Source organism: Corynebacterium sp. H78 (genome assembly GCF_037572275.1).
GTDB lineage: Bacteria > Actinomycetota > Actinomycetes > Mycobacteriales > Mycobacteriaceae > Corynebacterium.
The window spans coordinates 461,374-576,716 of the sequence record NZ_JBBHKX010000002.1; the positions used below are offsets into that span (position 1 = coordinate 461,374).

A 115,343-nucleotide genomic window follows, 5' to 3' on the forward strand; every position below is an offset into this window, starting at 1 on the left:
GAACTTGATTAAGGACCACCTGGAAAAGGCTGGTCACGATGTCGTTGACTGTGGCGCTCACACGTACGACCCACTGGACGACTACCCAGCATTCTGCATCGAAGCAGCTTCCCGCACGGTCGCTGACCCAGAGTCGTTGGGTATCGTTCTCGGTGGCTCCGGTAACGGTGAGCAGATTGCAGCTAACAAGGTGAAGGGTGCTCGATGCGCTCTGGCATGGTCTGTGGAGACTGCGAAGCTTGCTCGTGAACACAACAAGGCTCAGCTCATTGGTCTTGGCGGTCGCATGCACTCCGAAGAAGAAGCACTGGCAATCGTCGACGCTTTCATTTCCCAGCCATGGAGTAATGAAGAGCGTCACCAGCGTCGCATCGACATTCTCGCTGAGTACGAAAACACTGGCGTAGCTCCTGCGCTGCCAGCTGAATAATTAGCTTTACGACGAACTCGTCCACGCACAAACCCCACTCCACTCGTCGCAGCCGTGATGCTGCGCAAGTGGGGTGGGGTTCATTGTCTACTGAAAGTACTCCTGACGCGTTCGCAACTGAGTGCGTTGCGGGAATCGGTGCGGCCTAAAAGTCGAAGTCGAAACCACCATCGTCGAACAATCCGCCGCCTTCGCCACCGTCACCACCGCCGAAGAGGCCGTCGAAAAGTCCGCCACCTTCGTCACCGCCACCCATGTCGCCGGCATCGCCGTCGGCTCCGGCGTCGCCACCGAAGTCATCGCCACCGAAGTCATCGCCACCGAAGTCTCCCTCGGAGCCATCGCCGACGCCGGACTCGAAGTCGCTAGCCGAGTACGCTACGCCTGCCATACCGTTGAACATTGCCGAGAAGAGGAACATGGAGCCCATGGTCCAGACGCCTGTGCGGAGGGCAGAGGCCCACCAAGGTTCGGAGTACCAGCCGGCAGGAACTGGGCGACCAGCTACTCGACCACCCGGGTAGTAGTTAGGAGTCTCGGCGGTAGCCACAGGAGAGGCGCTGATTGTGTGGCCTTCATGCTCAATGGTTCGCTGTTCGGTCACAGAACCGGCAGAGCGCTGTCCCTCCAATGGAGGAATCGACGGGCCTTCTGGCAATCCCATGATCTGACGTGCAGCATTGACGTAGTACAACCCTTCGAGAGCCGATTCGCGCGCGAGCTGGGCTTGCTTTACCGTCTGTGCCGTAGAGATCTGGGAGGATGCCGCGTTGTAGCGTTCGGAAGCATCCGCCATTGCCTGGGTGGACGCAGCGTCCGACCCGGAAATGCTAAGAACCTGAGAACCAAGCCGCTCGATCCAGCGACGAGCATCCGCAACGGCGTCGGCAAGTTCGTTGTTCTGGGAAGTAGAGAGGGCCTTCTGTTGGCGACCTTGTGCCATCGTCACAAAGACGACGCCACCGACAACTACCAAGGCGATGAGCAAAAGTGCAGACATAAGGGTTTAGCTCCAGGCGTGAATCAGCGAGTGAGCGATGAGTTCGCTCTCTTAAACAAGCAACGCACCAGCTATTCCCAGTGTTCCCTGCAAGCTAGGAATTCTTATGCTTACGAGTTTCCTGCCACTCGCGGATCTCCTTGGAGCTCCACAAGGTCAAGCCATGAAGTTTGGTGACTGGGGTAGGGGCTTTGCCACGCCCAGCGTAACTAGTGAAAGTGCCTCGGGCGGTATTGCTGTACTCGGCACACTGAACTGCGGTCCAGAGTTCATCGCCGGTATCTGCGTCAATGATTTTTGGATCCATGGCCCTACCAAACCATAGTCGCAGGGTGATGACTAGGTCTTTGTCCCAAAAATGCAGAAAACCCCGCCAGCAAAGGCGAGGTTACGTGGAGGGGATGACGGGAATCGAACCCGCGTCATCAGCTTGGAAGGCTGAGGTAATAGCCACTATACGACATCCCCACAGTGGTTCTTTCGAACGAACGAAAGCATAGCGTAATTCTGTCCAGTTTAAAAAACTCCGCAGGTGAGGCATGGATTTACTTAGGGAATGTAGGTGGGATGCTGAGTGCATCGAGACGCATATGTGAGTTCATGTGAGTTGGGGTGGGAGATCGGAGGCGGAGGAAGCGGAGGGGGCTAAGCCCGGTGAGAAAGGATCGAAAGGTTCTACAAGAACGTGCACAGACGAGTGGAAGAGTGAACCGGGAGTCGAATAGGAGTGGCGTCAGTCTCGAATGCAGGTGCCATTGAGTGGGGACTGTCAGCAGTATGTATGGGAAAGTGTCAACGCTGTGATTCAGTGAGGGGGTAGCTACTAAACCCGTCATGAACTGCAAAATAGTGTTAGCGGGGGTGATCGTAAGAGGGCGTGAATTGGGGTCAAAACGACTCCGATTATGAGTTTCCGGGTGGCATCTGGTTATATTTCAACCCGTCAGCGTAACGGCAACAGGGGCCACCAAGTTCCTGTGCGTCGCTCATGGGCTTTTTCGATCACAACTCGGAATTGACTGTGTGGGAGCTTGTTTGGACTGAGACAGTCAGTCTGGTAAGTTCACGGTGGCAACAAGAACGGGGTATGGCGCAGCTTGGTAGCGCGTCCGCTTTGGGAGCGGAAGGCCGTGGGTTCGAATCCCGCTACCCCGACTCAGCATCACGGGCTCTCCCGTGGTGAAGTGAACATTCACGTCTACTTACAGGAGAGTGCAACCGGTGAAGTCCTCTGTTGATCAGCTGAACGCTACGCGCGTGAAGGTAACCGTTGAGGTTCCGTTCGAAGAGCTGAAGCCAGAGTTTGACCAAGCCTACAAGGCACTTGCACAGCAGGTTCAGATCCCAGGTTTTCGTAAGGGCAAGGCTCCTGCACAGATTATCGAGAGCCGTATTGGACGCGGTCCAGTCCTCGAGCAGGTTCTGAACGACATGGTTCCAGACCGCTACGGTAAGGCTGTTGAAGAGCATGACCTCAAGGTCCTCGGCCAGCCAGAAGTAGATATCACCAAGCTTGAAGACGGCGAGCTCGTTGAGTTCACCGCTGAAGTTGATGTTCGTCCAGAGATCTCCCTGCCAGATTTCTCCGACATCTCCGTTGAGGTCGAGCCATTGGCTGCCGATGAAAAGGCTGTGGAAGCTGAGCTTGAGAACCTTCTCGCTCGCTTCGGCACTCTCACTAATGTTGAGCGTGCAGTAGAGGATGGCGACTTCATTTCCATCGACCTGTCGGCAACCGTTGATGGCGAAGAGCTTGAAGAAGCTACCACCGAAGGTCTGTCCTACCAGGTTGGCTCCGGCGACCTCATCGATGGCCTGGACGACGCAGTAATCGGTCTGTCCCAGGGTGAGTCCAAGGAGTTCGGTACCAAGCTTGTCGCTGGTGAGCACGAGGGTGAAGACGCGCAGGTAACTGTCACCGTCCAGACCGTTAAGGTTCGCGAGCTTCCAGAAGCAGACGACGACTTCGCTCAGATGGCTTCCGAATTCGACACCATTGACGAGCTCAAGGAAGACCTCGCTCGCCAGGTGGAAAACACCAAGAAGGGCGAGCAGGCTCAGCAGATCCGCGACAAGGTTCTGGAAGCTGCACTCGAGAAGACCGAAGTTCCACTTCCTGAGGGCGTCGTCAAGGAGCAGGTCGAAGGCCAGCTTCAGCAGCTGCTCGGCCAGTTTGGTGGCGACGAGGCTGTGCTGAATTCTATGCTGGAAGCTCAGGGCACCACTCGTGAGCAGTTCGACGAGGACTCCAAGAAGGCTGCTGAGGATGCAGTGCGCACCCAGCTGTTCCTGGATGAACTCGCTGAGCAGGAGAAGCCAGAAGTTTCCCAGCAGGAGCTCACGGATCACATTCTGTTCACCGCACAGTCGTACGGTATGGATCCAAACCAGTTCATCCAGCAGATTCAGCAGTCCGGCCAGCTCGGTAACCTGTTCGCTGATGTTCGTCGAGGCAAGGCACTGGCGACTTCCATCCTTAAGGCTTCCGCAAAGGACACCGAAGGTAACGAGATCAACCTCGCGGATTACTTCGACGCTCCAGCTGAGGAGAACAACGAAGCCGAGGCAGAGGCCAAGGATTCTGAGTAGAAACTCTTACTCGCTACGCTGATAGCGAACTAGGGGCCGTCCCGAAACAAAGGGGCGGCCCTTTTCGTTATCCTCTATTGAAGGTGCGCTGCAGAATTGACCATGGGCTCCAGCTCATGGTTGCCCTGTAGTGCGAGCAGATTTATAGACCATTAGAAGGGAAGCTTTTCCATGAGCGATAAGGCCCCAATGACGGCGGACTCCGTGTTCGACAAGCTCCTGAAGGAGCGCATCATTTGGCTCGGCGAGCAGGTGGACGACGAGATTGCCAACAAGCTGTGTGGCCAGATGCTGCTGTTGGCCGCAGAGGATCCAGAGCGGGATATCGCTCTGTACATCAACTCGCCAGGTGGCTCCGTGACTGCTGGCATGGCTATTTACGACACCATGCAGTTCGTTCCATGTGATGTTGCTACCTACGGAATGGGTCTTGCGGCCTCGATGGGGCAGTTCCTTCTGTCCGCTGGCGCGAAGGGCAAGCGGTACGCGCTGCCTCACGCTCGTATCATGATGCACCAGCCTTCTGCTGGTATCGGTGGCACGGCAGCTGACATCACTATTCAGGCTGAGCAGTTTGCTCAGACGAAGAAGGAAATGGCTCGCTTGATTTCCGAGCACACCGGTCAGCCATTGGAGCGCATCGTTGAGGACTCGGACCGTGACCGTTGGTTCACGGCTAACGAGGCAAAGGAGTACGGCTTCGTCGATCACGTCGTGTCGTCTCTGAAGGACACTAACCGGTAATTCATCGTTGGCCTTTAGCCAATGATGACGATGAACATGGAGATGAATAACATGCAGATGCCTCAGTCGCGTTACGTGCTTCCTTCTTTCGTTGAGCACTCCAGCTTCGGCGCTAAGGAATCTAACCCTTACAACAAGCTTTTCGAAGAGCGCATTATCTTCCTCGGCTCGCAGGTCGATGACACTGCGGCGAATGACATCATGGCGCAGCTTCTAGTGCTCGAAGGCCTGGACCCAGATCGTGACATCACGATGTACATTAATTCGCCAGGTGGTTCGTTTACTTCGTTGATGGCCATCTACGACACCATGCAGTACGTCCGACCAGACGTTCGCACGGTATGCCTGGGCCAGGCTGCATCCGCCGCAGCTGTTCTGTTGGCAGCTGGTGCCCCAGGCAAGCGAGCAGCGCTTCCTAACGCTCGCGTTCTTATTCACCAGCCAGCTACCCAGGGCATTCAAGGCCAGGTGTCGGACCTCGAGATTCAGGCTGCGGAGATCGAGCGCATGCGTACTCTCATGGAGCAGACTCTCGCTGAGCATTCTGGTCGCACTGCTGAGCAGATCCGCAAGGACACTGATCGCGATAAGATCCTGACCGCTCACGAAGCTGTCGAGTACGGCATCATCGATCAGGTCTTTGAGTACCGTAAGCTCAACAAGTAATCCCAGTTAAACGGCACCTTTGGTGCTTTTGCTTGACGACGAGGTCGGCTACATGTTTGTAGTCGACCTTTTCTGTTGTCGTCGTGAAGCAAGGGCGTGAAGGGGAGTGCAACATGTTAGGCGTGTCCCTCCCCGTGGTGCTTAGTTCTCTAAGAATGACCGGGTAAGGTTGGGTAAGTTCACAAGTCACCCGAATGGAAGCGAGCTGCTGAAGTTTCATGGCACGTATGCAAGAAAGCGCTGACCTTCTGAAGTGTTCCTTCTGTGGAAAGAGTCAGAAGCAGGTCAAGAAGCTTATTGCCGGTCCAGGCGTGTATATCTGCAACGAGTGCATTGAGCTCTGCAATGAGATCATCGAGGAAGAGCTCAACACCAGTGCTGCGCCTGCGGAGGCAGAGGATCGTCTTCCACGTCCCGCTGAGATCCGCGACTTCCTTGATGAGTACGTCATTGGTCAGGATTCCGCGAAACGTACCTTGGCGGTCGCTGTGTACAACCACTACAAGCGTAATCGCGCATGTGAGTTGGCAGGTAAGGACGATGTCGAGCTGGCGAAGTCCAATATCTTGATGCTCGGCCCAACTGGTTGTGGCAAAACATATTTGGCACAAACGTTGGCCCGCAAGCTGGATGTACCATTTGCCATCGCAGATGCCACGAGCTTGACGGAGGCTGGCTACGTCGGTGAGGACGTCGAGAATATCCTGCTGAAGTTGTTGCAGGCAGCCGACTTCGATGTAGAGAAGGCACAGCGCGGAATTATTTATGTCGATGAGGTCGACAAGATTTCCCGTAAGTCGGAGAACCCATCGATTACTCGCGATGTTTCTGGCGAGGGCGTGCAGCAGGCGCTTCTGAAGATCTTGGAAGGTACTGTTGCTGCGGTTCCACCGCAGGGTGGTCGCAAGCATCCAAACCAAGAGTTCATTCAGTTCGACACTACGAACGTGCTGTTCATTGTTGCTGGTGCATTCGCTGGTTTGGAGAAAGTTATCCAGGAACGCGCTGGCAAGCGCAGTCTTGGTTTCGGCGCTGATGTGAGCTCCACCAAGGACGAGGATCAGGTTGATCCGTTCGGAAAGGTACTGCCAGAGGATCTGATCAAATTCGGTTTGATCCCTGAGTTCATTGGTCGTCTGCCAGTCATCGCTTCGGTTACCAACCTCGATGAAGATGCACTGGTGCGGGTACTCACTGAACCGAAGAACTCGCTAGTTCGCCAGTACCAGCGACTATTCGAAATGGACGGTGTCGAACTGTCCATCGATGATGACGCACTGCATGCTATTGCGCACAAGGCAATTGAGCGCGATACGGGCGCACGTGGTCTGCGCGGCATCTTGGAAGAGATTCTGTTGCCAGTCATGTTCGATGTCCCTGATATGGAAAACGTTTCTTACGTTGTCGTTCATAAGGGATGCGTGACTGATGGCGACGCCCCGGAGCTGTTGGAAGGCGAACCAGGCGAAAAGAGCGCCTAATGGGGCTGTACTTGTAGCTGGATGTCACTCGTAGCTGGTTGCGGCGTATGGCATAAAGAGAGCGGGTCTTCGGACCCGCTCTTTCATTTTGTTTGCTGCATCGTCACATGCTCTGCATGCGTAGCTTCGCCAGTCACGCTAGGTGTCGCAGGCGCCTTTGGCTAAGAGACGACAGAAGGCACTAGTCATTCTCGTCGTAGATATCAGTGAAATCAGGTGCGACATCGGTGCTGTCGTCGGGCTGATTCGTTGACAAGTTGTTAGAGCCGTAGATGTCATCGGACAGCGCGGTATCTGGGATAGTGTTCGCCGACGGAAGTGTGTAGGAAGCGCCTGGTTCACGGCGTGGCGACGACGTCAAGAAGCCAGTAACCACATCTTGAGCAAATTCGCGGAGCTGGTTCGACAACATGCTTGACGTCAGCTCGACGTTGTAGAGATTGTGGAAAGTGCGTTCGTGCAAGGTCGGGAACGATGCCAACGACAGCACCATGACATAAAGGTCCAGCGCGGACACGTCAGTGCGGAAAGCACCGAAGTCGCGGCCGAGCAGCAAAATCCGGTCGAATTCCATAACAATAGGAGAGTGGCCTAACGTTCCCGTTGACTCTTCGAGAGGAAGAATCGGGTGCAGATTCTCCTGAATGATGAAACGGACAGCAATAGGGTGGTCAGCGAAGGAATCGTGGACCACTCCTACTACGTGCTGCAATGCCTCAACTGGAACTTCTGACGGAGCACGCAGTGATTCAATGCTGGGGCGAACCAAGGACAGAACGTAGCCGTACGTTGCCCGGTACAACCCCATTTTGTCACCACAATGGTAATGGAGCATGCGCTTCGAGACACCAGAAGCGCTTGCAATAGCATCGAGGCGAGCTTCGGTGTACCCCTTCGCAGTGAATTCATGCAACGCTGCATCCAAGACTGACTGGGGGATAGTGTCAGAAGAGCTTGCAGACTTCAATAGAATTCCTTTTCGCTATTAGCCTTTGATGCGCAATTTTCGCCCCATCGTTTGGGGGTAAAAGTGTCCGATCGAAACGTAAACGGACTGCAATAAGTACAAAACTACCTGGGGTAATGGTTGGTCTCGCACAATGTTAGCCGTTTTGTCCGGTTAAGACTTTTGAATCGCCCCCATCTGCGCCAAGTGTGAAACGGCACTAAGGTGGGCAGCAGTTACTAACCAAGTGAATCCATCAAGAGAAAGGACTGTAGTGAGCGCTTCCCCTGTAAAGGTTACGGTCACCGGTGCAGCCGGCCAGATTGCATATTCCCTACTTTTCCGTATTGCTAATGGCGATGTTTACGGTAAGGACACCCCAGTCGAGCTGAACCTGCTGGAGATCCCAGCAGCTGTTCACGCTACTGAGGGCGTTGCCATGGAGCTCATGGACTCCGCATTCCCACTACTGCGTGGCATCAACATCACTGATGACGCAAACAAGGCATTCGACGGCGCGAATTGCGCATTCCTCGTTGGTGCAAAGCCACGTGGCAAGGGCGAAGAGCGTTCCGCACTGCTCAGCGCTAACGGCAAGATTTTCGGTCCTCAGGGCAAGGCTCTGAACGACCATGCAGCAGACGACATCAAGGTCTTGGTCATTGGCAACCCAGCTAATACCAACACCCTGATTACCGCTAACCACGCACAGGACATCCCTGCAGACCGCTTCACCGCAATGATGCGCCTGGATCACAACCGTTCCCTGTCCCAGCTGGCAGACAAGACCGGTCGTACCACCACCGAGATCAAGAACATGATCGTATGGGGTAACCACTCTGCTACCCAGTTCCCAGACATCACCTACGCCACCATCGGTGACGAGAAGGTATCTGACCTGGTTGAGCAGGATTGGGTAGACGGCGAGTTCATTCCTCGCGTCGCAAAGCGTGGCGCTGAGATCATCGAGGTGCGCGGTTCTTCTTCTGCTGCATCCGCTGCATCTGCTGGTATCGATCACATGCGTGACTGGGTACAGGGCACCCCAGAGGGTGACTGGGTATCGGTCGCACTGCCATCTGATGGTTCCTACGGCATCGACGAGGGCCTCGTTGCAGGTATGCCTTGCACGTCCGTCAACGGTAAGTGGGAGATCGTTCAGGGCCTGGAAATCTCCGACTACCAGCGCGAGCGCATCGCAGCTAACGTCGAGGAGCTCAAGGCTGAGCGCGACGCTGTGAAGGATCTGCTGGTCTAACTCTGGCTTCGCTTTACTGTTTATCAGCAACTGGCTCTTAAACAGACAACCGCACCTAGGACACGAACTGACGTGTTTGCTAGGTGCGGTTTTGCTTTGCGACGGTTGTCGTCGACAGGCTTAGTGACTCTTAGATAGGTACCTTCGTTGCGCAGTCGATGCGTGTGTATGGCCTGCCCTGATCATCGACAGCGTTAGGTGTGTAGCCACCTCCGTAGGCACGGCACCCAGTATAGGTATCAACCCCACCGCCGATCCCGGCAGAACTCTCAGAGTCTGATTCACTGTTTCCGCTGGTGTCAGGTGGTGGAGGGGCTTGATACTGGGAAGTATTCGGTGAGGTATCGGCTCCATTGGCAGGTTTGCCTGCAGAACTGTCAACTGTGTCATCCACTTCGGAGGTCTGCTCTTGGGCGTCTTCCGCATCGGTTTGCTCCGTGTTTTCTAGCTCCGTTTGCTTCGCTTCTTCTAGGCGGCGATGCTTTTCTTTGACAGCTTGGGTGCGGGCATCGTTCAGATTACGACGGACTGGATCGATTTCTTCATTTGCTTTGTCGCTGAAGTGCTTAGCAATAGCCGAACCATCCTCGCCTTCTTTGACTGACAGGACGTGAAAGGCGTCCAGATTCCTGAATGCCTCATCGATAGCGTCGATATGGGCATCAAGTTCTTCATCGCTGAGCGTTGCGAGTGAGGAACCGGTCAGTGCTTCGCCGTAAGATTTCAGCTGAGATTCTGGCGAGCACCCTAGGGTTGGATCATGAATACCCTTTTGTTGATCGGAAGCGACTTCTTCTGCCTGCAGCACTTGCTCGTAGAACTTCCTATTTGGCTCCACGAGCATGGCTTTGCCGAAACCTTCTTGAGCAATTCGTGCGTTGACCAGATCGTCTTCCAAGAAAACGCCTGCAAGCGTGCGACCGTACCTGTCGTGCACCACTTCATCCGTCTCCAGGCGCACAATAGTTGATGGTGGCAACAGCTTTTCCAAGAAGTCTTTCGCTTCTTGCCCGTAGCAAGATTCAGCAGGGATATCGCTTTTCATTTCAGGAGTATCAATATTGAGGAAACGAACCTTCGTTTCTTCGCCCTCGTTGTTTTTGACCGAGATCGTGTCTCCATCAATGACGTGACTTACTGTGTATGAATCGCTTTCATCGCCACCAGCCACAGCCGCAACAGTAAGTACACCGAATACGCCAATTGCGCCAAGAAGTTTTCCAGATGCCATGACTGGAAAATTTACCGGACAGTACTATCCCCAAGGAAAGTGATGCCCTCCCGCGAAGCCGTCGTCAAGCGAATCCGGCGTTCAGGCTAAGATGTAGCGCGTGACTGACGTGAGCGAGAAGAACGTGAATAAAGCAGACAAGCTGCCCAAGTCGTGGAACCCGGCGGAGGTAGAGGCTGACCTGTACCAGGGGTGGGTAGACGCAGGGTATTTCCATGCTGATCCCGCCAGCGACAAGCCTGGGTATTCGATCGTCCTTCCGCCACCAAATGTGACCGGTCAGCTGCACATGGGCCACGCGCTCGACCACACGTTGATGGATGCGCTGGTGCGTCGCAAGCGTATGCAGGGCTATGAGGTTTTGTGGCTGCCAGGCATGGACCATGCTGGTATCGCAACGCAGACCAAGGTCGAGGCCAAGCTCAAGGAAGAAGAGGGCAAGGACCGCTTCGACTATGGCCGCGAAGAGTTCGTCGAGAAGGTCTGGGAATGGAAGCGCGATTTTGGCGATCGCATCGGTAACCAGATGCGCATGATCGGCGATTCGCTGGACTGGGAGCGCGAGCGTTTCACTCTGGATGAGGGGCTGTCGCGAGCTGTTCAGACCATTTTTAAGGAGCTGTACGACCAGGGTCTTATTTACCGCGCCAAGCGTATGGTGAACTGGTCGCCAGTTCTGCAAACGGCAATCTCTGATATCGAAGTCAAGTACGAAGATGTCGACGGTGAGCTTGTATCGTTCCGTTACGGCGATGGCGAAGAGTCCATCGTTGTTGCCACCACCCGTGTCGAGACAATGCTGGGTGACGTCGCAATTGCAGTTCATCCAGACGATGAGCGGTACACGGCGCTCGTCGGCAAAGTTCTTCCACATCCGTTCCGCGGTGATTTGAAGATCGAAGTTATTGCAGATGACTATGTCGATCTGGAGTTCGGTACCGGCGCTGTGAAGATCACTCCGGCGCACGATCCGAATGACTTTGCCATGGGCCAGCGTCACAACCTGGACATGCCTGAAGTCATTGACACCACGGGCACGATTTTCAATACCGGTACTCGCTTTGACGGTATGGATCGCGCGGAAGCACGTAAGGAGATCACGGAGGCACTGCGCGAGCAGGGCCGAATCGTGAAGGAAATCCGCCCGTACGTCCACTCTGTTGGACACTCGGAACGCTCGGGCGAAGCTATCGAGCCACTTCTGAGCGAACAGTGGTTTGTCAAGGTCGAGCAGCTGGCCAAGATGTCCGGCGATGCAATTCGCGAAGGCGACACGGTAATTCACCCAGCATCGCAGGAGCCTCGTTGGTTCGATTGGGTCGATGATATGCACGATTGGTGCATTTCCCGTCAGTTGTGGTGGGGTCATCGCATTCCAATTTGGTACGGACCAGAAGGCGAGATCGTCTGCTGTGGTCCGGACGACGAGCCGCCAACGGGCGAAGGCTGGCGCCAGGACCCAGATGTCTTGGACACTTGGTTCTCGTCTGCGTTGTGGCCGTTCTCCACGATGGGCTGGCCGGAGGCAACTCCAGAGCTTGCAAAGTTCTACCCAACATCTGTGCTGGTCACTGGATACGACATCCTGTTCTTCTGGGTCGCCCGCATGATGATGTTCTCGACGTTCGCAGCCACTTTGCCTAACTCGCCTCTGGGTAAGGGCAAGGATGGTCGACCACAGGTGCCATTCAACGATGTGTTCCTGCACGGCCTGGTGCGCGACGAGCAAGGGCGCAAGATGTCCAAGTCCCTTGGCAACGGCATCGATCCACTCGATTGGGTTCGCGACTACGGTGCGGACGCCCTACGCTTCACGCTTGCCCGTGGCGCAAACCCAGGTTCCGACCTTCCGGTTGGCAACGATGCAGCACAGTCGTCCCGTAACTTTGCGACGAAGCTGTTTAACGCAACTCGCTTCGCGCTGATGAACGGTGCCAAGGTGTCGGCAATGCCGGCTCGCGAGACGCTGACGGATACCGACCGCTGGATTCTCGATCGCTTGGAGCAAGTTCGCTCTGAGGCCGACGCTGCGCTAGACAAGTACGAGTTTTCGAAGGCTAACGAAGCCCTATTCCACTTTGCGTGGGACGAGTTCTGTGACTGGTACTTGGAGATGACGAAGGTTGACTTCCCATTCTTGAAGGAAGGGGAGAGCCTCACCGAAGAGCAGGAAGCTCGCGCTGAATCGACTCGTACGGTTCTTGGCAATGTCTTGGATACGCTGCTTCGGTTGCTGCACCCAACGATGCCATTCGTCACGGAAACGCTGTGGAAAGCATTGACCGACGGCGATGCAGACACTCCAGAGTCGTTGGTTATCGCGTCGTGGCCAACTGCCGAAATGACGACGAACGGTGCAGCTGTAGATGAGACGGCTGCTCGTCGCATCGAAGACGTTCAAAAGCTCGTGACCGAGCTACGTCGTTTCCGCAATGACCAGGGCGTGAAGCCATCACAGCGCGTTCCTGCCCGTATGGAGTTGGCAGCGGCTGACCTACAGGACCAGGAAGCAATTATCCGCTCCCTGGCTCGCGCGGAGGAACCAGCAGAAGGCTTTACTGCAACTGCTTCAATCGAGGTTCGCTTGTCGCAGGCAACGATCGTTGTCGAGCTCGATACTTCCGGCACAGTCGACGTGGCTGCAGAGCGTAAGCGACTGGAAAAGGACTTGGCGAAGGCTGAGAAGGAACTAGCCGGTACTGAGAAGAAGCTCGGTAACGAAGCATTCCTCGGTAAGGCTCCAGAGGCTGTCGTGGAGAAGATTCGATCACGTCACCAGGTTGCACTGGAAGAGATTGACCGCATCAAGGCTCGCTTGGATGGATTGCCACAGGCATGAGTGACAAGAATCTAGACGGCGAATTCGATGAGGTCGGCCCAGCATTCGACCCTGCCGAGACTCAAATTGTCGAGGACACGGAACCGCGCGAGCTTGCAGAATCTGTAGAAGATTCGGAAGCCGAAGCCGCTGCAGATGAACTGCTGGGCTCGTTGTCGTCGGTGTCGTTCGGCTCGCTGTCGATGAACGAAGAGGGGTTATCGCTTCCTGTCGACGTCGATAAGCCTGTCAATGCGCCGACCTCACAGCAGGTGACTGCGGAGGACCTGGCAGAACTTGCTGTCGTCGAAGCGGCACTAGATACGCGTTGGCCAGAGACGAAGATTGATCCGTCGCTGGAGCGTATCGAGAAGTTGATGGATTACCTGGGCTCGCCGCAGCGCAGCGCTCCAGTGATTCACGTTGCCGGCACCAACGGCAAAACTTCGACTGTTCGTATGATCGAGTCGCTGGTGCGGGCGATGGGACGTCGTACCGGACGCACGACGAGCCCGCATCTACAGCTGGTGACGGAGCGCATCGCTATTGACGGTGCCCCAATTCACCCGCGGGACTATGTCCGAATTTGGCGTGAGATTCAGCCTTTTGTCGAGATGGTCGATGCTGAATCTGAGGCCGAAGGCGGGCCAAAAATGAGCAAATTCGAAGTGCTCACGGCGATGGCATACGCAGCTTTCGCGGATGCACCCGTCGATGTCGCTGTCGTCGAAGTCGGTATGGGCGGCACATGGGATGCGACGAACGTCGCGGAAGCCGATGTCGCAGTGGTCTGCCCGATTGGTCTGGATCACACGGAATACCTCGGTGACACCATTGCTGAAGTAGCAGAGGAAAAGGCCGGCATTATCAAGTCTCGGTGGAACGCCTCTGATTTGTTGACTCCGCCGGACAACGTCGCCGTTATCGGTGAGCAGGTTCCAGAAGCGATGGAGGTTTTGCTGAAGAGGGCTGTTGAGTGCGACGCGTCAGTCGCGCGCGCTGGTGCTGAATACGGCGTCGTGTCGCAGCAGTTGGCAGTGGGCGGTCAGCATTTGACTCTCCGTGGACTTGCCGGCGAGTACGAGGACATTCACTTGCCTTTGCATGGCCCTCACCAGGCCCGCAATGCTGCCACTGCACTTGCTGCCGTCGAAGCGTTTTTTGGTGCAGGTCCCGGTCGTCGGCTCGCAATCGATGCCGTGCGCGAAGGCTTTGCGACGGTTACCTCACCAGGCCGCCTCGAACGAGTACGTGCTACGCCGACCGTCTTTATCGACGCAGCACACAACCCGCATGGTGCCCGCGCGCTGCGTGAAGCATTGCAGGCAGAGTTCGACTTCCGCAAGGTTGTCGGAGTTGTCGCTGTATTGGGTGAAAAGGATGCTCGCGGAATTCTGACTGAGCTGGAGCCTTATCTGGAGGAAGTTGTGGTGACGGAAAATTCGTCGCCACGCGCCCTGCCAATGGAGGACCTCGCCGACCTGGCGGACCAGATTTTTGGAGATGAACGAGTACACCGAATCGAGACGCTGCCATCTGCTGTTGAACTCGCAGTTGCGCTGGCGGAAGAAACCGATTCTGGAGATGGCATCGTGAGTGGTTCTGGTGTTATCGTGACTGGCTCAGTTGTCACTGCGGGTGAAGCACGGACCCTATTTGGAAAGGATCCACAGTGAGCGAAGAAGAAACACAGCCGAGTGCTAGTGGTTCACAGCGAGATCTGTCGGGAATCGACCGCGAGGCACTGCGCGCGTACGAACACGGCCAAGACTTGTCAGATGGCGGTAAGTACGGGCCACTCGGTGCTGGACATGACCCTGCGAAGGATCCACTAAAAGGTCTTCGCGGAGTGATGGCGGGTACGTTGGTCATGCAGTCGATCTCCGTCTTGTTGGGCCTTACTGTCGTCTCGCGTGTCGATGGCGGCAGCATCATCGGCCACACCGCCGGTATGGCCTACATCGCCATCCTCGGTGTTGTGCTGTTCCTGCTTGCATTTGTTCAGCAGCGTGAGTGGGCGGTCAAGGCGAATATCGTCACGCAGGTGTTCAGTCTACTGTCGTTTGTCGCGCATTGGTCGATGGGCTTCGTCGGTGTGATTTTCGCTCTCGTGTGGCTCTACATTTTCCATCTGCGCAAGAACTTGCTTCAGCGCATGGAGCGTGGCTTGCTCACTACTCAGCACATGTAGTGCTGCGTAGCGCTGGGCATTTGCTTCACGACGATCCCACTACAGCAGCCGTCAGAAATAGGGTGCAACACCCTATTTCTGACGGCTGTCGCTATTACAAGTATTATTCGGTTCATGACTGAACGTACCCTGATTCTCATTAAGCCTGACGGCGTTGCACGCGGACTCGTTGGCGAGGTTATCTCTCGCATCGAGCGCAAGGGCCTGAAGCTGGTCGCTATGGACCTGCGTACCGCTGACGAAGCTACGGCTAAGGAGCACTACGCAGAGCACACCGAGAAGCCATTCTTCGGTGAGCTCGTTGACTTCATCACATCCGCACCACTGGTTGCAGGCGTGATCGAGGGTCCAAATGCTATTGCTGCATGGCGTCAGCTGGCTGGTGGCACCAACCCAGTCGAGTCTGCAACCCCAGGCTCCATTCGCGGTGACTTCGCACTCGAGGTTTCCAACAACATTGTTCATGGCTCTGACTCCCCAGAGTCCGCAGAGCGTGAAATCGGTATCTGGTTTCCAAATCTCTAATCAGTTCTAGTGCCGAATGGCGGTGAAAACCGCCAAACAACACTGAGGCCACCGCCAGCACATGTTGGCGGTGGCTTTTTCTATATCCGGGGTGGGGGAAAGCACGCAGCATGGGCAGTTGTTGAATTGCGCCGATTCATACCTTGATCCCGTACCTGTGCGACAATGGACAGCGCATAGAGATGTTCGCTCGCTGACTCCTACTCTCTGGTTTACGGGAACCCTCGAGGAGGGTTCACAGCTGTAGGCGCAGACGATCGCTGGGCATCATTGTGCGACAACAGACTTTTAAATATTCAACCGTCGTTTTGTAAGACCCCGCAGCAGACATGCAATGTTTGAGTTCTCGTTAGATGGAGAGAACTTTTGTATTTTCATGACGCGTCGTCGTTGCGAGTGGGCCTAGACGGCACCAAGGAGAACCTCATACCGTGGCAGACTACAGCCAGGAATTAGTCGCTCAAGCGCGCAACTTTAATAACGAAGAAGCACCACACAAAATTCGTGTGCATGCATTTGCGAAAGAATTGGGCATAACTTCAAAGGAACTTATTGCGTTCCTCGCAGATATCGACGTTGCAGTGAAGACAGCATCGTCGTCAGTGGACACTGAGCAGCGTGCAAAACTGCTCGCAGCGATTTCCGGATCCGACGTGGTAGCGGGCGATGCGACTGAGCAAGCAGCAGATCAGGCAACAGCGGAGCCTGAGCCTGCGGCGGAGCCAGAAGTCACAGCGAAGCCTACAGAATCCGACAACGCCGATGCTGAAGATGCAGGCACCGAAGAAACTGACGTCGCAGAAACGCACGCCGAGGACGTCGCCGACCAAATTGATGTCGTAACTGACACTGCCAGCGACGCGGATACTGCTGTTGAGAACAGTCTCGTCATCATGGGTGATCATGGCGACGACGTCACTGAGCAACTTGTCGAAGTTGTCCCACCAGTGACCCCGCCACCTCCAAACCCTACGTTCGCGGTGCCAGTTTTCATGGCTCCGAAGCCGATTGTCGACACCCCGGACGAGTTGGACGAAAGTATCGATGATGACGGTGGCGAGTTCGTCGTAAAGCCAGAGCAAACTGACGACCAGGAAGAATCTGCTGCTGAGTCGCCAGAGCGTCAGCCACGCCCACGTCGTCGTCGGGGGCGTCGTCGTGGTCGGGGAGCAGGTGCACCTGATTCCGCGCAGAAGTCAGCACAGACCAATGCGACGGACGAGGCTGAGAGTGCACCTGACGAAGGCACGAGCCAGACGCGAGTAACAAAGACTCGTTCCGTCGGACATGTGGAACCCGCTGAAGATGACGTTCCCGTGATTGAAGAGCCAAAGGCAGTGAAGGGTTCGACGCGGTTGGAAGCACAGCGTCGTCGTCGTGAAGAGCGTAAGGCAGAGTCTCGCAAGCGCCATGTCATTTCTGAAGCCGAGTTTTTGGCGCGGCGTGAGTCCGTCGAGCGCACGATGGTTGTGCGTGAGCGGGCGAGAACGGATCATCATGGCACCGTGACGCAGGTTGGTGTGCTGGAAGATGACATTCTGGTTGAGCATTTTGTCACGTCGGATACGCAGACCACGCAAATCGGCAATATCTACCTTGGTCGTGTGCAAAACGTGCTGCCAAGCATGGAAGCAGCGTTCGTGGACATCGGAACGGATCGAAACGCTGTTCTGTACGCGGGTGATCTGAACTGGAAGATGTTCGGCAATGCTGGACGTAGCCGTCGCATTGAACATGCGTTGAAGTCAGGCGACCAGGTGTTGGTGCAGGTCACCAAGGACCCAGTGGGGCACAAGGGTGCTCGACTGTCGACGCAGATTTCGCTCGCTGGCCGATTCCTGGTGTACGTACCGGGTGGCCGCAGCGCTGGTATTTCGCGAAAGCTACCAGAGTCTGAGCGCAAGCGACTGAAGGAGATCCTGAAGGAAGTTACTCCTGCAGGCTCTGGCACGATTATTCGCACCGCAGCGGAGAACATGTCACGGGAAGACATCAAGGCTGATGTCGATCGTTTGGAAGCACTGTGGCAAGACATCGACCGTCGCTCGGAAGAAGCGAAGGCCCGTCGTGGCGCAAAGCCGCTGACGTTGTATGAAGAGCCAGACATGCTCGTCAAGGTTGTTCGCGACCTGTTTAACGAAGACTTCACTCGTCTCGTAGTTGAAGGCGACCGCCCATGGCATACGGTGTCGGATTACGTTGAACGAGTTGCACCAGAGTTGGCGAGCCGACTTCAGCAGTACAAGGCTCACCAGCACGGCAATGTAGACGTCTTTGAACATTTCCGTATCGACGAGCAGCTTGCCAAGGCTCTCGAACGCAAGGTGTGGCTGCCGTCGGGTGGCACGCTGGTCATTGACCGCACCGAGGCAATGACCGTGGTCGACGTCAACACGGGCAAATTCACTGGTGCTGGTGGCAACCTCGAAGAGACTGTCACGCGCAACAACTTGGAAGCTGCCGAAGAAATTGTTCGCCAGATGCGTCTCCGTGACCTTGGCGGAATGATCGTCGTTGACTTCATTGACATGGTGCTGCCAGAAAACCAGGACTTGGTTCTGCGCCGTTTGAAGGAAGCCCTTGGCAGGGACCGCACGCGCCACGAGGTCAGTGAAGTTACCTCGCTCGGCTTGGTCCAGATGACACGCAAGCGACTTGGTACAGGTTTGCTCGAAACCTTCTCGACGTGCTGTGAAGCCTGTAACGGCCGAGGTCTGATCATCCACGTCGATCCGGTAGAGCAGGACGAGCAGCCGCGTCGTCATGCGAAGAGCAAGAAGAATCAGCACAAAAAGCCAACGGAACTGCAGAAGCATCCTGTTGCTTTGGCTATGCAGAATGACGACGAGTTGGAAGATGCGTCCCGCGATTCCACGGCGCAGGGCCAGGGCACTGACAAGCAGTCCGGCCAGCAGCACGAGGAACGTCCAGAGCGCCAGGAGCGTCACGATTCCGAACGTCCGGCACGATCGGGACGTCGTCGCCGTCGCGTAACTACGCGTCCACAGGATGCGCAAGATCGTCGCACGAGCACTCAGTCGCAGGAGACTGAGAAGCCACAGGACGCAGTCGAGGCGGCCGTGGAATCGGTGGTAGCTGAATCTCAGGCTGAGGAAAAGCGCCCACCACGTCGTCGTCGACGACGTGCGGCGGCTCAACAGGGTAGACACCGGGATGCTCGTCGTGAAGAATTCCGGGAACCGCGAGAAGACAACTCGATTGCTGCTGTTGCTGCTGCAGCCGTTGCCGAGGCACGTGAGGCAGATCCTGAAGAGCCATCCGATGATCGTTACGTGGCGCACACTGGACGTCGTCGCCGTCGTCGTCGGGTAGTGCACGTCGATCATCGCGCGGAAACCCAGCGCACGGAGCCACAAGCGACAGCCGTGGCTGAACCTGCGCCAACAGCGACCCATTTGGAAGCGCCAGCTACGCCGACCGACAAGGTCGCAAAGAGTAAGACGAAGAGCGAGGAGACTCCAGAACGCACGGGCAAGGAAACTCTTGCTGCTCGTCGACGTGGTCGTCGACGGGTAGTTCGCCGAGTAGCTCGTACGGACATCCGCCAGGAGGAAAGCCCAGAAACGGAGCTGCTGACCGCTGCTGACGACACCAACGACAAGCAGCGTCCAGAAACGAAGTCGGGCGGACGTTCTACGAAGCGTGCTACCCAACGCTCGGGCCAGCGTCAGGCGAAGAAACAATCCGAGCTACGCCAGGAGAAGACCTACGAGGAAGCGAAGGCTGAATTCGACAAGTCACCGCGTCGCCAGCGTCCAACTCGTGGCAAGTCTCGCTCGGATCACGCACCAAAGCCTGAGGACTTCACGCCACAGGCAGAGGCAGCTGCTCCGAAGACGCAGACTGCGAAGACCGACGCTCCGCAGACTCAGGCACCGCAGGCAGCGACTACTGGTGAAGAAGCTTCGAAGGCTTCTGCTCCCAAGTCTGGGACTGCTTCACGACGTGGTCGTCGTCGCGTAGTTCGCAAGAACACAGGCAGCCAGGCTACGAAGAAGTCTGCGCCGCGTTCATCGGCTTCTCAGCCAACTGAGGCTAAGAGCGGAGCAAAGACTGAGGCGAAGAAGACGACGGCACCGAAGACCGGGTCTGCACAGGCTGAACCGTCGGCATCGTCGGCACGCTCGGGTCGTCGTCGCACTCGACGGGTAGTACGTCGGGTTTCGGAGTAGTACAAAGCGCCGATTGCAAAATGCCCTGGAAGAGCCTCTAAAGAGGGCTCTGTCCGGGGCAGTTTGTAATTTAGGGGTTACATTCGCTACTCTTGACCAGTCGCTGTTCAAAGGTGTGCTAGGCATGCGCTGGACGAGGTCACGAAAAATCGGGATGCTCGCCTGGAAAGCGAACTGAGAAATCGGCTCGCGGTCCAAAGCACACTGAAGGACGCAAATACATTGTCCAGTCAAGGAACAACAGTTCTTTGAGCCAATCAACGAAAAAGGGGTAGCCCTCCTATGTACGCGATCGTCAAGACCGGCGGCAAGCAGTACAAGGTTGCCGAAGGTGACCTCGTCAAGGTCGAGAAGATCGAGGGTGAGTCAGGTTCTTCCGTGGCTCTCACCCCGGTTTTGCTCGTCGATGGCGCAGATGTCGTTTCCGACGCTGACAAGCTTGCCAACGTTAAGGTAAACGCCGAAATCGTCGAGTCCGCTAAGGGCCCGAAGATCCGCGGTATGCACTACAAGAATAAGACCGGCTACAAGCGTCGTTGGGGCCACCGTCAGCAGCTGACGGTACTCAAGGTCACTGGTATCGCTAAGTAAACCCGCCGATCAAGCTTTTCCCAAGGAGAAATCATGGCTTCTAAGAAGGGTGCATCCAGCACCAACAACGGCCGCGACTCCGAGGCCAAGCGCCTCGGCGTGAAGCGCTTCGGCGGCCAGCAGGTCAAGGCAGGCGAGATCCTCGTCCGTCAGCGCGGAACCTCGTTCCACCCAGGTGAGAACGTCGGTCGCGGTGGGGACGACACTCTCTTCGCCCTGAAGGCAGGTGCCGTTCAGTTCGGTTCCCGTCGTAACCGTCGCATCGTTTCCATCGTGGAAGACGCTGAGGCGTAAACAACTGAGCTTTTAACATGAAGGGGCTGCCATTTGGCAGTCCCTTCATTCTTTTAATACCCAGGCGTGCGCATGTGCCAAAATTGGTAGAGAACTCGTTTTGATTTCTTTCGCATTCCGTGCTCTTTTCTAGGAAACAGGAATTTCAGTCATGTCTCGTTTTATTGACCGTGTAGTACTGCACTTGCAGGCCGGTGACGGTGGCCACGGCTGTAACTCCGTGCTCCGGGAAAAGTTCAAGCCACTCGGCGGTCCCGATGGCGGTAACGGTGGTCATGGTGGTGACATCGTCCTTGTTGTCGACCCGCAAGTCCACACTCTGATGGACTTTCACTTTCACCCGCACATCAAGGCGGAAAAGGGAAGCCCTGGCGCAGGTGATCACCGAAATGGTGCGCGTGGTGAAGACCTCATCTTGAAGGTACCAGAGGGCACTGTTGTCACCACGACGGATGGGGAAGTGCTGGCTGATATGACCGGCATCGGTACCCGCTTCGTCGCAGCTGAAGGTGGCTACGGAGGTTTGGGAAATGCAGCATTGGCCAATAAGCACCGCCGCGCACCAGGTTTCGCTCTATTGGGCGAACCAGGCGAAGAAAAGGACCTAGTACTCGAACTCAAGTCCATGGCCGACGTTGGCTTGGTGGGGTTCCCGTCGGCAGGTAAGTCCTCTCTGGTTAGCGCCTTGAGCGCGGCTAAGCCAAAGATTGGTGCGTACCCGTTTACGACGTTGCAGCCAAACCTCGGCGTGGTCAATGTTGGGCATGAGTCGTTTACCATTGCGGACGTTCCTGGGTTGATTCCGGGTGCTTCGGAGGGCCGTGGTCTGGGATTGGATTTCCTGCGCCACATTGAACGTACGGCTGTGCTTGCCCATGTTGTGGACTGTGCGACGTTTGAAAGTGACCGTGACCCGGTATCCGATATCAAGGTGTTGGAACACGAACTGGAGAATTACCAGTCCGTGTTGCAAAACGATGTGGGTCTCGGTGACCTACGCACGCGCCCTCGCGTCATTATTCTGAACAAGCTGGACATTCCAGATGCTAAGGATATGGCGGAGATGATGCGTCCAGAGCTTGAGGAGTTCGGTTGGCCAATCTTCGAGATTTCCACCGCATCCCACGAAGGCCTGAAGGAATTGATCTACGGCCTGAAAGACCTCATTGAGAAGTTCCGTAAGGACAATCCTGCTCCTAGCCCTGAGAAGCATACTGTGCTGACTCCGAAGCCTGTCGGACGTCGCGGTCGCGTCCAGGAGTTCGAGATTGTCAAGGATCCAGACCACGAAGGTGGTTTCAAGGTTGTCGGGCGCAAGCCGGAACGATGGATTCACCAGACGGACTTCGAGAACGACGAAGCTGTCGGTTACTTGGCCGACCGCTTGGCCAAGATCGGTGTTGAAGAAGCACTGGCCAAGGCTGGTGCAGTTCCTGGTTGCCCAGTGACCATCTCGTACATCACTTTCGAGTGGCACCCACAGATGGCTGCCGGTGAAGACTTCGTGCCATCCGGTCGAGGCACCGACGATCGCCTGTACGCCAACGAACGTGCCTCTGCCGAAGAGCGCAAGCGTGCCTCGCAGGCTCGTCGTGGACTCATTGACGAATTCGACTATGGCGACGGCCAGGTCGCAGATAGGGAGCGTTTCCAGTAACTATGCATGTCGCCTCAACCCCATCCGCACCAACGGGTTTCTCCAGTTCAACGCGCAACGATATTGCGTTGGCGAAGCGAGTCGTCGTCAAGATCGGCTCGTCATCTCTGACTGGTCCCGACGGACGTACCGATCCAGAACGCATCGACTTTATTGCGGATGCATTGGAGAAAAGAATGGGGCGAAGCGACATCATTGTGGTGTCGTCGGGTGCAGTGGCGTCAGGAATGGGACCTTTGGGCCTGACGTCACGGCCAACTGATTTGGCAACGAAGCAGGCCGCCGCTGCTGTCGGGCAGGTGCGCTTGGCACAAGAGTGGGGACGTTCGTTTGCGCGCTATGGACGGACGACTGGCCAGGTGCTTTTGACGGCATCGGACGCTGGTGACCGCACTCGTGCGCGCAATGCGCAGCGAACTATCGACCGTCTGCGCCAACTCCATGCAGTGCCGATTGTGAACGAGAATGACACGGTCGCCACGTTCGAGTTCCGCTTCGGCGATAATGACCGTCTGGCGGCGTTGGTGAGTCACATTGCGTATTGCGATGCGTTGATCCTCTTGTCAGATGTGGACGGTTTGTATGACCGCAATCCTTCCGAACCTGGCGCGAAGTTCGTTCCGGAAGTGTGGAGCGGGAATGACCTGAAGGGCGTTATCGCAGGTGACGGTGGCGCTCTTGGCACCGGAGGCATGGCATCAAAAGTTACTGCAGCGCGACTGGCATCCCGTGCTGGTGTGCCTGTTTTGCTGACTTCAACCGAGAATATCGATCGCGCTCTCGACGCAGCGGATGTTGGCACAGCATTCGCGGCTAAGGAGAATCGCTTGTCGTCGTGGAAGTTCTGGGCATTGTATGCGGCAGACGCTCACGGAGTTTTGCGTATCGACGAAGGAGCCGTGACAGCAGTAACCGAATGGCGCAAGTCTCTCTTGCCAGTCGGTATTACTAGCATTGATGGCGATTTTTCGGCGGGTGACATTGTCGAAATTGTCGGTCCCAACGGTGAAAGCGTCGGCCGTGGTGAAGTGAATTATGACGCGAGCGAGCTGGAACAGATGATTGGATTCCCAACAGCGTCTCTACCAGACGGGATGCAAAAGCCAGTAGTGCATGCCGATTACTTGTCGGAATATGCTTCACGTGCATAATTGTTTGTATGTTCAGCAGAATTATTGGCGTTATTGGTGAGCTCCTCATTACAGCAGGAGTTATTGCCGCGTTGTTCGCCTTTTACTTGCTGTATTGGACGGGTGTAGAAAACTCGAAGATACAGGGGCAGGCAGCGGACGATCTTCGTTCTGCGTGGAACCAGCCAGTAGCTAACGCTGCACAACCAGATCCGAATGGTGCCGGCAATGTCCTTCCGGGCAACGAGGGTGCCAATGGTTCTGCGACGTGGGCAGAGCAAGGAAATCCAGTCGCATTCCTCACTGCCCCAAAGGCAGGCATTAACGAACTGGTGGCGTTTGAAGGCGTGGATCAGGGAACGCTGGCGGCAGGCCCAGGCCACTACCCAGATACTGCACTGCCAGGGCAGGTAGGAAACTCGTCGTTTGCTGCTCACCGCGATGGCAATGGCGCGCCGTTCGACAACATTGACGTGCTGGGCACCTGTGATGACATCACCGTCGAAACGCGAGACGCTGTGTACCACTACAAGGTATTGCCACTCGATGGTCTAGCTGGAGCGGGGGAAACTTTTGATTGCGTTCCTGAGGGGACTGAGATTCCAGCTCTTCCCGGCAGCATGATTGTGACACCAGATCGCGTCGATGTTGTGAATCCGTCGGGCAACGCTACAATGCTGACGTTTACCACGTGCCACCCAAAGTGGGATAACACCCACCGTTTGATCGTGCACGCAGTTCTCGCTGGCGTAGACCAGAAGTAAGCGAAAGAGGGTAAACACATGTATGCAGCGTTGTGGCGCATTCTTCCCGGCCCAGTGTGGTTCCGACTGATTGTGGTGCTAGTGCTCTTGGTAGGCATCTTCTTCTTGTTGATGAAGGTCGTCTTCCCTTGGGTCGAGCCGATGCTGCCGTGGACCGATGTAGCAGTCGCATCTGGTGTCGCTGGATTCCTTGGAGATATTCCGGCAGCGTAGCTCCGTAAGCCGTGTTCATTATCTATTGTGGAAACATGGCTGAGAGCACACAGAATAATACCGCGTCGACTACTGACTCCGAGCTCACCCCAGCGCGTGCAGCTGAACGTGCAGAGGTTTTAGAAAAAGCTCGTCGAGCAAAGGACGCATCCCGAGCACTTGCTCAGTTCACGTCAGCGCAGAAGAACGAGATTCTTCTCGCTGCTGCTGAAGAACTTGTCGCACAAACTTCTGCCATCCTGGCTGCGAATGAAGCAGATATTGCCGCTGGTCGTGAACGTGGCATGGAAGAGTCTCTGATTGACCGCCTTCGTCTCGATTCCGACCGAATCGAAGGTATCGCAGGTGGCCTTCGTCAGGTAGCGGGTCTCGATGACCCAGTGGGCGAGGTACTGCGTGGCCGTGTGCTGCCTAACGGCATCAAGCTGTCGCAGGTGCGGGTGCCTCTCGGCGTGATGGGCATGGTGTACGAAGCCCGTCCGAACGTGACCGTCGATGCTTTCGGCTTGGCACTGAAGTCCGGCAATGTCGCATTGCTGCGTGGCTCTAAGTCAGCCGTGAACTCGAATACCGCGTTGGTCGAGGTGCTTCGCAGCGTGTTGGCAAAGCATGATGCACCTGAGGACCTGGTTCAGTTGCTTCCTTGCGAAACACATGACTCCGTACAGGATCTCATCACGGCTCGTGGACTTGTCGACGTCGTCATTCCTCGTGGCGGTGCTGGCCTGATCAATGCCGTCGTCAAGGGTGCGACTGTACCGGCTATCGAGACCGGAACGGGCAATTGCCATCTATACATTGATGCGTCTGCCAAGCTGGATGACGCAATTGCGATGTTGATCAACGGTAAGACGCGTCGTTGTTCGGTGTGCAACGCCACCGAGACGGTGCTTTTCGACGCTGCGTTGTCCGATGCTGATATCCGCAAGGTACTCGCTGCGCTGCGGGACAAGGAAGTCCGGGTGCACGGTGACGTAGACAACTTGGCGCGTGTTCAGTGGGACGGCGAGATCATTCCAGCGACCGAGGACGATTGGAACGACGAGTACCTGTCCTTCGATATTGCGGCGAAGATTGTCGACGGCGTTGAGGCTGCGACGAACCACATCAACGAACATGGCTCCGGGCATACCGATGCAGTCGTCGCACAGGACTGGAACGTATGTGAAACGTTCGTGGACCTCGTCGATTCCTCGACCGTCAATGTCAACGCATCGACGGCATTCACTGATGGTGAGCAGTTCGGCTTTGGCGCTGAGATTGGTATTTCAACTCAAAAGTTGCACGCTCGCGGGCCAATGGCGCTGCCAGAGTTGACGTCGACGAAGTGGATTTTGCGCGGTACGGGCCAGACTCGCCCATAAGCACGACGTTCGTGCCCACCTGATGTCGTGTTGAGCAATCACACGACGGGGATACAGCCACGCCTCGATTATCGAGGTGCGCCTGTGCCCGGTAATGTTCCTGCCATGTCTGACAGCGTCGTAAAGCAGAACGATAAGAAGTTCCGCCTGGGAATCATGGGCGGTACGTTCGATCCGATTCACAACGGTCACCTCGTGGCAGCAAGTGAAGTTGCGGCGCGATTTGATCTGGACACGGTGTTGTTCGTGCCGACTGGCGAGCCGTGGCAGAAGGCGGGCCGAAAGGTGTCGTCAAAAGAGGACCGGTATTTGATGACAGTCATCGCGACTGCGTCGAATCCACGTTTCTCGGTATCACGTGTTGATATTGATCGTCCCGGGGCGACGTACACCATCGATACGCTGCGAGATTTGGCGCACAAATACCCGGATGCAGAATTGTTCTTCATTACTGGTGCGGATGCGTTGGAAAGGATCATGACGTGGCGCGACTGGGAGAAGATGTTTGATGCCGCGACGTTCGTCGGTGTTAACCGTCCTGGTTTCCATCTGTCGGAAAAGGAACTTCCTGATGTCGACCGTGGCCGACTGCATCTCATCGATATTCCGGCAATGGCAATTTCTTCGACCGATTGCCGTCAACGGGCGGCTGAAGGTCGCCCAGTCTGGTACTTGGTGCCTGATGGAGTAGTGCAGTACATCGCAAAACGGGGTCTGTACCAGGAACCTGGTGTCGGTTCGGCACCAGAACCGTGATGGTTCATGCACTATCATCGGAGGGAACACCGTTTTGTTCTAAAACGTGTTGTACCGCACTTTTGTTTTACAACTTCTTTGTCTTACAACGTTTTCAACTAGGAGCTGAAGCTTACTCGTGACTGCATCTGCCGAGGCCACAAAACTGGCCAGCCTTGCCGCCCTCGCTGCCGACCGCATGAAGGGTGAAGATGTCGCAGTGCTTGATGTCTCGGATCCATTGGTTATCACCGATGCATTCGTACTGGTAAGCGCCGACAATGAGCGTCTGGTTTCCGCAATCATCGACGAAATTGAAGATGATTTGCGCGAGGCGGGAGCGAAGCCTGTTCGTCGCGAGGGAGTGCGCGAAGGTCGCTGGGCGCTGCTTGACTACGGTTCCGTTGTCATTCACGTCTTCCGCGGAGAAGAGCGTGACTACTACGGCCTCGATCGTTTGTGGAGCGACTGCCCACGCATCGAGGTTGAAGGTCTGGAGCAAAACGTGACGGAAGCTCGTCGCGATGCAGCGCTGTCGGCGCGTTCCATCGATGAAATCCCACTGGCTGCAGAAGCCCCTGACGCAAACGAATTCTAGAATCATGGCCACCACCGAGATCCCACCACGCCGGTTGATCCTGCTTCGTCATGGAGAAACCACATACAACGCAACGCGTCGTATGCAGGGGCAGCTCGATACCGAGTTGTCGGAGGTGGGCCTTGCGCAGGCTGCGGCCGTCGCAAAGCATTTCGAGCATTTCACGCCTGCGGTGACTCGGATTGTGTCGTCGGATCTACAGCGTGCTGCGCGGACAGCGGATGCTGTTGGCGAGATTTTGAATGTTAATGTCTCGCGTGACCAGCGCTTGCGGGAGACTCTGCTGGGTGTGTGGCAGGCGCGAACTCATGAGGAGATTGACGCAGAGTATCCGGGGCTTCGGTACCGGTGGCGGCACGATGCCGAGTGGGCTCCGGAAGGTGCGGAGACCCGATTGGAAGTGGCGCAGCGGATGCGCGCTGTCGTCGACGAATTGCTTGACGACGAATCGTGGCCAGGCAGCACCTTCATGTTGGTGGCACATGGTGGAGCTATTGCGGCGCTGACAGCGATTCTCATGGAGGTGCCGATCAGTCACTACACCATGTTCAATGGGCTGCGGAATACGGCGTGGGTGGAATTGTCCGCGAAGCACCGTGAAGACGGAAGTCTCGGCTGGTATCTCGGTGCTTTCAATGCGCAGGTGACGTGTCCGTGAGTGTGAAGAAGCGGTCGAAGAACAAGAAGCGGGTGCAGATTGTCGTTGATGAATCCGCATGCCTCGAACCCAAGGTAGCGAAGAAGAACGGCATTTTTGTCGTGCCCCTTGAGGTGCTTCAGTCGGAGACAGAAATGTCGACGTCGGCCGCTAGTCCACTTCATCTGTGCGCAACGTATGCGCGAGCGCTGGAGCGTGGCAATGACGCCGGGGTAGTGGCGTTGCACGTGAGTAAGGGACTCTCAGCGACGTGGTCTAATGCTGTGACGGCGGCGAGTGTGCTCGACAATGTTCGAGTTGTCGACACGTCTACGAGTGGCGCAGGTGTCGGTGCGGTCGTAGGTGCTGCTGCCATTCGCGCCGCGAAAGTGGCGGCCGCTGGTGGCACCTTGGATGAATGCCAAGCTGCAGCCGAAGACATGTTGGCCAGCTCCGACTTGTGGTTGTACGTGCCTAAACTTGAACCTTTGCGACGTGGCGGTCGTATCTCTACTGGCCAGGCAGTGCTGTCGACGGCTCTAGCAATCAGACCTGTGGTGGGTTTCGTCAACGGTGCCTTGACGCTGGTGGCGAAGTGCCGAACTGAGCTGAAGGTGAAAGAGCGTCTCGTTCAGTTCGCGGTGGATACCGTTGCAAGTAGTACTGCAGCGCTCGACGAAAATGGCGAGATTCCCGCTCCGCATATTCTGCTGCATCACTGTGATGCCCTTGACGACGTCGTCGAATTGCAAGCGATGCTCGAATTGGTCATGCCTCGTGGCACGAGGTACAAGATCGTGGACCTTCCTCCATCGTTGGTTGTGCACACAGGTCTTGGTGCATATGCGCTGGGCATCATTGTGGACGGACACAAGGTAGACGATGACGCGGTTGATGACTTGGACATGGATGAAGCCGTCAATCGCGCAGTCCAGGGAGTTGTGAATGGGGAGGCTCCGCGGGGCACGATCCCAACCAAGGACGGCGAGCCAGTGTTCACCGCGGTGACCTCGAAGTTGCCGACGTGGAGCGCTAATCGACGTCGCGCTATCGAAAAGGCAGATCAACTGTCGAAGGCGATTGCTGACTTGACTCGTCGAGATACCTCGGATCCAGAAGGCGCGAAGTTTGGGGCGACCAGCGGAGGCGTTGAAAATGCGCGCGGTCGCAACGGTGATGAGGTCGTAGAAGATGCCATTGAACGCGGAACCGTGGAAGGTGAAAGCGCTGCTGGCGGTACAACTACCAGCGACAATGACACCCTCGACCAGCCATAGGCATTGCTGATCCACAGCTGCATTCTTATCCACAGCAATGGCGGTTATGTGGTGATGACGGGCGTCGTCGTGAAGCCCATGGATTTATCGTGCAGGCGTGGACGCACTACGAAACCGGCTTGGCGACCTGCTTGAACCGATTCCCGATGACGAAACACTGCCCATTGATTTTTCTAGGAAGAGGCTGCGCGTAGAACGGCCAGCTGTTGTCGCGACGGCAGTCATCGCGGTGCTTGTTGTGATCGCAACCGCGATCGGGTTGTTTGTGGTCGCGACGCCGAGTGCTTCGATGCCAGAAGTCGGTGTGCCGGTTGGTGCCGCCAACGTGGTGGACGAGACGGGTGGCTCGTCCGTGGCGGATGCTGTGGGCGCTGGACCACATCGTCCTGGCGCTGCTGGTGCAGTAGCACCTGCCGATGGCGACATGGCCCCTCCCGCGACAATTGTGGTGTCTGTGGTGGGACTCGTTCATCGGCCGGGAGTAGTTACGGTTGCTGGAACAGCGAGAGTGGCGGATGCCATTGATCTTGCGGGTGGCATGTTGCCAGAAGCGAATCCTGCGAGTGTCGTCTTGGCTGCGCCCTTGCAGGATGGTCAGCAGATTGTTGTGGGGGCGGATGCGTTGCCAGCTACTGGAGGGGTTGCCGCGATCCCAGGCGCAGAAACCGGTGGTGGTGCAGCAAGCGGAGTGGCAGGGGCTGATGTTGCTCCTGGTTCAGAGGTGGGGTCCAGTGCCGGGGGCTTGATCAACATCAATACCGCCACGGAGTCCGAACTCGAGGAACTAACCGGGATTGGGCCAGCGACGGCGAAGAAGATCGTTTCCCATCGCGAACAAAACGGGCCTTTCGTCTCCGTTGATCAACTCGAAGAAGTCCCCGGTATCGGTCCCGCGAAGTTGGAAACACTGCGGTCCGAGGCCACTGTTTAGATGACTAGTCTCGCCGTCGCGCGTCCCGGACTCGACCTCAGACTCATTCCCGCAGCTGTTGCAACATGGTCAATCACGGTTGTTGCTCTGTACTCTTGGCAGGTCGCCGCCGGAGTGGTTGCGCTGTTCGCAGTAAGTATCGGCGCATTGGTTGTGGCTTTTCGACGACGCCGTTGGAATCAACAAGCCTGGGGGACTGCTCTAGTCATCGGTGCCATGCCATCGCTTCTTCTCGTACTCATTGTCACAGCTACCAGCGTGTGCGCAGTTGCGCTGAAGAGGAGAGTCGTCGAAAAGCATGCACTGTTCAAGAAGATCGGTGGTGTGACGCAGGCTGAAGTGGAACTTACGGGTGCGCCTCGGGTGACGGAATTTGGTGCGATGGCAGCTGCGAAGGTCGCGGGGCTGCCGGGGACGGTAGCCGTGTTCGGGGATGAGTCACTGCTGGCTCATGACCGTGGCACTGTGCTTGCCACCATGGTGAAAGTGAAGGAGGCGGATCCGCCAGCGATTTCCGGGATGCGGTTGACGGTGCGTCGAATCGTGGATGTAACGCCTCCGGACGGACATGTCGCGCGTATTCGGCAGGGATTGCGAGCTGCGTCCGAGGACTTATGGAAAGGTCCAGATCGGCTAATTCCAGCGATGACACTTGGCGACGAACGTGGTTTTAACGCTAGTGACCACGAGATGATGGTGGATTCTGGGCTAGCGCATTTGTCTGCAGTGTCGGGTGCCAATGTGGCGCTAGTAGTGGGGGCAGCGATGATGTGCGTGGCATGGGCATCGCCGAGGGTTCGGGTGGTGATTGGTGTTATGTCGCTGCTGGGATTTGTTGCTGTTGTCGGGCTGGAGCCGTCTGTGCTGAGAGCGATGATGACTGGTGGTGTTGGGCTACTGGCCGTGTTGTGGGGGCGACGCGGGCAAGCGATTCCCGCTTTGGCAATGGGGATTGTCGTTCTTTTAGTGGTAGCTCCAGATCTGGCAGTATCTGTAGGTTTTGCATTGTCGGTGGCAGCAACCGCTGGCTTGGTGTTGGCAGTGGAACCGCTTGTTCAACGATTGTTGAAAGTTTCGTGGATTCGTGGATGGCCGGCTCCGGTGGTGCGAGGGACAGCGGTTGCGGTGGTTGCCCATATTGTGACGGCACCGGTGTTGGCACTGTTCATCGGCAACGTGAGCCATGTGGCAGTTGTTGCAAATCTTGTGGCTGCGCCTGCGGTGGCGCCGGTGACAGTGTTTGGAACTGCTTCCGCGCTTGCTACTGCACTCGGACTGACGTGGGTAGCCACTGCGCTGACATGGGTGGCGGCTCCGTTTGCGTGGTGGGTCTACTTTGTGGGGTCGGTAGCGTCCAAGGTTCCAGGTGCAGCGGGCGAACTAGGAGTGCTAGGTGCTGCCGTGCTGGTCTGCTTCGTCGTTGCACTGTGGCGGTGGACGGTGCTGACAACTCATGTGGTGGTGACAGGTGCAACCGTTGTGTTGTGTGTGGCTCCTATATCTGTAGCGTGGGGTTTACATATTCCGCGTGCACCTGCAGGGTGGTTGTCTGCTGTGTGCATGGTGGGGTCGAATGTGGTTGTTTTCGAGCATCCATCGGGGCGAGGGGCGGCGCTGCGTGGGGGCGAAAAGCTTGGCGAAACCAGTTCCCCTCAAGCGACGGTGAACCGAGACTGTCGTATTTCGCTAGGGCTTGGCGGGGAAGATGTGCCAGCTGTAGTTGGTACTTCGACAGGGGTGACAGTGACGACCGTTGTGGTGGACACAGTCGATGAGATCACAGGTTTGAGGGAGGACGACTCCGTAGCAAGGCAAGGCGATGGTGGAGTGACATGGATCGTCGTGAAGCAATGCAATAAGAGGGCGCGAGCAGAGATTGAGACGCCGGATGCAGTGTCTGTTGTGTGTCCGGGACGGGATGGGCCACAGGCTCTTTACACAGATGGGAGCGTGTGGCGTGGGTCTAACCGGTGAACCGTAGTCAACTTTCTTGAAAACGACCCCAAACCGTTGTGCTATTCGTATAATTTTCGAAAATAAAAATACTGGTCGGAACTAGTTCTAAAGACTCAGTCTGGCAAGCAGTGGCGAAAATGGAGGCGACATTGACATGGGGCATGTGAAAAGGTCCAGGTTTGTTGGCATCTTAGCCGCAGGTCTTTTCGTTGCAGGTGGGACTGGCGTGGCTATGGCGCAGGGTGGTATTTCTGCAAACCTTGCGTTGTCCGGAACTGTGATGACTCTGACCGTCGATGAACTTGTAGGTGACAAATCTAGTTTGTTCGTTGGTGCCGAGAAGGCCGGAGACGGTGAGGCAGGTGTGTCGAAGTTGCGGTTCGGGGAAGCCCAAGGAACAAACGTTTGTCTGTCAGCGCCATTAGGGAATGTGCCGGGAGTAGGCGAGGCAACTTTCAAACTCGAAGTTCCGGGTCAGAACTTTGGTGCTGAGAATCTTCTCGTGGGTGCTAAAGACATCAATGGTGCGTTGACGATGACCAACCCTCAAATTGGTATCGATGCCAACCAAGTGGATGAGCGAGCACCTGGAGGTTCCTGGGGGCTGACTGCTACCCAAATGATTGTGCAAGACCAACAACTCAAAGTGACTTCGGTCGCAGCAGACTCTTTGACAATCGCCGGCGCGAAAATCAACGTGGAGACGGGTTCGAATGGTGGATGCTGAATCTACTGAGCAACAACCGACCGACACTCCGCGAGGAAAGGCATTCAAGGAGTGGCGCCAAAACCGCCCGTTTGGCGCTGGCCTTTGCATGGTCTTGGCCGGAGCGGTAATCCTCACCCCGGCGTATCTGACTTTTGATGTGCAGGGATTGCTAATCAGCATCTCATCTTTGTCAGGTGTATCAACGCTATTGATTGGCACATTGCTCATCGCCTCGGGAATCTTGACGTGGTTCGGAAAAGACGCGCGTTTTCTCGCAGGTATCGCAGCCATGGTGCTCGCTATCGTTGCACTACCCACTTCCAACTTTGGTGGGTTTATTCTGGGCACAACTCTGGCGCTTATCGGTGGGGCGCTAGCTTTGTCATGGAGTCCAGATGAGAAGCGAGGCAAGGCAGATCAAGGTCGCGATTCGTCAACACAACTCGTCGCGACGGTCGTCATGCTAGGGGCGATTGCCATGTTGCTGAAGTCTCCGCCACCCGAAGCATTAGCTGCTCCACCGATGTGGCCGGCACCGCCGATTCAGAATAAATGGGCAGTTCCAATGCCACCGCTACTGCCGCCGACTTTGCCAGATCCACCTGCAGTTCCACACCCAAGTGAGTTGGTACCAGAGCCACCAGAGGTGGATGACTTACAGGCCCCAGGAGCAGGTCTCGATCTCGGACAGGCGCCTGCACCTAGGGCAGGAGAGCTCGCGGTATCCAACACGATGGAGATCATCACAGCAGATTCAGTGCGATTGCTTGGAAACGTGAGGCTGTCTGAAACAGCAGTGACTGTTCCATCGGGGGAAGTTATTCAATCGATTCGACTGGATGCTGACCACGTGGAGCTCGACAATCTAGGCCTGCAAGCCGAGGGGGTGGCAGTAGGTCTGACAACAGCGCCTGGCACCATATCGACACTGACGGGCAACTTCCACATCATCGTTCGGTCTCTCACCGCGACACCTGGCGTCGAATCGGGGGAATTGTTCCCGGTCACGATTGATGCTCGAAACATCGATGATTCACTACTAGAGCTGCTCGCATCACATTCGTTGGGACTACCTGATGTTGTGACCGATGAATTGGTACTGAGGAACGTTAGCTTGGAAACTTTCGTCGTCAGAGCAGACGCACTGAAGTTGCCAGCTTCGGCTAGTATTTCTTAGCCTGCCTCGCCGGCATGAGTTCGCCCCTCGTCCAAGACTTGAAATACTTCTTCTAAGAATGCATCGTCGTTTGTTTCTTTAAACGCCACCACAACTGCGATAAGTAGGGCTGCAAGTCGTTCAGCAACAACCTCTCGAGATTCAGCAGAAGACTCATCCTCGGATCGAGCCATTAACCATCGCCGAACTTGATACTCAGCCGCAGCAACCCACGTCCTCAGCGCAGCGTGACCAAGTTGAGTCTCTTTGATGGGACGAACTCGTCGAGAAATTTCCGCAACGATTGCAGAGCGCATACCTTCTGCAATGGTGCCTTGGCTGTGACTGTCCAGTAACGACAACACTTCACAGCGAACTGCGTCGGTAATGGACAAAAATTCTTGAATGCCGCAAACGAGTTCCACCCATTGGTTATCTGATCCGAACCCGGAGAACATCCTTTTCTGGAATGCAGTCGCTATTCGGCCGATTATGGATGCCTTGAGATCTTCGATGCCCTCGAAGAGGCGATAGAAGGTTGCCCTAGAAACTCCAGCTTTTTGTGCGATGTCCTCAATTGTGTAGTCATGAGGACTGCCGGTCGAATACAACGTGGCAGCTGCATCGAGGATATCCTCCCGCCTTTGCACAGCAGTTAACCGACGACGATGTGACGGGTGCGCTGATTCAAGGTTCATTCTGAAAAGAATATCGGGAGTCTCGATGGACGTCAGCGCTTTCGAGCAAGGGTGCTAGTCATTCCATCTCTTGCCGACCATGGATAGAACCCCGCGTGGTTTTGGACGAGCGCTGATAGCCACTGCTCGAGTCACAATTCCGTTGGAAACTGAGACCGACTCGTACTCCTGATCAGTGGCAGTCACAATGAGTTCGCTACCTCCATCAGCGGAGGCTCCAGACAACTGTGAAGCAACTATCCGTAGGCCTGCTTGTGTGCTCCATCGCCGAGACACTGATGGCTCGGCAGGAGAAAGTTCTTCGCCTTGGCCTGCATCTACCAGCACACCGCGTGCGCTGCGAATGCCAGATGCGCGAGCTGATGCAAGGTCCTCGTCTCGACGAACGTCACCGTTGTCCATTCGTCTCGCTGAGCAGTCTCCAGCAGCGTAGATACCTGCTTTCGAAGTTCTGCCAAGGTCATCAATGACTACGCCATCGTCTATGTTGAGTCCTAGCTGCTCAGCAAGCGATGTGTCCGGGCGGATCCCGATCGCGGTAATGATGACCGAGTCAGTCGTGATCTTTGGCGAAGTGCCCAGCGAAAACTCGACACCTCTTCGTTCATGCACACCCTGTAGCCAACGACCAGCATGTGGCGACAGCATTCGGGGAACGATAGTGAGGGAAAGGTCATGGACTCGTACCCGGTGGCCAGCGTCAACTATCGAACTCGCAGCTTCCATGCCCAGCACACCGGCCCCGATGATCTCGACACGCGAGGCCTTGTCTCCAAGTGCTTCTCGAATTCTGGTGGAATCATGTGCGGATCGGAGTGCAAACGCATTGGGGAACTCCGAGAGGGGTATCGGAATTGCGCCTGTTGCCAGAATTACTGGGGAAGTTAGCGCAGAGTTTGTTGATTGGCTCACGAGACTGTGGCCGTTGAAACGCACCTGGTCTCCCATGTGAAGCGTTACTGAATCCGGAATCGCTCCGAGGGAATGATCTTCGATGTCTGCGGTTCCAGCCAAGAGAGATTTCGATACCTCGACCCGATTGTAAGGCTGGTGTAATTCTGCGCTGTGGAGATCGACTGTCCAGCCAGCCCGTGCCAAATGACACGCAGCTGCCCAGCCAGCCGGACCTGCGCCTACGATATGGACATTATTCATTACGGCAACTCGACCATGTCGAAGTCAGTCTTTGCTGCACCGCAATCAGGACATGACCAGTCTTCCGGGATGTCTGCCCAACGGGTGCCCGGAGCAAAGCCCTCTTCGGGCCAGCCTTCGGCCTCGTCGTAAATGAATCCACACTGTAGGCATTCGAAAACTTTGTAATCCATGACTACTCTCCAGTTTCGCTGTAGGACAATTCAGCAAGCCGCTTCTTCAGTTGCGGAAGCTTGGATGGAAGAACATTGATGCTGTCGAGCTCCCCGTCGGCCTGAGCAATCACCCTGTCATCCATGATTGCCCTCCAGAAGGGTGGGATCATTGCGACCGCAATCATTGCGGCATACCCCGAGGGGAGGTTTCCGGCTTCGTCGAAAGATCTAAGAATCTGGTAGCGACGGGTAGGGTTCGCGTGGTGATCGGAATGGCGCTGTAGGTGGTAGAGAAAGACATTGGTGACGATATGATCTGCATTCCATGAGTGGCGTGGTTGGCATTGCTCGTATCGGCCGTTGTCAAGCTTCTTTCGAAGCAGCCCGTAGTGCTCGATGTAGTTGACCGATTCGAGATAGAGAATTCCGATCGCGCCTTGGAAGATGAGGTAGGGAAGAACTTCCCAGCCGAATGCTGCAGTCAGGCATGCATAGAGTGCCAATGAAATTGCCCAGGCGTTGAGTACATCATTGTCGGGGTGCCAAAAGCTGCGCTTGTTCCGTAACGCACGCTTCTTCTCTAGTTCGATCGAGTGGAGCAAACTGCCCCACGCACTTCGAAAGACGAAGTGATAGATGGGTTCTCCCCATCGTGCGGATGCGGGGTCTTCGGGTGTTGCGACTCGTACATGGTGCCCGCGATTATGTTCCACGTAGAAGTGTCCATACCAAGCTGGTGCCAGAGTGATCTTCGAGAGCCAACGCTCTAACTGGTCCTTCTTATGTCCAAGCTCATGGGCAGTGTTGATTCCGATTCCAGATGCAACACCTGCGGTTAGTGCGAGGCCAATAGAGTCAAAGACTGACAAATCGCCACGGCCCCACAAGTACGCAGCGGCGATGAGCGATCCCCATTGAAGTGGGATGTAGGCGTACAAGGTCCACTGGTAGTACTTGTCGGCCTCAAGCTTCGCCATTACTTCGTCAGGTGGATTCGCGCCGTCGTTGCCGACGAAGTAGTCAAGGAGCGGAATGATGATGAAAACAACGATCGGGCCGCCCCACCATGCCCAGTCGATAGTCCAACCACTGAACCAGAATCCCAGAAGAGATCTGAGTCCCCAGGCTAGAAGGACAGCGGCTGCGGGGATGAGACCCAAAAGCCACAAGTATCGTTTCGGATCCTTCCATGAGTACGGGTCGACCTGAGCGTCGGAGTCCGGTGCGGCGGCTACGCGACGCAGTCCCATGGCATCGGACCGCTTCCGTCTGCGTTGTGAGGTTTCGGGATTCAGCGTCATGGTTCCTCTCCTCCTTCATGCTTGACTTTGGCTTCCATTGCGATGTGCCATCGTCAGCTGCTTGTGAGACGCACTGTCTCATAAACACATAATGTGTGACCTGGCCCACATTGTCAATCAGTTTTGAGGAACTAAATAAAAATTTATTAGTGCGCGATCAGTGTTGAAGCTCCTGAATCCTGGTTGCACTTGGGGAATCTGGCACGATGGGAGCGTGAGTAATTCAGCAGGGGCAACGCCAGCACCAGTCAATGTGATCGTTGGCAAGGAAGGTCTGCTTATTGACCGCGCGAGATTGTCGATCATCGCGGCAGTACGTCGCAATGCAGCCACCGAGCTTGATCCAGAGGGCAGAGCAGTTCCCGTCAATACGCTGCGCGCAGGCGACGTAACTCCTGCAGAAATGCTGGACTTGCTGAGCCCTTCGTTGTTCGGCGAGGATCGCGTCGTGGTACTCACTGACTGTGATGCGGCAGGTAAGGAAGCTGCAGATCTCATCGTGGATGCCGTCAAGGACCCAGCCCCGGGAATTACCCTGATCTTGCAGCACTCGGGTGAAGGCCGACAGAAGAAAATGGTGCCGACGCTGCGAAAACTCGGAGTCCGCCAGTTCGAGGCACAAGCTCTGAAGCGAAATGACCTGCCACAGTTCGTGCGGGGTGAGTTCGACCGGCACAACGTGAAAGCATCGAAAGCCACGGTGGACACTGTGCTTGATGCGGTGGGATCGGACTTGCGCGAAATTGCAACGGCAATCTCGCAGCTATGTGCGGACACCGGCGGTAAGGTCACGCCCACTGCGGTGCGCACTTACTACGGCGCAACCGCGGAAGTATCGGGTTTCGAGATTGCCGAACTTGCTCTCAGCGGCGACGCCGAACATGCGCTGGGCAAAGCGCGCCGGGCACTCCAGCTCGGTGTATCGCCGGTGCTGCTGTCATCGGCGCTGACAGGCATGGTCGGGGACATCGCACGCTTGCATGCCGTCCAGGGCGTCAACTCCCGTCGCGATGCTGGCACGTACGGCATGCCACCATGGAAGCTGGAGAAGACTCTTCGTGTAGCCAGGAAATGGTCGACACCAGCGGTTGCGGAAGCACAAGTTGTTGCCTCCAAATTGGAAGCCGCAGTGAAAGGCGCATCTAGCGAGCCAGAATACGTTTTCGAGCAGACTGTGCTGGACATCGCCCGAATCGCGATGAGCTCGCACCGGCGCTGACACCAGCCCAGCAAAAAGCGCCCCACCAGGAAAACCTGATGAGGCGCAATGTTCAACGGCCAAAAACTTGACCCAAGAAAAGAAAGCTAAAAATTAGCCTTCCATCTTGTTGACAGCCTTTGCAATGCCGGACTTCTTGTTAGCAACGGTGTTGCGGTGGAAGACGCCCTTGGACACTGCCTTGTCCAGCTTGCGGGAAGCAACCTTCAGCTGTGCCTGAGCAGCAGCCTTGTCGCCAGCCTCGATAGCTGCATGAAGCTTGCGGATCTCGGTACGGATCTCGGAGCGGATCGACTTGTTGCGAAGACGAGCCTTCTCGTTGGTCTTGTTACGCTTGATCTGGGACTTAATGTTTGCCATGTTGATACCTCTTGTATCCGTAGTCGGTGGTAGTCACACCCGATTCCGGTTTGAACTGGCCCGGCGCCGTGTCCTACAACTCCCGCGAACCCAAGGTCCTGCCCGCAGCGTGCAGATAATCAGTATGTGAACAACTCGCGCGATATTACCAGCGGACTTAGCGTATTCCCTAATCGCGTATGTGCTTGACGACGAGTTCGTCGTCAAGTGTTACGACCAGTGGTAGTCGGAGCGGAGTCGGGAAGCGATGCGGTCGAAGCGACGGCGAGGCATGAACGTGCCGGATCGACGAATACCGGACTCCGGAATGATGAGAATGCGGTCGATACGTACCCATGATGGTCGACCTTGTGGATCCCACGCGCCAGTGCCGATGAAGAGCCACTTTGGGTCATTCGCGTGTTCTTCGCGCGTAGAAATGAGTGCGCCCAAAAGGGCATGGCGGTCACGACCTAGGACAACTGCCGAGCGTTCGTGAATAGGTTGGTGGTCGCCGTCGATCTGGACGTGAACGCGGACAACTTCCCCGGATTCAGTCTGGCCGTCCATATCAGGGGAGTAGAGAATCGAGCGTGCGAGCTCAGCCGATGGACGTGCGATGGTGACAGGCTCGTGGTCCTTGTCGTCGACTTCGGCAGGTTCCGGAACAAGTCCGAGCTGTTCGTTGAGAATTGACAGTGCTTCGTCAAGGCTGTCGTTGCCCTGAAACCACTCGGCCAGGCGTGCACGAAAACCACGAGACTTCCCCTTGGGTGAAGGAGATGAGGTGGTGGCGGATTCGTCGTTAAGCGAGGTCATGAAAATGGTTCCTGGACTGGGTTTTGCAAGCCGCACAACGGCTCTACGCCAACAATAGCGTGAACGTGGCGTGCGGAAGCGCGGAACGGACTCTGTTTTACGTAGGTGGCCAGGTAATGTAGGCCAGTGAATCATTTGCCCATGAGTTTAGGTACGGAGTAGACCCAACGTGACAAGGAATTTTGCGGCGCAGACATTTACGGATCCAAAGCAGATCCGCAACTTCTGCATCATTGCCCACATCGACCACGGAAAGTCGACGCTGGCGGACCGCATCCTGCAGCTGTCGGGTGTTATTGAAGATCGCGATATGCGTGATCAGTACCTCGATAACATGGACATTGAGCGCGAGCGTGGCATTACTATTAAGGCGCAGAACGTGCGCCTGCCATGGGTGCCAAAGTCGGGTGCGCATGAGGGTGAAGAAATTGTGCTGCATCTGATTGATACGCCTGGTCACGTGGACTTTACGTATGAGGTTTCGCGCGCCTTGGAGGCTTGTGAAGGTGCGATTCTGCTTGTCGACGCCGCCCAGGGCATCGAAGCGCAGACCCTTGCAAACCTGTATCTGGCAATGGAGAACGATCTGGAGATCGTGCCAGTGCTGAACAAGATTGACCTGCCAGCGGCTGATCCTGATAAGTACGCGGAGGAAATCGCACACATTATTGGTTGCGAACCTGAAGAGGTGCTGCGCGTATCGGGTAAGACCGGCCAGGGTGTGCCAGAGTTACTCGACCGAGTATGTGAGTTGGTTCCTGCGCCGACGGGTGATTCAGATGCCCCAACTCGTGCCATGATTTTTGACTCCGTCTACGACACGTACCGTGGCGTGGTCACGTACATCCGTGTGGTGGATGGTCGCTTGGAGCCTCGTGATGTCATTCAGATGATGTCGACTGGTGCAAAGCATGAGCTGCTGGAGATTGGCATTGTGTCGCCACAACCGCAGAAGTCGAAGGGCTTGGGCGTCGGCGAGGTTGGTTACCTGATTACCGGTGTGAAGGACGTGCGTCAGTCCAAGGTCGGTGACACCGTCACATTGAACAAGACGCCTGCCGAGGAGCCACTGGAAGGCTACGAAGAACCAAACCCGATGGTGTACTCGGGCCTGTTCCCAATTTCGCAGGAAGACTACCCAGACCTGCGAGATGCTCTGGAAAAGCTCCAGCTTAACGACGCATCGTTGACCTTCGAACCAGAGACATCTGTTGCTCTTGGGTTTGGTTTCCGCGGTGGCTTCCTGGGGCTGTTGCACATGGAGATCACGCGTACCCGTCTTGAGCGTGAGTTTGACCTCGACCTGATTTCGACGGCGCCTAACGTGGTGTACCGCGTGGTCGCAGAAGACGGCGAAGAAATCACCGTGCATAACCCAAGCGACTGGCCAGAGGGCAAGCTCCGCGAGGTGTGGGAGCCGATGGTCAAGTGCACGATTATCGTGCCAAGCGAGTTCGTCGGCACGACCATGGAATTGTGCCAGCAGAAGCGTGGTGAGATGGGTGGTATGGATTACCTGTCCGAGGATCGCGTGGAGCTGCGCTACAAGATGCCAATGGGCGAGATCATCTTCGACTTCTTCGACATGCTGAAGTCGCGCACTAAGGGCTATGCATCGCTGAACTATGAAGACGCTGGTTGGCAGGAAGCTGACCTGGTGAAGGTTGATATTTTGCTGCAGGGCGATGCTGTGGATGCGTTCTCGGCGATTGTGCACCGTGATAACGCGCAGTGGTACGGCAACAAGATGACGAAGAAGTTGCGTGAGCTGATTCCTCGTCAGCAGTTCGAGGTGCCTGTGCAGGCTGCCATCGGTTCGAAGATTATTGCCCGCGAGAACATTCGCGCTCTGCGTAAGGACGTTTTGGCGAAGTGCTACGGTGGCGATATTTCGCGTAAGCGCAAGCTGCTGGAGAAGCAGAAGGCCGGTAAGAAGCGCATGAAGAATATTGGCTCGGTGTCGGTGCCACAGGAAGCATTCGTCGCGGCGTTGTCGACGGATGAGGGAAAGTAGACACTCTTTCCTTGTCTCGACCAGGAGTAGTTTCGACGGAATTTTCGTCGTGGCAAAGGTCTATCGACGCGACGCTGAACGGATGTTCGAAAACGTGGTAAGGTCCTAGTCCGCATCATCTCGTAGTTTGGTGGCATGAGTGCAGATGATGCGAAACAAGAGTTGGCTGGGAGTGGGGCAGCTGACGACGGTGAAAGTTCGAAGCAGTTTGACCTGGACGCAGTGAGGTGGATGCGTTCGCGCAGAGTGGCTCTGGCAACGGCTAACGAGAAGGCGGCGTTTGTCACGGAGCTTCAGGAGCTAAATTCAGATCTTTCTGAACGCCCGGGCAATGGTGTTGGAATGGCCATGGTGATCACGTTTGGTGCAATGGTACTGGCGTTTCTTGCGGTAGTGATCGGCCTGTTTGTCATTGAGCTTGCCTCTGATCTGATCGGGAATCTTTCAGAGGGGAGCGGGCAGTGAGTAACTCCAAGGGGTCAGGTGGTGGCTGCCTGACACTTTTCGCAGGTCTGTTCCTTATTGCTCTTGCTGTATGGACCTTCGCGATCGCATTGTGGGTGCTCGGCCTAGTGATTGTCGTTGGTGGTGTCGTCGGCTCGTTGGCGCTCGCCGTGTGGGGCTGGTTGCAAGTCCGTCGTCGTGGAGAAATCACAAAGATTGAGGCTGAGATTTCTGCGATGGCGGGAGATTGTTGTGCGGACTTGAGTGCTCTGCAAACAGAGCTCATGGCTCTTACGGCAACGAAAGGCATTGGTACGCCACTAGAAACTGAGCTGCAAGAATCGAATCGATTGGTCGATCAGCTGTATGTAGAATGCGAGAACGCGATTCGCATGTGCCAGACTGCTCCGGCGACTGCACAACGAATCGAAGCTATCGTGCACGCTGAGCAAGTACGCTCTCAAGTGTCGCAGCGGATTCGGCAAGCCTAGTTGGCAGCTTGGAAGAAGCGGCCGTCAGAGAAGACATTGACACCTCATACTTGAAAAATACTAGTATCCACCAAAATGCCTTCCAGGATTGATTTATACACTTTATACTGCAAAGTATGAATAATCCCTTCCGCCCAAGTTTCGGTCTCTCACCTCTGGTGCTCGCTGGACGCGACGACCTGGTCCGTGGCTTTCAGCTTGCCTTCGCGGAAGGCATCGGCGCGCCCCTACGAGTCTCACTCCTATCGGGTCCTAGGGGCACTGGCAAAACGGTAATGCTCAACGAGATCGAAGACATCGCCCGCTCACAAGGATGGCTCGTACTCCGTGCTTCGCCACGTCCCGGCATGATCGACAATCTTGTCGACCCCACCATCAAAGATGCCCTCGAATCCCTGGACTCTCAACCCGCACCGCCGAGCCGACGCGTCACAGGCGCACGAGTTGCGGGAGTGAGCTTGTCGACGGAAATCGTCGAGAAGCAAGAGTCCCGCAAGACGCTAACCACAGAACTCCGAAAGCTGGCGGAGGCCGTGCGGACGCACAGGGCAGGTGTGTTGATCACGCTTGACGAGGTGCAGTCCGCGAAGTTGGAGGAGTTGGCGGACTTGGCGACGGCTATCCAGGACCTCATTCGCGATGAGTACGACATTGCGTTGGCTGCGGCTGGGTTGCCGGAGGGTATCAACGCGTTGTTGCAGCACGAAGGAACGACGTTTCTTCGACGTGCTGAGCACATCGAGCTTGGTGCAGTTTCCGATGATGATGTGGCGCGTACTTTCTCGGACACGATCACCAGCGCCGGTAGGGAGGTTACCGATGATGCGGTCGCCGATGCGACGCGGATTATCCGTGGTTATCCCTATTTGATTCAGGTCGTTGGTTCGCTGTCCTGGGCAGCAGCGACGCTGGACAGTAATAACGTCATTGGGTTGCAGCACGTGAAGTCCATCGAGTCGGATGTTGAACAGCGCATGGGATCACATGTGCATCAACCAGCGTTGCGACCGTTGTCCGAAAGCCAGATGGATTTTCTGTATGCGATGGCCCGGGTCGCAGAGGATGGCACCGCGCAAATCAGCGATATTGCTGATGAGCTGGACACAACGACGACCGCATTGTCGATGCGAAGGCGAGCGCTTCTCGACGCGGGCGTGATCGTCAGTCCCCGTCGAGGCGAGCTTGCGTTTACCTTGCCATTCCTGCGGGAGTATTTGCTTCGGACCGACGCTTCTTAATGGGAAGCGGCGCTCAGTGCAGTGGCGCGACTACCGGCGAGGCGGGGATCTAGCCCGCTGCTTCGATTGCCTCTCTCAGTACGTGGGCATGAGAGTTCTGGACATCTCGTCCTGCGATCAGGAGAGTGACCTGTCCTGACTGGGCGATCGTCGCAATGCGAGCGAGGTCTGGACTGCCTTCGAGCTCCGCGAGGTAGCGTTCCTGGAATTCAACCTGGTCGATGTGCCTCGCATGAAACTCCCTGCGGAGCTGGGTCGATGGGGTGATTTCTTTGCACCACTCATCGAGCGGTAGGTCATCTTTCTTGATGCCACGGGGCCACAGTCGGTCGACGAGAATTCGGTAACCATCCTGGTCAGATGGGTCCTCGTACACACGCTTGATGAGAATAGGCATGATTGCGACCGCGCTCAGTCGAAGTCGAAGATAGCTGACGAATCGCCCTTGTCCTTCTCCTTCATCAAGTCGATTGCGATTGCACTGCCGAGAATTGCCATGCGCAGATCAGTCGGAACGTCTGGGGCGAGTCGGACGAAGTACTTCTGACGTTCGAGCAGTTCGTTCATTAGGCCAGCCCAATGCCGCTCGATGTGAGCAACCTCGCGACCATTAATGAGGAAACGGTAGCTGTAATCCCACATCGATCCCTCGACTTGGCATGTGGCGTAACCAGGCATTTCAATATCGACTCGACGGCGTAGAAGAGAGAACCTGCTCCTGATAATTGCCATCGGCTGATCGGAACCAGGCAACGTCACGTGGAATGTGTCGCGAACAAAATTCACTGGATCGGTGACGACAAACAGCGGGCGCCCGTCGGTTTCGTGAACCGTGAGCTTTCGCGAACCCATCAGCATGCGACCAAGCCGACTGCCTTGCGTTTCGACGTATCCCGCGACCTGACCATTCTCGTCAAGAATGTCGAAGTTGTCACGCATGAAACTGCGAATCTGCTGAATCGCCAGCATATTTCGAGATAATAGCCCACCGTAAGGCTGCTGGGGCTGTTGTTGATATGGCTGCTGGTAACCATGCTGAGGCTGCTGGGGTTGCTGCTGTGGCGGATACTGCTGATAAGGCTGCTGGGGCTGAGGCTGCGAATAGTTCGGCTGCTGCGGTTGCGGTTGTGTCCCCGGATGTCCTTGTGCGCCGTGAGTATCCCAGTACGACTCGTGGTTGTTCCAATACGAGTTGGGATTGTTCGGATTCGAAGTCATCATTTACTCCTGATTGCGTGCGCTGTAAGGGCTATTACAAGGGTAAGTGTCTTCAATACAAGGGTAAGTGTCTTCAATATCTTCTACCAGCATTCATTTTTATGGTTCGACTGCGGTTAATGGTCTTTGGTAATAATGTTTGGATCATGAAACTGAATGATATTAAAAATCGGTGTTTATTATTGTTGTCCGCAGCGTCGCTGTCAGTGTTCTCGATAGCGTGTGACGGAGACCAGATTGAAGGTAATGACAAGACTTCGGTTGAGTCCGTGCGAAGTCAAGATGACGATCTGTTCGAGGGCCTCGAAGAAATTGATCCAGCACAATTCGAAGCAGAAAGAGGTAGCTCCTTAGAGACCAAGTATTCCTTTGACTACAACACCGGCGGAGACATCGATGGCATGTGTCTATTCGATGGGGAATCGTTCAGCTGTTCAGGCACGCCAGCAAGTGATATTCCTGATCTGGACATTCCTCCGTATACAGGCAGACCAAGTATGGTGACTGTTCGTGATCAGGAGTACCAATACACCGTATTCGAGGGGATTCCGCCCTCCGCGACACAGCTGGAGACAGGTCAAAAGGTTACGTTAGGTGATGTTACTTGTGGCGCAGTTGATGGGGAGACTCTGAGATGTCAGCTAAGGAATGGCAGGGAATGGTCTGGTGTCGAGATCACAGGTGATAATCGGGACATTGAAGAGATAGGAGTTGCAGTTGAAAAACGCAGCAAATCAACGGTTGCGTCTCCTGCTCAATCTTCTGAAAGCACCGAAATAGAATCCAAGGCCGTCGATGTGGCGGATTATCGTGTAGGTGCAACCGATAGCTATGCCTTCATCTTGGAAGACGAGAAAACTGTTTGCTGGATGTCTACAGGTCCGTCTAATTCGAGAGAATCTGTTGTCTGCTCGTTAAACCTAAGTGATCCGCACGCTGATGACAGTGTAAAAGGGTATGCAACTGAGCTGATCCTGGATAAGAGTGGAGCGCGTCTTTCTGGTCCGGTAAAGGGGCTCGAGCCTTTCCCGTACAAAGTGCTGCAAGAAGGGAACCGCCTGTCGGTAGGCGATCTTCAATGTACCGCTGGATCAGGGTCGGATGTCACATGCTCCGCTGGATCGAATTCAGTGGAAGTGCGAGACAGGCAGAATCCATCAGTTCCAGTGGTGGAATCCCTCACCAACAGGACCACTATCAGAGATGCGTCATCTGAAAAGAACGAACCAGAAGAATCCGTGGTAGGCGAGGTTGGGGATGTTTGTGGGAAGGTTCGAACTGGGCGAGAGGGAAACCGGTCGCAACAGGATGTCATAGTAAAGGAAGGCGAAGTTGACTGTGAAGAGGCCATCACAGTCATGCAGAAATACATTGACCTTCCACATGACGAGTATTACGGTCGCGCGCAGATGCGTGAAGTGGATACTTGGAACTGTGCCACACCAATGCCGAGGTATGGAACTTCTCATGAATACGACCTGATTTGTGAGAAGAGTGGGAGCGCCATTGGGGTAAAAAACTAACGACTCACAAGTACTTGGCTTCCCACCGAACGTTTGGATTGTGGGTTATGGCATGGAAATCGCCAATATGGAGGAACACGAGTCGTGCGTTTCAAAGAGGTGCTCAACAATCGTTCAATAAGGGAGTTGCTCTAAACATGTGCGACTGCATTATTAAGCGTTTCGACGAACTGACACCCACCGAGGTGTACGCCATTTCGGCACTACGCACCGATGTGTTCTACCTCGAACAACAATGTGCAGAACCCGAGATGGACTGGCGCGATCTGGAACCAACGACGCAGCACATATTCATCATGGACGCTCAATCTGAGCGTCGAGATTCCTCGGGTGCTCCGTGTGAGCTGGCTGCCTACCTTCGTGTCATCACAACTATCGATGATGATGCTGAAGAGTATCCGATGACGATTGGTCGGGTCGTCGTAAAGCTAGCGCGCAGGGGAGAAGGGCTCGCAGAGAAGCTAATGCAGACAGCACTTGGCGAGCATCCGGGGCAGTCAATTGTGTTGCATGCGCAAACGCAGGCAAAAGGTCTGTACACCAAGTGCGGCTTTGTGGAAGTGGGCGACGTGTTTGTGGAAGCGGGCATAGAACATATAACGATGGTTCGAAAACTTAATCGAGATTCGTAATCCGGCGTGTGCCATAGCGTGTGGTCAACGCAAAAATGTTGAAGACAAGCCAGGAGCACTGACCACAATGAACCTACGCACCGCACCAATCCCATCCTCTAATCGAACTATCCCAAGCCCAGCCAATATGACAAAGAAGATTGATCGGGCGCGACTCTTCGTAGTTCCACAAGACGACGGAAAGTTGCGCGATGCGCGTGGGCGGTGCGTGGGTGACACAACCGTTGTCACGATTGCGTTGGTGCCTTATCTTCGCGACGGGATCGCGTGTGTCAGTGGTGTCCTGCAGGCCTCGCATTATCTGAAGGACGCTGATGCGGCAGATAGCAATGCCTTCAATACCTGGACTGCTGTCGTGTCTGATTCATGGTCGGGGTTGGGTCGTGGCCCATCGTATTGGAAGCATGACTTGTCGCTCGTGAAGCGGTTGGGTCGAGATATGACAAAGCTGTTAGGAGATTCCGTTTACTTACAGCTCATGTCAAAGGTTGGTGCAATCCAAAAGACTCACGGTCGAGTTTTGATCACAGTTACCAGCTCCGATCCAGACCTATTTGATGCAAGCCTGTCAGGTTGTCCTTTGGGTGCGACAGCCACACTTCGAGGCTGCCCGTTGGTTGAGAAGCAGGTGGATGTTGCAACACGAATCGCCAAGGGCGAAGTTCTGAAGATTTACCAGCGTAAAGCTGAACTTCGAGAGCTTGAAGAGAGCTTCATGGAACCGTTGTTCGTTGCCACTGATGCGTCGAAAGACCGATATTCGCAGAAAGCCGCGATCGGTTGGGTCAGCGCCGAGGGAATGCACGGTACTCAACAGACCAATGGAGTAAGCATCGCAGAGGCTGAGATGCTCGCAATGCACGAAGCGCTGACCGAACTTGATCGTAACTCGCGAGTGCCGCGAGGGCGTCGCATTGTCCTACTCAGCGACAGCAAGCATGCGATTGAGATGGTTTTCGGGAAGAGAAAGCTGTCCACCTCGCACTTGAGTAGCACCCGTAAACTAGCGGAGCTTCGGAAGTTGGTAGCGGGACCTCGCATTCACGTGGAGTGGGTGCGGGGACATAATGGGCATCCATTGAACGAACTTGCCGACGACCTCGCGCGACATCGCAACCGCTGCACCGGGATGTTCGCACTCGACGAGGATTTGATCCGCGAGCAAGAACAAAAACTAGTAGAAGATGCGCTGGCCGAAGGCTTGACAAATGCACAGTTCCTACCTGTTTCGTCTGTCGGAGTTTCAGGCGAGGCGCGTTTGGCAGGCTAGTTTCGCTACAACTTCTCCCACTCTGCAGGAGTCGGAGCGGTCAACGTCAGCTCGTTACCATCAGGCATCGGAATGTCGACGCGATGCGCATGCAAAAGCATCCCCTTGACTCCTCGGCCACGAACCTTCTTATTGAAAGCATCAGATCCGTAGCGGGAATCTCCACCGATCGGGTGCCCAGCATCGGCGCAATGTACTCGGATCTGGTGCTTCCGCCCAGTGAGTAGTTGCGCCTCAATAGTTGTTGAGCCTTGCCCGTGGCGCTTGACGACGGCGAATCGTGTCTCGGCGCGTAGTCCATGTGGCGCCACAATCGTGCGCTGGTGCGTGCGGTGGAGGGGCTGGTGGCTGACAGCGAGGTCAGTGGGCCAATAACCATCGACATGCGCAAGGTAGTAGCGTTTGATCCGGTGTTCTTCTTCGCGCAGAAGTTCCTGGAGATGGCGAAGGATAGTAGACGTTTTTGCCACCAGCAGCAGGCCTGACGTTTCGCGATCAATGCGGTGCGCTAACTCTAGTTCTTTGATGTCCGGGCGAGCGAAGCGGAGGGCTTCGATGACTCCGGCATCAACACCAGTGCCACGATGCACAGCGAGACCCGCAGGTTTGTTCACTGCGATGAGATCATCGTTTTCGAAAACGATGGACTCGCGGACTTTCGTTAATAAGTGCTGTGGAACTCGTTGTGGTTCCTTCGTCTCCTCGACCGTGATTGCGGGAAGAGTAATAATGTCTGCGCCCTCGACGCGATGATTCTGTTTCACTTTCAGGCCATTGACGCGGATCTTTCCTTCACGCATCAGGCGAAACAGCAGGGTAGCGGGGACACCTTTGAGCTGGGACTGAATGAACTTGTCGAGGCGTCGCCCAGCGTGATCTTCGGGTACTTCTATTGTGCGAGCAGAAAAGGACAGCCCCTTCGAGCCGTACTGTCCTTTCACGCTCCTCCGACGGTTCGGCCCATTCGGGGCATTGGATCGTTTTCGGGGGTTTGCGCGTCGTGGACGGCTGATCTTTCTCACCACTTATAAACAAAAAGGGGCTAGGGCCAGGAATTCTGACCATAGCCCGAATTGCTTATCGCAAGCCAATAAGTTCGTGGCTACTTCTTCTCGTCGCCAAGCTTGCTGTCGACAACCTCACGGGCCTTTGCAATATGGCTAGCCTTGTCAGCGCCGTACTTCTTGGTTGCGAACTCCTCAGCCTTATCCAGGAGCTTGTCGGTCTGCTCCTCGTTAGCGAGTACCTGCTTAGCCTTGTCCATAATTCCCATGCTGTTCTCCAACTTTGCCACTGAGGTGATGCTGCGCCTGGCCACGAGAAACGTCCGCAGTGAACATGAATGGCGAACGTGATGGACCGTGATAGGCACAGCAGTGATCAATCATTAATTCTACGTGCTCCGAATCCCACAGATACGGGGTGTACCTGATCAGGTGCTGCTAGCAGCACCGTGCCTGCGGATTCGCATCCGACTCAGCATGTCGATTCCGCCAATACTCCCGCTCCGTCGGTATGGGCTGGTCCGGATGGTGAATCCGCAAGTGATCACAGTACTTCTGGTAATCATGGTCACCCATGAGTTCACCGACGTACCAACGCGCACCCTTCAGCCACGTCACAACTCCCGCCATTAGTGGCCACCAACGTGTGCGTGTGAATGGGCTGTGTCGTGGAAGCGACGTGGGTCGTCGTCAGGTACTTCTTCCCACGCAGCCTCGATGTCCTTTTCCACATCCTTGCGGTTGAAGCCGAGCGGTGCGAAGTAGCGGGACGGAATCTCTTTTTCCTCGCTGGTTCCAACATCGATACCGCGGGCGGCCCCGGCCTTCAACGCGCGTAGAATCGCTGCGATACCGGCGGCAATGACAACAAGCGTCACAAGTGCAAAGGCCACCGACAGAACACCCTGAACAGCGGTATTGCGGATAACTGCGTCGATATCTTCAGCAGACTTCGCATTCTTGAACTCGGTCAGTCCTTGTGCACGCGCATCCTTGAATGCATTGTGCAGCGCCCAGTAACCGATTGCTGGATCTGACGAGAAGATCTTCTGCCACGACGCGTACATCGTCACGGCAAGGTCCCATGCTAGCGGGACTCCCGGAATCCACGCCCACTTCACCAGGCCCTTCTTGACGACGACCACCGTCACCAGCATCAGCGCCATCGCGGCCAATAGCTGGTTTGCGATACCGAAGAGAGGGAAGAGCATGTTAATGCCACCGAGCGGATCAGTGACACCCATGACCAAAATGGAACCCCAGCCCAAGCAGACGATGGCAGACGTAGAGATATTGCCTGGAGTCCACGATGCATCGCGGAACTTCTGCATGCCAGGGATATTGCCGATTGCGTCGGACAGCATGAAGCGGGCAACACGGGTACCAGCGTCGATGGTGGTGAGGATGAACAGTGCCTCAAACATGATGGCGAAGTGGTACCAGAAAGCCTGCATGGTTGTGCCGCCGAAAACGCCAGCCAAGATTTGAGACATACCGAACGCCATCGTCGGTGCGCCACCGGTACGCGAGACAATGGACTGCTCGCCGACATTTTGTGCGGCGGTGTTCAGTAGTGCCGCATCAATGTCAGGGCTTGAGAGTCCGAGGCTATTGACGTAGGCCGCTGCTGATTCCGCAGTTCCACCAGTCAGGGCAGCGGAGGCGTTCATCGCGAAGTACAAGTGCTGATCAATGATGACGGCAGCACACATTGCCATCACAGCTACAAACGATTCCATGATCATGCCGCCGTAGCCGATCATGCGCATCTGGGATTCCTTCTCCACCAACTTCGGAGTAGTGCCGGAAGAAACCAAGGCATGGAAACCAGACAACGCACCACAAGCAATGGTGATGAACAGGAATGGGAAGAGCTGGCCAGCGAAAGCCGGACCCGTGCCATCAAGAGCGAAGTGCGTCACGGCTGGCATTTCAATGGTTGGACGGACAATCACGATGCCCACTGCCAGCAACCCGACGACGCCGATTTTCATGAACGTCGACAAGTAGTCGCGAGGAGCAAGCAGCAACCAGACCGGCAGCACAGACGCGAGGAAACCGTAGCCGATCAGGCACCAGGCAAGTGTGGTCTTATCCCATAGGAAGACGTCGTGCCAGAACGGATCAGAGTTGACCCAGCCACCTGCCACAATGGACAGAAGCAACAGGACGACGCCAATTAACGACACTTCCGAGACCCGACCCGGGCGCAAGTAGCGCAGGTAGAGGCCCATGAAAATGGCAATCGGAATGGTCATCGCGATGGAGAAAACACCCCATGGGGACTCAGCGAGGGCATTGATAATCACGACGCCCAAGACAGCAATGAGGATGGTCATGATGATGAGAATGCCGATGATGCCAAAGACACCACCAACCTTGCCCATTTCGTCTTGAATCATCTGGCCGAGTGAACGGCCACGGCGACGCGTGGAAATTGCGAGCACCATGTAATCCTGCACCGCGCCGGCAAAAACAGCGCCGAAGACGATCCAGATTGTGCCCGGCAAGTAGCCCATCTGAGCTGCCATAATCGGTCCGACCAGCGGGCCTGCACCTGCAATAGCTGCAAAGTGGTGGCCGAACAATACGCGCCGGTCAGTTGGCATGAAATTCTTACCGTCGTTGTACAACTCAGCTGGGGTCGCGCGGTCATCCTTCGGCCGGATGACCTTGTATTCAATCAAGCGACCGTAGAAGCGGTAGCCGACGTTGTACGTGCCAATCGCGGCGAGAACTAGCCAAATGGCGTTGATGTTCTCACCACGTGCAAGGGCGATCATTGCCCAGCCAACAGTTGCGACAATAGCGATGAGCGCGAAGATAATTCGCTGCGCGACTGGCATTGGTCGGCGATCGATGTAGCCGACCGGGGGCAAGTCATTGTGGGGCTGGAGTAGTTCCACGCCTTCAGGTGCCTTCATGGCATCTCCCCTTTAAGAAAATGGTGCGTTCAATTCTGATGTGCCCAGTGGGTAGCAGTGGTGACTGCAGGACCGTCGCAAAGCTGAGAGCACTATTAACGATCTGTGTGCAGCAAATCACATTTTGTATACGAAAGGGGTAAAAGTAGACAAAATGCTTTTCGACGACGCCGGCTGTGGTGGCATCGCACATGCAGGTAGTGAGTTGGTTTGCTCACATCTGAAGCGACAACGTGAGCAATGTTAATGAACGCGCGGGAGACTAAGAAATTGTCAGCTAGTTCCTGAATCCGTGCACTGGTGCTGGGATAAAACCGCCCCGATGAATAAACGTGGCATTGTCGACCGTTGATACTGGAATTACGGGAGCGTAGCCGAGGAGACCGCCGAAATTGACCTCGTCGCCGGGGCCAGTCCCGGGGACTGGGATGACGCGAACTGCCGTGGTCTTGTGATTCATCACCCCGATTGCTGCTTCATCGGCGATCATTCCGGAAATCAACTCCGCTGAAGTGTCGCCTGGAATGGCAATCATGTCGAGGCCTACAGAACAAATGGCGGTCATTGCTTCCAGCTTGTCAATCGTGATGTGTCCCGCTCGCACCGAATCGATCATGCCCTTATCTTCGGAAACCGGAATGAACGAACCGGACAAGCCACCGACGCGAGAACAGGCCATCAGGCCGCCCTTCTTGACCGCGTCGTTAAGCAAAGCCAGGGCAGCGGTCGTGCCGTGGGTGCCGACTTGCTCAAGGCCCATGTGTTCAAGGATGTGTGCGACCGAATCGCCCTTTTCTGCAGTAGGGGCGAGGGAGAGATCCACGATGCCGAACGGTACGCCAATGCGCTCGGCCGCCATGGATCCGACGAGCTGTCCGGCGCGAGTGATCTTGAAAGCCGCCTGTTTGATAGCTTCGGCGACTTGATTGAGCGAGCGGCCGTCGAGATTGCCCAGCGCGTTGTTCACGACACCGGGGCCGGAAACACCGACGCTGACCACGCAATCTGCCTCTTCAATACCGTGGAAAGCGCCGGCCATAAAAGGATTGTCACCAACCGCATTTGCGAACACGACAAGCTTTGCGCAGGCAATCGCGTTGAGGTCCTTGGTCAGCTCAGCCGCCTCCTTGACGACGCGGCCAATTTCCTTCACCGCATCCATGTTAATTCCCGTCCGCGAGGAACCAATGTTGATGGAGGAACACACGATATCGGTATTCGTCAGGGCTTCCGGAATGGAATTGATGAGGCGACGATCGCCGTCAGTCATGCCCTTTTCTACGAGAGCTGAATAGCCACCAATGAAATTGACGCCAACCTGTTTTGCCGCGCGATCGAGTGCATGAGCAAGCTCGACAGGATTGCCCTGCACAGCTTGCGCGAGCAGTGCGATCGGTGTGACTGAAATGCGCTTGTTCACAATCGGAATGCCAAGTTCACGTTCGATCGCCTCGCATTCGGGAACGAGCCTCGCCGCTTTCGTCGTGATCTTCTGTTCAATCGCCACGCACGTCTCGCTCATGGTTCCGCGGATGCAATCGAGCAAATTGATGCCCATCGTTACGGTACGAATATCGAGACGGTACTTCTCGATCATGTCGATAGTTTCAAGAATGCTTGCCGACGAAAACTGGTTGGTCATGATCTGCCTTTGTGGGGGAGCTGAATGCGAGGACTGTAAAAGTCAGTTGAAGTACGTCGCGGACGCAGTCGCGAGCGCAAAGGGCGTGGCGGTAAAAAAGCCTCTAGATTGAGTTCATTGCATCGAAGATGGCTTGCGACTGAATGCGAATGACAAGTTTTTCCTGCTCTTCAATCTCGTGCATCTTGTTCTGGAATGTTTCGATGTCGAGCGTCGATTCGTCGAACGCTACCTGCAGAATCATGGTGAAGTACTGATCCATCAGTGTCTGAGAAACATTGTGGATATTGACTCCGAGCTCTGCGCAGCCGGTTGCAACAGCAGCGATGATGCCTGGGTGGTCCGTGCCAGTGACAGTCATAATTGCGAACATAAATCCAGTTTATGCCCAGGCTTCAGAAGTGTCGCCTTCGTCTCTCTGTTAGCTAAAACAGTGATGGCCCTCGTGGGGGCAACTCACGTCGAAAGCCCCTACTCAACGGCCGATGAGTAGGGGCTTGTGCAGAGTTCTCCGTATTACAGAATGTCAGCTATTACGCAGCTCTTACAATGCGTCCGCACTCTCAGGAAGAATCTGGCCACCATCAACCACAATGCCGTGGCCATTGATGTACTTGGCTTCCTTCGATGCAAGGAAGACCACTGCGTTACCGATATCTGCAGGTTCGCCCAGCTTCCCGCCCGGCACCGCTGCACTCATAGTGTCGAGGTACTCTTGGCTGAGTCCTTCCAGGCCACCGGTAACAATATTGCCTGGCAAAACTGCGTTTACGGTGATTCCGTACTTCGCCAGTTCGATGGCGGCAGTGCGGACATAGCCCATTTGAGCTGCCTTGGTCGCGCCGTAATGAGCCCAACCCGGGTAGCCGGTAAACGGACCCGTAATGGAACTGGTGGCAATCACGCGCCCTGCCTCAGATTTCTTTAACTCTGGGAGCGCCGCCGAAACAATGTTGGCCATTCCACCAACATTGAGTTCCGTCAGCTTGCCGATTACTTCCGAATCAATCTCCTCAATAGCCTTCTGTGGGAACGCTCCCGCGTTCGCTACCACAATATCGACAGAACCAAACTTTTCGACGGCCTTCGTCACTACTTCTTTACAGTCAGCCAGTGACGTCACATCGCAGGCAAGCACGAGGGCGTTGGGGAGGGCGGATGCTGCTGCAGCGAGGTTGTCGTCGTCAAGCGCGGCGATAACCACGTTGGCACCCGCCTCCGAGAGCTGAGTGGCGATGCCGAGACCAATGCCAGCAGAGCCACCGGTGACAATTGCGGTGCGGTTGTTGAGTGAAAACATTCCGTGAACTCCTCAGATGAGTCGAACTGCGAAGGAAAGTGGTACGTCACCTTCCAGGCTACGTAAACGACCGCGGGAGTTCAGCGGGGTAGTTTAGCTGGGCGTTATGGACGGGCGGGGTTGTTAGCGAGTTGCCTTTGCGAACTCGTCGATGATTGCGGAGTTGAACGCGGGGAGGTCATCCGGGGTTCGCGAAGAAATGAGTCCGGAATCGACAACGACATCCTCGTCAATCCATCGTGCACCGGCGTTGACCAGATCCGTCTTGATTGAGCGGAAAGACGTTATGGTTCGGTCGCGCACGACATCGGCGTCGGTCAGAATCCAGCCACCGTGGCAGATAACTCCGATGGGCTTGGCTGCCTCGGCGATGTCCTTGACGAATGACACTGCATCCTCATCCAATCGAATCGTGTCGGCGTTGCCGGTGCCCCCGGGGAGAATCAGGGCATCGTAGTCACGGGCTTTTGCCTCAGAAGTAAGCTTGTCGACGTCCACCGTCGTGCCGTTCTTTCCTTCGATCGTGCCGTCATCCGTCGAAAGGACATGCACGATTGCGCCGGCAGCAGTGACAGCTTCGATCGGGCTCGTCAGCTCGGAATCCTCGAAACCGTTCGTTGCAAGAACTGCAATCTTGCGGCCCTTGAGGCGTTCATTTAATGCGTTCATGAGTGATTCCTTTCCCTACGATCTTTGTGAACTATGTTGAGTGCCCGACCATAGCGAAGAACACGTCGGCTCGCCAGGATTTCCCGGTACTCTTGGAATTGCAGTTCAGCAACAATCCGCAGGTCAACGGGAACCGGAGAACCTACTTATGGCAACGCCTTTCGAGACCATTCCAGGTGTGAGTGCGCCATTGCGCAGGGCTCTTGAAGACGCGGGTTTCCCAGATCTGGAGTCTCTCGACGGCGTTGATTATGCGTCATTGATTTCTTTGCACGGTGTGGGCAAGCGAGGTCTGGAACGTCTCAATGAAGCGTTGAAAGACAAGGGAATGTCGCTCAGTGGTGATATTCCGTTGTTGCCGGCTCGTACCTTAACCATGACAAATAAACACACCGGCGTTACGTCAGATGACATCAAGACCCGGCCTACTGAGATTTCTCCCGCTGAATACATTGAACAACTTGAAGCGCCGCGTCGAGTCACTCATGGGCGTCTCCTGCTCGACATGTTCGATCGGGTCACGGGTGCAAAGCCGGTGATGTGGGGGCCATCGATGATTGGCTACGGCGAAACTCACTTTATATACGACAATGGTCGCGAAGGGGATTGGTTCCGAGTCGGATTCAGTCCTCGGAAGGCCAAGCTTTCGTTGTACGGACTTTTCGACGGCGACGGTGCCGAGGAATTACTGACAAAACTTGGCAAGTTCTCGCGGGGTAGAGGTTGCCTGTACGTCAATAAGCCCGAAGACATTGACCTCGGTGTGCTTGAAGAACTGATCCGTCGCGCGTGGATCAATGGAAATGACTAACGGGGTGGTCGGCTAGAAACCGAAGCCCCCATTGGTGGCATCACAGCTAGCACCATTGCACAGTAAGGCATCGTCTCCGCCGAGAATGCCAGCCTCGGGTGCTGCTTCGGGTGCGTCAATTGTGGAGCTCGGAGCTGGCGCTGAAGGCGTTTCCTGTGGTGCTTCGCCCGAAGTTGGTGCCGTCGTGTTATCCGTTGCGCAGCCGGACAGTACGAGTGCGGAGCATGCGATAGTCGCGGATACGAACGAAAGTCGTCGATTCGTAGGCACAGCTAAGAGACTCCTTTTTGGCAATACCTGCCGGTTAGTGGTGTCGGCATGTAGGTCTTATCTTAGGTACCCTCCCGGGTATGTCTAATTCTGAGTTCTGGAACCAGCGTTTCGAAGCCGATGCAGAACGACATCCTGATGGTAACCCTGACGGACATGACGTCTTCGCAGGTGAGCCGAACCCGATTCTCCGCGAGCTTATTGATCCGCTCACCCCGAAGACACCGAAAAATCGCGCCATCGACGTCGGTTCAGGTCGTGGACGGCATGTGGTCTGGCTCGCGCGCAATGGCTGGGACACAACTGCATTCGACTTCTCTGATGTGGGGCTGGCTCATACTCGACAAGCGTTAGGCGCTGAAGGGCTCGCGGCGACACTTCAACATGGCGACATCACTACGTGGAATCCCGAACAGGACTCCTACGATCTCATCGTTTGCGCCTACATCCATTTACTGCCGGAAGAACGCGCTCGACTCTGGTCAGTAGTCCGCACGGCCATCGCGCCCGGTGGACACGTGGCCATCATTGCTCATCACCACGACAACAAAGGGCACGGTCCGGGAAATCCGAAAGTCCTCTACGATGCTGGCGAAGTAGCGTCTGCGCTTGGCGACGGATTCGTCGTCAAGCAAAAACAGCGGCTAGAGCGTGGTGCGGGAGCGGTCGATGCCGTGGTCTTCGCGGAGCGCGTCGAGTAGCTGTAGGCAGGCAGGGCGTCTAAGGGTGAATAATCATCTCGGTTCGGCATTGCCAGTTGGGCAGGAACATGTTGTGGACATGGGATTCGAGCCGAGCGACTGCCCATGCAATCTTTCCCAATCTGATTTCTGCAGGGGTTGTTCCTGATTCGAGGTAGGGCGGAAGAAGCACCTCTTTCAGGAATGAAGTCGGATGGCAATTGAGATTGCCTCGCCGCAGGAACAACCATGCCACCAGTTGAGCTTCGAACTCCTGAATCTCGACATCTGTGAACGAGTCTGCGTCGTCGTGATTATTCCAGTTTGCATCGGACTTGCAGGGCCCGAGGTGTCCTAGCAAGATGCGTGCGTAATCAACCGCAATCTGAGCGAGCTGTGGACGGCCGGTCAACGATTCGTCAACAAGCAGGCCAAAGTGTTGCGGAAAGCTATACGAGTGCCACACCTCGGGGGACGTGCACACGCGGAATTGCTTGTGCACTGGAGGAAGCTCATGACGGAATGCGCCGATGATGCTGCCGTATGGTCCACCGACAGCTTCATTGCGCGGGAGATCCTGCTTCTTGATGTCATCTTCGCTGCAGAACGAAATGCCATCGAGGAAGGAGCTAGAGCGAAGTTGCTCGATGACAAAGCTTGATGACGGTGTGACGTGCGGGTCAGGTGGTTGGTCGACATTTTCGTTTTCTAACTGTTCGACATCGACCATGTCGTACACAAAATGCTTGTTTCCGAGTTGATCACGGGCGAAGAGCGGTGAGGTGCCGGGCTTTACATAAAGGCCGGATCTACGCCAAATGTCAGCTGTATGAACTTCATTTGTTGTAGGACTCTGAACAGCAATTGCAATGGCATCTTCGGCATTCATATTTGAATGGCGTGAAATGAAATCTGCAATAGCAATCAGTTTGTCTATAGAGGCATTTGACTGTTCGGCTTCGAGGTCAAGTAGGTGAGTGTCTAAGGGGTCGATGCAGGCCGCAGGGTCGGGCTGCAGTGGAACCGGTGGGATGACACCCGGGATGTCGTCGTTCTCGCGATGAGAATCGAAATCAATAATCATGCTCTACCTGTATTGCGTGAAATCGTACTATGTGAAGCGGATTAACAATTGTCGGCTATTTGATTTTATTAGAATACCGTGAAGGCCTGTCAGGGGTGTCGAGAGTCTAAATGGAAAAGGAACTTGGTCGCCCGTTGGTCGGGTGGGGCTGCCTGCGGGCGGTCGGGGGGAGCGCGCCTGTCGCCCGTTAACGCTGTTAGGCGGTTGTGTTTGGGGTTGGGTCAAAGTGTGTTCGGGGGTAGAAAAACCGTCGTTTGCGGACTGTTTCACAAATAAAGCAAATCTGTGATGCGCGTCATATATAGTGAGTCGCAGCAGTGATTAACCAGGATTAACAAACGGTGTCACGCAGGGGAAATGAAGCCCTGAAGGACCGATGTAATCCACTGCCCAATCTGAACGCTAGACCTCACACTCCCTCTATTGCTTAGGAGCTCTGACGCCTTCAATGAGCCAGAACAACTCGTCCAACACGTCCAATGGTCTCCCAGTAGTTCCGCACATTATTGGCGGCAAGGAAGTTTTCGGTGGCGGAGGTGAAATGGATGTCATCGTGCCAGCTACAGGTGTTGTACGTGCAAAGGTTGGTTTGGCCGATGCTCAGCTGGTTGATGATGCGGTGCAGAATGCCGCAGAGGCTCAGGTGGGGTGGGCTAAGTACAGCCCACTGAAGCGCACCCGAGTTCTGAACGAGTGGGTTCGCTTGATTCGTCGTGATGCAGACAAGATTGCTCGTGAGCTGTCACTTGAACACGGAAAGACTTTCACCGACGCTCATGGTGACCTTCAGCGTGGACTCGAAGTTGTCGAGTTCTCTCTCGGTGCACCACACCTTTTGAAGGGCGAGTTCAGCGAGGGCGTCGGCACCGGCGTTGACGTTCACTCCGTTCGCCAGCCACTCGGTGTTGTCGCGGGTATTACGCCATTCAACTTCCCAGCAATGATTCCATTGTGGAAGGCTGGCCCAGCACTCGCAGCGGGTAACGCTTTCATCATGAAGCCATCCGAGCAGGACCCAACTGTTCCTGTCATGCTGGCAAAGCTGTTCCTCGAGGCCGGTGGCCCAGCAGGCGTCCTGAACGTTGTCCACGGTGCACACGACGCTGTGAATGGCATCCTGGCACACGAGGATATCAAGGCAGTGGGCTTCGTTGGTTCGACCCCAGTTGCGCAGCACGTCTACATCGAATCGGCTCGTACCGGCAAGCGCGCACAGTGCTTCGGTGGTGCGAAGAACCACATGATCATCATGCCGGACGCAGACCTCGACCGCGTGGTTGACGCACTCATCGGTGCGGCATACGGCTCCGCTGGTGAGCGTTGCATGGCCATCTCCGTTGCGGTTCCAGTGGGCGACGAAGTTGCAGACGCATTGCGTGACCGTCTGAAGGAAGCAATCGCAGACCTGAAGGTTGGCCACTCCCTCGACCCAGAAGCGGACTACGGCCCACTGATCACCGAGGCAGCACGCGACCGCGTGGTACGTCTGATCGGTGAAGGTGAAGAAGCAGGCGCTGACCTCGTTGTTGACGGTCGTGGCCGTGGCGCTGACGATGATTCCTTCGAAGGTGAGTCCCTCGAGGGCGGCTTCTTCGTTGGACCTACCTTGTTCGACAACGTCACCACTGACATGTCCATCTACAAGGAAGAAATCTTCGGACCAGTGCTGTGTATCGTCCGCGCAAAGGACTACGAAGAGGCGCTGTCCCTGCCAAACGATCACGAGTACGGCAACGGCGTTGCTATCTTCACCCGTGACGGCGACACTGCCCGTGACTTCTCCTCTCGTGTTGAAGTCGGCATGATCGGCGTTAATGTCCCAATCCCAGTCCCAGTTGCATTCCACACCTTCGGTGGTTGGAAGCGCTCCGGCTTCGGTGACCTGAACCAGCACGGTCCAGATTCATTCCGTTTCTACACCCGCACCAAGACCATCACGCAGACCTGGCCAAAGGGTCCACGCGAGGGCGCATCTTTCTCGATGCCAATTCTCGGCGAGTAATCGCTCCGACCGTCAACACCACTGACACACATTCCTAGAACGAAGGGAACACCGAGCACATGAGCTGGATCACCGAAGATCAGAAGCCATTGGTTGAAGTTATCGACAGCTACGTCGATAAGCACATCGCCCCCAATGCGATGGAGTGGGACGAAAAAGGCATCTTCCCAGTTGCCGAAATGAAAGGCCTCGCCGACATCGGAGTAGGTGCCCTGTACTGCTCCGAGGATCACGGTGGTACCGGCTTGACCCGTGCAGATGGTGTCGTGGTGTTCAACCGCATCGCGCGTGGCTGCCCAGTCACCGCCGCATACTTGTCCATCCACAACATGGTGACGTGGATGATCGACGAGTTCGGTACCGAAGAGCAGCGTGCAGAGTTCATCCCTCAGCTCGCGGCGATGGACAAGATCGGCAGCTACTGCTTGACCGAACCTGACGCAGGCTCAGACGCCGCAAACTTGACGACGCGCGCGGTACGCGACGGCGACGAGTGGGTGCTGAACGGTGTCAAACAGTTCATTTCCGGTGCTGGCGTATCTGACGTTTACCTGGTGATGGCACGCACTGGTGACAGTGGCGCGAAGGGCATTTCGGCGTTCATCGTCGACAAGGACACCGAGGGTCTTAGCTTCGGTGCCAATGAGAAGAAGATGGGTTGGAAGAACCAGCCAACAGCGCAGGTCATCATGGATAACGTTCGCGTGCCGGCTGACCGTCTCGTTGGCGGCGAGCAGGGTCTGGGTATGGGCTTCACCATGGCGATGCGCGGTCTGAATGGTGGCCGCATCAATATTGCTGCGTGTGCGCTGGGTGGAGCAGAGGTTGCTCACGAAGCAGCTGCTGCGCACCTGCGTGACCGAAATGCATTCGGGCAGAAGCTCATCGACAACGATGCACTGCGCCAGCGTCTTGCAGACATGGCAACCGACTTGATGAGCTCCCGACTGATGCTTCGTTACGCTGCGGATTCTCTTGATTCTAAGGCTCCAGGCTACGTCGAAGCGTGTGCAATGGCGAAGCTGCACGTCACTGAGCGCTGCTACCACGTCGCAGATGAAGCACTGCAGTTGCACGGTGGTTACGGCTACCTGCAGGACTACGCAGTAGAACGCATCGTGCGTGACCTCCGAGTCATGCGCATTCTCGAAGGCACCAACGAAATCATGCGCTTGATGATTGGTCGTGCCGTCGGCAAGGGCTCACTCGAGTTCTAAGAACCACACAGAACAAGCAGGGACGTTCGCAGGAATTCAGGAAAGGGACATAAGAACTATGAGTGAGAACAACGCAGGAACTATTGCTTTTATCGGACTTGGCAACATGGGTGGCCCAATGGCCGCAAACCTTGCCAAGGCTGGCTACACCGTTCAGGGTTCCGACCCATCACCAGAGGCGCGCGCAGCTGCGGAGTCCGCAGACGTCAAAGCTTTCGAAAACGCTAAGGACGCAGCTCAGGGGGCAGAGATTGTTATCACGATGCTTCCGAATGGTGGCATCGTAGGTGCGGTCTACGCAGACATTCTTCCTGTTGTTGCAGACAATGCGCTGTTCCTCGATTCTTCGACGATTGCCGTGGCCGAGGCTCGCGAGCTCAACGAGAAGGTCATTGCTGCTGGCCACCAGCACCTCGATGCACCGGTTTCCGGTGGCGTCGGTGGCGCTACCGCTGGCACGCTGGCATTCATGGTCGGCGGCGAGCAGGATGCATTCGATCGAGCAAAGGACGTGCTGGATGTCATGGGTCGTTCCGTGACCTTGTGTGGCGCATCTGGAGCCGGTCAGGCAGCAAAGGTTTGTAACAACATGCTGTTGGCTGTTCAGCAGATCGCAGTTGGCGAGGCAATGGTTCTGGGCGAGCGTCTGGGACTTACCCCGCAGGCATTCTTCGATGTTGTCTCGAACTCGACCGGTGCATGCTGGGCGCTCACCGCCAACTGCCCAGTGCCGGGTCCAGTAGAGTCCGCTCCGTCGAACCGCGACTACCAGCCTGGTTTCGCTGCTGCTTTGATGGACAAAGATTTGGGACTCGCAGAGCGCGCACTTGCCGATACCGGCACGAACGCAACTCTCGGCTCCAGCGCACGAGCACAGTACCGTCGCTTCTGCGAAGAGGGTAACCAGGGTCTCGACTTCTCCGCGATCATCCGCCAAATTGTGGCAGACAGCGAAGAAGCGAAGTAAGCAGTACAAGTAAGAAGTACACGTACAAACGAGTAGCAATCACTCACCGTGAGTTTGAACCACCAGTGACAATGGGATGGCAGAAGCCATTTCGGTGCTGGTGGTTTAAACGATGAAAGGACATTGACACACCATGACCGACGCTCCAAAGAACTACGAGACCATTCTGACCTCCACTGAAGGTCGAGTCGCAACCATTACGCTGAACCGTCCAAAGGCACTGAATGCTTTGAACTCGACTGTTATGAACGAGCTTGTCGACGCCTGCCAGACCTTCGAGCGTGACCGTGGTATCGGTGCGATCGTCATTATCGGCTCTGAAAAGGCATTTGCCGCTGGCGCAGACATCAAGGAGATGAAGGATCTCGGCTACCCAGATGTGTTCCTCGACGAGCTTTTTGAGGGTTGGGACAAGCTGCAGAAGATTCGTACGCCGATCATTACTGCCGTTTCCGGCTATGCACTGGGTGGTGGCTGCGAGCTTGCCATGATGGGCGACATCATTCTTGCTGCAGAAAACGCAAAGTTCGGTCAGCCTGAGATCACCCTTGGTGTCATTCCTGGTATGGGTGGTTCCCAGCGTCTGACCCGTGCGGTTGGCAAATCGAAGGCTATGGACTTGGTTCTTACCGGCCGCATGATGGACGCTGAGGAAGCAGAGCGATCTGGTCTTGTTGCACGCATTCTGCCTCTCGAAGGCTTTGCCGACGAGGTTGCAAAGGTTGCGCAGAAGGTCGCTGAGATGCCACTGACCGCATCGTACGTTGCTACCGAAGCTGTTGATCGCGCCTTCGAAACGACCTTGGCGGAAGGCATCCACTACGAGCGTCGCGTATTCCACGCGCTGTTCGGTACTGCTGACAAGGCAGAGGGCATGGCTGCATTCGCTGAGAAGCGTAAGCCTGAGTGGGAACGCTAAACGCCACAATTCCCGAAGTTGAATGCCAGGGAATAGTTCCCTAGTACACGAAAGCCCCGGTCCATCGAAGGTGATGGGCCGGGGCTTTGCTGTGCACTGGAGCGTTGGCACCCCTATGCATCTCTCCAAACACTTATTGCCCGCTTCTGCACCCATTGGTTCGGACGCATGAACCAACAAGTGAGAAAGCGGGCAATAAGTCGAGAATTAGCTGGAGTAATAGCAACAAGCGGGCCAGAGCTACCCGCGGGTCAGCACAACCAGCGGGCTAAAAGGGTTAGTCCTTTTCCCAGTACTCGTTCGGGCGGCGCTTCGATAGCGGCGCGTCGACTGCCGTCTCGTCCTCTGGGCGGGCAAGTTCCTCATTGCGCAGTTCAACGCGGCGGATCTTTCCGGACGCGGTCTTTGGCAGCGTATCGCTGAACTCTAGACGACGAACACGCTTGAAGCCTGCCAGTTCCTGTGCCGTGTGCGCCATGATGGATTTTGCGGTTTCCAGGGTTGGTTCGTGTCCCTTCGCAAGCGTCACGACGCCCTTTGGAACCGCAAGGCGCATTGCATCTGGAGATGGAATAACAGCTGCTTCTGCCACTGCTGGGTGCTCCAGGAGAACGCTTTCCAACTCGAATGGAGAGATGCGGTAGTCAGATGCCTTGAAGACATCGTCGATACGTCCTTCGAAGGTGATGTAGCCATCTTCGTCGATCGAACCACGGTCACCAGTGTGGTAGTAACCGTCGTACATGACCGCGCCAGTCTTGTCTGCCTGCTCGTGGTAGCCAGGAGTCAAGAACGTTGGGTGGCCGTCCATGACGACGCAGATCTCGCCGTTGTCGGTGAGTTCACCAGTTTCAGGATCCCGCAGGACGATGTCGACGCCAGGGCATGGGCGACCCATCGAGCCAGCCTTGACCTTCTGGCCAGGAGAGTTACAAACGAGCGCAGTCGTTTCGGTCTGACCGTAACCATCTCGAATAGTGACACCCCAGTCGCGTTCGACCTGCGAAATGACCTCAGGGTTCAGTGGCTCGCCAGCACCAAGTGCTTCGCGTGGAATGTTGGTCATCTGAGTCATGTCAGCCTGGATGAGCATGCGCCATACTGTTGGCGGTGCACAGAAGGTATCGACGCCACAACGGTCGAGCTGACGCATGAGGCTGGACGCGTCGAAACGATCGGTGTTGTAAATGAAAATGCATGCTTCAGCGCTCCACGGTGCGAAGACTTGTGACCACGAGTGCTTTGCCCAACCCGGCTGGGAGATGGACATGTGGGTATCGCCTGGCATGACACCGAGCCAGTACATCGTGGTCAGCGTGCCTACTGGGTAGCTTGCGTGGGTATGTGCAACGAGCTTCGGCTTCGACGTGGTGCCAGAGGTGAAGTAGAGCAGAAGCAGGTCATCGCGGTGCGTGACGCCGTCTGGTTCGAAAGTATCTGGCTCGATGAAGGCATCGTGAAAGTTCAGAATAGGCACCTGAGGTTCGCGACCGTCGCCGTAGTACGGTGTCTCGTCCTCATCTGCTGCGATGAGCTTCACGTCGCTGGTGACATCAGCGAATCGGTCGAGGTATCGACGGGACGTCACGACATGGCTGATACGTGCACGCTCGATGCGTTCTGGAGTTTCCGAAGCAGGCAGCTGGATCGACGCAGGGCTGACGACGGCGCCGAGCTTCATTGCCGCCAGGAGGGTATCCCACAGTTCAACCTGGTTATCCAGCATCAGCATGATGCGGTCACCACGGCCGACGCCCTGCTTGCGCAGGTAGTTTGCGACGCGGTTGGAACGTCGACGCATGGCATCGAAGGAGTAGATGTGCTCACTGCCATCTGGTTCGACGATCCACAGTGCGCGCTCGTGGTTGTCATACGCAATCGCATCGAACCAGTTCAGAGCCCAGTTGAAGTTCTCGAATGTTGGCCATTCAAACTCTTTGCGAGCGTCTTCCCAGTTGTTGCGGTTGTTAAGCAGGGTGTTGCGCGCGCGGAGAAACTCTTCGCTGGCATCCACGTGTCCGGGCGTGCGGTCGGCCTTCGGAATCGTCATGGGGGAGACCTCGTCTCATCAGTAGTGGTGGCTTAATACATGTCACCCTGAAGGTTGAGGTCTGCGCCCAACCTATAAACCGGTGATGCGCATCACATTATCGTTCTGTAGTTTGCACGGGGAATGTTTGTGGAAATTAACTGAAGCGTATTTCGTAGTTGTCATAACTACGCCCGGAAATGTCGTTGACCTGCATTATTTCCCTACCCCCGGAAGTGTGTGAATGATGAATAACTAATCGCGAATCGAGGGTTAACGCTCGCTCAATTCTGGATCGTTATTCGCTCCACGCATGTAAATAACCGACCGAGTTCGGTCCAGTGCTGCTTGCAGTCGCGCCGTGTCCGCGCCAGGGCGCGCCATGAGATCGGAAATCGGCGCAGTCTTTACTGGCGATACTCCAGGGGGAGTCACGATGGTTGGAATCACTGTGAGGGAGTCGACTTTCCACGCGCCGTTCGTCGTAAAGTTTGGGCTTTCCGACGGATCGATTGGTGCGAACTCGAAGTTGACGGAGATGCCCTCGTAAGCGGTCGTATCGTTGGAAACCTGGTTGGCAATGTGATTGCCCAGCCCGTATACGACCCACTTGCCGTTGACCTTTTCGATCGGCTGTACGGCGTGGATGTGGTGGCCGTACACGACATCGATGTCAGGGGATTGGGTCAAGATGTTGGCAAGTTCGACTTGTTGTTGAGTGGGCTCGGCAACGTTTTCTTCGCCGGCGTGCATGGCTACCATTACGATGTCGGCTCCGGCTGACCGGGCAGCAGCTGCGCGCGCCAGCAGAGTGCCGGGGTTGAGGTCGTTGACCATCCACGGTTGCTCAACTGGGATGCCATTCGTGCCGTATGTGCCGGTTACGACGGCGACGCTGACGCCATTCTCAGCAGTAAAAATGCGGGGTTGCTCGGCTTCTTCAGGAGAGCGCGCGGATCCGCTATGGACAAGTCCGGCCGCGTCCAACGCGTCTAACGTGCGGAAAAGCCCCTCAGGTCCGAAGTCGACCGAGTGGTTGGAAACTGCGGTGCACATATCCCAGCCGGTTGCCTTGATATACGGCGCAATTTGGGGAGGTGCTTGGAACGCGGGGTAGCCAGAAAATGGCCCCTCTGGCGCTGCGAAAGGAACTTCTTCGTGGCAAATTGCGACGTCAGCGGACTCAATCGTTGGCTTGATGTCCTCGAATACTTCGGTGTAATCAAACGAGCCGTCTGGGCGCATACCGCTTTCGTACACGACTGGGTGCCAGAGCAGGTCGCCAGTCACGTTGACGGTGAATGTGTCTTTGCCCGCCGAAGCGTCATCCGACATGTCCCTGCCCGAATTACGTGAATTCTCCCGATTGCCCGCGCTACTCGGGTCATCGGAATTCCTGGATTCGTTGCTATCGGCAGCGAAGCGAGTGTCGAATGTGTCGGTCAGCGTGCCGACACCAATCAGGAGGCCGCAGCCAATGGCGAGTCCAGTAAGCAGGGCGGGGATGTGTAGGCGAGTGCGCATCAGGGCTCCGAAGTGTGATTTTCCATAAGCATGCTGGGGGAGTTCGTCGTAAAGCAAATTATGGGTGAATAGGTAAATTCACCCGCTTTTCATATAGTGGGAAATGTAGTCCAAAAATGGGGCACGGTTGCGCGTGTGCGCGGGCAATCGCGGAGGATGCATAGGAGATAACGTGTCGAAGGTTTCGTTTTACCGTGGTCAGCAATTGCCGCTGGAGATGCACAAGGTTCGCATTATTCAGAAATTGACGTTGTTGCCGATCGAAGAGCGTCAAAAGGCAATGGCAGAAGCCGGGTATAACACCTTCTTGTTGCAGAACAATGATGTCTTCCTGGACATGTTGACGGACTCGGGCGTGAACGCAATGAGTCAGGATCAGCAGGCTGCAATGTTCACCGCAGACGATGCTTACGCAGGCTCGGCGACGTACACCCGCCTGCACGACAAGCTCGTCGAGATCTTTGGCATGGAGTACTTCCTGCCAGCTCACCAGGGCCGCGCTGCTGAGAACATCCTGGCGCAGGTGCTCGTACGCGAGAACACTGTCGTCCCTATGAACTACCACTTCACGACGACGAAGCAGCACATCACCGTCCATGGTGGCGAAGTCGTCGAGTTGATTCGTCCAGAAGGACTCGAAGTCAACAACACGCATCCGTTCAAGGGCAACATGGACATCGAGGCTCTCGATGCGCTGTTGCAGGACAAGGGTGCCGAAGGTACGTCGTTTGTTCGTATGGAAGCTGGCACGAACCTCATTGGTGGCCAGCCATTCTCCTTGGAGAACCTTCGCGAAGTGTCTGCGCTGTGTAAGAAGGCCGGCGTTCCACTTGTGCTTGATGCGTCGTTGTTGGCTGACAACCTGTACTTCATGAAGGTCCGTGAAGAACAGTGCAAGGACATGAGCATTCGTGAAATTACTCGTGAGATTGCTGATGCCGTAGACATTCTGTACTTCTCGGCACGCAAGCTCGGTTTCGGCCGTGGTGGCGGAATCTGCATCCGTGACGAAGAAATGTTCAAGCAGATGCGTGGCTTTGTCCCGATGTTCGAAGGCTTCCTCACCTACGGCGGTATGTCGGTGCGCGAGATGGAAGCTATCACCGTCGGTCTGGAAGAGACCATGGATGAGGACATGATCAACCAAGGTCCTCAATTCATCGAGTACATGGTGACGGAACTGGATCGTCGTAATATTCCGGTCATTACTCCAGCCGGTGGCTTGGGTGCACACATTGATGCCATGCGATTCGTTGACCATATTCCACAGCATGAGTACCCAGCTGGTGCTCTCGCTGCGGCTCTGTATATCGCTTCGGGTGTCCGTGGTATGGAACGAGGCACCATGTCCGAGCAGCGTGATGCTGACGGAAACGAGCCATTGGCCGATATGGAGCTCGTCCGCTTGGCTATGCCTCGACGCGTGTTCACACTGTCGCAGGTCAATTACGCCATTGACCGTATCGATTGGCTGTACCAGAATCGTCGCATGATCGGTGGCATGGAGTGGGTTGAAGAGCCAGAGATCCTGCGCTTCTTCTACGGTCGACTCGCCCCGAAGACGACGTGGGCAGACGACCTCGTTGCTCAGTTCCGTAAGGACTTCGGAGACAGCCTCTAGGTCGTACGCAGCAACCTTTCACTCGATACCCTGGTCAGTATTTTCAGGCCCGCGGTCATTTGTCAAAAATGACTACCCTGGAACACATGGTCGAGGTACGCATTCATGGACGAGGCGGACAAGGTGTAGTTACCGCGTCCGATCTGGTCGCGATGGCGGCTTTCGCTGAAGGTCGCCACGCCCAAGCATTTCCATCCTTCGGATCGGAGCGCACAGGCGCCCCGGTCGTTGCATATTGCCGCATCAGCGAAACTCCAATTCGCACCCGCGAGCCGGTCCTAGAACCAGATTTGGTCATCGTGCAGGACCCAACTTTGCTCCCGATTATTGATGTCTTTTCGGGCTTGACGACGACGGGGTATGCACTCATCAACTCCTCAAAGCGCAGTGCTGAACTGGGGCTATCTGAGCTTCAAGCGAAGCAGCCGGAAGGACATTTTATGACCATTCCGGCAACTGACATCGCACGTGAACACACGGGGCGAACTGTGCCGAATGCTGTGCTGCTAGGCGCAGTAGCTGCACTGACCGGGCTGTATCGAATGGATTCGGTGAGCGCCGCAATTATGCAGCGATTCCCAGGAAAAGTGGGCGAAATGAATGTCGCCGCTGCCGAAGCGGCATACGCCCTTGTGCAGGAAAAGAAGAATGCAGCGAAGGGTGCGGCACATGCTTAAGCAAATTGAAGGTTCGCAAGCGGTTGCGCAGGCAGTACAGGCATGTCGCCCTGAAGTTGTGTGCGCGTATCCCATTTCGCCACAAACGCACATCGTTGAAGCATTGTCGGCGATGGCCAAGCGGGGCGAGCTGCCAAACTGCGAATACGTCAATGTGGAGTCCGAGTTCGCGGCGATGTCGACGGCAATTGGCGCATCAGCAGCTGGTGCACGGTCGTACACGGCGACGGCGTCGCAAGGATTGTTGTACATGGTAGAGGCTGTGTACAACGCATCTGGCTTGGGCTTGCCGATTGTGATGACGGTGGCGAACCGCGCAATTGGCTCTCCGATCAACATTTGGAACGACCATTCTGACTCGATGAGTCAGCGCGACTCGGGCTGGTTGCAGCTCTATGCGGTTGATAACCAAGAAGCTGCAGATCTGCATGTGCAGGCATACAAGATCGCCGAGGAACTCTCGCTACCTGTGATGGTGTGCATGGACGGTTTCATCCTGACCCATGCGATGGAACAGGTCGTTGTGCCGGAGCGCGAGGACGTCGACAAGTTCTTGCCTCCGTATGAGCCACGCCAAGTTCTCGATCCAGCAGATCCCATTTCGATCGGTGCCATGGTGGGGCCGGAGGCATTCACCGAGGTGCGGTACTTGGCCCACCACAAGCAGTTGGAAGCTCTGGACATCATTCCACGGGTTCAGAAAGAGTTCGAAGAAGTCTTTGGCCGTGCGTCTGGTGGGTTGCTCCACGAGTACAAGACGGACGATGCCGAGACGATCATCGTGTGCCTCGGTTCGGTGACGGGTACGGTGCGCGATGTCGTGGATGCGCGCCGGGCAGCGGGAGAGAAGATTGGCGTGTTGTCGCTGGTGTCCTTCCGCCCATTCCCAACCGACGCGGTGCGCGCTGCGCTGAGTAATTGCACACGATTCATCGTGTTGGAAAAGGCATTCTCGGTCGGAATCGGTGGCATCGTGTCATCGCATTGTCGTGCAGCAATGCGAGGCAAGACATTTATTTGTCACGAGCTCATTGCCGGTTTGGGCGGTCGTGATATTACGAAGGCCTCGTTGAATGCGTATCTTGATCGCGCCGTTGTTGATGACGTCGAAGATACGACGTTCCTGGACTTGGACACGGAGTTGGTGAACCGCGAGTTGCGTCGTGAAGAATCACAGCGACGTTCGGGCGCAATCCCTGAGAACATGTTGCGCGATTTTTCGCATCGCGCCATGACTGGTTCCTTCGAGGAGGAGAAGTCGAATGACTAACGCTGATGCAGTTCATGACGATCGGTTGAGTCGTTACATCCGGCCGAACCGCACGCCGTTGCCAATGCCAACCATCCCGGGCACCGAGATTCCGGCTCGGGAGGAAGCCAAGTTCTACCAGGTTGGGTCTTTTGCCATTGGCAACCGGTTGCTCGATGACAAGCTTCGATCCGTCCAATCTGACACCGACCGCGTGAATTCATTGACCTCGGGTCACCGCGCATGCCAGGGCTGTGGTGAAGCACTCGGTGCGCGATATGCGCTGGACGCTGCGATGGCCGCAACAGACAACAAGGTCATCGCGGTCAATGCGACGGGCTGCCTCGAAGTCTTTTCCACTCCGTACCCAGAGACTTCCTGGAACTTGCCGTGGATTCACTCTTTGTTCGGGAACGCTCCGGCCGTCGCAACCGGTGTGCAAGCCGCGCTGAAAGCTAAGGGTCGTACCGATGTTCGCGTTGTTGCGCAGGGTGGTGACGGTGGCACGGTGGACATCGGCTTCGGCGCGCTCTCTGGCATGTTCGAGCGTAACGACGACGTCCTGTACATCTGCTACGACAACGAGGCGTACATGAATACTGGTGTGCAGCGTTCCGGCGCGACGCCACCAACGGCTCGGACGGCAACGACACAGCCAGTCGGCGACGAGCCAGGTAATACGTTCGGCCAGGGCAAGAACTTGCCGCGTATTGCGATGGCACATGAGATCCCATACGTCGCTACGGCCACTGTCGCTGATTTGCGTGACCTTGAATACAAGGTCAACAAGGCCATGGAGTTCCGCGGTGCGCGCTACATCCATGTGCTCGTGCCATGCCCGTTGGGCTGGGGCACCGTATCAAACCAAACCATCAAGATCGCTCGCTTGGCGACGCAGTCGGGTGTCTTCCCAGTCTTTGAAGCCGAATATGGCGAGGTGACATCTGTGACAAAGCTTCGTCGACCTGTTCCGGTGGAGGAGTACCTGCGACCGCAGCGTCGTTACGCTCACTTGTTTAAGGGTGGCGGAGATCCGGAAACTATCGCTCTGCTGCAGAAGTTGGCTGATCGGAATATTCGTCGCTATAACCTCATCGATGAGGACAGCCTTGACGAATTTGAGAAGTATGAGGGGGAGAACTCGTAATGGCTGGAACTCCAGGAACCGCAGGCTCGAACCCAGTGCCATTGCCGTTTGCAATCTCATTGGGCGTGGGCTCATCGCTGTCGAACCAGACAGGTTCGTGGCGTACCGAGCGTCCGGTGTACGTCAATCTATTGCCACCGTGTAACAAGGCATGCCCTGCTGGAGAAAACGTGCAGCAGTGGCTCTATCACGCAGAAGAGGGCAACTATGAAGCTGCGTGGCGTGAAATTATGCTGAATAATCCGCTACCCGCAGTGATGGGTCGCGTGTGTTATCACACCTGCCAAACAGCGTGTAACCGTGCAGAAGTAGACGAAGCAGTTGGTATTAATGCCATTGAGCGCTTCCTCGGCGACAAAGCGATTGCAGAGAATTGGCAGGTCACTACTGATGTCCCAGCGTCAGGAAAGAAAGTGCTCGTCGTTGGCTCAGGGCCGTCTGGTCTATCGGCTGCGTACCATTTGGCGCGGCTCGGACATACGGTGACTGTGCGCGATTTGGGTGACAAGCCGGGTGGCATGATGCGCTATGGCATCCCCGCTTACCGGCTGCCCAGGAAAATCCTTGATGCAGAAATTGCACGCATTGCAGCCCTTGGTGTGACATTCGAGCAGGGAGTACGCGTCGACGATATTGACGCGGTGCTTGACGAGTTCGACGCTGTCTTCACCGCAGTCGGTGCACAGATTGGCAAGAATATCGGCGTTCCTGCCGGTGAAGCGGCCAACATTATGGATGCCGTGGATGTGCTTCGTGATGTGGAAGCTCGAGGTGACTCAACGGGCGACGATAAACCTTTGTTGGGCCGAACCGTCGTTGTGTACGGCGGTGGCAACACTGCCGTTGACGCTGCGCGTACGGCAAAGCGGCTAGGAGCTACAGACTCGGTCATTGTCTATCGGCGTACCCGCGACCGCATGCCAGCTCACGACTCTGAAGTTGTGGAAGCGGAAGAAGAGGGCATCGCTATGCGCTGGCTGTCCACGGTCAAGCACGTGGACGGTGGCACTATCAAGATTGAGAAGATGGCGCTCGACGAGAACGGTTTTCCACAGCCGACTGGCGAATATGAAGAGTTGGCAGCCGACTCGTTGATTATGGCACTTGGTCAAGAATCGGATTTGTCGCTTCTGGAAAACGTCGACGGTGTCACTATCGATCGTGGCGTGGTGGCCGTTAATGAATACATGATGACTGGGCGTGCCGGAGTCTTCGCTGGTGGAGATATGGTGCCGAGTGAAAAGAATGTCACTGTCGCCATCGGCCACGGCAAGAAAGCAGCGCGACATATTGATGCGTGGCTTCGAGGTTCAATCTACGACCCTGGTGAAAAGCCTGGAGATGCAACTCTCGACCGCATGGAGACCTGGTACTACTCGGATGCTCCGCACAAAGTTCGCGAACGTCTGGAGGGTCCACGTCGCGCTTCCACGTTCGACGAAGTTGTTCAGGGCCTCGATGAAGAATCCGCTGTGTTCGAAGCTCGTCGTTGCATGAGCTGCGGCAATTGCTTTGGCTGTGACAACTGTTTCGGCGTGTGTCCAGACAACGCGGTATTGAAGATTCAACCGGGCGAGTACGAGTTCAAATACGACTACTGCAAGGGCTGTGGTGTCTGTGCTGAAGAGTGCCCATGCGGCGCGATCTCGATGGTCCCCGAAGAGATCTAGCGTGACGACGGTTCGTCGTCACGCACCAACTTCCGAAGCATAGGAAATGCAAAACCGGCCTCCCCGAGGTAGTGGGAAGGCCGGTTACTTGCGATGTGACGCTTTGGTTCGTGTGCGCCTAAGCGCCAAGCTAATAGGCGCGGTCAGGATTTTAGTTATGCGGTCGCTGGACCGTCAGCGTCGATTTCGTCGGAGTGGTTCGAACGAATCAGGGAGACTGCGATCGACGAGGTGATACCGAAGCCAGCCAGCATGAGGCCAACACCGAAGCCGCCGTAGGTTTCTGCGATGGCTGCAGCCAACAGTGGCGGAATTGCGCCACCGAGGATTGCTGCGATGTTGTAGGCAAGGCCTGCACCGGTGTAGCGGAGGTCAACGCGGAACAGCTCTGGGAGCATTGCACCAGCTGGGCCGTATGCGATGCCGAAGATCATCAGGGTGCCGTAGAGGCCTGCGGTGAAGCTCCACAGCGTACCCATGTCAAGGATGTAGAACAGGAATGGGCTCCAGATAACAGCGCCGATGGTCGAGATCAGGATGACCTTGTTGCGGCCGATGCGGTCAGAGTACAGCGCCGACAGGGCGGTGGAGATACCGAAGACAATTGCTGCGCCCATACCGATTGCCAGAACTGCCTGGCGGGAGTGGCCCAAGGTGCCGGTTGCGTAGCTGGTCAGGAACGAGGTGCCCATGTAGAACAAGGTGAATAGGGAAGCAAGTGCGACGCCACCGAGGACAGCTTCCTTCCACTGGTAGCGGAGGGTATCCATGAACGGGAAGGTCTTCTTTTCGGCTACTTCGCCCTTTTCGCGACGCTCGAGCTCCTTAGCGAACGATGGAGTCTCGTCGATGACAACTCGAACGTACATGCCGATTGCGACCATTACGACCGAGAGGACGAATGGGATACGCCAGCCCCAGTTGATGAAGGCATCCGAGGTCTCACCGAGGAGAACGCTGATCAAGAGGAAGGTGCCGGAGGAGAGGAAGAATGCGATAGCCGGGCCGATCTGCGGGAAGATTGCGTACAGTCCGCGCTTTCCTGGTGGTGCGTACTCGGCAGTCAGCAGGGTTGCACCTGCCCACTCACCGCCCACAGCCAAGCCCTGCGCGAAACGCATGGCTACCAGCAGGATTGGGCCCCAAATGCCAATGCCGTTCTCGAACAATCCCCAGGCGCCAGATTGGTAGCCAGGTAGAAGGCCAATGAACAGGGTTGCGAAGCCCATCAACAGTAGCGTCCATACCAGGGTGCGCTTGCGGCCAAGCTGGTCACCGAAGTGACCGAAGACGATGGAGCCGAGTGGGCGAGCAAGGAATGCCACGCCGAAGGTTGCGAACGACGCGATGGTGGACATCAGTGGCGTCATATTCGGGAAGAAGATCGTCGGGAAGACGAGAGCGGCAGCGGTGCCATAAATGAAGAAGTCGTAGAACTCGATGGTCGTACCGATCATCGAAGCGGTTGCGACACGTCCAAGAGTCGCTTCCTTCTTGTCCTTCTTTGGCGTGTGTGCTGCACCGGTTGCTACAGCCGGAGCGTTGTGCTCCTGGGCAGTCGATGCAGTGGTCGTGGCAACCGGGGCATGATTTGGCAGCGGAGGAGTAGCTGCCACATTGGTCCCCGTAGGCGAGGTGGTCTGATTAGTCACTAGTTGAACTCCAGCGTCGGGGTCTTGTCGGCTACACCGTCGCGGCACTCGGTGTGCGCGGCTTGGTGAACGGTGTAGTTAAGACCGATTAGCAAGGTAAGACCAAAGCTACGTAGATGTGTTCTGGGTCACATATACCCGAAAGGGTATATTGTGTAAATATAACTAAAAAACGGACAGGAAAAGTCTTCGGAACGCCGTTAAAAATGCCGTTGTACTGCACAAACAAAAAATCACACCATGGTCAGGTGCGAGTAAATAATTTCTAAGAGAAAGGAAAAAGAAGTTTTACGGCAGCAGGCCGAGGGTACGAGCACGGCTTACCGTCGCGTGCCGGCCCGACGTTCCGAGCTTTGTAGCAGCGTTTCGTAAATAAGCTTTCACTGTTTCTCCGGACAGTCCCAATCGCACTCCGGTCTCTGCATTTGTGCAGCCGAGTGCAACGTGAGCAAGTACGTCCAACTCTCGTGCGGTGAGACGGGGGAGATCCTCCCGAGGGGCATCAAGTCCGGAAATTCCCGCTAGGCCCTGGGATGCGGACATGAGGCGAGCTTTCAGGTCACTGTCGTCAGTGGAAGCGGCAATCGAGCGCAAATCAGCGTGGATTTCCCGGAGCTTTTCCCGATCGGCAGAGCTCACCCCTTCGCCAATAATTGGCACATGGGCTGCCTCTGCCATAGCAAGACGACGATCGACCTCATCGCGAATGCGCAGCTCATCGGCAGTCTGCCGGGCAATCTGCAAGCCTGTATTGCGTACCCGATCACCAATAGCGCCGGTGCGCCGATAGGCACCGTAGAGGACCATGCGTACTTGGTCGGAGACAACCACCGGAATGGCCATCACCGAGCCCAGCTCTTCCACATTGACTTCACTACGGTAGCTGTCGGTGATGATTTTTGCTGAAGCATAATCTGTCACCGCAGCTGGCCTGCGGTCCCGCAAACTCAATCCGCCAAGACCTTCGCCGGAGTGGACAGTCAGGCCGCGCAAAGAATCAGTTAGAAGACCAACGCCTTCAGTGATGACAACCTGGTTTGAGTTGCCCATCCCAGCGAACACCACAGGTAGCTCTGCATTGCGACGCAAAGAACGCACCATCTGGCGGACTAGCTCCCGGTCTTCCGGGCGGGATTGGGCAGACATGCGCATAGTTTACCCATGGAAACTTCAAGGAATTTGCAGTTTCCAGGATTTCTCTGCCTCGGGTTGGCGCAGAAGGTGGAGGGGTGATCGTCGTGAAGTAAACGACGTAGAGGAGCAAAGATGTAGGTACTTCACTACGCAAGACTAATGGCGATGTAGTGTTGCTATTGCTACTTCATCCACGGGAGCGCCAACCGAATCTCCGGCGCTGAGAGGACACCAGGTATCGGGTGTCGACCGATTGAACCTGAGCCGGGTAATTCCGGCGTAGGAAAGGACAGTGCAGAACTATGGTTTCTCGCGCGCTCAAATCAGCCCCTCCGCAAGAGGGCGAAGTTACAACCGGGCCTATCTATCGCAGTCACAAGCACTATGACAATGTGGACTTTGCAAACGAATTTGGTTCAGCTACGTTGCGCATCCCGGCGCGACGCATTGAGCTGACAGATGGTGGCCACTTTGATGTGTACGACACCTCGGGCGTGTATACCGAAGAGAATCCACAACTGGATTTGAAGGCTGGCCTGGCAAAGATTCGTGAGCAGTGGTCGATGGCTCCGGCAGTCGCTGCGGATCCGACAAAAGATGATTCGCCACAGGTAAAGACACAGCTGGCATGGGCTCGAGCTGGCATCATTACGCCGGAAATGGCGTTCGCTGCTGCTCGTGAGGGCGTCGATCCGGAGATTGTGCGTGAAGAAGTAGCCGCTGGGCGCGCAGTCATTCCGGCGAATCACAAGCACCCTGAAATCGAGCCAATGGTCATTGGTAAGCGTTTCGCTACCAAGGTCAACGCAAATATTGGCAACTCTGCTGTGACCTCCTCCATCTCGGAAGAGGTAGAGAAGATGGTGTGGGCAACTCGGTGGGGCGCCGACACGATCATGGATCTGTCTACGGGCAGCGACATTCACGAAACTCGGGAATGGATCTTGCGGAATTCTCCAGTACCAGTCGGTACTGTGCCCATCTACCAAGCACTGGAGAAGGTCAACGGCGAGCCGTCGAAGCTCACGTGGGAGTTGTACCGCGACACCATCATTGAGCAGTGCGAGCAAGGTGTCGACTACATGACTGTCCATGCTGGCGTGTTGCTGCGCTACGTCCCGCTGGCTGCAAATCGTGTCACTGGCATCGTTTCGCGCGGTGGTTCGATCATGGCGGCCTGGTGTTTGGCTCACCACACTGAGAGCTTCTTGTACACCCGCTTTGCGGAGCTCTGCGACATTCTGGCGCAGTATGACGTGACGTTCTCACTTGGCGACGGGTTGCGTCCAGGCTCTATCGCTGACGCTAATGACGAGGCCCAGCTCTCCGAGCTGAAGACACTCGGCGAATTGACCAAGATCGCTAAGTCCCGTGGCTGCCAGGTCATGATCGAAGGTCCGGGACACGTGCCCATGCACAAGATTCCAGTCAACGTCGAATGGGAAGAGGAGTGGTGCGAGGAAGCACCGTTCTACACCCTGGGCCCACTGGCTACTGATATTGCTCCAGGCTATGACCACATCACGTCAGCGATTGGTGCGGCAATTATCGCGCAGTCAGGCACTGCGATGCTGTGTTACGTCACCCCGAAGGAACATCTTGGTCTTCCAAATCGCGACGACGTAAAGGTCGGTGTGATTACATACAAGATCTCCGCTCATGCAGCTGACTTGGCAAAAGGGCTGCCACGTGCACAGGAGCGTGACGACGAACTGTCGAAGGCACGCTTCGAGTTCCGTTGGCATGATCAGTTTGCGCTGGCTCTTGATCCGGATACTGCACTCGACTATCACGATGAAACCCTCCCAGCAGAGCCAGCCAAGACAGCTCACTTCTGCTCGATGTGTGGACCTAAGTTCTGTTCCATGCGCATTTCGCAGGATGTCCGCGATTATGCAGCTGAAAAGGGGTTGGAGACTGTCGAGGCTATCGAAGCTGGTATGGCCGAGATGTCGGATCAGTTCGCAGAGTCAGGTGGAAAGGTGTACTTGCCAATCGCGGGGCAGTAGCCCTCATTCCATGTCGTGACACTTCACTCAATTGTGAAACGCTGAGATGAATACTGAAATGCCCAACCAGATATGTTTAAGTATCTTAGCTGGGCAAAGTATTAGACGTTAACCACAAGGGGTGCATGGCCATTTCTACAGGGCTGACAGAACCGCGACGACCGTCGGAAAGCACACGGTCGTCGCGGACACCACAGAAGCCAACGTCTCTACTAAGGCGTAGAAATAGTCAGCCGAAACGACCTGCTTCGGAAGCCGGAGTAATGTCTTGGCAGCTCGGAATTCTGGCCATTGTCATGGGCGTAGCCAACGCGTGGGCCTGGTTCGAACGCCAGCAGCCGGATGACTGGGCATCGCTGTGGATTGCCGGCATGCTTGTAGATCGAGGTCAGGTTGACCACCTGTACGACCGTGACCCAAACGAGTTTTCACTTATCGCTGGTGACGAATGGCTGTCTGCCGCTGCTCAGCTGCCAACGCCTTTTCCGCATCCTTTCGTCCACAATCCATTCGTGGCCTATCTAATGGCGCCACTGACGAATTGGATGGAATTTGAAACGTCCGTCGTGTGGCTATCTGCATTGACCGGTGCTGCCATGGTTGTACTGGTCGCCTCGGTATATCGCCTTTGGCACTCAACTACCATGCCGTGGGGATATGCAGCGGCGGCGACCATCGCGCTTGCAGCGATGCCGTCGACTCAGACTGTCACGTGGATCGGGCAGACGACCATGCTTGTTACTGCTGGTGGGGCATATGCCCTGGCGACATCGTCGAGAAGTCCGTACTTTGCAGGCATCGTGTTGGGCATGGTGGCCGCAGTGAAGATCACACCCATTGTGCTCATTCCGGTGCTGTTGTTTGCACGCCGGCGTTGGATTGCCGGTGCAGTAGCAATCGGTGTGACGTCCTTGCCGTTCTTGGTTACAGCGTTGACTCTGAACAAGTCCCTGCTGGACAAATGGTGGAGCAGTCTGAAGGACATCAACGATGGCGTGTTGGTTGGCGAAGTGAATCAGTCTTTGTCATCAGCCATGTTGAAACATGAAATTCCCGCTGAGGCAGGGGTCATTCTCGTACAGGATTACCCAGGCAGCGTCCGTACTTTGCCGATAATTCTTGCTGTCGCAATGGTCATAATCACCATTGCTGTTGCCTGGGTGAATCGCTACTACCGCTTCCAAATTCTCGCCTCAATGGCTTGGGGAATTGGTGTCGCCTTTTCGACGATCGTTTGGGAGCATTACCTCGTTCTTGTCGTGATGTTTGCTGCGGGAATTCTTGCGATGTCGAATACATCGTGGACCAAGCACATTGCCTGGAGTGGAGTGGCGGCAGTTGGTTTTATGCTGGTATTCCCGATGGCCATGCCGACTGGTGCCATTGCCCTTGTTGAAGGCACGCCGTACACAGGTATTACAGCACTGATCACTGCAATGGTGTTGTTGTTGATCACTGCAGGTATACATGCGGCTCACGGCGACGGTCGCGATGTCGGCGACTCTATGCTGGGATTTGATGAACTCGACCATCTTGTGCGGGCACACCAGCAGTACGGCAAGCACAGTGCCGGTCACCACCGCGCACATTAACTCCGCGTGCAGCAACTAAATGCTATCTGCCCCTAAGCTTGCAAGAATTCCAACCACCTCGGTAGTTCGCGCTGTGCTTGCTCATAACCCAATCTGTACGCTTCAAGCACCTTGTCCAGGTTGCGCTCACGATTATTAATCCGCATATCAGTAGGGAAGAACTGCAGCGCTTTGCCTTGGCGTTCGTATTCTTCAAGCTTCTCAGCGGTCGCGTTGTAGCGCGTCGGGCGTGCGAGAATCGCTTCAGCCAGGATTGGTTCCTTACGGAACACCCTACGAACAAGTCCAGGTCGGGTCGATTCTTCACGACGAAAACCCTCCGGTCGGGTACGAATCACCAGAAACTTGTCAAAACCATCGGCTTCAGCTGCGTCGAGCGGGATGCCACCAGATGGCCCAAGCGCTCCGTCGACGTATTTTTCGCCATCGATAATGGTGGGGCTCATCAAGCCAGGGAGTGAAGACGAAGCCCGAACGCGAGTCATCATGGAATCGACATCGGTCATGTCTTCGCGACCCCAGTAGACCATTTCGTCGGAAGCCAGTTTTAGTGCACCAATGCGGAAAGGGATCTGACTCTGCATCACATTGTCAAAGCGGAAAGGCCCAAAATTCTCGTACGTTGTGATCGGCGCTGTGTGATAGATGTACTCCGAATCGAAGTAGCCACGACCTCGAAAGAAACTGCCCCACCCGCCGTATTTCGGATCGACGGCGATTGTCGTCATCGAACCAATATTCCGTTGAATATCGCCTGCCAAGTAGTTCGATGTCAGGGAAGAGCCAGCGGAGATTCCACCAACCCAACCGACATCGATGCGTTCTTCGAGGAGCGTCGTCACGCAGCCTGCGGTGTAGGCGTTTCGCATGCCTCCGCCTTCAAAAATCAGAGCGACTTTTGGGGCCTTAGTGCGTGGCAACGAGTCATCAGCAGGAGCGTTCATGAATGGCAATTCTAACGTGATGCGGATTAATCAGTAATGATGGGTATATGAGCACGGATTATTCGGAATCAAGTTCGGTGGTAGCGGACTCACCAGCGCATAAGCACTGTGAAGATCTGATTGACTTCGTGGTGGCGTCACCAAGTTCGTACCACGCAGCAGGTGAAGTGGTTCGGCGCATGGTCGCAGCCGGAGCCACGTACGTTACTGAAGCAGACCCGTGGCCTGCTGCAGCGGGCACTTACGTGATGCAACGCGGTGGTGCTGCTGTTGCCTGGATCGTTCCGCCAGAGCTTGCCGACGATCCCGCCACGTGGGGCTTTTCTATTGTCGGGTCGCATACTGACTCGCCGGGGTTCCGGTTGAAGCCGAATCCTGTAGTCACCTCAGCAGGATATGCCCAGGCTGCCTGTGAGGTTTACGGTGGTGCATTGCTGGGGGCGTGGACCGACCGCGAGATTGAGTTTGCAGGTCGAGTCGTTGATGTCGACGGTGCCGAGCACCTCGTGCGTACCGGCCCAATTGCGCGTATCCCACAGTTGGCAATTCACCTCAATCGAGCGGTCAATGAGGAAGGGTTGAAGTTGCACCGGCAGCGCCACACAGTGCCCATTATCGGGCTGCTGCCAGAATCCGGGTCGGCTGCTAAAACCAGTATTCATCAGGCTATTGCTGCTGCAGCGGGGATGGAGGTGGAGCGCATCGTCGCATGGGATCTTATTTCGTGTGATACCCAGCGCCCACGAACCTTCGGTCTGAACAACGAGTTCCTCGCGTGCGGGCGCCTCGATAACCTCCTCAGCGTGCATGCATCTCTCGTTGCTTTCGAGAACATGCTGGCTACCGGCACACCTCCGGCCACCAACACCATTCCAGTTCTCGTTGCTTTCGACCACGAAGAAGTGGGATCTGCCTCTACCACTGGTGCTGCGGGGCCACTGCTTGCCGACGTGCTGACACGAATCGCCACCGCCGCCGGAGCAACGGGGGACATGACTCAGCGCATGTATCGACGCTCCGTCTGCTTGTCCGTCGATGGTGGACACGCAGTTCACCCGAACTATGTGGAAGAGCATGAGCCCGGGCATCATCCGAAGCTCGACGGCGGACCTGTCCTAAAGATCAACGCTAACCAGCGCTATGCCACCAATGCAGTGGGACAAGCATTGGTGGAGCGCGTCGCAAAGCAAGCATCGGAACGGATCGGCGAGACTATTCCGGTGCAATATTTCGTGTCGGCGAACCATAAGCCGTGTGGATCAACCATTGGGCCGATTACGGCAACACGGCTTGGTATCGAGACGATCGATCTTGGCGCAGCGATGTTGTCGATGCATTCACCACGAGAACTCTGCGGAGTGAAGGATCCGTGGTGGATGATGGAACTCATCACTTCGTTCTGGACCACGACGACCATGGGGAGCCACACGTGACCGAGGAGACTGCGACTACAACGACCGGTGTTCGCGCGGGAAGTACCACGTCCTTTACGGTGCCAATGGAAGAGGTAGTGGAGTGGCGTCGCCATTTGCACGCCCACCCAGAGCTCAGCTTCCGCGAATTTGAGACTGCAGACTTCATTGAAGAGCTGCTGCGGGAATGGGGGATCACGACCGTTCGACTGACCCCTACGAGCGTAATTGGCACCATTGCCGGTACTGCAGGCGACCCTGAAACTGGGCGCGTAGTAGGCTTCCGCGCTGATATTGATGCACTACCTGTCCAAGAAGAAACAGGTTTGGAGTTCGCTTCCCGCAACCCGGGCGTTATGCATGCCTGTGGACACGATGTGCACACGGCCATGCTGCTCGGCACCGCCAAGATTCTGCAGAGCATGCGTGACCAGTTGCATGGCAAGGTGGTGTGCATTTTCCAGCACGCCGAAGAATCCCTCCCTGGTGGCGCTCGCGAATTGGTGGCAGCGGGCGCTGCAGACGAGCTCGATGAGGTCTACGCTTTCCATGTCGCACCACATCCAGTGGGGCACGTCGGTATTTGCCGAGGTCGCGTGTCCACGATGTCGGGGATCGTGTCCATCGGTATTCGCGGTCGTGGTGGACACTCCTCGAATCCGCAGCTGAGCGTCGACCCTGTTCTTGTCGCCAGTGAAGCGACGATGCTGCTGAACACTATTGTCAGTCGAAACCTCGATCCGAGGCACATGAATATTGTCAACGTGGGTGCGTTGCATTCCGGCGAAGTCGGAAACGTCATTCCAGATACCGCGAGGCTGGAAGTATCCATTCGCTCTGTTGACGAAAGTGACTGGGAGTCAATCTGTCATCGGATCGAAACGTTGGTCAACGGCGTTTGTGCAGCTCATGGTGCTCAGGCGAATTTTGAGTGGCAAATTCCTTACCCAATGGTGGTCAATGCAGACAGAGCTTCGGATCGTGCTTGGCACGCTGCGGTCAAGGCCATTGGCGAACATCGAGTGTTTGCGGCTGAACCATGGTCGCCGTCGGATGACTTTTCCTATTTCTCCCGTGAAGTCCCTGGCTGCTATATGTTCCTCGGTGGCGGCGGTCCGGAAGTGGGCATGCCATTTTTCCTCCACAACTCTCGGTTCGATGTCGTTGAGCGTGCCATGAATGCCGGAGTTCGGGTGGAAGTGCAGATTGCTCTTGATGCACTCGCCCCTGGATTCCCAGCTGCACCGGAAATGCCACAAGACTGCGAGAATCGCATGGAGCCTGCAGGAACACTGCCGCCACGACCTGTGAAACCAGGATTCGGCACTCCACAATCTAAGGCTGCAGAAGTGGTAAAGAGGAAACTATGAGTAATAACACTGTCCGACCTTCTTCGGAGCGCGTGCCAAGCCCAGCATGGGTGGAGCATGCAATTGGCTGGCATGTGTATCCGCTGGGTTTTGTCGGTGCACCAATCCACGAACACGAAATTGCTGTGCAGTCCGCTCCTGGCACTCCAGTTGAGCATGAACCGCGTTTGAATCGTATGTTGCCGTGGCTCAACTACATCCAGGGAATGGGCTTGAATGTCCTGCAGCTGGGGCCCGTTTTCGAATCGACGAGTCATGGTTACGACACGCTCGATTACTTCCGTATCGATCCCCGGCTTGGTACTGAGGACGACATGGTGCGATTGATCGCGCATGCTCATGATCGAGGAATCAAGGTACTTTTCGACGGCGTGTTCAACCACATCGGCTCCCAAGCTCCGATGTTCCGTACTGCACTGGAGGATCCTGATTCGTCGGAAGCCGAATTGTTCGACATCGATCGTTCGGTTAATCCACCGTCCGCACCGTGCTTTGAAGGCAACTTCGATCTGATCGAGTTCAACCACAAGTCGACAGCGACGAAGGAGTTTGTTGCCTCGGTCATGGATTACTGGTTGGCACGGGGTGTCGACGGCTGGCGTCTAGACGCTGCTTACGCGGTAGATCCGAAGTTCTGGGCCGAAATTCTTCCTGGTTTGCGTGAGAAGTATCCGCATGCCTATTTCTACGGTGAAGTCATTCATGGCGACTACCCGAATATTGTCCGAACCTCGACTTTCGATGCCGTCACAGAGTACGAGCTGTGGAAGTCAATTTGGTCGTCGCTGAAGGAGAAGAATTTCTTTGAGCTTGAGTGGACTCTCAAGCGCCACAATGAATTTCTCAAAACCTTTGTGCCGTTGACATTCGTTGGAAACCATGATGTCACGCGCATTGCGTCCAAGGTAGGGCAGGACAAGGCTGTTCTGGCATTGACTGTTCTTATGACCGTTGGTGGCTTGCCAGTGGTCTATTACGGCGATGAACAGGGCTATACCGGGGTGAAGGAGGATCGTGCTGGTGGTGATGATCAGGTTCGCCCATTGATGCCACCTTCTCCAGACGAATTGTCGCCTATCGGAGAGTGGATCCTGCGGGCACATCAGCAGCTGATTGCTTTGCGACGTCGTCATCCTTGGTTGCACACCGCCATCACGGAGATCACCGAGGTGGCTAACGGGAAGTTGTCCTACGTCACTAAGGCAACGGATGGTAGCAACAGTCAGCTGACTGTGACGCTGAGCATCGACGGTTCACCAACCGCAACCGTCGCAGTAGGGGATTCCGTCGATTTCCGTTTCCCGGAATCCTAATTCTTAGCCGCAAAAACTAATACGGAACACGACAAAACCCGCTCGACGCGGTCAATGGACCGTCGCAGCGAGCGGGTTTTTGGTGAGCTTTTGTCTAAGCGGAGCTTTACTGAGCAGCTGGCTCAGCAGCGCCTTCTGCAGGAGCTTCAGATTCTGCAGCAGCTTCCGACTCGGAAGCGGACTCAGATTCAGCGCCCGACTTCTTGGTGTCTTCCTTCTTGGAATCCTTCGAGCCGGTGCCCAAAGGCTTTTCAGCCTTCTCCTGGTCGGTGACCTTAATATCCGAAGGCTGCTCATTCGGTGGCGAGCAAGCAACCAGGGCTGCAGCGGCAATAGCGGTAGCGGCGATGGCGCCAACAAAGCGGTTACGCATGAAATGGACTCCTCTTAGAAAGCTGAAAAAGCTGTGCACGTTGTACCTGTGGCTATTAGTTCACGAGTACATGCGTCTTCACGAATGAGATTCTTACAGACATTCTAGTAGATTCTCAGGGATTAGCGGGAACCAGCGGGCCAATCGCCCCCGCGCCGACGCACAAAACAGCATGTGGATCCGCCTTCTCAATATTCACACGGAAGGTGTTTCCGCCACCAGAAACGGCGACCCAACGCCTGGACAACTCGGTCCCGACATGGACCGCAGTGGATCCATTGCGTGTTTGCTCGTCGTTCTCAAATGGATTGGGCAGGCTTAGCCGCACATCCATTGGGGATGATGCGGTTGCGTTGAACTCAGCCACCCAATCGCCAAGCTTGATGATGTCCGACATCGGGATATCCACCTGCGCCGTACCCGAAGCATTCGCCTTAACTTCGGTTCCACATTCTGAAACATCTCCTTGGGCGATGCGCGTCACCGGTGTTACCGCGGCGTCAACAACGGAACCGTCGTTGGAGAACATTCGTGGCTTGTCTGTGACACGTGCAAATGCCGGACGCTTATCCTCGCTAACATCTGCGAAAATTCGCGAGTAGGTATTCGCTGGTGCCGCGACTGGCAGGAGTACTTCAAATGGCACTGACTGATCCAAAATGGTCGGACTGTCAGCACGTGCCTTTTCCAACGAAGAGTTCGCGGTCTCGAGCCATTGCTCGGTTGTGTCTTCACGCCACGCATTGCGGAACGTGACGACGGAGACCGCTGACGACAACCCCAACGCAATGACCAACACCAAAATCAGCTCACGAGTGCGTTGCGGAAGTGGCGGAGCTGAATGTTCAAAGTTGATCCCCATGAACGACGCTGCGATAGCAAAACCGAGCGCAAGTGCGACATCAGCGTAGTAGTGCAGGGTATGGGCGAGAACATCAGAAGTGTGAACTCCGGAACGAACAACCGTCATCACCAACAACACGGTGGTTGCGTATACCAGCCAGCCGAGCCATGGTGCCCACGCGCGACTGTCCCGACCGACACTGACTGCAGACGTCAGAAGAATGAGCATGCCACCGATAGCAATGAGTCCAGTTGGTGCCGCTGCGAATGGCTGCCCTGGTACCCAGCGATCCCATAGCCAGGGTCCGCCTGCGAGCCCAGCGAGGAGCTGACCGAATCCGTTGAAGAACAGCTCCATGCGAGGTGTCCCTGCTGTCTCACGCGCTGTGTTCAGTGATGTCACCGCATACAGCACCGCCCAGAGCGCCGTCAGCACACCGGTGACGAGCCACAAAGTGCGGCCACGGTGCAACACCTTTCCAATCCGCTCCCGGCGCATGTACGCCACAAAAATCGTGACCATGAGAGCCACCGGCATCACAGCGAGGGACTTTTCAAAGAAACCACACGCGAGCATGACCCCAACTGCAGCAATGACCAAACTGGTGCCACTCAATCGACCGGGCTGTGTGGAAGGTACGTTCTTGCTTTGCGACGAATCGTCGTCAAGCGAAGATTCCGCGATCGGGGCAAAAGAGATACGGATGGCCAATGCGGTGAGTCCCGCCATCGCAATGTGCATGGGAAGCGCGTTGATACCGGCGGACCACCACGTCGACCCTGGCAGGGTGAGTGGTGTCAGCATGGAGATCGCCAATGCGCCGAGTGCGACCCAGGTACGGCCAGCAATGCGGCGTAGGGCTGTGGCCATCAAAATTGTGACGAGGGCTTGTCCCACCAGCATTAACGTGGCGGGCAGCCACCATTGCCATGGTGCGATCTGGTTGACCAACCCTTGCACGAGGAATGACAGGGGTGCGAGATGGCCATCGTGTTCTTGAAGCAAAAAATCAGTGGACCACGGCGAAGTATGTGCGCCACGGCCCACGATGATGAAGTCGTCCCAGTAGAAAGTGCGACCAGTTAACACCCAGACACGACCGAGAAGCTGCGCCACCACAATGAGGGCAACCCCCACCATCCATTGCTTCGGCGTCAAAGTCTGAAGCTTAGAAAGGCTGCGAGGATGCTCAAGTGCTGTTGCGTCACGCTGTGCGGTCATAAAACTAAACATAAGGGAGGTATGCCCTAGGTGGTAGCATTCAACGCGAAATCCACGCGGGAGTTCTAGCAGCTTTCTTGTCCAACGCGGCAACAAGGCACGAAGAACTGAGAGGAAAACACGGCTCAGGCTGTTTTTGACCGCTAGAACCTGTCCGGGTCATGCCGGCGAAGGAAGCTGGGAGGCTTTTCCATGAGCAATGTGAGCAACGACAAAGCGTCGACATCGACACCAGTGGCTGGAAAGTCAGCGCAAACATCGCGATTGTCGTGGCGAGTGATTGATATTGTCACCGCGGCTGTTCTCGGCGTTGCTGTTGGTTTGGTGTTCCTGGTGTGGAACATCGTTGGCGGGACATGGTTTGAAGCGCTGGATGCAGTGACCCCTGGCTTGGGCGGACTCGCCGTAGGTGTGTGGCTGTTGGGTGGTCCGCTGGGCATGTTGATTATCCGCAAGCCAGGCGCTGCCATCTTCGTCGAGCTCATTGCTGCATCTGCATCCGCAGCGTTGGGCAGCCAGTGGGGAATCTCCACGCTGTACTCGGGTCTGGCACAGGGACTGGGCGCGGAATTGATCTTCCTTCTGTTGATGTACCGCAAGTTCGGCCTCGGAGTATCGATGTTGTCCGGTGCTCTCGCGGGATTGGGAGCTTTCGCCCTCGAGCTGTTCACCTCTGGCAACCTTGCTAAAGCACTTGAGTTCAAGATGATCTACGCTTCGACTCTGTTCATCTCGGGTGCAATCCTGGCTGGCCTGGTTGCGTGGTTGCTGACTCGTGCGTTAGCTAAGACTGGAGCACTGGACCGATTCGCTGCCGGCCGCGAGGTGCGTGGCGAAGTCTAGTTCACCATGACCGTCGTTGTTTCTGCCCGAGGGTTCGGGTGGCGTCATGCAGGACGTCGTAAAGCTGCCCTCTACGATGTCACTTTCGATATTCACGCGGGCGAGAAAGTGCTATTGCTCGGCGCATCGGGCGCTGGAAAGTCGACCCTGCTTGCGGGGATCGCAGGTGTACTTGGAGACGACACCGACGGCGAGCGCATCGGCACTCTCACCGTGCACGGACACCCCGCTGAAAGCATGCGTGGCGTGGTGGGCTTGGTGCTGCAGGATCCGGATTCGCAAGTGATTTCGGCTCGCGTTGGCGACGATATTGCCTTCGGTGCTGAAAACCTTGGCGTGCCTCGCGACAAGATTTGGCAGCGGGTGCGTCGGGCAGCTGAGATCGTTGGGCTGGATGTGCCACTCGATCACCCGACGGAACAGCTATCTGGTGGACAAAAACAGCGACTCGCTATTGCCGGGGTATTGGCGATGGGCGCAAAAGTGATGTGCCTCGACGAGCCCACTGCAAATATCGACCCTGCTGGTGTCACAGAGCTTCGTGACGCCGCTTTGCACGCAGCACACACCACTGGTGCTGCGCTGGTCATTGTGGAGCATCGAGTCGATACCTGGATTGACCATGTCGACCGTGTGCTTGTTGTCGGTGACCAAGGCACGATCATTGCAGACGGCGCGCCGACAGACATTATTGCTACTTACGGAGAATCCCTCAGGGCAGCGGGTGTGTGGCTCCCGGGTCCTGCACCAGAGGTTTCCAGAGCACGCACCGTGGCAGATACTGCCGAGTGGGCATTGCGGACGGATCACCTCACCATTGGTTACTCCGCGCCGGTGCGTAGCGACCTCAACATCGAGATACCTGCTCATGCCAGTACGTGTCTGGTGGGGCCGAACGGCAGTGGAAAATCGACACTGGCGTTAACCCTCGGTGGCCTCTTGGCTCCGTTGGCAGGGACGGTGGAGGCATCGGAACAGCTGCGTCGTAAAGCAAAACCAGAGCCAATTCGGTGGAAATCCAAGCAGTTGGCAACTCGCATTGGGAATGTCTTTCAAGCTCCAGAGCATCAGTTTGTGGCGGCGACCGTGCGGGAAGAACTGGAGCTTGGGCCGCGTTTGGTGAAAGATCCGGACGGTTTGGAGCGAGTGGATGCGCTACTGGAACGACTTCGACTGTCGCACCTCGCAAATGCGAACCCCTTCACCTTGTCAGGTGGAGAGAAGCGCCGACTGTCAGTGGCGACGATGCTTGCTACTGCGCCGGCAGCTGTCATTCTTGACGAGCCGACGTTTGGGCAAGATCGGCTGACATTTGTGGAGTTGCTGAAGTATTTGCGTGAGTTGGTCGACAAGGGAGTCACCGTAGTCTCGGTAACGCACGATCCGTTGGTGGTCGCGGCGATGGGCGATCGAGTTATCGATGTGGGTCGGCCGAGCGGCGGTGGCCATGACACATCAGGACGTGACAAACCGAAACGTGGCGAAGGCGAGGTGACCCCATGAATCTCCTTGCTGGAACGAATCCAGTCGCCAGAATCATCGGCCTGATGCTCATGACCACCCCGCTGCTCATCTCCATCGACTGGGTCTCTGCGGCGGTGGCGCTGGCTTTCACCATCGTGCTGTCGCCACTGTGTGGCTTGGGACTAGGTGCACTGGCGCGCCGGGCGTGGCCAATTCTGCTGGCAGCGCCGATCTCCGGCATTTCGATGCTGTTGTACGGCGAACCCGGCGGCAGAATTTACTTCGAGTTTTGGCTTGCCACGATCTCGGATAATTCCATTTCCTTGGCATTCGCCATCATGATGCGCGTGCTTGCTGTTGGTTTGCCGGTCATGGTGTTGACCGCCAATACTGACCCCACGGATCTTGGCGACGGCCTCGCGCAAGTCCTCAAGCTCCCTGCGAAGTTCGTCATTGCTGCGGTGGCGGGCGTTCGTCTGATGACGTTGTTCGTCAACGATTGGCACGCTCTCACCCGCGCCCGGCGCGCACGAGGCCTCGGCGATGACGGCAAGATTCGTCGCCTGTTTAGTCAGGTTTTCGCATTGTTGGTATTCGCGTTGCGTCGTAGCGCGAAGCTGTCGACGGCGATGGAAGCACGCGGTTTCGGCTCGTCAGTGGAACGGACGTGGGCTCGCGAGTCGTCGTTTAGCACTCGTGATTGGGCTGTCATTGCAGCGTGCGTAGGTATTGCCATCCTGGCAATCGCGGTCGCAGTGTGGACCGGGCAGTTCCGTTTCCTCGGGGTTTCATAGGACGCACATGATTTTGCTTGTCGACGGTCGCAGTGGTTCGGGGAAGACGACTTTTGCCTGCCATCTGCAGGGCGTTCTGGGGTGGCCAGTACTACACGTGGAGGATATGTATCCCGGCTGGTCTGGATTGGCGGAGGCATCTGACCTCATTGCAGAGTCAGTTTTGAATCCAGCGTTACCGGCCGAGCGTCGGGGTTTTCACCGCTGGGATTGGTACGCCTACGATTTTGCGGAGTGGGTGCGAACGCCGTCGTCGGCAAGCGGTTCGCTCATTGTCGAAGGCTGCGGGGCGCTGACCAAGGCCAATGTGGCTGCAGCCCGCGGGATTGGCGACGGGGAAGCGTGGGGTGTGTGGTTGGATCTCGACCGTGAGGCACGTCGTGCGCGTGCGCTCCGCCGCGATCCGGAGTTTGCCACGCATTGGGAGATGTGGGCGGAGCAAGAGAATGCTCATTACTCAGCCCATGTTCCGTGGGAGTTGGCTGACTGGATTGTGCGACGCTAGTGGAGTTGAAAGGCCTAGCTGCGCGATGATGCGAACTGGGACAGGAGTTCTTTCCACATTGCTTTTGCACTGTCTCGAGCTTCAGCACTGTCGAGTTTGTTGTGATTCACGGCGAGCCCGGCCTTGGCAACACCATCTTTGCCCGGCTTCTTGTCCTGAATGACAACATCCACCCGTGTGCCGTCGGCCATGGAACAACGCCAGTACCGCCACTTCTCGGTATCGGATATTGAAGGTTTGCCTTCGATGTCAAGCGCTCCAGATTCAATGACCTGATTCATGAAAGCGTTGAACTCATCGCGCACCGTGGTCATATCGCCGGGCAGAGTTTTTGATGCCGATGCCGACCAGTCACCAGTACAACGCTGGCCAACTTCCCGGCGACCAATTGCTTGCTCGTAAAACACTGTCACGCCTTGTGCCCACCACGCGGCATTGGTCTGGACAGCTGGAGCGCTCGCGTGGTGATACGCCTCAATCTCCGGCAGCACGAGGTAGACGATGTCCGTGTGAGAGGAGTTTGAGGCTGATTTCTCATTGAGCCACTCAACCCACTCTGAGCCAGACTTGCCAGTCGGAATGAGAAAACGATCCCGGTTAGTTGAGTTCATGTCAGTTGAGTTCACGTCAGCAATTTTATGGTGTCGCCACAGGTTTCGGGTAGAGCCAACCTAGACTTAGGACTATGTTTGCGCATTCGCCTCTCGGCAGCCACGTGCTACGTAGTGTTGCCGTGCGCAACACCCTTGCCGTCGGTACCAGTGCATTCTCGGCACTCCTTCTGAATTCCGGAATTCGCACGCACCTCGATCCACTCATGCGTCCGCCACGGTTGCCGAATCGTCGACCGACTTCATGGCAGCTCACAGCAATGGGCGCAGTCCTGGGAATTGGGATGGCTGTTGCGTTACCGATCCGTCGTCACGCCGTTGCCAACGCAACGGCTATCGCTTATCTCGGTGCAAGTGCTACGCCGGGATTTGGCCTCCCCGTTTTCGAGTTCATTCGCCGAGGTTGGTCATGCCGGAGTAGGGGAGAGGCATCCACAATTGTGGTTCTCGGTTGCGCTTTACGTAACGACGAACCGTCAGAGCTATTGCGCCGTCGACTGGAAAAGGCCGTCGCCGTAGCTCGCAGGCAAGATGATCCCGACTCAGTGCTGTTCATCTGCAGTGGTGGAGTGGGTTCGGATACCGATACGAATTCCACCAAATCGGAAGCGGATGTCATGGCAACGTGGTTACGGGATCGTGGCTGGGTGCGAGTGGTGAAAGAGGAGCAATCAGCGAATACGGTGGAAAACCTTCGCAACTCTGCAGCGCTCGGTGTTGTCGGTCGTGTCATTGTGGTGACAAGTGACTTCCATGTGTTGCGCGTGACTAAGAATGTGCGCGAAGCTGGTCTGGCCTCTGCGGGGCAATTGTGGCAGGTAGAAGGTGCTCCGACACCATCACGGTTCTGGGCAACGTCCATTCTGCGAGAGTTTTTGGCCCAGCCGGTCATGGTGGCGCAGTGGGCGCAGCAGCGGGGCCAGAAGTGGGCACGGCAGTGGGCGCAGCAATCACATTCGGGTGAAAAGTAGTCGTTTCTCCCGAAAAACTCCCGGCTCCGAAAAAGTCGAACTACCATCGGGTGAGGACTTACGCATTGCGCCTTCATGAGCGTGCAAAACGTACATAAGACTACGGAGGATTATCCATGGCACTGACCCCAGGCTTCGACCTTTTTGAGCTTCCAGAAGAGCATCAGGAACTGCGCGCAGTTATCCGTGATCTCGCCGAAAAGCAGATCGCTCCACACGCAGCTGAGGTTGACGAGAAGGAGCGTTTCCCAGAGGAAGCTCTGAAGGCGTTGAACGAGTCGGGCTTCAATGCAATCCACGTACCAGAGGCATACGGTGGCCAGGGTGGCGACTCCGTTGCGGCTTGTATTGTCATTGAAGAAATTGCTCGTGTCTGTGGTTCTTCCTCTCTGATTCCTGCAGTGAACAAGCTGGGCACCATGGGCCTGATCCTGAAGGGCTCCGAAGAGCTGAAGCAGGAAGTTCTGCAGGACATCGCAAACGGCGACATGGCTTCTTACGCGCTGACCGAGCGTGAAGCTGGTTCAGACGCAGGCGCAATGAAGACCCGCGCTGTCCGCGATGGCGACGAGTGGGTTTTGAACGGCTCCAAGTGCTTCATCACCAACGGTGGCATTTCGAAGTGGTACACCGTCATGGCAGTCACCGACCCAGAAAAGGGTGCAAACGGCATCTCTTCCTTCATGGTTCGTGCTGATGACCCAGGTTTCCGTGTCGGTGGCCTGGAGAAGAAGATGGGCATCAAGGGTTCCCCCACCGCAGAACTCTACTTCGAGGACTGCCGAATCCCAGCCCACCGCATGGTTGGCGAAGAGGGCACCGGTTTCAAGACTGCTCTGGAAACCCTCGACCACACCCGCCCAACCATTGGCGCACAGGCACTGGGTATCGCCCAGGGTGCATACGATTACGCCGTGGGTTACGTGCTGGAGCGCGAGCAGTTCGGCAAGCCAATTGCAGCTTTCCAGAACACCCAGTTCATGCTCGCTGACATGCGCACCAAGATCGAAGCTGCCCGCCTTATGGTTTACACTGCAGCATCCAACGCTGAGCGTGGTCACGCAGAAGGCGGTGCAAAGCTCGGCCTCATGGCTGCAGCTGCTAAGGCATACGCATCTGACGTGGCTATGGAAGTCACCACCGATGCTGTCCAGCTGCTTGGTGGCTACGGCTTCACCCGTGACTTCCCAGTTGAGCGCATGATGCGTGACGCGAAGATCACTCAGATCTACGAGGGAACCAACCAGGTCTGCCGCATGGTCGCTGGTCGCCAGGTTCTCAACGAGGCAAAGAACCGCCACTAATCACGTCATCTGATGAAGGCTCGTGAACTTACTGTTCGCGGGCCTTTTTCACGACGTCGACAAGCGCAGGAAGCCCCACCGCAGCCGTGGTTTGCCAGAAGTGCGTTGCGTGCGGAGTGAAATCAGTTTCTTCCGGAGAAATCTCAACGACTGGAATACCAGCCTCGACCGCAGCCAGCGGTAATCCCGCAGCAGGGAAGACGACACCCGATGTGCCCGTCACGATCATGAGTTCAGCCTTCTGGCTGTACATTTCGGCTTCCATCCACGCAGCTTGTGGGAGTGACTCGCCAAACCACACCACTCCTGGACGGATAAGACCTGCCACGCAGCGTTCGCAAAACGGTGGCATGAGCTTCTCGACGGGCTCGCGAGGAGGATCAGGCTGCTCAGCTGGGGCACCACAGTGGTCACAGCGGAAAGCAAATAGGCTGCCATGAAGATGCGCTACATGATCGCTTCCTGCCCGTTCATGCAGGTTGTCGATGTTCTGAGTGGTGACGTGGCCCCAGCCGGGGCCGTCGGAAAGCAGCTCTGTCCACTTTGCGATAGCTATGTGACCAGCGTTTGGCGTGGCGTTTTGGACTTTGCTCATGCGCCACAAGTACCAGGGCCAGATGCGGGATGGATCACGTCGCCATGCATCGAAATTGGCCATGGCAATCGGGTCAACTTTGGACCACAAGCCAGTTTGCTTATCTCGAAAGGTTTCGAGACCTGATTCGGCGGACATTCCGGCCCCGGTGAAGAACTCAACGGTGTTCGCAGCGGTAGCGAGTTTGGCAATCGAGCCAGGCACAGCCGGGTGAGTCTGAGGAGAGGTAGTCATACCGTCAACGGTACGTGCAGTACTCACGAACTGCGGATATATTCATGAAATCGCGAATTCTAAATTGCAGCCACGTCAACTAATGTGGAGAAGAAATTAAACCCGCGCAGTAATGCTTGTTCAATAAAGTAGTACCGTGAGGGGTATTAGGCAGTATTATTCTTGAAATGCAGGAGAACACCAGCGTGGCCAACGTGATTAGCACTGACATGGGTAGCTTGTCATCGTCAGACGGCTCCGAAGAAAACCCATCCGCAGGAAATAGCATCGATCCGACGTTCGATGGAGAAGCGCAGCGCCGTGCCATTATTAATCGGTTGAAGCGCGCAAATGGACAGCTCGCGGGCGTTATTGCGATGCTGGAAGACGACCGCGATTGCCGGGAAATTGTCACTCAGCTCAGTGCTGTGTCCAAAGCGATTGACCGAGCAGGCTTTAAGGTCGTCTCGTCATCTATGCGTGGTTGCCTCAATGGCACCGACAATGGGCATCTGACCCCGGATGAGATCGAGGATCTCTTCTTGCGTCTGACGTAAGTCACTCTTACACGACGCTGACACGGTGCGGATCAGCGAAAACCGTACCGTGACTTTCCCATGTTTGTCGCAGCTCCGGCACTCCCTTCGCTCGGGCGAGCGCAAACTCGTTTGCCGTCGCCGGAACCGCTTGCAACATGGTGACAGTTTCCCCACCCGGCGCAGTTACGTCCGGAACGTCTGCATGAATGAGCACGAACCCGGTGAACCGCGACCCTGCCCACAATGGGCTGTTGAAGTCGAGCAGTGCGTCTTCCTGCAGAACGAGTCCTTCAATGCTTGGCGACGCCGCCAGCATCGCCAACGGCCTAATAATCTCGTCGAGGCCGTTGTTCATTTCGACGATAATCTCCGCACGAGGACCCGTCGTAAAGTCTGGGGTCATGTCGTTCGGATCCGCCATCGGTTCCGCCGAGCAGCCGAGTGACGCGTACGTCACCACACCTTCGGAGTCAGGACCAAAACGCAGCAGCGTCATCGGAGTCGCACCCAAAAACGTGAGCTGTGCCTCCGCCGGATCGCTATCTTCGTAGAATCCGCATAATTGCTCGCGAACTGCGGTAACGATGGCGTTCATGTGGTGTGAGACTCCTCTAGCTGGTGGTATGTGGCAGGGGCGCTGAAAAACGGTACTTTACGACGACCCCATGGCCGGCATCAACGACACATCAGTTGCCCAAGCGATGGGGTATCCCAACGATCGTAACCACCCATCAATGTCGTTGTTATGGTGCGCAATACCTGCGACCGCTGAGAATGCTGCATCCATGGCGCGAGTGGCTTGAGCTTCGGTAATGAAACCATGGACAAGAGCTTTGCTGAGCTCGTCTGTGTCTTCAACTACGACGGTGCCATCTGAGCGTTGCACGATGTCAAGGTACAGATCAGTTGTATGCCACATGCCTGGTCGGTCTGATGTTGCAGCATCGGGGTGGTCAATATCGACGATGTCCAGGTACCGAACGTGCTCTTTTTCAACTTCAGGGCGGAAGTGAAAAATGCTGGCCCTGAGGCCGTGTGCCGGCAGGAGGTAGGACTCGAGGTAGCCAAACTTGGGATGGTCCATCCCTCGGCGCATGTAGAGGCAGCGGGGAGCGACTAGCTCGTAACGATCGACGAAACGCACGAACTCTTTGGGATCGGTGTTCGTGCGCTGTGTGGTGTCGAAAACCTCGTGTTTAGGCGGATGAGCGCTGGGCATGCACTCAACGATAGTGAGGTTTTTAGCCATATAGGTGAAGAATCTGAAATTATGCGAAACGAGCGATAGTTCTTATCCGAAAATTCCGAATAGCGGACGCTTGCTTACTTGTGGCTGATTTTCTGGGCAGGTGCATCGATTCTGTTCAGGGACCATCGCCATGACCTGATCGATGTGGGAGCCACAGCCACCCCAGGTGGTTTTGTGGCATTTTGGGCATTCAACTGGATAACACATAGGGGGAATAGTACCCACAGGGGTATAAGGTGGTCTAGTTTTTCGCCCGGGAAAATTGGCCGACAAAAAGTGGTCTTCCTCACATGGATTGCGCGGGGTGCGAGACGGGAAAGCCCGCCGTGTCACTCAATTCTTCACCGTGAAATTCGGGAGAGTGACAGGGCGGGCTTAAGTAGCTCGGGGAGCGGTTGCGAAGCTGTGAAATCTAGAAGCCGAACTCTGGCAGCGCTGGAACCTGTGGCAGTGCTGGAGATTCAGGCATTGCTGGCATCGCTGGCATTGCAGGAGACTCAGGCAGTGCTGGGAACTGTGGGCTCGCTGGGGCTGGGGTTGCTGGGAGCTGGCCCATGCCAACTGGGATAGCGGCTGCAGTTGGAGTGTAGTTGCAATCTGCTGGTCCGCTGGACTCGTTTGCGGTGATGCCACCTTCAAGGAATGCAATGACAAGGCCATTGCCCGTGTTCGCAGTGCCATTGACGGTGGATGGGCCACTTTCAGCGTTGATGCCGTTGTTGGTTAGCTCCGTGGTGCCGTAGTTGCCGTTAGCTGCGTTGATCCAATGGACGCGCATGCTGGTGTTCTGGTGTGGAGCCAGTTCCTTAGTGCCAAGTCCGGTGAAGATGAAGCCGGTCTGACCTTCGCCAACGCCTGGCAATGGGAGTGGTGCTGGGCCTGGCACAGCAGTAGCGAGGCCGATCGACCGGGACTGGCCGTCAATGCAATTCTCGGCGGCAGTGGGGATAGCGAACTGGACGGTAGCTGGGCCGTTCTCTGGAACCTCGAAGCCGGGCTCTCCGCCACCTTCGCCGGTGAGGAAGTCGATTGCCTTGTTGATGCCGTCACGAATCTCGGCTGGGACACCAGGCTGGTTCACCATGTCACGGACTGTGCCGTACACATTTGGAGATGCAGCCTGTGCGAAGTCGAGGGATGGGGAAGCGCCTGCAGATGGGACAGCGCCCGCGAACAGAAGTGCCGATGCGCCAAGTGCGACAGCGGTGCGACGAATAAGTGTGCGTCGATGGTAGACCACGGTGAAGACCTCTCGGTAGTCGGGAGTGTGAAGAATCGAGAGCCATCATAAGACGGAAAGTGAAAGTGAGTGAAATATTTGCAGGAAAAAGGTTTAGAAAAATCTCAAGAAGTTATCAGTGAGTAGTGGCGTGTCGAAAGTGAATCAATGTGACTGAAGTGATAATGGATAACTGTTGAGATTTACGTAAAACTGCGATCTGGCACCATTTCCCAGTGGGGACTTTAGGAAAGTCAAGCCTGGCGCTATCGCTGTGAACTTTGTTCAAGCCTGTCATTGTGGAGCCGTCGGGTCGCTATGGGGTATGGGAATACGCAAAACCCCGCACTTTCCCGGATTAATCAGTTTGGGGGTAGTGCGGGGTGATCGTGGGGTGAAATCACATCACGGTAGTTTTGCGTGAAGTTTAAGCGCGCTGCTCGCTGCCAATCTTGCTGTTGCGGGACAACTGGTTTCGGAACAGGGTGACCATTGCCCAGATGGTGATGGCTGCGACGGTCGCAATCAGGGTGATGGCGATGTAGTACGGAGCGGAGAACTTTTCAATGAGATTGTTCTGGACGATGCCAACGTGGAGTAGGAACATCGACAGGACGCTTAATGCTACACCTGGGCAGATCAGGGTAAATGCTGCTGGAGACGCCGTCTCGTTGCTGAGAACGAACTGCTTGTAGAAGCCATTTTCGCGCATGACCATGTGTCCGAGACCAAGGAAAGTTAGCTGGACCATGACTGCGGCAGCCAGTACAACCAAAACGAAAATTGTGGTCTTGGGGTGCTCAACAGGGCCCTTCGGGCCAAGGTCGGCCAAAGTATTCATGCCGTGACGAAGGCGGAGGAATGTAATGCCCAGCAGTGTGGTGACTGGAACGGTCAGCCAAAGGGTGGCTGAGTTCTGCAACGATAGCCCGTAGCGCATCATGCTTGCAGCGCCGATTGGCATGAACGCAAGGAAAAGCAAGACGGTGATCGCGGCAAAGAATAGCGAGCCGAAGATTGCGATCATGACTACCCATTTGTTGGTGCCCATTGCTGCTGGTGCTGCGAAACCGACGGCGATCATCGACATTGCGAAGACTGCGAGCAGCTGGTTCAGGCCGCCGTTTGCCTTAAAGTCAAAGCCTGCATTGATGACGCGCTTCAAATAGACGGTCATGTAGTAGATGGCAAGAGCGCCAACCGCTCCGTACATGATCAGTGCAAACGGCATGAAGGACTGGATAATGTCCCAGAGGCCTGGCACATAAGCCATCATGGCGACGAAAATGCCGTTGACGGACATGCCCAGAGTCAGTGGTACGGCCATCAGGGTGACCTCAGCGTTTGATGAGCGCAACTGGGTGTATGCCGAGGTCTTACGGAACGCGAAGAATTCGCGCAAGTTCCAAATGAGTAGGAAGAAGTGCATGAAAAGGAAGATCGTCATGCCGACATATCCCACCCACACGGACGCCTTCAGGAACGCGTTGCCGTCGTTATATGCCGACCAAATGCTTTCGAACGTTGGCATAGGGGTATCTGGATGTGGTGTGACATGCATGAACAGCATGAAGAAGAACACGGACATGCCGCCGAAGCCGAGAGCGGCCAAGAAGTACAAAGGCGAATACTTTTCGCCGAGATTGCGGATCATTAACGTTGGTCCTCACTATCGGTGAATTCTCCACAATGCTGGAGGGGACGATTCTCTAATACCCCACGGGGTATAGCGGCCAACCATAATGATGTTGACGAGTCCACGCCAAAAAGGGGTGAAAATATACCCCCGAGGGTGTTTTGTCGTAAGTGTGGGGCGAGCGTAGGGGGCTGATCACACTTAAACAAGTCGCTAGATACTCGGAACTAGGAGTAACGTGTATGACGCTCTAAAGCTGCAGGGCATTGCGCCCGTGGCTTATGCACGTCCATCTTTTCAATAATTAATAAGGAGCTATCCGCCTGTGAGCGATACTGAGTTCCGCAATGTTGCCATCGTTGCCCACGTTGACCATGGCAAGACCACCCTCGTTAACGCCATGCTGGAGCAGTCCGGCGTGTTCGATGACCATGGGGAAGTCGCTGACCGCGTGATGGACTCTGGTGACCTGGAACGTGAAAAGGGCATCACCATCTTGGCGAAGAACACTGCAATCCGTCGTAAGGGTGCAGGCAAGAATGGTGAAGACCTGATCATCAACGTCATCGACACTCCTGGTCACGCGGACTTTGGTGGTGAAGTGGAACGTGCTCTGTCCATGGTTGATGGTGTCGTGCTATTGATCGATGCGTCTGAAGGTCCGTTGCCACAGACCCGCTTCGTGTTGGGTAAGGCTTTGGCTGCGTCGATGCCGGTCATTATTTTGGTGAACAAGACCGACCGTGCGGATGCCCGTATCGACGAAGTCGTCGAGGAAGCTCAGGATCTACTTCTGGAACTTGCCTCCACTGTTGAGGACCCAGAGGCGGCCGAAGCCGCTGAGCGCAACCTGGAACTGCCGGTGCTGTACGCCTCAGGCCGTGCTGGCAAGGCATCCACTGTCAATCCTGGCAATGGCAATCTGCCAGATTCCGACGATTTACAGCCACTGTTTGACGTCATCACGGAAGTTTTGCCGGAGCCTTCCGCTGATGTTGATGCTCCGCTGCAGGCTCAGGTCACCAACCTGGACTCCAGCTCCTTCCTTGGCCGTATCGGTCTGATCCGTATTCACAAGGGGCGCATCAAGAAGGGTCAGCAGATCTCGTGGATTCACTATGACTCTGAGGGCCAGGAGCATATCAAGACAGCAAAGATCGCCGAGTTGCTTCGCACCGTTGGCGTTACCCGCGTGCCAACCCAGGAAGCAGTCGCAGGTGACATTGCGGCAATCTCGGGTATCGACGAAGTCATGATTGGTGACACCCTGTGTGCGGTCGATAATCCGCAGCCATTGCCACGAATCACTGTTGATGAGCCTGCTATTTCGATGACGATTGGTGTCAACACCTCGCCACTGGCTGGTAAGGGCGGCGGCGATAAGTTGACGGCTCGCGTCGTCAAGGCTCGCCTTGAGCAGGAACTCATCGGTAACGTGTCGCTGAAGGTTTTGCCAACCGAGCGCCCAGACACGTGGGAAGTTCAGGGTCGTGGCGAGATGGCCCTGTCCGTGTTGGTGGAGACAATGCGTCGTGAAGGCTTTGAGCTCACCGTTGGTAAGCCACAGGTAGTGACCAAGATGGTCGATGGTAAGGTGCATGAACCATACGAGCACCTCACCATTGATGTTCCTGAAGAGCATCTTGGTGCGGTCACTCAGCTCATGGCGGCACGTAAGGGCCGTATGGAGCAGATGGGTAACCAGGGTTCCGGTTGGGTTCGCATGGAGTTTGTTGTTCCGTCGCGCGGCTTGATTGGTTTCCGTACGACGTTCATGACGGAAACCAAGGGCACTGGTATCGCTAACCACTTCTCGGCTGGTTATGACGCATGGGCTGGCGAGATCAAGGATCGTGCATCAGGCTCACTAGTGGCTGACCGTTCGGGTCAGATCACGGCCTACGCACTGCTGCAATTGTCGGATCGTGGCACGTTCTTCGTTGAACCGGGCGATGAGGCATACGAAGGCATGGTCGTTGGTGCCAACCCTCGCGATGAGGATATGGACATCAACATCACTAAGGAAAAGAAGCTCACCAATATGCGTGCAGCATCTGCTGATACGACCGTGACCTTGGATAAGGCTCGCTCGTTGACCTTGGATGAAGCCATGGAGTTCTGTGGTGGCGACGAGTGTGTTGAGGTCACCCCTGACGGAATTCGTGTTCGTAAGCTGATCCTGAACGCAACCGAGCGCGGTCGTGCTCGTTCGCGTGAAAAGGCACGCAACAAGAACGCCTAGCTCAATTCTGCTGCCAAACGCAGTAATCTGGACTCCATGAGTATTCGCCGTCGTCGCTTCCGCCCTGCACTATTAGCGGGGCTGGTGTCGACGGCGTTCTTGGCTTCTTGCATGGCTAATCCAGGGGAAGCCCCAACGGTGGCAGAGGACCCAAAACCGCAAGATCAGGCCAAATCTAAGGAAGATCGCGAAAAGCAGCTACGCACCATCAATATCGGCGTCGATGAGTTTGGCGAAGGCTTCAATCCGCATCTGATTTCCGATCAGTCGCCGCTTACTGATCTGATCGCGAGCTTGACACTGCCAAGTGCATTCATTCCTGATCCAGCTGACCCAACCACGTTGGTGCAGGACAAGGACGTACTCGACGACGTCACCGTGGATACAGTCACAACGAATGGCACGAAGAACACTCATATTCGATATGACATTCGTGAAGGTGCTCAGTGGTCGGATGGAACTCCTATCTCGGGAGAAGATTTTCGCTACTTGCACCGAAAGATCGTGGAAACCCCAGGGGTAGCGCATTCCGCGGGATACGAGCAGATCGATCACATCGAAGTTTCCGGTGGAGGCCGCCGAGTTGATGTCTATTTTGATGGCGAGATCGTCGGCTATCAGGAGTTATTCCGCCATTTGTTGCCTAACCACCTGCTAAGAGCGTCGACAAGCGGTTTTGAGAGTTTGCTGGCCACCAGCGTTCCTGCATCGGGTGGCAGGTATTCGGTGCTGCACATTGATGTGGGCCGTAACGAAGTGCGTTTGGCGCGCAACGATCGTTTCTGGGGTGACAATCCGGCGACAACCGAGAACGTGGTGCTTCGCCTCGCAGGTAAGGATGTTGCGGGTGCCCAGCAAATGCGCTCGAACCAATTGCAGGCAGCATACGTACGCCCAGCGGAAACGACTGTGCTGACATACGGTCTAGTACCGGACGCGGTCACCGAAGAGTTCGATGCGCCCCGCACACTGTCCGCATCACTGAACATGGCATCGGTCAGGCTTGACGACGTCGCGGTTCGTCGCGAATTGCTCGACAGCATTAATGTTGACGAAATTGCCTCGGTTGCCACTGGGCGTCGTGCAATTGAGAACCCTGACCAGGTCGAGGAATCTTCGACACCTGCGACGGAGACGGCATCTGACGAGGCTCCAGAGGGGGCACCGGAGATGACAGCATTCACAGAGGAACAGCCACTGCGGCTAGGGGCAATGGGAGAGGATCCGCAGGTTCAAGCGGCGGCTTTCGCGATCGCTGATCAACTTACTGCTGCGGGAATTCCGGCGGAGGTGACCACCTCTTCGGCTATTGATCTCACTCGCTCGTTGCTTCCATGGGGAGAAGTGGACATGGTTGTTTCGTGGGGCGAATCGGTGAACACTCGCTTGCAGGCTCGTGATCGTTACTCGTGCCCAGAAACCACCAGGCCTTCGCTGAAACCGAAGAACACCGCCACTACGAAGGGCTCTACGTCTGTACCGTCGTCGACAAGCGAGAGCTCGTCGGGAGCATCGAACGCTGAGTTTGCTGCGCCAGCGGCAACAGCGCGGGCGGGCAATCTGTCAGGAATTTGCGACCCTGAAATCGATGAATTATTGCAGGATCCCGGCACCGAGGTTCCGCCGGAGCTGTCTTCGCTTATCGACGAGCGTGCCGTAGAAATGCCAATCGCCACCGACCATATGCTGACCGTGGTGGGGCCGGGGGCTATTGTTCCACGTAACCCAGAACAAAAAGAGTGGCCATCGAGTCCGTGGACTGGTCGACTAATGACAATCCCGCTGTGGGAACGAGTCGTAATGGAAGAAGCAAAGAACTCTGCCGATGAATAGCGTTGTTTTTGTCCACGCCCACCCTGATGATGAGGCTATTTGGACAGGTGGCACCATCGCTGCGTTGGTTCGCCGAGGTGTTCAGGTCACCGTTATTACCTGCACAATGGGCGAACTTGGCGAGGTAATTGGAGAGCCATATCAAGGTCTCGTTGCGGGTCGAGCTGATCAGCTCGGTGGATTTCGCGTGCGTGAGTTAACCGAAGCGCTGACAGTTCTTGGTGCAAACGGCCCCTCACATCAGCCGATCTTCTTGGGGGGTGCGGGGTACTGGCGCGATTCTGGAATGCTCGGTGATCCAGGCAATGACGACCCGCGAGCTTTCATCAATTCTGGGGATCGTGCAGTAGCGCAATTGCGAGTTTTGCTTGATGATCTCCAGCCGGATCTAGTCATTACCTACGATGCTGACGGTGGTTATGGACACCCGGATCACATTCGCGCTCATGACATCACCGTTGCTGCCTGCGGGGACAATATCCCGACTGCATGGGCAGTGACGGATCACGACACTCTCGCTGCCGGACTTGCTGCCATCACGGTGGTGCCTGAACAATGGCATTCCGCGACAATTGATGACTTCGCATCAGTCACCGGCGAATACGGTGTCGTGCTTGACGACGCCGCCCTGTCGGCAAAAATTCGTGCATTGGAAGCTCACGCTACTCAGGCCTGGGTGGGCAACGGTTCGATGAGCCATACGAACCCACATGCCGCGTGGGGCAGCGTCGATGATTCGGGTCGTGCCCGAGGTGTGTGGGCATTATCTAATCTGCTGTGCCAGCCTTTAGTGCCGATGGAGCATTATCGACGAGGTACTGCTGAAAATTTAGCAATTCTGGGGGATGAGTAGTGATGACGGAAGCCGTCGAAAAGCACTGGGGTGACCCGGAGCGTTCCCAGAATCGTGAGGTCTTTGACAAAGGCGAAGCTGGGACAGCGATTGTGTGGCTGTGCGTTGCAGCGTTGGTCACTTTGCTGTTGGAAGTTGTCTATCTGGGGCAGTGGTGGACAATCAATGGCGTAGCCATTCCTGTGCCGTGGACGATTCCAGTGGCATACGTGATGAATTTGATTCTGACCAATACAGCGCTGTTGTGGACTTCTAAGCGCACTCTGGCTGCTGCTCCCGTGTGGTGTTGGGTTGCCGGTTACCTCATCATTACGGCATGGACTAGCCTCCCATTCGGAGGGGATGCGGCATACGGCCCATGGCTTCGTGCCATCGCTCTGCTTGCTGCCGGAGTAGCTGGTGGAGCATGGCCATTGCGTCATTCCCGATAAACTAGACTGACCTGTACAATTTACTTACACCCATTTCCCATGAAAGGTCGAGAACTCCAGCCATGACCTACGTAATCGCCCAGCCTTGTGTCGATGTAATGGACCGCGCGTGCGTTGAAGAATGCCCGGTTGACTGCATTTACGAAGGTAAGCGCATGCTGTACATCCACCCAGACGAATGCGTTGACTGTGGTGCATGCGAACCGGTGTGCCCGGTAGAGGCAATCTTCTACGAAGATGACGTTCCGGACGAATGGATCGAATACACCGATGCCAACGTCGACTGGTTCGACGATTTGGGCTCTCCAGGTGGTGCGGCAAAGCTGGGGCCACAGGACTTTGACGTGGACTTCATTTCTAAGCTGCCTCCACAGGCGGAGGAGTAAGACTCAATCCAGCCGGAGGTTTCTTGTGGCAGTTGATGCCGTGTGGGCACAGGCGCTGGCTCAATGCGGGGTGTCTGCAGGCAGCTCTGTTGTCATCCCTGAACTAGTTGAGCCAGGTCTTGTCCAACCGGTGGCAGATTTCGGCATGCGACTCGTCCGTGCTGACTCGCTGATGCAGTTGGGGCCTGCCCGTCCAGCAGCGATGATCATTCACTCCGGCGGCAGCCCGCGTGGCCGTATCTTGGGACACGACCATCTGCGGAAAGTTGTGATGTGGGCACACGAACGTAGCGTTCCACTCATCTCCGATGAACGCGAACTGCCTTACTCTTGGGTGCTTGACGCGCCGTCCATCTTGTCGGACGCAGTATGCGACGGTAACCAGGACGGGCTGATTGTCATTGGATCAGAAGCTACAGGGGCGGATCACAATAGCGACGGCACCAGCCTCGATCGACACCGTGCACGACTGCAACGGCGACGCGCACTTCTCATTCCGGAGCTTCACGCAGCCGGATTCCACGTCGAGGATTCAACAGGTGGCAAACACCTATGGTGCACCAAGGGCGAGCTGGACACTGACACTATTGCTTGGTTAGCGGCGCACGACATTCCAGCAGAACTGGGAAGCACATTCGGTCCTCGCGGAGCACGGCATATTCGGCTGAGCCTGGACGAGCCGACCGAGTTTATTGAGGCCATTGCAGGGCAATTACGCCAAGCACGTGAGGCACACGAGTAATTCATGGGACGAGCAGCAGGTAACCGCGATTCATGGTGGGGAAAAGACCGCGAGCGTACGACGGCCCAACTGAGCGATGTCGATTCGCTACTGCACGCGGAGCCGTCCATTCCGTTTCACCCCGACGTTCTTTACGAGGATGACGAACTCATTGTTGTCGACAAGCCACCTTTCTTGCCATCCACCCCAAATGGGCGATTGCAAGCCAACACTGTGCAGCAGCGTTTGCGACAGCGTTACGACGAGCCGGACATTGTCGCTCTCCATCGATTAGATCGATTGACTGCGGGGGTGTTGCTGCTGTCGAGGAATCCACAGACACGTGGTGCGTATCAGCGGTTGTTCCAGGTAGGGGACGTCGCCAAGAAGTATGAGTGTTTGACAGTGATGCCCGATGACTGGGATTCGGGGGAAAGCCGAGCAGCGGATCTCTGGTTGTTGAACACGCCAGGGCAGCGCGGGGTGTCAGTCGTTCCCGAGGGCATAACCGGTGCGAAGCAGGCATCGACGCAGGTGACCTTTGTCGGTCCGGTAGCTGCTGATATCGGGGATGTCCTTGGAGATTCCCACGGGGGCGCGTGTGCTTGTGGGAGTTGTGGCCAGGTGATGACCGTCGCAAAGTGGTTGTTGGAGCCGGCGACCGGGCGGACTCACCAATTGCGGGCGACGATGAACCACCTGGACTATCCGATTCTGGGTGATGACACCTATCCGAACGACGCGGGCCGTGATATTGGGGATTTCAGCGTGACGCTGCGACTTTTGGCGACGAGCGTGGCTTTTACCGACCCGCTGTTGGGTCGTGTTCGAAATTTCGAGACTGCTCGGGAAGTGGGAATCCGAAGATAAATATAATATGCATTCATGATTAGTAAGAAGGTGTGTGAGACACCAGCCGGAGAACCCGCAGAAAAGACGACGGCGAAGAAGACGACACCCCGGGGTCGGATGGCAACGAGGTTGGTGTCGACCCTCGTGGCAGGAGTGGCGGTAGTAAGTAGTGCCCTGCCCGCAGCCGCTTCACCAAAGCTGCCGGTGTTACCAGAGACATCGGGAACGGCGGAGTCACCTAGCGCACAGCGAGTGCAATTCCCTAGCGACGAGCTCCCTGGCCTCGACCATCACATTGCGGGTACATCGAGCCCAATTATTCCGCGTCCCCTGTTGGAGCCCGCAGAGCGTGCACTAGGTACCGTCACCGGGTCACCAATGGGCCTCGATGCCTTCGCGGAGGGGGAGTGCACCCCATTGACGGTACTCATGGTGCCGGGCACGATGGACACGAATAGGGTTCGCTCGCCTGAGCATCCGATTGGCACATTCCTGGGAGAGATGGGCTCCACATTCCAGGACCGTTTTGGCGACAACGCTCGCGTAGCGTGGATTCCGTACACCTCTGATGCGGTGGCGACTGCAAGCTATGGTCAGTCCCGGATCGATGGTGCGGCTGCTGTCGAGCAATCCATTGACTACTTTGCGACGGCGTGCCCAAGCACCTCTTTTGCTTTCGTGGGATATTCGCAGGGAGCGGACATCGTCAATGTCGTTGCCTCGAATATCGTTGCAGGCCAGTCACGTATCGAGGCTTCCCAGGTCAATTCAATCGTGGCACTGGCGAACCCGCGCCGGAGCCTGGTCAGCAATAGTGACGGCAGCTCGGTAGCGAATGCCACCTATGGCACGGCAGCAGCGGACACCCAGGGCATGTTCGGGCCGGTTGATGGCGCCTGGGGTGAGTTGTCGGATCGCGTCATCGAGATCTGCAACGAAGGCGATCAATGGTGTTCTGCAGATTCCAGGATTGCGCCACTATCGGGCCTGTTTGAGGAGCTGTCGTTGGATCCGGCAGACACCAAAAAGACCGCGCACGCAGTCAGAGAGGTTTTGCAGGACGAAGAATCGTATTGTCCTGAGACTCGTGAAGGCTTAGCGGTCTTTCTGAAATTCCTACTTAGTGGCACGGAAGTCCACTTGGCATACGACACCAGTGTGGACGGCATGCGTCCGGGAACTGACATCGCAACCGAGTGGGTACTTCAGCGGGCGGAAGCCGCGGGTGTGACACTGAGTGGCGCCACGACTACTGGCTCGACTACCACTGACTCGACTACCACTGACTCGTCGAGCGACGTTCCAGCTGCTGGCGGTACTGCTTCGTCGTTGTAGGAAGCAATTCTCCAGTTGCCCAGTCGAGAATGACTCCGTAATGGCGAACGAGATCGAGCTGGTCAAGTTCACCAGCTCGGTATCGAGCCGCGACGCTTTCGGCGTCTTCGGTGATCTTGGCCTGACGTTCGTCGCGAAGAGTTGCGCGCAGTGTGGTTGTTGCGGCGTCATCTAGTCGGTAGTCGTCGATTTCCGCATCGACGACGGTGATGACGACACCGTAGTCCTTCGCAGCGCGCTCGACGGACACATATTCGTCGATGACATCTTCGAGCACTGCCTCCGGGTCACGCTCTAGGGGATCTCCGAAACCACCGCCACCAGCTGATGGGCGTTCAAAGGAGTCGCCAGGGGACACCTTCTCATTAGAGAAGATTGCGCCCAAGTAGCGCTCGTTTTCGGAGCCACGGTTCAGCCACACTCCGTGCGGAATCGATGGCAAGCCACCGTTGATACCCCAGGTCACAGAGCGGGATCGGTCACAGCAGTAACTCATCACGGTGGAACGGCAGTCGGTGAGCATGCCTCCCTTGGAGACACCCAGGCCGCCTCGGTACTTGCCCGGTCCGCCAGAGTCGGTGATGAGGCGATGATGGCTAGTCAGAACAGGGGACAAGCGCTCCTGGCCTTCGACGGGCTGCACAGCCAAACCAGGTCCGAACACTGGTGCGGTCGCAGATGAACCATCACGGTCCGTTCGGCCACCCCAGCCGCCAGCCATCCAGTCGTACCACATGAAGAAGGCGCCCTTGTCGGTCTCTTCCTTGATATCGCGGGTGTCTTCGCCACCAATCAGCAGGTACTCCAGGTTGAAGGAGCACGCCAGCGCACGGTCTTCCATGAGATTGGACCACAGCTCGAAAACGGCATTCATGATCTTCTCGTACGGACCCGAACAGAAGCCAGTCACGGCGTGTGGCAGCCCAGCATTGACGACGGTTCCCTCTGGCCCCAAATCCACATCCATGGCGCGGTAGAGGCCCGAGTTCAGTGGCACATCTGGGAAAAACGTCTTGGTGCCTGCGACAACGCCCGAGAACGCGGAGCCGTAGCCGGCGTTCAAGAAGCTGGCGACCGCAGGAGCGGAGCCATCCAATGAGTAGGACAGCCGTCCACCCTTGATCCGCATGGTTACCTTGATGGGGATGAGCTGCTCGTCCTTGGCCGGATCCAAATCGAGGTAGTCGACCGTCGACCACTCACCATCCGGGAACTGCGAGACTCGCGCACTCACGATGTCTTCAACGTAATCCTGGACTTCTTGAAGAGCGGTTTTAACAACGTCGAAGCCATACTTTTCGACGAGTCGCAGAATTTCACGTTCGCATACCGCAGTTGCTTCTGCCTGTGCACGCAAGTCACCCATGATGATTTCTGGGCTACGGGTATTGGCGGCGAGCATCTTGGCGATGTCTTCCAGCAAGCGCCCCTGTTGCCAGATGCGAATCGGTGTAATACGAAGACCTTCGGAGAAGTAGTCCGTCGCAGAGACGTCGAAAGAGCCAGGTACCGAACCACCGGCATCTGCCCAGTGGCCCTTGTTCTGTGCGAAGGCAAGGAGCTTGCCTTCGGCGAAGATAGGGCGCAAGAACGATACGTCATTCATGTGTGTGCCACCGGCGTAAGGGTCGTTGACACAGAAAACATCGCCTGGATGAATATCATCGCCGAACTCGTCGAGAACGGCTTGGCACTGGAAGTGCAACGTGCCCACGTGGACTGCGATATCCTGGTCGCCTTGCATGACGGTGTTGCCCTGGGCGTCGCACAGTGCGGATGAGAAGTCGCGGGAGTAGATCACGAATGAGTAGCAGGTTCGGAGGATCTGCTCGCTCATGAGATTGACGGAGGTTGCGAAGGCATTCTTCAGAACCTCAAACGTCACGGGATCAAGTGTGCGTCGATTGGTGTTGACAGAAGTCATGATTTTCTCCTCGGAATGCCTTAGTTTTGTGCCTGCTCGGCCTGGCCGATATGGATGCGGATATTGGCCCACTCGTCGATCTCTGCGACATCTCCAGGTGGAATGACCGTAGTGGCATCGAACTGATCGATGATGGCTGGGCCGCTGACACGGGTACCTGGATTGAGCTTGTCGCGGTCGTAGATTGGAGTTTCTACCCAGCCTCCAGCGGACAGGAAGTGAACATCACGGGTTCGCGGTGCCTGCGGAGCTTCTTGCTCCTTGACCTCAAAGTGCGCGAATGGAGGGCTATCAAGCTGGCCGATAGCAGTGACGCCGATCTGGTACAGCTCTACCGGTGCATCAGGCTTGGAGAATGAGTATTCACGCTCATGTTCTTCGTGGAAGAGAGCGATGGCATCGTCGAGTGGGCTGTCTGAGTCGGGAAGCGTGATCGTGAGGGAACGCCACTGGCCGCGGTATCGCATGGATGCCGTGGTCTCGAACTTCATTCGATCTTCTGGGATTCCTTCGTGGTGAAGGCGGGTGCGACCTTCCTTCAGCAACTCGCGATAGCTCGCTCTCAAGTCTGCCGAGTCGACATCCTCAATTGCCGACTGGTACATCTGCGAAATGTCGTGGCTAATGTCGACCAACAAACATCCCTGTGCAGAGGTAACACCTGGATGCGGAGGCACAACAACTGTAGGAATCGACAGCTCTCGAGCTACTTCCGCACCATGCAAAGCTCCCGCGCCACCACCAACAACAAGGACGAAATCACGCGGGTCGTAGCCACGGCGAATCGATAGCAGGCGTACCGCATCCGCCATATTCGCATTGGCAACCTGAATGACATTCTCTGCAGCCACTTCGCGGTCAAGATTCAATGGCTTTGCGACGGTCGTCGTGATGGCATCGCGCGCTGCACCGATGTCCAGCTTCAAGGCGCCACCGATCAGGTCGGTACCGAGGCGGCCAAGCGTGACATTCGCATCAGTGTTGGTGGCTTCTGTGCCACCGCGCTGGTAGCAGACCGGGCCTGGGTCGGCGCCTGCAGACTGAGGGCCATTGCGCAACGAACCTGCATCGTCGATCCAAGCGAGGGAGCCACCGCCTGCGCCAATGGTCAGAACTTCGATGGACGGGAAGGTAATGGGGAAGCCGTATTCAATCTGCCATTGCTTGGTGACACGAATACCGCCCTGATACACCAATGAAATATCGGTCGACGTGCCACCCATTTCCAGACCAATCGCATTCTCGTACCCACAGCGAGTTGCGATGTCTTGGACTGCAATCGCACCAGCAGCAATACCCGACGCAGCTAGTCGCACTGGGTACTTGGACACCATCTGCGGAGTCATCGAACCGCCACCGGAGTGCAGAAGCAGGAGGTCGCCTTCATAACCACCGTCGGCAAGCTGGTCTGACAAGCGGTTAACGTAGCCGGATACCAGGGGCGCGATAACGGCATTGGACACTGCTGTGGAGAAGCGCTCGTACTCGAAGATTTCAGGCAGGATTTCGCAGGACGTGGACACTGCGACATCCGGAAGTTCTTCGCGCAGGATCTCGGCCATGCGCTGCTCATGAATGCTATTTGCATGGGAGTTGAGGAAACAAATAGCGACTGTTTCGACGTTCTTGCGACGCAGTGTCGTCGCCAATGAACGCGCCTGCTCTTCGTCGAGAGACTTGATGACGGTGCCGTCGTAGTCGATACGCTCACTGACTTCGTAGCGGTCTCGGCGTCGAATGTACGGATCGGACACGTCCTCGTAGGCGTCCCAAAGCTCGTCCTTCGTGCCATCACGAATCTCAAGAACGTCCCGGAACCCTTCGGTGGTGACGAGGGCCGCCCGCGGGAAGTTACGGGTAATCAGGGCATTCGTTGCGACGGTCGTGCCATGGCTCAGCACTTCGACTTCAGGCAAGCTGACATTCGCCTGGCCGATGCCGTTCATGACGGCACGCATCGGATCATCCGGAGTCGATGGAACTTTAGCGACGGACAGCTCCTTCGTCTCTGTATTCACGATGGCGACGTCGGTGAAAGTGCCTCCGACATCAACAGCTACGCGGTATCGCTTGTCTGAACTGGCCATAGAAATGGCACCTCTTCCTTGTTCGTGGATCAATATCTCGGGGGAACTGCTCGCTCGTGGCGGAAGTTGTGCTCAACTATCGGACGCAGTCAGAAAAGTGACAATGGAAGTTCGTCCAAAGATTCCATGAAAAGTTGGGCATTCGTCCAAAAGTCGACAATGAAGGGCATAAAGTTTTGAGGTGAAATTATGATGCGGATCACAAAAAGTATTTGCGAACCGAAAGGATGACGTGTTCACACTCGGCGATGTATTGCTCGCGCACACCGAATTGCGTCTTGTCACGGAGACAAACACCAATCGTTCGATGACCGCGATGTGTCGCCTCGGTGATGGCGAGGTCGCCGACTGGTTTGTGATTGTTGACGGGGCGCAACGCGCACGTGGAGCAGCAGCCATTCATCAGCTGACAACAGCTGGCGCGGTGTTGTGGCACGGCGATTCAGTTCCGCCAGAAGTGGTTTCAGCAGCTGGGGGACATGGCATTCCTTTGGTGCAGCTGCCGGAGAGCACGCCACTCACCGAGATCTATGCTGCGGTCGCAGCTCTAGGGCAGCGGGTCCGAGATACTTCTTCGTGGCGGAAGCTCACGGCAATCGACAGGCTTAGTTCGGCGCTGATGTCACGGCAGCCCGAGGCGGAACTCATTTCCGAATACACACGCCTGACCAACAACACGGCGCTGCTGACCAATATCGACGGCGACGTGGTCGCCAGTACTGGCCAGCTACCAGCACGTACCTTGGCTCGAGTGCTGCGAGGTCGTCGTCCGACTACGCACTCCGCCCGCATTGGTCGCTGGGCGGTCACTGCGATTCCCATTACTGCTGGGGACGGAGCCTGGGCAGTGGGGGACGGCAAATGGTTTGTCATCGGTGTGCGCGCTGCTGATCCGCCTTTGGCACACGATCCAGTAGCCTTGGCTGCCCAGAAACTCCTGCTCGTCGCCACAGAATCCAGACGGCAGCTATCTCAGGCCGAGACGATGCGTGCAACGAGCGTCGTCGCATCGTTGATCTACGGCGATGGTGATATCGATGAACTTGTGAATGCCCTTGTCAGTCGAGGATTCTCACGAGATGCCGAGTATCGAATTATTGCTGCAGGAAACCGTCGCAAAGCTGCAGAACCCGGTGTGGGAGTAGCCGCAGCAGAAGCCGCAGCGCGATCATCTGCGCCGTTGCTACTTGCGCCGGTGGAGGGAAGACTCGTGGCAGTTGTCGAATCAGGATTAGCCGACGACGCCATTGCAACCGCCTTGCCGGAACCCGTGGGGATGTCGCAGCCATTCGGTCGAGTGCGCACAGCTCAACAAGCGTGGAGACAGGCAAAAGTCGCACAGCTTTCAGAAACTCCCCACGAGACAGTTCGTTCCTTCGATGATTGCGCAGCATTCGCCCAAGCCGCCGCGTTGTTGGATGCTGCAGCGCTGGCACAATGCGTCCGAAAGACTGACACCGCCCTGGATTCGCTTGGCGACGGCTACCAGTTGGCGAATGCGCTCATGGAAGAAAACTTCGTCGTGAAGGCGACAGCGAAGAGAATGGGCGTCCATATGAATACTGTTCGCAACAGGCTCGACGTGTTGTATGACGAGCGGGGGATTACCCGGGAGGACATCGTCATGTGGCACTTGTGGCGTCAACTAGACGGCTCGTGATGCCGTTGGGGAAGCCGAAAAAACCGGCAGACACCCGTGGTGAAACGGAATGTCTGCCGGTACGTGTTTAAAAAAGCTTCGCCGAAATCAGAGTGACTGACTAGTGGTGAACAGCACCTTCAGCGGCGGGAGTCTGAGCGGCCCGAGCCTTCGAACGTGGCCCCTTCGTCACTGCTGCGATGATTCCGAGGAACGCACAGACCGCGAGGACAGCGATGACCTGCTGGCGGGCACCTTCGTCGAAAAGCATCATGATGCCAAGACCGACGATGAGTAGAACGGCAACCCACGACAGGACAGGGAAAGCCCACATGCGTACAGAGAGCTCGCCCTTTGCTTCCATCTGTGGGCGCAATTTGATTTCCGACAGTGCGATGACGAGCCAAATTACCAAGAGGCAGCCACCCACGGCATTGAGCAAGAAGACGAGTACTGAGGAACCATCGAACGCGACCTGAATGCCGAGCGATAGGAATGCGAAGACCATGGACATGATGACAGCGCGGCTAGGCACTGCGGAATCGTTGGTCTGGGCGAAGAAGGTAGGAGCTTCGCCACGGTTAGCCATGGAGTAGACAAGACGTGATGTTGCGTAGATCTGTGCGTTGAACGCGGAGAGCAGGGCCAACACGATAATTACTTCCATGAAGCCCACAACACCCGGCAGGTTTGCCTGCTGTAGGACCAAGGTGAATGGCGACTCTGCAGCGCTGTCGGCACCCTGAATCTGTGCGTATGGCAGCAAGAAAATAATGACCAGAACACAGCCCAGGTAAAACACCGAGATACGGAAGATTACAGAACGAACTGCGGCAGCAATGGAGCGCTTTGGATCGTCAGATTCCGCAGCTGCAATCGTCACAATCTCAATGCCGCCGAAAGCAAACGCAACGGCGAGGAGGCCTGCCGCAATGCCGGCTGGGCCGTTCGGTAAGAAGCCAGATTCGGCAATGTGCGTGGTGCCGACGAAAGTGGTGCCTGGCAGCAGCCCGAAGAAGAGCAGCACGCCGACGATCAAGAACGCAACAATGACGGCGACCTTAATGAATGCGAACCAGAACTCGAACTCGCCGAAGCCCTTGACCTGAGCCAAGTTCACAACAGCGAAGAAAACTACGCAGACGAGACCTGGGATCCATCCAGGAATTCCCCACCAGGCACCCATGATGGCACCAGCGCCGGTGATCTCTGCACCCAGCACCATGA

104 protein-coding genes, 2 tRNA genes and 2 riboswitches (2 of these 108 only partly in view) are annotated in these 115,343 nt (G+C 56.0%); of the genes, 67 read left to right on the plus strand and 39 right to left on the minus strand.

Annotation, left to right across the window (positions count from 1 at the left end):
- Positions 1-430, plus strand: partial view of a ribose-5-phosphate isomerase gene (locus WG934_RS03255; protein ID WP_339977558.1) — the 3' portion only. The gene continues 44 nt to the left of window position 1, outside the view; the window shows 430 of its 474 coding nt (coding positions 45-474); the start codon falls outside the window, past its left edge; the stop codon is at positions 428-430.
- Positions 431-575: 145 nt separating this feature from the next.
- Here WG934_RS03255 and WG934_RS03260 read toward each other — a convergent pair whose 3' ends face one another.
- From WG934_RS03260 to WG934_RS03270, 3 genes are all read right to left on the minus strand, one after another.
- Positions 576-1,430 (minus strand): DUF1542 domain-containing protein, encoded by an 855-nt coding sequence (locus tag WG934_RS03260; RefSeq protein WP_339988681.1) that lies wholly within the window; start codon positions 1,428-1,430, stop codon positions 576-578.
- 94 nt (positions 1,431-1,524) lie between these two features.
- Positions 1,525-1,737, minus strand: a complete 213-nt coding sequence (locus WG934_RS03265) for a hypothetical protein (protein WP_339977562.1) — start codon at positions 1,735-1,737, stop codon at positions 1,525-1,527.
- 86 nt (positions 1,738-1,823) lie between these two features.
- A tRNA-Gly gene (locus WG934_RS03270) sits at positions 1,824-1,898 on the minus strand.
- A 613-nt stretch (positions 1,899-2,511) separates the two neighbouring features.
- Between WG934_RS03270 and WG934_RS03275 the strand changes: the two genes are divergently transcribed.
- From WG934_RS03275 to clpX, 5 genes are all read left to right on the plus strand, one after another.
- Positions 2,512-2,585: transfer RNA gene (locus WG934_RS03275), tRNA-Pro, on the plus strand.
- A 66-nt stretch (positions 2,586-2,651) separates the two neighbouring features.
- The gene (tig, locus tag WG934_RS03280) at positions 2,652-4,019 is read left to right on the plus strand and encodes a trigger factor (protein WP_339977564.1); all 1,368 of its coding nucleotides are present in this window, start codon (positions 2,652-2,654) and stop codon (positions 4,017-4,019) included.
- 171 nt (positions 4,020-4,190) lie between these two features.
- Positions 4,191-4,763: an ATP-dependent Clp protease proteolytic subunit gene (locus WG934_RS03285; RefSeq protein ID WP_339977566.1), complete on the plus strand. Its 573-nt coding sequence runs from the start codon at positions 4,191-4,193 to the stop codon at positions 4,761-4,763.
- Positions 4,764-4,799: 36 nt separating this feature from the next.
- Positions 4,800-5,429 carry an ATP-dependent Clp protease proteolytic subunit gene (locus tag WG934_RS03290; protein ID WP_339978791.1) on the plus strand — a complete coding sequence of 210 codons (630 nt, stop codon included), beginning with the start codon at positions 4,800-4,802 and terminating at the stop codon, positions 5,427-5,429.
- A 218-nt stretch (positions 5,430-5,647) separates the two neighbouring features.
- Positions 5,648-6,910, plus strand: coding sequence for an ATP-dependent Clp protease ATP-binding subunit ClpX (clpX, locus tag WG934_RS03295; protein WP_339977568.1), 1,263 nt, complete (start codon positions 5,648-5,650; stop codon positions 6,908-6,910).
- Between the two features lie 181 nt (positions 6,911-7,091).
- Here the strand turns inward: clpX and WG934_RS03300 are convergent, their stop codons facing one another.
- Positions 7,092-7,877 carry a TetR family transcriptional regulator gene (locus tag WG934_RS03300; protein WP_339977570.1) on the minus strand — a complete coding sequence of 262 codons (786 nt, stop codon included), beginning with the start codon at positions 7,875-7,877 and terminating at the stop codon, positions 7,092-7,094.
- 253 nt (positions 7,878-8,130) lie between these two features.
- Between WG934_RS03300 and WG934_RS03305 the strand changes: the two genes are divergently transcribed.
- Positions 8,131-9,114, plus strand: coding sequence for a malate dehydrogenase (locus WG934_RS03305; protein WP_339988683.1), 984 nt, complete (start codon positions 8,131-8,133; stop codon positions 9,112-9,114).
- Positions 9,115-9,244: 130 nt separating this feature from the next.
- Here the strand turns inward: WG934_RS03305 and WG934_RS03310 are convergent, their stop codons facing one another.
- Entirely contained in the window at positions 9,245-10,285 is a 1,041-nt protein-coding gene (locus WG934_RS03310) for a thermonuclease family protein (RefSeq protein WP_339988684.1), read from the minus strand.
- A 160-nt stretch (positions 10,286-10,445) separates the two neighbouring features.
- Between WG934_RS03310 and WG934_RS03315 the strand changes: the two genes are divergently transcribed.
- From WG934_RS03315 to WG934_RS03410, 20 genes are all read left to right on the plus strand, one after another.
- On the plus strand, positions 10,446-13,184 hold the full coding sequence (locus tag WG934_RS03315; RefSeq protein WP_445228177.1) for a valine--tRNA ligase: 2,739 nt from the start codon (positions 10,446-10,448) through the stop codon (positions 13,182-13,184).
- 182 nt (positions 13,185-13,366) lie between these two features.
- Positions 13,367-14,839 carry a bifunctional tetrahydrofolate synthase/dihydrofolate synthase gene (gene folC, locus WG934_RS03320; RefSeq protein WP_339989237.1) on the plus strand — a complete coding sequence of 491 codons (1,473 nt, stop codon included), beginning with the start codon at positions 13,367-13,369 and terminating at the stop codon, positions 14,837-14,839.
- Between the two features lie 95 nt (positions 14,840-14,934).
- Positions 14,935-15,354: a DUF4233 domain-containing protein gene (locus WG934_RS03325; RefSeq protein ID WP_339978798.1), complete on the plus strand. Its 420-nt coding sequence runs from the start codon at positions 14,935-14,937 to the stop codon at positions 15,352-15,354.
- Positions 15,355-15,468: 114 nt separating this feature from the next.
- A complete protein-coding gene (gene ndk / locus WG934_RS03330) occupies positions 15,469-15,879 on the plus strand; it encodes a nucleoside-diphosphate kinase (protein WP_339977574.1) in 411 nt (136 codons plus the stop codon).
- A 431-nt stretch (positions 15,880-16,310) separates the two neighbouring features.
- Positions 16,311-20,072 (plus strand): translation initiation factor IF-2 N-terminal domain-containing protein, encoded by a 3,762-nt coding sequence (locus WG934_RS03335; RefSeq protein WP_339988685.1) that lies wholly within the window; start codon positions 16,311-16,313, stop codon positions 20,070-20,072.
- A gap of 282 nt (positions 20,073-20,354) precedes the next feature.
- Positions 20,355-20,663: a 50S ribosomal protein L21 gene (rplU, locus tag WG934_RS03340; protein ID WP_339977578.1), complete on the plus strand. Its 309-nt coding sequence runs from the start codon at positions 20,355-20,357 to the stop codon at positions 20,661-20,663.
- Between the two features lie 33 nt (positions 20,664-20,696).
- A complete protein-coding gene (gene rpmA, locus WG934_RS03345) occupies positions 20,697-20,957 on the plus strand; it encodes a 50S ribosomal protein L27 (RefSeq protein WP_339977580.1) in 261 nt (86 codons plus the stop codon).
- A gap of 151 nt (positions 20,958-21,108) precedes the next feature.
- Complete coding sequence (gene obgE, locus WG934_RS03350) at positions 21,109-22,614, plus strand: GTPase ObgE (protein ID WP_339988687.1); 1,506 nt, start codon at positions 21,109-21,111, stop codon at positions 22,612-22,614.
- 2 nt (positions 22,615-22,616) lie between these two features.
- Complete coding sequence (gene proB / locus WG934_RS03355) at positions 22,617-23,765, plus strand: glutamate 5-kinase (protein ID WP_339977584.1); 1,149 nt, start codon at positions 22,617-22,619, stop codon at positions 23,763-23,765.
- Positions 23,766-23,773: 8 nt separating this feature from the next.
- Positions 23,774-24,508 (plus strand): class E sortase, encoded by a 735-nt coding sequence (locus WG934_RS03360; protein WP_339977586.1) that lies wholly within the window; start codon positions 23,774-23,776, stop codon positions 24,506-24,508.
- Positions 24,509-24,526: 18 nt separating this feature from the next.
- The gene (locus tag WG934_RS03365; protein ID WP_339988688.1) at positions 24,527-24,721 is read left to right on the plus strand and encodes a hypothetical protein; all 195 of its coding nucleotides are present in this window, start codon (positions 24,527-24,529) and stop codon (positions 24,719-24,721) included.
- 35 nt (positions 24,722-24,756) lie between these two features.
- Complete coding sequence (locus WG934_RS03370) at positions 24,757-26,085, plus strand: glutamate-5-semialdehyde dehydrogenase (RefSeq protein ID WP_339988690.1); 1,329 nt, start codon at positions 24,757-24,759, stop codon at positions 26,083-26,085.
- 105 nt (positions 26,086-26,190) lie between these two features.
- Positions 26,191-26,841: a nicotinate-nucleotide adenylyltransferase gene (nadD, locus tag WG934_RS03375; protein ID WP_339977592.1), complete on the plus strand. Its 651-nt coding sequence runs from the start codon at positions 26,191-26,193 to the stop codon at positions 26,839-26,841.
- 118 nt (positions 26,842-26,959) lie between these two features.
- Positions 26,960-27,418, plus strand: coding sequence for a ribosome silencing factor (gene rsfS / locus WG934_RS03380; protein WP_339988691.1), 459 nt, complete (start codon positions 26,960-26,962; stop codon positions 27,416-27,418).
- 4 nt (positions 27,419-27,422) lie between these two features.
- A complete protein-coding gene (locus tag WG934_RS03385) occupies positions 27,423-28,076 on the plus strand; it encodes a histidine phosphatase family protein (RefSeq protein ID WP_339988693.1) in 654 nt (217 codons plus the stop codon).
- On the plus strand, positions 28,073-29,332 hold the full coding sequence (locus WG934_RS03390) for a DegV family protein (protein ID WP_339988695.1): 1,260 nt from the start codon (positions 28,073-28,075) through the stop codon (positions 29,330-29,332). Before WG934_RS03385 ends, WG934_RS03390 begins: the two co-directional genes overlap by 4 nt.
- 97 nt (positions 29,333-29,429) lie before the next feature.
- Complete coding sequence (locus WG934_RS03395; protein WP_339988696.1) at positions 29,430-30,263, plus strand: ComEA family DNA-binding protein; 834 nt, start codon at positions 29,430-29,432, stop codon at positions 30,261-30,263.
- Complete coding sequence (locus tag WG934_RS03400) at positions 30,264-32,237, plus strand: ComEC/Rec2 family competence protein (RefSeq protein WP_339988697.1); 1,974 nt, start codon at positions 30,264-30,266, stop codon at positions 32,235-32,237.
- A gap of 214 nt (positions 32,238-32,451) precedes the next feature.
- Positions 32,452-32,946 carry a DUF6230 family protein gene (locus WG934_RS03405; RefSeq protein ID WP_339978800.1) on the plus strand — a complete coding sequence of 165 codons (495 nt, stop codon included), beginning with the start codon at positions 32,452-32,454 and terminating at the stop codon, positions 32,944-32,946.
- Positions 32,933-34,105 carry a DUF6114 domain-containing protein gene (locus WG934_RS03410; RefSeq protein ID WP_339988698.1) on the plus strand — a complete coding sequence of 391 codons (1,173 nt, stop codon included), beginning with the start codon at positions 32,933-32,935 and terminating at the stop codon, positions 34,103-34,105. The genes WG934_RS03405 and WG934_RS03410 overlap by 14 nt, the downstream gene beginning before the upstream one ends.
- Here WG934_RS03410 and WG934_RS03415 read toward each other — a convergent pair.
- From WG934_RS03415 to WG934_RS03430, 4 genes are read right to left on the minus strand one after another with little or no spacing between them, the layout of a single operon-like run.
- On the minus strand, positions 34,102-34,782 hold the full coding sequence (locus WG934_RS03415) for a TetR/AcrR family transcriptional regulator (protein WP_339988700.1): 681 nt from the start codon (positions 34,780-34,782) through the stop codon (positions 34,102-34,104). The genes WG934_RS03410 and WG934_RS03415 overlap by 4 nt on opposite strands.
- A 54-nt stretch (positions 34,783-34,836) precedes the next feature.
- Positions 34,837-35,937 carry an FAD-dependent oxidoreductase gene (locus WG934_RS03420; RefSeq protein ID WP_339977608.1) on the minus strand — a complete coding sequence of 367 codons (1,101 nt, stop codon included), beginning with the start codon at positions 35,935-35,937 and terminating at the stop codon, positions 34,837-34,839.
- Complete coding sequence (locus WG934_RS03425; protein ID WP_339977610.1) at positions 35,937-36,110, minus strand: rubredoxin; 174 nt, start codon at positions 36,108-36,110, stop codon at positions 35,937-35,939. Before WG934_RS03425 ends, WG934_RS03420 begins: the two co-directional genes overlap by 1 nt.
- 2 nt (positions 36,111-36,112) lie before the next feature.
- Complete coding sequence (locus WG934_RS03430) at positions 36,113-37,342, minus strand: alkane 1-monooxygenase (RefSeq protein ID WP_339989239.1); 1,230 nt, start codon at positions 37,340-37,342, stop codon at positions 36,113-36,115.
- A gap of 265 nt (positions 37,343-37,607) precedes the next feature.
- Here WG934_RS03430 and holA point away from each other — a divergent pair, with 265 nt between their 5' ends.
- The gene (holA, locus tag WG934_RS03435; RefSeq protein WP_339988701.1) at positions 37,608-38,612 is read left to right on the plus strand and encodes a DNA polymerase III subunit delta; all 1,005 of its coding nucleotides are present in this window, start codon (positions 37,608-37,610) and stop codon (positions 38,610-38,612) included.
- 93 nt (positions 38,613-38,705) lie between these two features.
- Here holA and rpsT read toward each other — a convergent pair whose 3' ends face one another.
- Together rpsT and WG934_RS03445 are read right to left on the minus strand one after the other, a co-directional pair.
- Positions 38,706-38,972: a 30S ribosomal protein S20 gene (gene rpsT / locus WG934_RS03440; RefSeq protein WP_339977614.1), complete on the minus strand. Its 267-nt coding sequence runs from the start codon at positions 38,970-38,972 to the stop codon at positions 38,706-38,708.
- A gap of 210 nt (positions 38,973-39,182) precedes the next feature.
- A complete protein-coding gene (locus WG934_RS03445) occupies positions 39,183-39,770 on the minus strand; it encodes a type II toxin-antitoxin system PemK/MazF family toxin (RefSeq protein WP_339977616.1) in 588 nt (195 codons plus the stop codon).
- Positions 39,771-39,939: 169 nt separating this feature from the next.
- Between WG934_RS03445 and lepA the strand changes: the two genes are divergently transcribed.
- The 4 genes from lepA (at position 39,940) to WG934_RS03465 (ending at position 43,957) form a co-directional block, all read left to right on the plus strand.
- Complete coding sequence (gene lepA / locus WG934_RS03450; protein WP_339988702.1) at positions 39,940-41,784, plus strand: translation elongation factor 4; 1,845 nt, start codon at positions 39,940-39,942, stop codon at positions 41,782-41,784.
- A gap of 135 nt (positions 41,785-41,919) precedes the next feature.
- The gene (locus WG934_RS03455) at positions 41,920-42,249 is read left to right on the plus strand and encodes a hypothetical protein (protein ID WP_339977620.1); all 330 of its coding nucleotides are present in this window, start codon (positions 41,920-41,922) and stop codon (positions 42,247-42,249) included.
- On the plus strand, positions 42,246-42,719 hold the full coding sequence (locus tag WG934_RS03460; RefSeq protein WP_339988704.1) for a hypothetical protein: 474 nt from the start codon (positions 42,246-42,248) through the stop codon (positions 42,717-42,719). Before WG934_RS03455 ends, WG934_RS03460 begins: the two co-directional genes overlap by 4 nt.
- Positions 42,720-42,835: 116 nt before the next feature.
- The gene (locus WG934_RS03465) at positions 42,836-43,957 is read left to right on the plus strand and encodes an ATP-binding protein (protein WP_339988705.1); all 1,122 of its coding nucleotides are present in this window, start codon (positions 42,836-42,838) and stop codon (positions 43,955-43,957) included.
- Positions 43,958-44,006: 49 nt separating this feature from the next.
- Here the strand turns inward: WG934_RS03465 and WG934_RS03470 are convergent, their stop codons facing one another.
- Both WG934_RS03470 and WG934_RS03475 read right to left on the minus strand, forming a co-directional pair.
- Positions 44,007-44,354: a DUF488 domain-containing protein gene (locus tag WG934_RS03470; protein WP_339977626.1), complete on the minus strand. Its 348-nt coding sequence runs from the start codon at positions 44,352-44,354 to the stop codon at positions 44,007-44,009.
- A gap of 14 nt (positions 44,355-44,368) precedes the next feature.
- Positions 44,369-45,178 carry an LURP-one-related/scramblase family protein gene (locus WG934_RS03475; protein ID WP_339988707.1) on the minus strand — a complete coding sequence of 270 codons (810 nt, stop codon included), beginning with the start codon at positions 45,176-45,178 and terminating at the stop codon, positions 44,369-44,371.
- Positions 45,179-45,321: 143 nt separating this feature from the next.
- On the opposite strand from WG934_RS03475, the gene WG934_RS03480 reads away from it, so the two are divergent.
- From WG934_RS03480 to WG934_RS03490, 3 genes are all read left to right on the plus strand, one after another.
- Positions 45,322-46,698 (plus strand): hypothetical protein, encoded by a 1,377-nt coding sequence (locus WG934_RS03480; RefSeq protein WP_339977630.1) that lies wholly within the window; start codon positions 45,322-45,324, stop codon positions 46,696-46,698.
- A 137-nt stretch (positions 46,699-46,835) separates the two neighbouring features.
- Complete coding sequence (locus WG934_RS03485; protein WP_339988708.1) at positions 46,836-47,330, plus strand: GNAT family N-acetyltransferase; 495 nt, start codon at positions 46,836-46,838, stop codon at positions 47,328-47,330.
- A 67-nt stretch (positions 47,331-47,397) separates the two neighbouring features.
- Positions 47,398-48,600: a ribonuclease HI gene (locus WG934_RS03490; protein WP_339977634.1), complete on the plus strand. Its 1,203-nt coding sequence runs from the start codon at positions 47,398-47,400 to the stop codon at positions 48,598-48,600.
- A 5-nt stretch (positions 48,601-48,605) separates the two neighbouring features.
- Here the strand turns inward: WG934_RS03490 and WG934_RS03495 are convergent, their stop codons facing one another.
- The 8 genes from WG934_RS03495 to WG934_RS03530 all read right to left on the minus strand — a co-directional run bounded on the left by WG934_RS03495 (position 48,606) and on the right by WG934_RS03530 (position 56,139).
- Entirely contained in the window at positions 48,606-49,541 is a 936-nt protein-coding gene (locus WG934_RS03495) for an RluA family pseudouridine synthase (RefSeq protein WP_339977636.1), read from the minus strand.
- 161 nt (positions 49,542-49,702) lie between these two features.
- The gene (locus tag WG934_RS03500) at positions 49,703-49,894 is read right to left on the minus strand and encodes an Rv0909 family putative TA system antitoxin (protein WP_339988709.1); all 192 of its coding nucleotides are present in this window, start codon (positions 49,892-49,894) and stop codon (positions 49,703-49,705) included.
- A gap of 148 nt (positions 49,895-50,042) precedes the next feature.
- Positions 50,043-50,234: a YbdD/YjiX family protein gene (locus WG934_RS03505; RefSeq protein ID WP_339977640.1), complete on the minus strand. Its 192-nt coding sequence runs from the start codon at positions 50,232-50,234 to the stop codon at positions 50,043-50,045.
- Positions 50,234-52,528 carry a carbon starvation CstA family protein gene (locus WG934_RS03510; RefSeq protein WP_339988711.1) on the minus strand — a complete coding sequence of 765 codons (2,295 nt, stop codon included), beginning with the start codon at positions 52,526-52,528 and terminating at the stop codon, positions 50,234-50,236. The genes WG934_RS03505 and WG934_RS03510 overlap by 1 nt, the downstream gene beginning before the upstream one ends.
- A gap of 277 nt (positions 52,529-52,805) precedes the next feature.
- A complete protein-coding gene (locus WG934_RS03515) occupies positions 52,806-54,170 on the minus strand; it encodes a PFL family protein (protein WP_339988713.1) in 1,365 nt (454 codons plus the stop codon).
- Positions 54,171-54,273: 103 nt separating this feature from the next.
- Positions 54,274-54,543, minus strand: a complete 270-nt coding sequence (locus tag WG934_RS03520; RefSeq protein WP_339988714.1) for an ACT domain-containing protein — start codon at positions 54,541-54,543, stop codon at positions 54,274-54,276.
- A gap of 171 nt (positions 54,544-54,714) precedes the next feature.
- The gene (locus WG934_RS03525; RefSeq protein WP_339988716.1) at positions 54,715-55,470 is read right to left on the minus strand and encodes an SDR family oxidoreductase; all 756 of its coding nucleotides are present in this window, start codon (positions 55,468-55,470) and stop codon (positions 54,715-54,717) included.
- Positions 55,471-55,593: 123 nt separating this feature from the next.
- Positions 55,594-56,139, minus strand: a complete 546-nt coding sequence (locus tag WG934_RS03530) for a type 1 glutamine amidotransferase domain-containing protein (RefSeq protein ID WP_339988718.1) — start codon at positions 56,137-56,139, stop codon at positions 55,594-55,596.
- 148 nt (positions 56,140-56,287) lie between these two features.
- On the opposite strand from WG934_RS03530, the gene WG934_RS03535 reads away from it, so the two are divergent.
- A complete protein-coding gene (locus WG934_RS03535) occupies positions 56,288-56,950 on the plus strand; it encodes a DUF1801 domain-containing protein (RefSeq protein WP_339989241.1) in 663 nt (220 codons plus the stop codon).
- Positions 56,951-56,962: 12 nt separating this feature from the next.
- Here the strand turns inward: WG934_RS03535 and WG934_RS03540 are convergent, their stop codons facing one another.
- A complete protein-coding gene (locus tag WG934_RS03540; RefSeq protein ID WP_339977655.1) occupies positions 56,963-57,220 on the minus strand; it encodes a hypothetical protein in 258 nt (85 codons plus the stop codon).
- An 80-nt stretch (positions 57,221-57,300) separates the two neighbouring features.
- Between WG934_RS03540 and WG934_RS03545 the strand changes: the two genes are divergently transcribed.
- Entirely contained in the window at positions 57,301-57,921 is a 621-nt protein-coding gene (locus WG934_RS03545) for a class I SAM-dependent methyltransferase (protein ID WP_339988720.1), read from the plus strand.
- Between the two features lie 19 nt (positions 57,922-57,940).
- Here WG934_RS03545 and WG934_RS03550 read toward each other — a convergent pair whose 3' ends face one another.
- Positions 57,941-58,984: a hypothetical protein gene (locus tag WG934_RS03550; protein ID WP_339977659.1), complete on the minus strand. Its 1,044-nt coding sequence runs from the start codon at positions 58,982-58,984 to the stop codon at positions 57,941-57,943.
- A 448-nt stretch (positions 58,985-59,432) separates the two neighbouring features.
- On the opposite strand from WG934_RS03550, the gene WG934_RS03555 reads away from it, so the two are divergent.
- From WG934_RS03555 to WG934_RS03570, 4 genes are all read left to right on the plus strand, one after another.
- Positions 59,433-60,986, plus strand: coding sequence for a CoA-acylating methylmalonate-semialdehyde dehydrogenase (locus WG934_RS03555; protein ID WP_339977661.1), 1,554 nt, complete (start codon positions 59,433-59,435; stop codon positions 60,984-60,986).
- A 59-nt stretch (positions 60,987-61,045) separates the two neighbouring features.
- Positions 61,046-62,203, plus strand: a complete 1,158-nt coding sequence (locus WG934_RS03560; protein ID WP_339988721.1) for an acyl-CoA dehydrogenase family protein — start codon at positions 61,046-61,048, stop codon at positions 62,201-62,203.
- Positions 62,204-62,261: 58 nt separating this feature from the next.
- Positions 62,262-63,170 carry a 3-hydroxyisobutyrate dehydrogenase gene (gene mmsB, locus WG934_RS03565; protein WP_339988723.1) on the plus strand — a complete coding sequence of 303 codons (909 nt, stop codon included), beginning with the start codon at positions 62,262-62,264 and terminating at the stop codon, positions 63,168-63,170.
- A 133-nt stretch (positions 63,171-63,303) separates the two neighbouring features.
- Positions 63,304-64,089, plus strand: a complete 786-nt coding sequence (locus WG934_RS03570) for an enoyl-CoA hydratase (RefSeq protein ID WP_339977667.1) — start codon at positions 63,304-63,306, stop codon at positions 64,087-64,089.
- A gap of 277 nt (positions 64,090-64,366) precedes the next feature.
- Here the strand turns inward: WG934_RS03570 and WG934_RS03575 are convergent, their stop codons facing one another.
- Positions 64,367-66,139 (minus strand): AMP-binding protein, encoded by a 1,773-nt coding sequence (locus WG934_RS03575; RefSeq protein ID WP_339977669.1) that lies wholly within the window; start codon positions 66,137-66,139, stop codon positions 64,367-64,369.
- A 252-nt stretch (positions 66,140-66,391) separates the two neighbouring features.
- Positions 66,392-67,642, minus strand: coding sequence for a CapA family protein (locus tag WG934_RS03580; protein ID WP_339988724.1), 1,251 nt, complete (start codon positions 67,640-67,642; stop codon positions 66,392-66,394).
- A gap of 172 nt (positions 67,643-67,814) precedes the next feature.
- On the opposite strand from WG934_RS03580, the gene WG934_RS03585 reads away from it, so the two are divergent.
- The 5 genes from WG934_RS03585 to WG934_RS03605 all read left to right on the plus strand — a co-directional run bounded on the left by WG934_RS03585 (position 67,815) and on the right by WG934_RS03605 (position 74,006).
- Complete coding sequence (locus WG934_RS03585) at positions 67,815-69,263, plus strand: tryptophanase (protein ID WP_339977673.1); 1,449 nt, start codon at positions 67,815-67,817, stop codon at positions 69,261-69,263.
- Between the two features lie 86 nt (positions 69,264-69,349).
- Positions 69,350-69,940 (plus strand): 2-oxoacid:acceptor oxidoreductase family protein, encoded by a 591-nt coding sequence (locus WG934_RS03590; protein ID WP_339977675.1) that lies wholly within the window; start codon positions 69,350-69,352, stop codon positions 69,938-69,940.
- A complete protein-coding gene (locus tag WG934_RS03595) occupies positions 69,933-71,210 on the plus strand; it encodes a hypothetical protein (protein WP_339988725.1) in 1,278 nt (425 codons plus the stop codon). The genes WG934_RS03590 and WG934_RS03595 overlap by 8 nt, the downstream gene beginning before the upstream one ends.
- A complete protein-coding gene (locus WG934_RS03600) occupies positions 71,203-72,336 on the plus strand; it encodes a thiamine pyrophosphate-dependent enzyme (protein ID WP_339988727.1) in 1,134 nt (377 codons plus the stop codon). Before WG934_RS03595 ends, WG934_RS03600 begins: the two co-directional genes overlap by 8 nt.
- Positions 72,336-74,006: an NAD(P)-binding protein gene (locus WG934_RS03605; protein ID WP_339988729.1), complete on the plus strand. Its 1,671-nt coding sequence runs from the start codon at positions 72,336-72,338 to the stop codon at positions 74,004-74,006. The genes WG934_RS03600 and WG934_RS03605 overlap by 1 nt, the downstream gene beginning before the upstream one ends.
- 155 nt (positions 74,007-74,161) lie before the next feature.
- On the opposite strand, the gene WG934_RS03610 is transcribed toward WG934_RS03605, so the two are convergent.
- Positions 74,162-75,658: an MFS transporter gene (locus WG934_RS03610; RefSeq protein ID WP_339977683.1), complete on the minus strand. Its 1,497-nt coding sequence runs from the start codon at positions 75,656-75,658 to the stop codon at positions 74,162-74,164.
- 288 nt (positions 75,659-75,946) lie between these two features.
- A complete protein-coding gene (locus tag WG934_RS03615) occupies positions 75,947-76,804 on the minus strand; it encodes a LuxR C-terminal-related transcriptional regulator (RefSeq protein WP_339988730.1) in 858 nt (285 codons plus the stop codon).
- A gap of 171 nt (positions 76,805-76,975) precedes the next feature.
- A riboswitch (TPP riboswitch) is annotated at positions 76,976-77,096 on the plus strand.
- On the opposite strand from WG934_RS03615, the gene thiC reads away from it, so the two are divergent.
- The gene (thiC, locus tag WG934_RS03620; RefSeq protein ID WP_339977687.1) at positions 77,095-78,801 is read left to right on the plus strand and encodes a phosphomethylpyrimidine synthase ThiC; all 1,707 of its coding nucleotides are present in this window, start codon (positions 77,095-77,097) and stop codon (positions 78,799-78,801) included. (Overlaps the previous riboswitch by 2 nt.)
- A gap of 263 nt (positions 78,802-79,064) precedes the next feature.
- Positions 79,065-80,393 (plus strand): glycosyltransferase family 87 protein, encoded by a 1,329-nt coding sequence (locus tag WG934_RS03625; protein ID WP_339988732.1) that lies wholly within the window; start codon positions 79,065-79,067, stop codon positions 80,391-80,393.
- 32 nt (positions 80,394-80,425) lie between these two features.
- On the opposite strand, the gene WG934_RS03630 is transcribed toward WG934_RS03625, so the two are convergent.
- Positions 80,426-81,337 carry a patatin-like phospholipase family protein gene (locus tag WG934_RS03630; RefSeq protein ID WP_339988733.1) on the minus strand — a complete coding sequence of 304 codons (912 nt, stop codon included), beginning with the start codon at positions 81,335-81,337 and terminating at the stop codon, positions 80,426-80,428.
- Positions 81,338-81,384: 47 nt separating this feature from the next.
- Between WG934_RS03630 and WG934_RS03635 the strand changes: the two genes are divergently transcribed.
- From WG934_RS03635 to WG934_RS03645, 3 genes are read left to right on the plus strand one after another with little or no spacing between them, the layout of a single operon-like run.
- On the plus strand, positions 81,385-82,770 hold the full coding sequence (locus WG934_RS03635; protein ID WP_339988735.1) for a M18 family aminopeptidase: 1,386 nt from the start codon (positions 81,385-81,387) through the stop codon (positions 82,768-82,770).
- Entirely contained in the window at positions 82,767-84,119 is a 1,353-nt protein-coding gene (locus tag WG934_RS03640; RefSeq protein WP_339988737.1) for a M20 metallopeptidase family protein, read from the plus strand. The genes WG934_RS03635 and WG934_RS03640 overlap by 4 nt, the downstream gene beginning before the upstream one ends.
- Positions 84,116-85,432, plus strand: a complete 1,317-nt coding sequence (locus tag WG934_RS03645; RefSeq protein WP_339988740.1) for an alpha-amylase family protein — start codon at positions 84,116-84,118, stop codon at positions 85,430-85,432. The genes WG934_RS03640 and WG934_RS03645 overlap by 4 nt, the downstream gene beginning before the upstream one ends.
- Positions 85,433-85,538: 106 nt before the next feature.
- Here the strand turns inward: WG934_RS03645 and WG934_RS03650 are convergent, their stop codons facing one another.
- Together WG934_RS03650 and WG934_RS03655 are read right to left on the minus strand one after the other, a co-directional pair.
- Positions 85,539-85,805 carry a hypothetical protein gene (locus WG934_RS03650; RefSeq protein ID WP_339977699.1) on the minus strand — a complete coding sequence of 89 codons (267 nt, stop codon included), beginning with the start codon at positions 85,803-85,805 and terminating at the stop codon, positions 85,539-85,541.
- Positions 85,806-85,920: 115 nt separating this feature from the next.
- Positions 85,921-87,870 (minus strand): hypothetical protein, encoded by a 1,950-nt coding sequence (locus WG934_RS03655; protein ID WP_339988742.1) that lies wholly within the window; start codon positions 87,868-87,870, stop codon positions 85,921-85,923.
- A 46-nt stretch (positions 87,871-87,916) separates the two neighbouring features.
- A riboswitch (TPP riboswitch) is annotated at positions 87,917-88,064 on the plus strand.
- Between WG934_RS03655 and WG934_RS03660 the strand changes: the two genes are divergently transcribed.
- The 4 genes from WG934_RS03660 to WG934_RS03675 all read left to right on the plus strand — a co-directional run bounded on the left by WG934_RS03660 (position 88,063) and on the right by WG934_RS03675 (position 91,476).
- On the plus strand, positions 88,063-88,713 hold the full coding sequence (locus tag WG934_RS03660) for an ECF transporter S component (RefSeq protein ID WP_339977703.1): 651 nt from the start codon (positions 88,063-88,065) through the stop codon (positions 88,711-88,713). Its footprint overlaps the riboswitch before it by 2 nt.
- Before the next feature lie 6 nt (positions 88,714-88,719).
- The gene (locus WG934_RS03665; protein ID WP_339977705.1) at positions 88,720-90,216 is read left to right on the plus strand and encodes an ABC transporter ATP-binding protein; all 1,497 of its coding nucleotides are present in this window, start codon (positions 88,720-88,722) and stop codon (positions 90,214-90,216) included.
- On the plus strand, positions 90,213-90,971 hold the full coding sequence (locus tag WG934_RS03670) for an energy-coupling factor transporter transmembrane component T family protein (RefSeq protein ID WP_339977707.1): 759 nt from the start codon (positions 90,213-90,215) through the stop codon (positions 90,969-90,971). The genes WG934_RS03665 and WG934_RS03670 overlap by 4 nt, the downstream gene beginning before the upstream one ends.
- A gap of 7 nt (positions 90,972-90,978) precedes the next feature.
- Positions 90,979-91,476 carry a hypothetical protein gene (locus WG934_RS03675; protein WP_339977709.1) on the plus strand — a complete coding sequence of 166 codons (498 nt, stop codon included), beginning with the start codon at positions 90,979-90,981 and terminating at the stop codon, positions 91,474-91,476.
- Between the two features lie 14 nt (positions 91,477-91,490).
- Here WG934_RS03675 and WG934_RS03680 read toward each other — a convergent pair whose 3' ends face one another.
- Positions 91,491-92,102, minus strand: coding sequence for a hypothetical protein (locus WG934_RS03680; protein WP_339988744.1), 612 nt, complete (start codon positions 92,100-92,102; stop codon positions 91,491-91,493).
- Between the two features lie 59 nt (positions 92,103-92,161).
- Here WG934_RS03680 and WG934_RS03685 point away from each other — a divergent pair, with 59 nt between their 5' ends.
- Positions 92,162-93,058, plus strand: a complete 897-nt coding sequence (locus tag WG934_RS03685) for a YdcF family protein (protein WP_339977712.1) — start codon at positions 92,162-92,164, stop codon at positions 93,056-93,058.
- Positions 93,059-93,174: 116 nt separating this feature from the next.
- A complete protein-coding gene (locus WG934_RS03690; protein ID WP_339977714.1) occupies positions 93,175-94,362 on the plus strand; it encodes an acyl-CoA dehydrogenase family protein in 1,188 nt (395 codons plus the stop codon).
- 28 nt (positions 94,363-94,390) lie between these two features.
- Here WG934_RS03690 and WG934_RS03695 read toward each other — a convergent pair whose 3' ends face one another.
- On the minus strand, positions 94,391-95,191 hold the full coding sequence (locus tag WG934_RS03695; protein WP_339988746.1) for an NAD-dependent deacylase: 801 nt from the start codon (positions 95,189-95,191) through the stop codon (positions 94,391-94,393).
- A gap of 209 nt (positions 95,192-95,400) precedes the next feature.
- On the opposite strand from WG934_RS03695, the gene WG934_RS03700 reads away from it, so the two are divergent.
- Positions 95,401-95,727, plus strand: a complete 327-nt coding sequence (locus WG934_RS03700; protein WP_445228202.1) for a metal-sensitive transcriptional regulator — start codon at positions 95,401-95,403, stop codon at positions 95,725-95,727.
- 7 nt (positions 95,728-95,734) lie between these two features.
- On the opposite strand, the gene WG934_RS03705 is transcribed toward WG934_RS03700, so the two are convergent.
- From WG934_RS03705 to WG934_RS03720, 4 genes are all read right to left on the minus strand, one after another.
- Complete coding sequence (locus WG934_RS03705) at positions 95,735-96,304, minus strand: suppressor of fused domain protein (RefSeq protein ID WP_339977718.1); 570 nt, start codon at positions 96,302-96,304, stop codon at positions 95,735-95,737.
- Positions 96,305-96,361: 57 nt separating this feature from the next.
- On the minus strand, positions 96,362-96,928 hold the full coding sequence (locus WG934_RS03710) for a DUF402 domain-containing protein (RefSeq protein ID WP_339988747.1): 567 nt from the start codon (positions 96,926-96,928) through the stop codon (positions 96,362-96,364).
- A gap of 442 nt (positions 96,929-97,370) precedes the next feature.
- Positions 97,371-98,198: an Rv1157c family protein gene (locus tag WG934_RS03715; protein ID WP_339988748.1), complete on the minus strand. Its 828-nt coding sequence runs from the start codon at positions 98,196-98,198 to the stop codon at positions 97,371-97,373.
- Positions 98,199-98,604: 406 nt separating this feature from the next.
- On the minus strand, positions 98,605-99,831 hold the full coding sequence (locus WG934_RS03720; RefSeq protein WP_339988750.1) for a TsoY family (seleno)protein: 1,227 nt from the start codon (positions 99,829-99,831) through the stop codon (positions 98,605-98,607).
- A 307-nt stretch (positions 99,832-100,138) separates the two neighbouring features.
- Between WG934_RS03720 and typA the strand changes: the two genes are divergently transcribed.
- The 8 genes from typA (at position 100,139) to WG934_RS03760 (ending at position 108,466) form a co-directional block, all read left to right on the plus strand.
- Positions 100,139-102,055 carry a translational GTPase TypA gene (typA, locus tag WG934_RS03725; protein WP_339988751.1) on the plus strand — a complete coding sequence of 639 codons (1,917 nt, stop codon included), beginning with the start codon at positions 100,139-100,141 and terminating at the stop codon, positions 102,053-102,055.
- Between the two features lie 36 nt (positions 102,056-102,091).
- Positions 102,092-103,888, plus strand: a complete 1,797-nt coding sequence (locus tag WG934_RS03730) for an ABC transporter family substrate-binding protein (protein WP_339988752.1) — start codon at positions 102,092-102,094, stop codon at positions 103,886-103,888.
- Positions 103,881-104,741, plus strand: a complete 861-nt coding sequence (gene mshB / locus WG934_RS03735; RefSeq protein ID WP_339977730.1) for an N-acetyl-1-D-myo-inositol-2-amino-2-deoxy-alpha-D-glucopyranoside deacetylase — start codon at positions 103,881-103,883, stop codon at positions 104,739-104,741. Before WG934_RS03730 ends, mshB begins: the two co-directional genes overlap by 8 nt.
- Before the next feature lie 2 nt (positions 104,742-104,743).
- Positions 104,744-105,172 carry a hypothetical protein gene (locus WG934_RS03740; RefSeq protein ID WP_339977732.1) on the plus strand — a complete coding sequence of 143 codons (429 nt, stop codon included), beginning with the start codon at positions 104,744-104,746 and terminating at the stop codon, positions 105,170-105,172.
- Between the two features lie 62 nt (positions 105,173-105,234).
- The gene (gene fdxA / locus WG934_RS03745) at positions 105,235-105,558 is read left to right on the plus strand and encodes a ferredoxin (RefSeq protein ID WP_339977734.1); all 324 of its coding nucleotides are present in this window, start codon (positions 105,235-105,237) and stop codon (positions 105,556-105,558) included.
- A 25-nt stretch (positions 105,559-105,583) separates the two neighbouring features.
- Complete coding sequence (locus tag WG934_RS03750) at positions 105,584-106,300, plus strand: hypothetical protein (RefSeq protein WP_339988754.1); 717 nt, start codon at positions 105,584-105,586, stop codon at positions 106,298-106,300.
- Between the two features lie 3 nt (positions 106,301-106,303).
- Positions 106,304-107,149 carry a pseudouridine synthase gene (locus WG934_RS03755; RefSeq protein WP_339988756.1) on the plus strand — a complete coding sequence of 282 codons (846 nt, stop codon included), beginning with the start codon at positions 106,304-106,306 and terminating at the stop codon, positions 107,147-107,149.
- Between the two features lie 15 nt (positions 107,150-107,164).
- Entirely contained in the window at positions 107,165-108,466 is a 1,302-nt protein-coding gene (locus tag WG934_RS03760) for a cutinase family protein (RefSeq protein ID WP_339988757.1), read from the plus strand.
- Here WG934_RS03760 and WG934_RS03765 read toward each other — a convergent pair.
- Positions 108,408-110,390, minus strand: coding sequence for a hydantoinase B/oxoprolinase family protein (locus WG934_RS03765; protein ID WP_339977742.1), 1,983 nt, complete (start codon positions 110,388-110,390; stop codon positions 108,408-108,410). The genes WG934_RS03760 and WG934_RS03765 overlap by 59 nt on opposite strands.
- Before the next feature lie 20 nt (positions 110,391-110,410).
- Complete coding sequence (locus tag WG934_RS03770; protein ID WP_339988759.1) at positions 110,411-112,477, minus strand: hydantoinase/oxoprolinase family protein; 2,067 nt, start codon at positions 112,475-112,477, stop codon at positions 110,411-110,413.
- Between the two features lie 232 nt (positions 112,478-112,709).
- On the opposite strand from WG934_RS03770, the gene WG934_RS03775 reads away from it, so the two are divergent.
- On the plus strand, positions 112,710-114,137 hold the full coding sequence (locus WG934_RS03775; protein WP_339988760.1) for a helix-turn-helix domain-containing protein: 1,428 nt from the start codon (positions 112,710-112,712) through the stop codon (positions 114,135-114,137).
- Positions 114,138-114,237: 100 nt separating this feature from the next.
- Here WG934_RS03775 and WG934_RS03780 read toward each other — a convergent pair whose 3' ends face one another.
- Positions 114,238-115,343, minus strand: the 3' portion of a protein-coding gene (locus WG934_RS03780) for an amino acid permease (protein ID WP_339977748.1). 325 nt of this gene lie beyond the right edge of the window; 1,106 of the gene's 1,431 nt are visible here — the last part of the coding sequence; its start codon lies off the right edge, out of view — the gene reads right to left on this strand; its stop codon occupies positions 114,238-114,240.

Excerpts from the sequence above, each read along its gene's own strand:
- WG934_RS03260 (WP_339988681.1), bottom strand. The coding sequence starts at position 1,430 with ATGTCTGCACTTTTGCTCATCGCCTTGGTAGTTGTCGGTGGCGTCGTC.
- WG934_RS03265 (WP_339977562.1), bottom strand. The coding sequence starts at position 1,737 with ATGGATCCAAAAATCATTGACGCAGATACCGGCGATGAACTCTGGACC.
- WG934_RS03285 (WP_339977566.1), top strand. The coding sequence starts at position 4,191 with ATGAGCGATAAGGCCCCAATGACGGCGGACTCCGTGTTCGACAAGCTC.
- WG934_RS03290 (WP_339978791.1), top strand. The coding sequence starts at position 4,800 with ATGGAGATGAATAACATGCAGATGCCTCAGTCGCGTTACGTGCTTCCT.
- clpX (WP_339977568.1), top strand. The coding sequence starts at position 5,648 with ATGGCACGTATGCAAGAAAGCGCTGACCTTCTGAAGTGTTCCTTCTGT.
- folC (WP_339989237.1), top strand. The coding sequence starts at position 13,367 with ATGAACGAAGAGGGGTTATCGCTTCCTGTCGACGTCGATAAGCCTGTC.
- ndk (WP_339977574.1), top strand. The coding sequence starts at position 15,469 with ATGACTGAACGTACCCTGATTCTCATTAAGCCTGACGGCGTTGCACGC.
- rplU (WP_339977578.1), top strand. The coding sequence starts at position 20,355 with ATGTACGCGATCGTCAAGACCGGCGGCAAGCAGTACAAGGTTGCCGAA.
- rpmA (WP_339977580.1), top strand. The coding sequence starts at position 20,697 with ATGGCTTCTAAGAAGGGTGCATCCAGCACCAACAACGGCCGCGACTCC.
- obgE (WP_339988687.1), top strand. The coding sequence starts at position 21,109 with ATGTCTCGTTTTATTGACCGTGTAGTACTGCACTTGCAGGCCGGTGAC.
- proB (WP_339977584.1), top strand. The coding sequence starts at position 22,617 with ATGCATGTCGCCTCAACCCCATCCGCACCAACGGGTTTCTCCAGTTCA.
- WG934_RS03360 (WP_339977586.1), top strand. The coding sequence starts at position 23,774 with ATGTTCAGCAGAATTATTGGCGTTATTGGTGAGCTCCTCATTACAGCA.
- WG934_RS03365 (WP_339988688.1), top strand. The coding sequence starts at position 24,527 with ATGTATGCAGCGTTGTGGCGCATTCTTCCCGGCCCAGTGTGGTTCCGA.
- WG934_RS03370 (WP_339988690.1), top strand. The coding sequence starts at position 24,757 with ATGGCTGAGAGCACACAGAATAATACCGCGTCGACTACTGACTCCGAG.
- nadD (WP_339977592.1), top strand. The coding sequence starts at position 26,191 with ATGTCTGACAGCGTCGTAAAGCAGAACGATAAGAAGTTCCGCCTGGGA.
- WG934_RS03385 (WP_339988693.1), top strand. The coding sequence starts at position 27,423 with ATGGCCACCACCGAGATCCCACCACGCCGGTTGATCCTGCTTCGTCAT.
- WG934_RS03400 (WP_339988697.1), top strand. The coding sequence starts at position 30,264 with ATGACTAGTCTCGCCGTCGCGCGTCCCGGACTCGACCTCAGACTCATT.
- WG934_RS03405 (WP_339978800.1), top strand. The coding sequence starts at position 32,452 with ATGGCGCAGGGTGGTATTTCTGCAAACCTTGCGTTGTCCGGAACTGTG.
- WG934_RS03410 (WP_339988698.1), top strand. The coding sequence starts at position 32,933 with ATGGTGGATGCTGAATCTACTGAGCAACAACCGACCGACACTCCGCGA.
- WG934_RS03415 (WP_339988700.1), bottom strand. The coding sequence starts at position 34,782 with ATGAACCTTGAATCAGCGCACCCGTCACATCGTCGTCGGTTAACTGCT.
- WG934_RS03420 (WP_339977608.1), bottom strand. The coding sequence starts at position 35,937 with ATGAATAATGTCCATATCGTAGGCGCAGGTCCGGCTGGCTGGGCAGCT.
- WG934_RS03425 (WP_339977610.1), bottom strand. The coding sequence starts at position 36,110 with ATGGATTACAAAGTTTTCGAATGCCTACAGTGTGGATTCATTTACGAC.
- WG934_RS03430 (WP_339989239.1), bottom strand. The coding sequence starts at position 37,342 with ATGGGACTGCGTCGCGTAGCCGCCGCACCGGACTCCGACGCTCAGGTC.
- rpsT (WP_339977614.1), bottom strand. The coding sequence starts at position 38,972 with ATGGCAAACATTAAGTCCCAGATCAAGCGTAACAAGACCAACGAGAAG.
- WG934_RS03445 (WP_339977616.1), bottom strand. The coding sequence starts at position 39,770 with ATGACCTCGCTTAACGACGAATCCGCCACCACCTCATCTCCTTCACCC.
- WG934_RS03455 (WP_339977620.1), top strand. The coding sequence starts at position 41,920 with ATGAGTGCAGATGATGCGAAACAAGAGTTGGCTGGGAGTGGGGCAGCT.
- WG934_RS03465 (WP_339988705.1), top strand. The coding sequence starts at position 42,836 with ATGAATAATCCCTTCCGCCCAAGTTTCGGTCTCTCACCTCTGGTGCTC.
- WG934_RS03470 (WP_339977626.1), bottom strand. The coding sequence starts at position 44,354 with ATGCCTATTCTCATCAAGCGTGTGTACGAGGACCCATCTGACCAGGAT.
- WG934_RS03475 (WP_339988707.1), bottom strand. The coding sequence starts at position 45,178 with ATGATGACTTCGAATCCGAACAATCCCAACTCGTATTGGAACAACCAC.
- WG934_RS03480 (WP_339977630.1), top strand. The coding sequence starts at position 45,322 with ATGAAACTGAATGATATTAAAAATCGGTGTTTATTATTGTTGTCCGCA.
- WG934_RS03485 (WP_339988708.1), top strand. The coding sequence starts at position 46,836 with ATGTGCGACTGCATTATTAAGCGTTTCGACGAACTGACACCCACCGAG.
- WG934_RS03490 (WP_339977634.1), top strand. The coding sequence starts at position 47,398 with ATGAACCTACGCACCGCACCAATCCCATCCTCTAATCGAACTATCCCA.
- WG934_RS03505 (WP_339977640.1), bottom strand. The coding sequence starts at position 50,234 with ATGGCGGGAGTTGTGACGTGGCTGAAGGGTGCGCGTTGGTACGTCGGT.
- WG934_RS03510 (WP_339988711.1), bottom strand. The coding sequence starts at position 52,528 with ATGAAGGCACCTGAAGGCGTGGAACTACTCCAGCCCCACAATGACTTG.
- WG934_RS03515 (WP_339988713.1), bottom strand. The coding sequence starts at position 54,170 with ATGACCAACCAGTTTTCGTCGGCAAGCATTCTTGAAACTATCGACATG.
- WG934_RS03520 (WP_339988714.1), bottom strand. The coding sequence starts at position 54,543 with ATGTTCGCAATTATGACTGTCACTGGCACGGACCACCCAGGCATCATC.
- WG934_RS03525 (WP_339988716.1), bottom strand. The coding sequence starts at position 55,470 with ATGTTTTCACTCAACAACCGCACCGCAATTGTCACCGGTGGCTCTGCT.
- WG934_RS03530 (WP_339988718.1), bottom strand. The coding sequence starts at position 56,139 with ATGAACGCATTAAATGAACGCCTCAAGGGCCGCAAGATTGCAGTTCTT.
- WG934_RS03535 (WP_339989241.1), top strand. The coding sequence starts at position 56,288 with ATGGCAACGCCTTTCGAGACCATTCCAGGTGTGAGTGCGCCATTGCGC.
- WG934_RS03545 (WP_339988720.1), top strand. The coding sequence starts at position 57,301 with ATGTCTAATTCTGAGTTCTGGAACCAGCGTTTCGAAGCCGATGCAGAA.
- WG934_RS03550 (WP_339977659.1), bottom strand. The coding sequence starts at position 58,984 with ATGATTATTGATTTCGATTCTCATCGCGAGAACGACGACATCCCGGGT.
- WG934_RS03555 (WP_339977661.1), top strand. The coding sequence starts at position 59,433 with ATGAGCCAGAACAACTCGTCCAACACGTCCAATGGTCTCCCAGTAGTT.
- WG934_RS03560 (WP_339988721.1), top strand. The coding sequence starts at position 61,046 with ATGAGCTGGATCACCGAAGATCAGAAGCCATTGGTTGAAGTTATCGAC.
- mmsB (WP_339988723.1), top strand. The coding sequence starts at position 62,262 with ATGAGTGAGAACAACGCAGGAACTATTGCTTTTATCGGACTTGGCAAC.
- WG934_RS03570 (WP_339977667.1), top strand. The coding sequence starts at position 63,304 with ATGACCGACGCTCCAAAGAACTACGAGACCATTCTGACCTCCACTGAA.
- WG934_RS03575 (WP_339977669.1), bottom strand. The coding sequence starts at position 66,139 with ATGACGATTCCGAAGGCCGACCGCACGCCCGGACACGTGGATGCCAGC.
- WG934_RS03580 (WP_339988724.1), bottom strand. The coding sequence starts at position 67,642 with ATGCGCACTCGCCTACACATCCCCGCCCTGCTTACTGGACTCGCCATT.
- WG934_RS03590 (WP_339977675.1), top strand. The coding sequence starts at position 69,350 with ATGGTCGAGGTACGCATTCATGGACGAGGCGGACAAGGTGTAGTTACC.
- WG934_RS03595 (WP_339988725.1), top strand. The coding sequence starts at position 69,933 with ATGCTTAAGCAAATTGAAGGTTCGCAAGCGGTTGCGCAGGCAGTACAG.
- WG934_RS03600 (WP_339988727.1), top strand. The coding sequence starts at position 71,203 with ATGACTAACGCTGATGCAGTTCATGACGATCGGTTGAGTCGTTACATC.
- WG934_RS03605 (WP_339988729.1), top strand. The coding sequence starts at position 72,336 with ATGGCTGGAACTCCAGGAACCGCAGGCTCGAACCCAGTGCCATTGCCG.
- WG934_RS03615 (WP_339988730.1), bottom strand. The coding sequence starts at position 76,804 with ATGTCTGCCCAATCCCGCCCGGAAGACCGGGAGCTAGTCCGCCAGATG.
- thiC (WP_339977687.1), top strand. The coding sequence starts at position 77,095 with ATGGTTTCTCGCGCGCTCAAATCAGCCCCTCCGCAAGAGGGCGAAGTT.
- WG934_RS03625 (WP_339988732.1), top strand. The coding sequence starts at position 79,065 with ATGTCTTGGCAGCTCGGAATTCTGGCCATTGTCATGGGCGTAGCCAAC.
- WG934_RS03630 (WP_339988733.1), bottom strand. The coding sequence starts at position 81,337 with ATGAACGCTCCTGCTGATGACTCGTTGCCACGCACTAAGGCCCCAAAA.
- WG934_RS03635 (WP_339988735.1), top strand. The coding sequence starts at position 81,385 with ATGAGCACGGATTATTCGGAATCAAGTTCGGTGGTAGCGGACTCACCA.
- WG934_RS03645 (WP_339988740.1), top strand. The coding sequence starts at position 84,116 with ATGAGTAATAACACTGTCCGACCTTCTTCGGAGCGCGTGCCAAGCCCA.
- WG934_RS03650 (WP_339977699.1), bottom strand. The coding sequence starts at position 85,805 with ATGCGTAACCGCTTTGTTGGCGCCATCGCCGCTACCGCTATTGCCGCT.
- WG934_RS03655 (WP_339988742.1), bottom strand. The coding sequence starts at position 87,870 with ATGACCGCACAGCGTGACGCAACAGCACTTGAGCATCCTCGCAGCCTT.
- WG934_RS03660 (WP_339977703.1), top strand. The coding sequence starts at position 88,063 with ATGAGCAATGTGAGCAACGACAAAGCGTCGACATCGACACCAGTGGCT.
- WG934_RS03665 (WP_339977705.1), top strand. The coding sequence starts at position 88,720 with ATGACCGTCGTTGTTTCTGCCCGAGGGTTCGGGTGGCGTCATGCAGGA.
- WG934_RS03670 (WP_339977707.1), top strand. The coding sequence starts at position 90,213 with ATGAATCTCCTTGCTGGAACGAATCCAGTCGCCAGAATCATCGGCCTG.
- WG934_RS03675 (WP_339977709.1), top strand. The coding sequence starts at position 90,979 with ATGATTTTGCTTGTCGACGGTCGCAGTGGTTCGGGGAAGACGACTTTT.
- WG934_RS03685 (WP_339977712.1), top strand. The coding sequence starts at position 92,162 with ATGTTTGCGCATTCGCCTCTCGGCAGCCACGTGCTACGTAGTGTTGCC.
- WG934_RS03690 (WP_339977714.1), top strand. The coding sequence starts at position 93,175 with ATGGCACTGACCCCAGGCTTCGACCTTTTTGAGCTTCCAGAAGAGCAT.
- WG934_RS03695 (WP_339988746.1), bottom strand. The coding sequence starts at position 95,191 with ATGACTACCTCTCCTCAGACTCACCCGGCTGTGCCTGGCTCGATTGCC.
- WG934_RS03700 (WP_445228202.1), top strand. The coding sequence starts at position 95,401 with ATGGGTAGCTTGTCATCGTCAGACGGCTCCGAAGAAAACCCATCCGCA.
- WG934_RS03705 (WP_339977718.1), bottom strand. The coding sequence starts at position 96,304 with ATGAACGCCATCGTTACCGCAGTTCGCGAGCAATTATGCGGATTCTAC.
- WG934_RS03710 (WP_339988747.1), bottom strand. The coding sequence starts at position 96,928 with ATGCCCAGCGCTCATCCGCCTAAACACGAGGTTTTCGACACCACACAG.
- WG934_RS03720 (WP_339988750.1), bottom strand. The coding sequence starts at position 99,831 with ATGATCCGCAATCTCGGCGAAAAGTATTCGCCTTTGTACTTCTTGGCC.
- WG934_RS03730 (WP_339988752.1), top strand. The coding sequence starts at position 102,092 with ATGAGTATTCGCCGTCGTCGCTTCCGCCCTGCACTATTAGCGGGGCTG.
- mshB (WP_339977730.1), top strand. The coding sequence starts at position 103,881 with ATGAATAGCGTTGTTTTTGTCCACGCCCACCCTGATGATGAGGCTATT.
- WG934_RS03740 (WP_339977732.1), top strand. The coding sequence starts at position 104,744 with ATGACGGAAGCCGTCGAAAAGCACTGGGGTGACCCGGAGCGTTCCCAG.
- fdxA (WP_339977734.1), top strand. The coding sequence starts at position 105,235 with ATGACCTACGTAATCGCCCAGCCTTGTGTCGATGTAATGGACCGCGCG.
- WG934_RS03755 (WP_339988756.1), top strand. The coding sequence starts at position 106,304 with ATGGGACGAGCAGCAGGTAACCGCGATTCATGGTGGGGAAAAGACCGC.
- WG934_RS03760 (WP_339988757.1), top strand. The coding sequence starts at position 107,165 with ATGATTAGTAAGAAGGTGTGTGAGACACCAGCCGGAGAACCCGCAGAA.
- WG934_RS03765 (WP_339977742.1), bottom strand. The coding sequence starts at position 110,390 with ATGACTTCTGTCAACACCAATCGACGCACACTTGATCCCGTGACGTTT.
- WG934_RS03770 (WP_339988759.1), bottom strand. The coding sequence starts at position 112,477 with ATGGCCAGTTCAGACAAGCGATACCGCGTAGCTGTTGATGTCGGAGGC.